This window comes from Alkalinema sp. FACHB-956 (genome assembly GCF_014697025.1).
GTDB lineage: Bacteria > Cyanobacteriota > Cyanobacteriia > Leptolyngbyales > Leptolyngbyaceae > Alkalinema.
This window is the reverse complement of the sequence record NZ_JACJRC010000002.1, coordinates 230687-346029: the sequence shown is the minus strand read 5'-3', so window position 1 is coordinate 346029 and position 115343 is coordinate 230687. Positions and strand designations below refer to the sequence as shown.

Here is a 115343-nt window from a genome sequence, read left to right as displayed (position 1 = left end):
AGTTTTAAGCCATGACCGCCGCCGTTTCTCTGAACAATACTCAAAATTTCACCGCCGCCTTTGAATCCCTGAAGTGTAAGGAGTGCGGTGCGGAATACGAAGCTAAAGCTATTCACGTCTGCGAACTGTGCTTTGGGCCGTTGGAAGTGAAGTATGACTACGAAAAGCTGAAGCAAACTGTCAGCCGTGAAACGATCGAGGCGGGGCCGAACTCCATCTGGCGTTACCGGGCATTCCTGCCTGTGGCGACTGATAACTACATTGATGTGGGTACCGGCATGACCCCCTTGCTGGAAGCCAACCGTCTGGCCCGTCGCCTAGGTTTGAAGAAGCTTTACATCAAGAACGATGCGGTCAACATGCCCACCCTAAGCTTCAAGGATCGGGTGGTTTCTGTGGCGCTCTCCCGGGCACGCGAATTGGGCTTTACCACTGTTTCCTGTGCCAGCACCGGGAACTTAGCCAACTCCACCGCCGCGATCGCGGCCCACGCAGGGCTGGACTGCTGCGTCTTTATTCCCTCGGATCTGGAAGCTGGAAAGGTTCTCGGAACCCTGATTTATAACCCCACTGTTATGGCGGTGCATGGCAACTACGACCAAGTCAACCGTCTCTGCTCGGAAGTCGCCAACACCCACGGTTGGGGCTTTGTCAACATCAACCTGCGCCCCTACTACTCCGAAGGTTCCAAGACCTTGGGCTACGAAGTAATCGAGCAACTGGGTTGGCAACTGCCTGACCACATTGTGGCTCCGTTGGCCTCTGGCTCCCTCTACACCAAGATTTACAAAGGCTTCCGCGAATTTGTGGAAGTGGGTCTGGTGGAAGATAAGCACGTCCGTTTCAGTGGGGCTCAAGCAGAAGGCTGCTCCCCCATTGCCAGCGCCTTCCAGGAAAACCGTGACTTTATTTCCCCCGTTAAGCCCAACACGATCGCCAAGTCCATTGCCATCGGCAACCCGGCGGACGGCGTCTATGCCCTCGACATCGCCAAGAAGACCAATGGCAACATTGAGTCGGTGACCGATGCGGAAATCGTCGAAGGGATCAAGCTGCTGGCAGAAACGGAAGGCATCTTTACGGAAACGGCGGGTGGCACCACGATCGCCACGCTGAAAAAGCTGGTGGAAGCGGGCAAAATTGATCCCGAAGAAGTTACCGTCGCCTACATTACGGGCAATGGCCTCAAGACCCAAGAAGCGGTTCAAGGTTACATCGGCGAGCCCCTGACGATCGAGCCCAAGTTGGATAGCTTTGAGCGCGCTCTGGAACGCTCTCGCACCCTGGATCGTTTAGAGTGGCAGCAAGTTCTGGTGTAAGTTTAAAGATTGAGTTTCAGATTCTGGGGGACTGCAATGGATCCCAGAATCTAAGTTTGTCCATCTATCCTTCCTAGCAGTAAATTTCCGAGACATGGCAATTAAGGTTCTAATTCCCACCCCTTTGCAAAAGTTTGTTGGCGACCAAGCCGCGATCGAATGTGATGCTGGCACGATCGCTCAGTTGGTTGATGAACTGGAGAACAAGCATCCCGGCATCAAGGCTCGCCTCTGCGATGACAGTGGCAAACTGCGCCGCTTTGTCAACTTCTACCTGAATAGCGAAGATATTCGCTTCATGGAAAACGAAGAAACCGCTCTGAACGATGGCGATGAAGTCAGCATTGTCCCCGCGATCGCAGGCGGCTGACCCAGGGATCAGCTTGGACAGCGCCTCAAACGGACGGGTTCAGGCTTGGAGAGATTTGCGCCAGAAGGGGGCGATTAGAATGCTCCCCGAAGGTTTCCACTGGGCGAACAGGTCAGTGCGCGAACAGGCCAGTGCGCGAACAGGTCAGTGCGCGAACAGGCTCACCTCAGTAGTCAACCCGATGGCTCAGTTCTGTGAGTCACAACAGCATTAAAAGCTGCGTAAACGCGATAGTACACGATCTATACAAGCGATGTAACGTCGTTCAGCAGCTTATAACCGGTGGTTTTCACTGTACTTAAAGGACTTGGAAGGTCATGCTTCCAGTCCTTTTTCTTTTGGGTTCTGTATGGCTTCTTGTCGGGGGCTGTCTGGCCAGGGTACTGCTGACCAGGATATTGCCCTCCTACAGGGTATTTTTTCCTACAGGGTATAGGTCAAATCTTCAATCAACATGCCCGGTGCCCAGATGCCGCCCAGGGCGCGATGGCCATAGGTGCCCACATCGGGAATGTAGACCTGATGGGCTGTCAGCGCCAGCAAATTCTCTCCCCAAAATGTATAAAAACTATCGTCAAAACGCAGATTTTCGATCGGCGCGACCAGTTCCCCATCTTCTACCCAGAAGCAGGCATAGCGGGTCATCCCCGTCATCCGACCCGTGGGCCGATCGCTCCAGTTGAGGTAATGCAAATTGGAAACATACAAGCCCGTATCCAGCGCTGAGAGAATTTGATCCTCCGCTAAGTCTCCCGGTGCAATATCCGGCGATCGTAGATTCTCACCTTCCGCCGCTCCATTGGCAACCAATTGATATTCCTTAGCGGTTTTGGCGGAAATCAGCGTGTTTTTTAATACCCCATGCTGAATAATCGGGAGAACCGCTGGTGCAATTTCCCCAAACTCGTTAAAGCGAGGCACCGAACCGTGGGAGAAATTCTCGCTCAGTGAAAATTTCGGCGATAGTTGTTTTTCACCACTGCGCATGATCCCGAAGCAACTATTGCCCTGTTGGATATCCGCTTCACTCACGCCCCCCCAGGACATCATGTAGACCATTTCGGCGATCGCCGCAGGAGCCAGGTAAGTGCGATACTGCCCGCGATCGAGCCGTCGGGGATCGCAGGAGAGTCGTTGGAGTTGCCGTCGAGAGTTTTGAATGGTGTCCCAGTAGGCGGCTTGATCCCAATCGCGCCCTGCGAACGTTCCTTTGACGGCCATTCCCGTCCCCGCAAAGAACGAGTAATCCAGGGAAAAGGTTTCCGTCGCGAACCAGTGAAATTGCCCCTGGGAATCGGCATAGGCCCGTACCATCAGCCCTCCAGCATAGATCCCGGCAAAGTCCACATCAGCAACGGCGGATAACACTTCCGTCATGAGGGTTTGCGCGGGCAGGAGAGAGCCAACGTGCACTTCATGGCTGTGACGATCGCCCTGGGGGAGCACCAAGTAAGGATTTTCAGGCAATTGGGGTAATTCCCAACGCAAAAACTTGAGTGCCTCTGCCAGTATTTGGCGATCGGTGAGCCAATCGCCAGTTAACGGAAATTCTCGATAGCTACTCCGTTGATTCGCAATCCACATTAAGCGTAGAACGGCGTCTTCAACCTGCCCTGTTTGCCGAACTTTGGCTTGGTTAAAGCGTGTAAATTGACTTTTTTCTGCAATCAGCGTCAGGGTAAATTGTTCGTGGCTTCGCCGCTGGTTGTTGAGATAGTCAACCACCTGCTGAAAAGCGATTTCTAAACTGTGCGAAAGATTAATAGACTGCCGCGACGTTAGTCGCTGGGGCATCACTAAATTCATGCGCCTCCTCCAAACACCTCAACATTTGCAAATGCCGCCACCGGGGAACCATGGCCGACGGAAATGATTTGATTGGGTTCACCTTTGCCACAGCTTGGGGTGCCATACATTTGCCAAGACTGCCGATCGCCCACTTGCACCAAGCTGTTCCAAAATTGTGGCGTGACGCCCCGATAGTTGGGATTACGCAGGGTTTTTGTGAATTGTCCATTCTCAATTAGTTTGGCATATTCACAACTGAACTGAAATTTATGGCGCTGATCATCGATTGACCAAGATCGGTTTGCTTCCATATACACACCCCGTTCAATGCTGGCAATCATGTCCGCAAAGGCCGTTTGCCCAGGTTCTAGATTGAGATTAGCCATGCGATCGATCGCGGGACGGTTCCAGGTACTGGCCCGCGCACAGGCCACCCCCGGCACCCCTAACCGATCCTGACTTTCCAGGCTACCCAATCCCCGTTGCAAAATTCCATCGCGAATTAAAAATTCCCGCGTCGCAGGCACCCCCGTATCATCAAAGGCGTAGCTGGCATATTCACCCGCGATCGTCGGATCAAACGTAATATTCATCAACGGCGATCCATAGATCAGCTGACCAAAATCCTCCGGTTTGACAAAACTGCCCCCTGCATAATTGCGCTCATCCCCCAGAATGCGATCGAGTTCCAGCGGATGTCCAACACTTTCATGGATTTGCAATAACATTTGATCTGGTGCTAACACCAGTGTTGTTGTTTCTGTCGGGCATTCCTCTGCACTGAGTAACTCAACCGCCTGTTCTCCAATGGTTTGCACCCGTTGCCATAAGTTATCTTCAATAAAAAACTCGAATCCTCCCTGATAGCAGCGAGCAAACCAACCGTGATCCGATCGACGCTGCACACAGGATCCATCTTGGGCTGTAGCAGCATAATCCGTTCCCACTCGAAAAAAACGCTGATAAACTTGGGATCCGTTGCTACTCACAAACCAGGATTCCGTTTCCGTCGTCATGGCCGCTGCGCTGGTTTGCACGATCTGTTCACTCACCCGCAGCTTGGCGCAAATTTGGGTCAAGGTTGCGTAGAGTTCACTGGGAGCCAGGGCATCAAAGTCGATGCTTAAAGGGGATACATATTGCCCGACGACTTTTGGACGGGCTGTAACCAGAACGGGATGGAGGTTCCACTCACTAGCCGCGAGCGCCTGGTAGTAGGCATCCCATAGGGCAGCTCGCACGCGATCGGCCTGTAAGGAATTGGTAGCGGCATAGCCAACTTGGCCTTTTACCAAGACTTCAACCATCACGCCAGAGCTCAAAGTACTGCCATTGCTGTCTGGCAGGCCATCGCGTACCGTCCGGGTGGTGGTAGTTTCTTTTACCGATCGTAGACCTATCCAGTCTACGGGTAAGTCAATAGATTGGATCAGAGATTCAAGTTCAGCAATCATGCCTGTGGTAGACGCTCACTGAGGTAACGATTTTCAGTTGTGCCCGGACAAAGGAATTCCGATTAAAAATTAGTTGTCAGGAATTTAATTCTAATCGTGAACTCGCCTAGGCGAGGTGGGTAGAAACTCGGCTTGGAGGAAGTTTCATAGCTTAATTTTTTCTGACAGTGCAGTTGAACAAACTATGAGTTTAAACAGGACAATGAATTCAGCCAGGACTTGAATAGGCGTGACCTATGGAGTCAAGACTGCGAGAAGTCTCCATATTCTACGCCAAACCCTTCCCTAGACAAGTATCTGCCGATAGAATCTAAGTCTGTACCAGCAAGAAGGGTTCAACTTTTTGGGTTAATAATTCAGAAAAAGTCCTATAGAACTCGGTTTAAATTTGATGATTTAATCAAAACCATTTCAATCGACTTATAAAGTATGATTTCTCGATTTTAAATAGCCCAATCTTGTGTATTCCACAGTTTTTATCGCTGCATAGTCCAAGTCATAAGGTAATTATTAACCCTCAGAGGAACTGGCTAGCTCAGTCATTGACAACCGAAGCAAAGTGTTGAAAATCTCCAACACCCCCAACCATCGCCCATGGGATCGGCAGCGTTCCTAGCTCCTCTCTAGTTCGATCATCGCTGGTTCGCCCATGATAAGCTCCCCTGGCATAACAAATTGATCTGGCATAGATGTTTGTATGTGATGTTTGATGTGATGTCTGATGTGGCATGGATGTCCTGTGAGATATCCTATGGGATGTCCTGGGACAAAAACGTAGCACCACCATTAATGACGGACGATCGAGGAAATGCAGGGGAAAAAGGAGGACTTAAGGATTACGGTGCCAACGAGTCACCCCCCCCGGCTGATCAATCAAACTAATCCCTTGGGCTTGTAACTCATTGCGGATCCGATCGGCTTCGGCGAAATTCTTGGCTTTCTTCGCGGTCGATCGCTGGGCGATTAGCGCTTCGATCTCGGCCTCCGAAGGCCCTGACTCCGGATCCTCATGGGTTTCCGTCGGTTGTGCCACCAGTCCCAACACCGCTGCCAGGGCGACTAGCGTGTGCCATTGACCTTTCAATTGATCTGGGGAACTTTCGGTCTGCCCTTGGTGTACCAAGAGATTCGCTTCCCGTTGCAATTTTTTCGCTAAATCGAAGATGACGGCTAGTGCCCCAGCGGTATTGATGTCATCGTCCATGGCGCTTTGGAAGGCTTCGATCGCTTGGGGATCCAGTCTGTCCTTAGACCAAGCCGTAGAAATATCCTGCCAACCTAATTTCGCGCCGACTTCGTAGCCAAATAGCAAACCTTCCTTCAGCGTTTTCCACCCGTTATTGGCGGCGGTGATCGCCTCATCGGTAAAGTCGATCGGTTTACGGTACTGGGCACCCAGAACAAATAGACGCATAACCATGGGATCCACGCCACCTTTATCGAGCAAATCGCGGATGGTCGTGAAGTTGCCCAGGGACTTGGACATTTTTTCGCCCCCGACATTCACCATGCCGTTATGTAACCAGTAAGTCGCCAAGGGTCGCCCGGTGGCCGCTTCAGACTGGGCGATTTCATTTTCGTGGTGCGGAAAAATTAGATCCCCGCCCCCCACGTGAATATCGATCGAATCCCCTAGACGATCGCGCACCATGGCCGAGCATTCGATATGCCAGCCGGGACGACCTTTCCCCCAGGGCGATTCCCAAGAGGGCTCACCCGGTTTTGCTGCTTTCCACAGGGCAAAGTCGAAGGGATCCTTCTTTTTCACCGTTTCCTCATCCACACGGCCACTGGCTCCGGCTTCCAAGTCCTCCAGCTTACGACCGGATAGCTTGCCATAGTCGGCCTTGGAACGCACGGCGTAGTAAACATCCCCATCGGTGGCGTAGGCAACCCCTTTGGTTTCTAGCTCATGGATCAGGCGTTGAATTCCATCGATCGTGTGGGTAGCACGGGGATAGTCGTCAGCACGGCGAATGTTGAGCCGATCCATGTCTTCAAAATAGGCTGCAATGTACTTTTCGGACACCGCATCCATGGTGGATCCTTCTTTCCTGGCTCGCCGCAGGATTTTGTCGTCAATGTCGGTGAAATTTTGCACATACTGCACTTGGTAGCCCCGCCATTCCAAGTAGCGCCGCACCGTATCCCAGGCAATATACGATCGAGCATGTCCCAGGTGGCAATAATCATAAACGGTGACCCCACAGCAATACATCTTCACCGTCCCCGGTTCCAAGGGTTGGAAGGCTTCTTTACGACGGGTTAGGGTGTTGTATAGGGTCAGGGACATGGTGAAACTCAGCAATAGCGAAACAATAGCGAAACAGTAGCCAAACCAGACAGTAGCTAAACGCTAAACCAGACAGTAGCCAAGCAATGGCAAAACTACCCCAGGGGAGCGTTTGGCAGAAGCGATCAGCTACGAGATCTAGCCTGAGCGATCGCAGAATGCCAACCCAACGAAGATCCCGTCCAACAGCGCTCCCAATGGGAACTGGATCCGAACATCCGTTGCAGGCATTTCCTTGAACTTTCACAACTGATTAGTTGTTTAAGGTAAGCTAGATTGTGAGAAGGTGCGGTGACTTCAAGAGCCCAATCCACCCTTCGCTCAAGCGTGCCTTTAAGCGCATTTTTAATTAAGCGCATCTTTCCAGTGTAACCACTTTCTGTTGCTGCAAACTCGCCATGTCTTCAGTTGCTGTTCTCGACAAAATGGATACGCCTAAAACGGGGATGCCCGTCACCATCATCACCGGATTTTTGGGGAGTGGAAAAACCACCCTGCTCAACCATATTTTGTCCAATCAACAGGGGGTCAAGACAGCGGTATTGGTCAACGAGTTTGGCGAGATTGGCATCGATAATGAGTTAATTATCCAAACGGACGAAGACAATACGATGGTGGAGCTCAGCAATGGTTGTATTTGTTGCACCATTAACGAGGATTTGGTTAACGCAGTTTACAAAGTGCTAGAGCGATCGGACAAGATTGATTATCTCGTGGTGGAGACGACGGGTTTAGCTGACCCACTCCCGGTGGCTTTGACGTTTTTGGGGAGTGAGTTGCGGGATTTGACCCGACTGGATTCCATTATTACCGTTGTCGATTCTGAAAACTTCAGTGTTGATCTATTCAACAGCCAAGCCGCTTACAGCCAACTGGCCTATGGCGATATCATCTTGCTGAACAAAGCAGATCTCGTCGATTCAGCAGACTTGGATTTGTTGGAAGTGCGGGTGCGGGAAATGAAGGAAGGCGCACGCATTCTCCGCACAACCAAAGGGAATGTGCCGCTGTCTTTGCTGCTGAGCGTGGGGCTATTTGAGTCTGATAAGTATTTTGAGACTGAGCCCAAAGCGTTAGAGCACGCCGGTCACAGCCACAGTTCTAGCCATGGTTCTAGCCACGATCACAGCCACGAGCATGATCACAGCCATGACCACAGCCATGACCACCATGATCATTCCAATTGTGATCACGACCATGGTCATTGTGAACACGATCATGGTGATCATGAACACCATCACGATCATCACGATCATTCCAACTGCGATCATGACCATGGGCATTGTGAGCATGAACATCACGAGCATCATGACCATCATCACCACCATCACCACTCCGACCACTTGGAAATGGATGGGTTTACATCCCTATCGTTCCAAAGCGATCGCCCCTTTGCGATTAAAAAGTTTCAGTACTTCCTCGACAATCAACTGCCAGAAAACGTATTCCGAGCTAAAGGGATTCTTTGGTTTGAAGAAAGCCCTAAGCGGCATATCTTCCATTTGAGTGGTAAACGGTTTTCCTTGGATGATGATCAGTGGAAAACTAACGATCGCAAAAATCAACTAGTTCTCATTGGCCAAAACCTCGATCATGATGCGCTCCGGCAGCAGTTAAATGCCTGCTTGACGATCGCCAGTCATGGTCGGGGCAAAGGGTTTGGGAGTTAATTCTGGTCTTCCATGATCTATGACAATTCAGCCACGCCAAGTTCTCGTCTGTCAATATCAAAACTGTATGGCACGAGGGGCCACAGAACTTTTGGAGCAATGGCAAGCGCGATCGCTGCCAGAGAATGTTGAATTAGTGGCTAGTGGCTGCCTGGGCCAATGTAATTTGGGGCCTTCGGTACAGGTGCTACCCGATCAGGTGTGGTATTGCGAGGTCAAACCCCGGCACATTGATCTGATTATCGAGCAACACTTGCAACAGAATCAGCCCGTTCAAGCGTTACTCAATCCTCGTTTTCACTGGAATGGGGTATTGCCGAGAGATCACTAGATCAGTAACGGAAATCACCTGACTATTCGACTGGTATTTTTGCACCACTGACACCCTGCCCAAACACTGAGGTGAAAACATTGAGGTGAAAATATTGAGATGAAAATATTGAGGTGAAAACGATGAGAGTGGTTGTGCAACGTGTACTGGCTTCGCAAGTCACGATCTCGGGAGAGGTGGTGGGCAAAATTGGGCGAGGGCTGAATTTACTAGTCGGCATTACCGATAGCGATAGCGAAGCCGAACTGGACTGGATGGCCCAAAAATGTCTAGATCTGCGCATTTTTCCAGCGGGGGAAGCGGGGCGGTTCGATCGTTCAGTGCAAGAAATTCAGGGCGCACTATTGGTGGTCAGCCAATTTACACTCTATGGGGATTGTCGCAAAGGCCGCCGCCCTTCCTTCGATCGGGCCGCTAATCCAGCTCTGGCTGAACAACTTTACGATCGCTTTGTTGACAAGTTACGGGCGAGTGGACTGACCGTGGAAACTGGAAAATTTGGAGCGAATATGCAAGTAGCGATCGAGAATGACGGCCCCGTTACGTTAATCCTAGAGCGTTAATCCTAGAGCGTTAATTCTAGAGCGTTACTCTTAGCGTGTTCAGCCTAGAGTGGGTTCAGCTTAGAGCGCGTTCAGCCTAGAGTGGGTTCATTAGCACAACTAGACTCCCGACAAGTAACGGGAAACGGCAGGGAATCTAGTTTGCAAGGCAGTCTAGATTCAAGCTGGGTTCAATATCCCTCATAACAGGTCATATCCACCTGACGATCGTAGTTTACTCGGTGAATCCTACTGTGCCAAGATCCGTCGGGATAGAGGTCTACAGAGCGAAATCCTGGGGAACAATCGTCTAGGGCAAAGGTTGCACTTCCCCGAGCAAATTGGATGCATGTGGAGGGAGCCGCCAAGTAAGTCACACCCTTACGCTCCAGTTGGAACTCCTGGTGAATATGGCCAAACAGGACAAGCTTAACTTGAGGATGGCGATCGATGACTGCAAACAAATCATCGGGGTTTTGGAGCGCACTATTGTCTAGCCAAGCGGTATCTAAAGAAAACGGTGGATGATGCAGAGAAAGCAACGCCGGGGTTTCTGCCTGTTGGCTGAGTTGGCGATCGAGCCAATCCAAGGTTTCTTGGGATAGGTAACCCGGAACCTCCCCAGGAATTTGTGAATTCAATAAGATAAAGTGCCAATTTCCCTGTTTAAACTGCTTGTCTCCCAAAAAAGGAGCTTGGGTCAGGATAGGCACCATATTTTCTAGGCAATCGTGGTTACCCGGAAGCCAGTAAATGGGAATATTTAATCCGTGCAGGCTATCATAAACCTGCTCATAGGACACTAGAGAACCATCCTGGGACAGATCTCCCGTCAGTAACATGAAATCGGGCAGCGATGGCAATTGCATCACTTGCTTAACAACATTTTCTAACGAATCTGCTGTTGGAAGACCAATTAGATTTTGATTACGCTCACGAAACAGGTGCGTATCCGTCAATTGGACGATTTTGAGGGGAGAAACAGGAACCATCAGTCATCTAAATCTATGGAACAGAAGAGAACGTCAAAAAATAGAAACACCGATCAATCAATGAACACTGACTTCTATCGCCTCAGCTTTCAACCTAAACCCCGAGAATTGGCTGGGCAACGTCTCAAGATGATTCGCCCCCATCCTGGTGAATGAATCCTAATATTTGCAAGACTGACCCTTCATCGATCGACAAATGGGATCGGACTACAAACAGTGGGAAGGACTGAGCAGATTACTGGATATTAAGCAGAGGAACCATTGCTCAATAGATTACAGGAATCAGCAGATTACAGGAATCAGCCCACAGGGATCCTTCATGATGCTATAAAGCATCTATATAAAGGGCGTCAATCTGGTATGCGACTGAATGAATTGGATAGAGCACCTGAGATGATATTTGATTTTTTGTCATCAGTATAGCGAGGCGTTGGGGAGACTACGGAGATCGATCTCAAGCCCTAGGCTGATCCATATCACAATTTTTGCAACATTTGCCCAACGAATCCCCCCTAGGGCTCATTCTTGGACTGATTCTTGCCCCCCAACCTACCAAGGATTACCAATCATTGTAAACGCAGCCCAATAGTAGGGATGTTTGAAACTAGAGTCACTCACCGTTTGAGCGTTTGGAATGTCGATGTCTTGTGCAGAAGAGAGGCCAGTAATTTTGCCCTCTTTGAAGCGCAGGGTTCCGCGAGCCATGGCTATCTGGGCTTGCCGCAGAGCTTCCGCTTTCACCGGAGAGGTGCGCATGGATTGGTAGAACTGACTAATAAGTGACATGGTGGCGGTGTCATTGACGTACCATAAACTGGCCACCGCAGTTTTGACCCCAGTTTGTAGCGAAAGTCCCGCTAGCCCTAATTCTGCATCGCGATTGCCCAATGCCGTTCGACAAGCACTCAGAACTAACAATTCCACGGCGGGGTTATTCCAATCCAATTGACGAATTTGTTCGAGCTTCAAGCGATCGTTCCAGAGTTGAATGTAAGCATCTTTAGGAGAGTCAGCGGTAAAGTTGGCGTGGGTTGCCACATGCACAATTTGAAAATCCTGTTTTTGTCGTGCGGTTTTCAGATTATTCAAGGTAGCCTCTTGATTGAGGTAGGTGGTTTGCTTATTCCAGAGTTGGGCAATGGTGGCTAATTCCGTTTTCACCATGGGTAGCGGCGTTTGCCCTTGGGTCACTTCAGAAATTCCGATCGCCAGGACACGGCTCCGGCGCAGGTCGAAGTAGTTAGTTTGGGTTAACCCAACACTAGGCATCAACCCCACACTGTATTGCTCAATTAAAAATTTCTGCCCATCATGGAGTGCGGCATAGGGCAAGGCTCGTAACCCCGCTTCAGGGAGAAAGACGATATTCGTAATCCCCTGTTGTTCCAAATCAGTCTTCAGGGGAGTAATTATCCACTCATATAACTTTTGAGCACTGGCTAAATAGCTGGTACTGTGGGTCTTTAAGGGATTAGTCACTTCCCGGCGAAAGGTTTTGACTAAATCTAATAGACGATCGCGACTAATCACCACCCGTTTCCGAAAGCGTCCCCTCGCTGTAATTAAGGTGAGTTCTAATTCGTTCATTTGCGTCCGCAGATAGACGAGCGCAGGCCGGATTTTCAACTGTTTTTCAATTTGGCGAACTAACTCTGCTCCATCGACAAACTTAGGCAATTCACCCCCAAATACGGCAATAAATTCTTGGCTGAGCTGATTATCGACGCGAGAAGCTTCTTCCAAAGAAACATTGGACAGCGAGGTTCCCATATCTAGGGAAATTTTGGTGGAATTGGTTTCTGGAACAGGTGGTTCCACTGTGGGTATTAGGGGCGCTGAGAGCAGCAGCGAAACCCGAGGGGCGGTTGCGAGTGACGCCTCAGTCCGAGTGCCATCTAAAGCAAGGACTTCAAACCGGGTAGAATCTGCTCCATTGCTGGGTGCAACATAGGTTAGCCGATCGGTTAACCGAATTGGCGTGGTACTAGTAATCAGGCGTCCGGTGGCATCAAACAGTTGTCCAATCCCTTGGCCCCCTGGATTCACGGGACGAAGATAAACTTGCACTTGATCGCGATCGGGATCGACTGGATTCGTAAATCCTAACTCTGCCAAGGTAAAAACAGAACGACTTCCTGGATCGACGGTTTTGTAGAGGAAATCTGCTCCATCTAAATTGGGAAAATAGGGACTCTGATTCTCCGCTGTGAGGGTAAAGTTTTTGAGCGGTTGATATTGAACCGTTTGGTTTTGAATCGCAAATGATCCGCCTTCTATCGCTTGACCTGCAACAACAATTTTGCGGTTGCTACCATTCAAACTGGCATCTCCAACAATGAAGGGCTGGTTCGTAGGCCCCCCCCGTTGAGTAATGGTGAGGGATTCCCCCGCTTTGATACTACTCGGTTCATAGGTCGGCGCGCCTTGACTATTGTTAGCGTTGCTCTCATAGCGTGCACCGACGATGCGAATGGTATCTCCCTGAAGGTCTACATTACCGCCCCCGCTCCCGCCATAGGCTTGGATACTATCTACAATGATATCGCCAGAAGGATTGATTAAACGAATATCGCCTGCCCGTCCTGGCCCTTGGCCATTAGCTTCTAAGTGGCGAGCCATGAGATCGGTACTCGCTTGCAATGTAATATTTCCCGCCCGATCGAATTGGCTCGTTGTGCCGTTAGGTGTGGTCCAAATCAAACCCGCTTGAATTCGATTGGCAGTCATTTGTACAGAGCCCCCAAAGGTAATAACTGGCCCCGTTTGAATCTGTCCAGAGGTCTGATCTAAGCGACTGGTCAACGTCACATCTTGCCCTTGGGTAATGACCCCCGAGACACTTAAGTTGCGGGTTCCAGTTAATCTCACCTTACCAGTCGTTAATACTTTATCGGTCGCAGATGTTAAAATTAGATCGCCATTGATGCGATCGGCATCGATCGTGACATCTTGGCCAGGGGTAATAATGTTCCGAAAACTGACCTGAACCGATTTTTTAGAATTTAAAGCATTGCTAGAAGAATCACTAGAAGAATTGATAATCTCATCACTGGGTAAACCTTGGAGGGTTACCGATCCCTGTCGATTTTGGGCCAGGGATGTATTGATGGTTTGTAGCTGAATTTTGGGTGCTTGAATCAGTAATGATCGACCTTCGCTGGTCAACCCCACATCCGATCGAAACTCTGTCCCTGCCCGAAACGTAATTTGTCCGCCCGATCCCAAAGCAACCGTATTGTCAGAACTATTGGGATTGGTTTGAAACCAAATGCTGCGATCGGCGGTGAGGGTAATATTGCCAGTGATTGTTGAGAGCGCATCGGGGCTAATCGTCCAGGTACTATCCGGAGAATTTGCATCGGGTAAAGTATTGCTCCCCGTTTTACTAATCAGGATATCCGTGGGATCTAACAAAACCTGACCCAAATTCCCTTGAGGTGCGCCAACATCCACAGATCCGGCCATGCGGAGGCGCTGCTTGCCCGACACTTCCACAAATCCGCCATCACCCTGCTGTTGGCCGCCCTGAGCTTGAATGGTTCCCGCAAATTGCGTATCCCGATCGGCCCAGACAATCACCTGTCCGCCCTTGCCCTGCTGCCCTGCATTGGCCGTCATCACACTGTGGCGATCGACCTCGGTGGTGATTGCGTTAATCCGTCGGCCCTGACCTTGTTTTTCTCCACCGATCAAAATCGTCCCGCCCCCGGTTTGCCCATCGGCTTTTACAGTTGCCTGAGCCACCTGAACCCGATCGCCCAGCACTTCCACCCGTCCGCCCTGCCCCGTTGAAGCCGTATCCAAGGTGCCCGATGCCACCACTGTTCCAGAAACCACCGTTCCAGGAACCACTGTTCCAGCAGTTAAATTGGGCGAGATTGTTGTACCAGAGCCTTTGAGATGAATTTTGCCATCGGGGGTTGTTTCGAGTTGCGTGGCGTGGTGAATGTTTTGGGTTTTGGTTAGGAGTTGCCCGATCGTTTCCGGAGTCCACTGGGCGATCGGCTGCTGGGTCGAGAGTTCCAACCCCAGGACGCTGCCCGTTTGACTCAGGCGCACCTGCTGGCCACCGGGAACCGCTGTCAGGGTAATTTGGCCGCCGGGGGCTTGCAGTGTTCCGGTGTTGACGATCGTGCCCGCTGATAGGTTCAGGGCTTGGCCAGACTGTACTGCGAGATGGCCGGTATTGACGATCGCGCCGGGTTGGGAGAGCGCAAAGCTGAAAGACGTGGGAGCACTGGTGAACTGGTCTGGAGACCCGTTGGATTGGATCTCCCAGCGACCTTGCTCAAACCCAATCCCCGTTGCCGTGGTTGCGGAAAACATCGCAGGTAGATTGAGCCGTGCATTGGGGCCGAAGAACATTCCCGCTGGATTCATTAAGTACAAATTGGCTGAACCACCACTCAGCTTAAGTAACCCGTCAATGATGGAAGCTTCACCCCCTCGAATGCGCGCAAATACATTGCGAGTGGCGGCCTCTACCTGGAAATTGGCAGTTTGTGCAGAATTGAGATTGAAGCGATCGAAGCTATGAAATAGGTTATCGCCATTGCGCGATCGAGTGCCTCCCTGAATTTCGATTTGGTTGCCGGTGGTGGTGACTTGGGTGCCCAAGCCATCGGGCGTAACCTGTGCACTGACAGGGATACAGGCCAGTCCGAGGACACTGCCGCCCACTAGAATGTAAATTAAACCAGTCCAGTTTCCCATGGTGCACCCTTCGGAAAATTGCAGTGGGGTCGATCGTTGTCATTGGTCGATCGATGAAGCCTGTTCATTGCTACGATCGACCACTTCTTAACATGCCCCAAACCACGACTCCCCTAAAACCGAAAATCCCCTTGCAATTGGAATTCCCAATCTTCCCGTTGCCGTCCTATCCGCAATTGCCAGGTATTGCCCTTACGGCTACGGCGCTGGATAATCACCCCAACTTGGGAGCCATCCAGACGGCGGTTTAATCCGGTGCGAGTTTGATAATTTTGGTAATAGGCTCCCAATGACCAGCGGGGACTGATCGACTGCATGGCTTCTAAGGTGAAATATCCCCGATCGCTGATTTCTAACGAGGTGTTCAAATCGAATCCTGAAGCAAAGTTAAATTGTCCCGTTAAAAAATTGGTGAGCGTCACTGATTTTTCACCGTTTTCAGCCCGGGAATTGGCCGCTAGGAATAACCCTGCACTGAGGGTGTAATTGACCGATGGCGTTTGGCGCAGATGGACATAACTGAAGTTGGCATAGGCTGGATTATTGCGAGTTTGGGCACTATTCCACGAAAGTTGCAGAGTCACAATGTTATTTGTAACGGCAACAATTTTTTTATCGGCATTCAGTTTGAATTGGGGATTCGACCAGTTCATCACAGCATTGGCATACAATCCAAATCCAGGTTCTGGTGTTCCGATATCATTCCGCAACACATTCGGAGCAACATTTTTACTGAAATTCAGCCAAGCTCCAGCGGCCACTGCATAGTAAAACTTGCCACTGGATTTTTGCCACACCGCTTCTACTGCTGGGAGTTGAAGATAGCCTTCAAAGCTTTGCAACTCAGTCGTGACATAGCCAATTTGCGACAGTTCTAGGCGATCGAAGGCCATGTCAAAGAGTCGAATGCCAATGGGAATGGCAACTAAATTTAAGTCGTCGGATAATTCAAACTGAACCGTTTGTCGATCGTTCGTGAGAATGGTTTTGACAGCGGTTTTGCGGTCTTTATCGATCGAAGTTAGTTTAGTCGGTACAGGGAGACCGATCGTTGCCAACGGCCCAAAGGTTTGATCTGATAATCGCAATTTAGAAATATAAATCTCACCCGATCTCGTGGATTGATCCGCTTGGATAAACCGGACAAAGCGACGGTGAGTGCCCGTACGGACTTGAAATAAATGAGATTTCGTGGGGGTAATCGGGCTGGGGTAGGTAAAGGCTCCAGACACCAAATGTAAGCCAGAACTTAACTGGGCGATATTAAGAGACTGGTTAATCCGGGCATTAATTTGCTTGCGCTGTTCGAGGGTTGTGTTGGTTCTGAGTGTTGCAAAGGGTTCTTCTCGCTTCCGGCGTAGGTTCGCTTCCCAAAGGCTTTTTTCTAACCGATAGGGATGGACAAATGTGAAAATCCCACCCAAGAGATAGCCCAGGCTGGTATTAATACTTTGCGCCTGGTGAAACTCACTGGCATCCTTGGAAAAGGCGATCGCCACTCCTGGATTGATAAATAAATTGTAGTAAGTTGCATGGCCGGGTTGTTTTTCATATTGCAGTAGAGTCCGGTTATGGGGGCGACTCAGCCGAGCTAGATACCAATCTTCAGCGCTTTTGGTGACCGCAGTCTCCAAAATTCTAGGCTTCCGCAGTCCTAGGGACACCCAGTAGAGCGAATTGAGATAAAAGGCTTGCCGCTGTTTTTCATTAATAAATGGATTCGATAAAACATTCAGCAAGTCATAATTATCAAATTGCGCGCGCTGGAGGGTTTTGATTCCCGGCAGCGAGGTCACTTCGGGATTGAAGGCAAATCCTTGCCCAGTAAAGGGATTGCCAAAGCTAATCCCTGCTTGTTCTAACAATGCTGCATCAATGCGGGCTCCTTCAAATACGCCTTCTCCTTCTAAGAGCACCTGTAAGTTAGTACTTGGGAAAGCTTGGAGAATTTTAGGCGTATTCATTGGTAGCAATGAATCAAACAATGCTCCCCCACCCTCTGGATTGTAGGTTGAGGCTTCTCCTGGACGAGGGGGTTGAATCAAGATCGGTGTACTACGGGGAATGGTTTGGCCATTGCTTTGCCCATTACTTTGCCCATTGCTTTGCCCATTGCTTTGCGCTGATAGAAACCCACCGCTATCTAAAACGATCGAAGTGGTATCTGCACTGCCTAAACTATTGACCTCACCCGCGATCGATAAAATGCTGGTATTTTGCGCCCCCCCTTGATCAATCAAATCCAGTAAAGGTTGGGGTAACATCCATGCTGCTTGCATCCCCCACAGTGGCTGAGTCACTTTAAATTTCTGTTCGATCGTGGTGTCGGTAGCCCGTCCTAAATAGTCCAGATCGCCCACCCAGCCCTGGGTTTCCACCACAATTCGGTTCCCTGGCAGAATCCAATACAACTGGCGATCGGGGGCAAAGGAGGTGATAGAAAAATCTTTGACGGTGAGTTGCTGACCCACCAAAGAGGTACTTAAGCTGACTGCATTACTCTTTTTCCGTTGCTCCCACCAATTCAACCGAGGCTGCGATCGTCCATAGGGGTTCACTAAGGCCGGATAGCGCTGGGAGCTATTGGACAACGCATTAAAGACCTGATTTTTCCGTGCTTCTTCTGGAGAAATCAGGGTCTCTGCACCGGGAGCAGTTTTGGGGACAAGCTGTACACGGCCATCTTGGACAGTAGGTTCCAGGGTTGGAACGGTTTCTACAGAATTAATCGGTTGGGCCGCGATCGTTGGCGCGGAGGGACGCGATGGCCCTTCCCCTGAGGCATTTGCTGGCCTAGGAGTCGCTAAAGTTTGAGAAGAAGCAATGGGTGATTGGACTGGAGTACGTGGGGTTGACTGCGGCGGAGACACCGGGGATGCTGGCTGAACTGGCGGGGGTGAGGCCACTGGCGTCTTTAACCAAGCATGCGAAGCTAACCAGGAATTGGGTGCATTCGTAGCCGTATCCACTGAAATGACCTGCCCTACCAAAGGATCCTCAGCGCTGGGGAAGCTGTTGGTCGATAGGCTGTTGGTCGATAGTTCGATCGAATCCGTATTCTCCGATGATTCTGACGCAAACTCCAACAAACCTGCTGCTGATTGTCCTTGCTGACGCCGGACAGTCATTAAAGATGCAGGTTGGCTGTATGCAATAGGATTGGTGTTGGAATTGTTAGCTGTGCTGGAATTGTTAGCTGTGCTGGAATTGTTAGCTGTGCTGGAATTGTTAGCTGTGCTGGAATTGTTTGTCGTGCTGGAATGATCTGCAGACAAGGCTGGCAGTTCTACTGGTGAAGCCTCCAGAACAGAAGAAGATGGGGAGAGAGTCACTTCTCTTGCTACAGCCTGCTGCGCATAGGTTAAACCAACGATCGATGCACTAATCCAAAACCAACAATAACGCATGGGGAAATGCCTTCACCCAACAAAGCGAACTGAAAAAGGGGCCATCCTCTAGAGTGCCCCTTTCTGTTTCAATTCTCATGATTTAGGTGGATGAGAAATTCCCTTGATGGGAAGTCATACCGCCAATGAGTCAGTTTGCAAATCAGTCTATTCCAGCCCGTCAGTACCAGCCGCCGCCTTCACAATTGCGGTGTAGGCATCCAACCCACTCTTAGTTGACACATCCAAACCACCCAACTTCGTCAGCACATTTTCTTTCAATGTCGCACCAGCAGTGGAGTTAGCGACCACAGTAGACATTGTGCTATCCAGAGTCATTCCAGAGGGAGTTCCATCCGCAGCACCCGGAATCGCAGTCACGGTTACTGCACCATTAAAGCCATAGCCGGTGGGAGCTACCTTTTCAGCAGAAAAAGATGTAGTGTAACCTGCTGGTGTTGTGAAGCTAACCGAGCCGCTAACGGATGCATTGTCAGCCAATGCAGAGCCCGCTGCCAAGGTGATTACACCTAGCATACCAACCGAAGCCTGTGCGATAACCAAAGAGGATTTGACAAACCGTTGCATAAACAATGTCCTAGAGATGAATACCTGACAAACTTTTCAACTCTCTCCGGGTGAGAGTCGTGAGCCTATACTGACCGAAGAGTTTCAGGTTGAACGACCGCATCTTTACGGAAATCAATAATGATGCTGATGAGCAATACTGGTTTCCAACAGGATTGAGTTCCCTTGAGTGTTGAGTTTTCTCAGCCTCATTGATCTGTCTAGCGCCAATTGAGGGCAGTCTGGGATTAGGACTCTAGGAATGCGCAGGTTTCTATCGATTTCTGCACAGGTATCTAGACAGTTCTAACAATCAGTTCTAACAATCACCAATTACCACAGTGACCAGTCCTAACAGTGACCAATCATCTAGGTGAATACCATGGATGGGCCAATCTTGATCTTTCGTATGCAACGCACATTGGGAGGATTTGGACTGTTTCTTACGATCGGGGGACTCGCTCACCCCTGTCTAGCTACCGTCGATCGCACCAGTGTCGATCGAACGACCATCGATCGAATGACCATCGATGCTCAGTCCCCAGTCGCCTTGCCTCCCATTGCATCGATCACCGCACCTCTTAGCTTACCTTTACGGAACCAATCACCTCTTTTAGCCTCTTCTCAGTTACATCCCTCTGCGTCAGATGTATCTTCTGGCCCTAGCGAAGGTTCACCCACCGTTTATGTACAGCAGTTTGAGGTCAAGGGCAGTACCGTTTTTCGACCTTGGGAACTGGCCAATGTCACCCAGCCCTATGAAGATCAAACCCTAAAGCTAGAGGATCTGCAAAAAGCAGCAGATGCCGTCACCCGATACTATCTAGATCATGGATACCTCACGTCACGGGCTGTTCTCGCAGATCAAACGATCGAAAATGGCAAGGTCGCTATTCAGGTAATTGAGGGGCGGTTAGAAAAAATTGAAATTACAGGCAGCCAAAGGATTAATCCCCAATACCTGCGCAAACGGATTGAACGGGCGGGATTATTGCCCCTCAATCAAGAGGCACTCGAAAATCACTTGCGTCTGCTGCGTGCCGACCCCTTAGTGGAAAATATTGAGGCTTCTCTGAAGGAAGGCAGTAGTGTTGGGAATAGCATTCTCAGTATTCGCATCAAAGAAGCACCTTCCACCTTTGGGCAATTTACGGTGAGTAATCACAATGCCCCTGCGGTCGGTCGCACGAGTTTAGGGTTTGTGGCTGGCAGCCGCAACCTGTCTGGTATTGGCGATTTAGTCATTGCCAGTTTCGATCGTTCCACCACGGGCGGATCTGCCCTAGCAAACTTAATTTATCAATATCCCCTCAATAGCAAACAAGGAACGCTGCTAGTTCGGTTTTCTCCTAACCAATTCCGGCTCACCGATCCAGAATTTAAGGAATTGGACATTACTGGGAGTTCCCATCTCGCAGAAATCACCCTCCGCCAACCGATCGTGCGCATCCCCTCGGAAGAGGTTGCCCTTTCCCTAGGCGTGATTCACCGCCGAGGAAAAACGTTAGTGGCTGATATCTTGTCCAGCGAAAGTCAGACCAAGATGCTACGGTTTGGACAGGAAGTTGTAAAGCGGGACTTTCAGGGCTTTTGGCGACTCAATTCCCAGTTTAATTTGGGCAATACGCAAACGGAATCCGCCTCGGAAGCCACCAGTTTTCTTACTTGGTCAGGGCAGTTTCAGCGGCAACTGGTGTTAGGTAAAAATCATGCTTTATTGGCTGAACTAAGCTGGCAACTTGCTTCGACCGAACTGCATCCGTCCCAACGGTTTAGTGCAGGGGGAGCTACCACACTCCGAGGCTATCCTGTGAACTTTTTTAATACAGATAATGGTGTGACATTTTCACTTTCGGAGCAGTGGGTGTTCAAACGAAATGCCAAAGGTCGATCGGTCTTGACTGCATCACCGTTTCTTGACCTAGGAGTTACCTGGAATCATTCGGGAGTCATGTCGCAGGATGCAAAAGGATTAATCAGCAGTGCTGGGATTGGCTTACTCTGGCAACCCACTGAAAAGATATCCTTTCAAGTGGATGTCGCGTTGCCTTTGAGATCGATCGGGTCAGTACGATCGTTCTCACCTGCCTTTTATTTTAATTCTAGTTATGAATTTTAGTGATGAATTCTAGTTGCAAGTTTTAATCTGAAATTCTAGTTCGATTCGCTCACAAATATATTCTTAGCGTTCAAGCTTATCGTGTTTTGATTCAAGTCAACCAGCCTACAATCAAGCGGCATGGAACTTAGTCTAGGGCGTTGAATGAGTTCACTGAGTCAAACCAGTGCTGCCAGTTCAACAGATTGTGCACTTTTTTGAGAGATACAGGAAGAGTATCCATCAGGCCAGGGGTTCCTCCAGAATTTCCAGAGTCAGGTACAGTGGCAATTTCAACCGCTATCTCTCTCCACTGGCCCTCTCCACTGGGCTTCCCACTAGATCAATTTCACGCTAGATCAATTTCACGACGCTTAATACAGATTTTTGTGGCTGCAATTGCTCTTTCATTGAGAGTTCTACCTGGATTGCTATGATGCGACATTCCCTATCCCGACTCCTAGATAAACCGCTCTTAAAAGCTAGCTTGCTGAGCTTGAGCATTATTGCCAGCATTCTGGTAATGGAACAAAAGGGCATTTTAGAGCCCTTGGAGCTCCGAGCCTATGACCTGATGGTACGCCTACGCCCCGGGCAAGAACCCGACGATCGTCTTTTGATTGTGGGCGTCACCGAGACCGATCTTCGCCGCCTCAATGTCGCCACCCCTAGCGATCGCACCTTAGCAGAGACCCTCGCCATTCTGCAAGCGGCAAAACCGCGGGCGATCGGCCTTGATTTCTATCGCGACTTACCCCAAGGGCTAGGGCAGTCCGCTCTGCTTCAGCAACTTCAAGCCAAAAATGTGGTGGCCATCCATCGCATTTCCAATCTTGCCGATGAACAAATTCCGCCCCCACCCGGAATGCCACCGGAACAAATTGGTTTTAATGACATTTCCATCGATCGCGATGGTGTTGTGCGGCGGACGTTAATTTTTGCCCAGGAAGAAACGTCCTTTGCAATGCAGTTAGCCTTTACCTATTTAGAAAAAGATGGGGTGATGGCAGAGGAAAGTCCCGAAGAAGCGGGGATTTTGAAATTAGGAAAGAGTACCTTTTGGCCGATCGGAAGCACCGCCGGAGCCTACCGCACGGCTGATACAAGGGGTCACCAAATTCTCTTGAATTACCGTAATTTAGTGGTTGGTCGTCGCGTCACCTTATCGCAATTGCTCGATCGGCAGGTCCCCGCGGACTGGATTCGGGACAAAATTGTGCTGATTGGCAATGTTGCGATCAGTAGTAAGGACTTTTTCTACACCCCCTACAGCCCCAGCCAAAAAAATGAGCACCAAATGAGTGGTGTAGAAGTTCACGGGCAAACCATCAGCCAAATTCTGGATGCTGCCAGTGGTAAACGGCCTTTAATTCGATCGTTCTCCAATGGCACGGAACGGCTATGGATCGCCATTTGGGGGCTTGTGAGTGCCATTGTGGCTTGGCGAATGCGCAGGATTTTTCCCTGGGCGATCGTCCAAGTCGGTATCCTCGCGACCTCTTCCAGTTTGGGCTTCATTGCCTTGACGCAAGGACTTTGGGTTCCGGTGGTCGCTCCGATCGTCAGCGCGATCGCGGGGGGGGGCTGCGTGATTGCCTATCGTGCCCAGATGCTACAACGCCAAAATCGCATGGCCATGACGTTGCTCGGTCAAAATACGTCGCCCAAGGTGGCCCAAACCCTGTGGGAAAATCGCCATGATTTGATCCAATCCGGCCATTTAACCGGGCAACAGGTGGTAGCAACCATGTTATTTTCCGATCTGCGGGGCTTTAGCGGCATTTCCGAAAATCTGACACCCCCTGACCTCATGCGCTGGTTGAATGAATATCTCAGCACCATGACTGCCGCCATTCATCACCATCAAGGGGTTGTGAACAAATTCATGGGGGATGGCATTTTTGCAGTATTTGGTGTGCCGATCGCCCGCACGACCCCCGAAGAAATTGCGGCGGATGCTCAAGATGCAGTGAACTGCGCGATCGAAATGGCCCAACGGCTAGAAACGCTCAATCAAGAATGGGGAGAGCGGGGATTTGGCCCCATTCAAATGCGGGTGGGAATTTGTACAGGAACCGTCGTCGTTGGTACCTTGGGCAATCGGGATCACCTAGAGTATGGCGTGATTGGAGATGCGGTGAACACGGCATCACGCTTGGAAAGTTGTGAAAAACAACGGCAACCTGATCCCTGCCGTATTCTCATTAGTGAATCCACCCAACAATATCTAGCTGAAAAATTTGCCTTGGAAGCGTGGGGCATGATTGGATTAGCTGGCAAACAGCAACAGGTCAATGTCTATCGAGTAGTTGCGAATCAAGATGTTCCCGTGAATCCAGTAGCAATCTCGATTCCGTAGCCCTACTCAGTGCCACTAGTTGTTCTAACTATTTTTCCGGACATTCCCGGATTGAGAGAGTCTCGCAATCCCAAACAATCAAGGTACTGGTTCATGTACTGGTTAATTTCCTAGCGCGTTGCTATTGTTCCTAACTGTGGGTTACTTCTATGGGTTTTATTCGTTCAGGTTTGCTCTGCCTTGTGGCTGCCACGTTGGTGACTGTCAGTTTGGCTGATGTTGCATCGGCACAACGCTTCACCCCGAAAAATCGTGGGTTACCGGGTCGTCGGGAGGGCGGTGGTACCCGTGGAGCTTGCCCAACTTTACAGGCTGATCAACGCAAACTCCAAGACTCTGTGGTAGCGATCGTGCCCCAAGATAATGTCATCACCACCACGTCTGACCATCCCACGTTGATGTGGCATGTCCCCCAAACCAGTGCCACCTCTGCCTCGTTTGTCTTGCTGAATGAGCAAGGTGATGAACTGTATTCCCAGGATTTTGCCTTGAGCGGGAAGGCGGGTATCGTGCGCTTGAGCATCCCCAAAACAGCCCAGTCCTTGCGTGTTGGGCAAACCTATCAGTGGAAATTTGCCCTCGTCTGTGATGCGGACGATCGATCGGGGGATTTGGTAACGGAAGGTTGGATTGAGCGGGTGAACTTGCCGGAGGATGTACAGCGCAAATTACAAATCCTGCCAGTGAAGGAACATTCCAACCTCTATGCAGAATCGGGGGTTTGGCAGGAAGCGGTCAATATCCTTGCGGATCTGCGGGAACAAAATCCAAACCCTGCGGTGCAAAACGACTGGAAAAGCTTACTGCAATCCGTTGACCTAGGCGATCTGGCGCAGGAACCTGTGATGAAGTAAGTCGAAAGTTCCCAGCCAGTGGGGGGCGAATTTTACGGCTTAGGATTCAACTTCCCAAGTTCCTAGCTCGGGCGGAACATCGGACAGCGGGCTACCACCCAATGTTTCTTCTGCGATCGTGAGCCGAATCGTCCGGGAAAATCCTTGCCCTTGGGGATCGCCCAAAGTGACTTCCACCACATCACTGGCGAGGATATCCAACCGGCTCAACAGCCCCCGCAGATGGGGAGTACTGGCTCCCGTATCCACATACAGTCGTTCAGACAATTGATTGATCCGTCGCCAAGTTGTATACAGCTTGGCGATCGTGCTTTCTAGGGCTGCGGCTTGGTTGACTAATTCCGCCGTTGAATTGAGCACGCCCACCCGCAAGGCTTCTTCTAGGGCTAACTCTAGATCAACATTCGATTCGCTCAGCGCCTGCACCTGGTTGGCCGATTCTAAGTACCGGGCCAGATAGCGCGCCTCAGCGGTCACCTGTTTCAACGTATCCACATTGGGACTGTCGGCAACCGCATCCCGGATCGTCACTTGGTGCACTTCTGGCAACTTTTCCATTTGCTTAACCAGCGGAGCCAAATATTTGGGCGGAATGGTTTGATCCGCAGCTTTGGCCCGCACTTCCTCCGGCAGCAAGTCAGAGGTCATGGCCGTCCACTCATCTGAAAGTTGTCGGACTTCCCGCCGAGTAATTTTGTTGCCCTGTTTGGCGGAATCAGCAATCATTTGCTGCACTTCTGGAGCGGATTGGGCCGTGGCAACAAACGCCCGTTTGGTGAATTGATTAATATCCTCAGTTTCGAGGTAGCCCTGCTCTAAGAGATGGTCGGCACTATTGGCCAGATCGATTAGGTTATAGGCATGGCTGCGGCTAATTTCCCGATCCTTGAGCCAGTTGAGAAAGCCTGCACTCCGTCCTTCGCCCAAATGCTTTTCCCGATCGCGGATCGTGCGTAAAATGCGTCCACGCCAAATATCGGTTTGCAGATCAAATCGATCGCACACCTGCCAAGCTAGCTCGATTTTTTGCTGAAACTCGACCTCAGAGATTGCTTCATCATCAGGGTCGGGAAGTTGGAAGGTAAATCCATCCTTCACAACTTCCATCAGTTCGGCGGAGATATCGAACAACTGTGACATCGGGATGATCGGGTAAGAAGCCAACGCAATATTATTGCATGATTTTTGCATGACCTTAGTCGCATCGGAGGATTCCTCCTAGCGCTGTCGAGCAGACCCTCAAACCCGTTGTCTGCTAGCGCCCGATCGCGCCTCAATCACGCATCGATCGCAACGAGATCGCGACTGTAGATGCCCTTCAACTCATCTCCAACATCCGTTGCATCGGACGCAGCGCTGCAACTCTAGTTGCCTCCGGGAGGGTAATTTCCGGTGCTCGATTTTTCATAGCTAAATACAATTTTTCCAATGTATTTAACCGCATGTGGGGGCATTCGTTACAAGCACAGTTTTGAGTGGGGGGCGCGGGAATAAATTCCTTATCGGGAGCAGCTTTTTGCATTTGGTGAATAATTCCCGGTTCCGTCACCACAATGAAGGAGGAACTGCGGCTCTGTTGGCAATATTTCAGCAATCCAGTGGTGGAGGCGATGTAATTGGCATGTTTCAGCAGGGGAATTTCGCATTCCGGGTGGGCAATGACTTCTGCCTGGGGATGGGCCATTTTGAGGGCAATCAGTTTTTTCTCAGAAAATGTTTCATGCACCATGCAACTGCCCTGCCACAGCACCATCTCGCGCCCAGTTTGTTCCATGACGTAGCGTCCCAAGTTACGATCGGGGGCGAAGATGATCGGTTGATCCAGGGGAATTTGGTTGACGATTTTGACGGCGTTGGCACTGGTGCAGATGATGTCACTCATCGCTTTGATTTCCGCTGTGCAGTTGATGTAGGAGATCACAATGTGATCCGGGTGCTGCCGTTTGAAGTCAGCGAAGGCATCTGGGGGACAACTATCAGCTAGGGAGCAGCCAGCGGCCAAATCGGGGAGGAGCACTAATTTTTCGGGGTTGAGAATTTTGGCAGTTTCCGCCATAAAGTGAACCCCCGCAAAGACGATGACATCCGCCTGGGTTTGGGCTGCCTGTTGGGATAGGCCGAGGGAATCGCCCAGATAGTCTGCGATGTCTTGGATCTCAGAATCTTGGTAATAGTGAGCCAAAATCACGGCATTTAGCTCTTTTTTGAGATCTTGAATGGCCGCAAAAAGATCGCGAGGTAGGGGATTTTGGGTCGGTGCAACGGTGGTAAACACGATCGAAGGATCCTTGGGTGAGATGGATGAGAGTAGATATTTATAGTTTAAATTACCAAAATTAAAAGTCAATATTTTATCAGGAATTACCAAGAAGGTGGCTTTTTGGATCCATTGAATGGGCTGGCGAAATCCAGAAATCCTAGGATAGGGCTTTTGGCATCCCGTTGGACAGCAAATCCCAGCAAACCCCAGAGCTGCACGATCGCATTGACGATCCGATTAGTTAACCCCTTGCCCAGGATGTCGCTCCGAACACCATCCTTTAGAATAGAGAGAGTCCTGTTTTCCCGATGAACGCTTTGATTCCCCCTGCTAGCCCACAAAATTTGACTCAAGCAACTTTGACCCAAGCAACTTTGACCCAAGCAACTTTGACCCAGCCCGATCGCATCCAACAAGAAACCTTAGACCTCTTAGAGTGGTCGCGGCTCTGTCAGCATTTGGCGACCTTTGCAGCGACAAAGTTAGGGGCGATCGCAGCGCGGAATTTACAAATTCCCACCACTCAAGCCGAAACCTTGCAATTATTGGCCCAAACCCGTGAAGTCTATACGCTGGAAAATCAATTGGCAAGCGGGTTGCAGTTTACGGGCATTCAGGATATTGGGGATGCCTTAGAACGATCGGCGTTGCAAGGCATTCTTTCTGGAGAGGAGTTGCTGGAGATTGCGACGACCTTGGCGGGGGCACGCAATCTGCGACGGACGATCGAGAATCAGGACAATTTGCCAACGCTGACGGAATTGGTAGCGGAACTGCGCACCTATCCTGAAATCGAACAGGAAATTTATCGCTGCATTGACGATCGGGGCAAGGTAACGGAACGGGCCAGTCCAAAGTTAGCGGACATTCGGGAAAAAATTCGCAGCACCCGCGATCGAATTTATAGCGTCTTGCAAAAAATGCTGAGTCGCCACGGTAACGCGATTCAGGAACCCGTCATTACTCAACGGGATGGCCGTTTTGTGATTCCGGTGAAGGCTCCACAAAAGGATGCCATTCCAGGAATTGTCCATGACGCATCCATGAGTGGGGCAACGTTGTATGTGGAGCCGCAATCGACGGTGCAGATGAATAATGCGTTGCGGCAATTTCTGCGGCAGGAACAGGCGGAAGAAGAGGCCATTCGACGCAAGCTAACGGAACAGGTGGCTGCGGTTCAAGAGGATTTAGAAGCGTTAGTGGCAATTTGTACGCGGTTGGATTTGGCGACGGCAAGGGCGCGCTATAGCTTTTGGTTAGAAGCGAATCCGCCGCGATTTATTGATTGGGGGGAAGCGGGAAAAACAGAGCCGATCGTGCTACGGAATTTGCGCCATCCGCTGTTAATTTGGCAGCAACAGCATGAACAAGGGCGTGATGTCGTGCCGATCCATTTAACGATCGATCCGCAGATTCGGGTCGTGGCGATTACGGGGCCAAACACCGGGGGGAAGACGGTGACGTTGAAAACCCTGGCACTGGCGGTGTTAATGGCGAAGGTGGGCTTATTTGTTCCCGCGCGGGAACCCGTGGAACTGCCTTGGTTTAGCCAAATTCTGGCGGATATTGGGGATGAGCAGTCGTTGCAGCAGAGTCTATCGACGTTTTCTGGTCACATTCGCCGCATTGGTCGGATTTTGAATGCGTTATCTCCAGGGGAAGCATTACCGATCGAACTAACTGAAACGTTGCTTAATGAGGAGAATGCAGATTCTCTAGCAGAGTCCCCAGCGTTAATTGACACATTATCTTCTGAGTCATCTGCTACGGTTTCTAAGGCGTTGTCGAATTCTCTAGTACTGTTGGATGAAGTTGGCGCGGGGACAGACCCATCGGAGGGGAGTGCCTTGGCGATCGCGTTGTTGAAGCATTTGGCCGATCACACAAAATTGACGATCGCGACGACACACTTTGGCGAGTTAAAGGCGTTGAAATACCAGGACGATCGCTTTGAAAATGCTTCGGTGGAATTTGATGATGTCTCACTTTCGCCCACCTATCGGCTACTGTGGGGCATTCCGGGCCGATCGAACGCCTTGACGATCGCGCGACGGCTGGGTCTCCAAGATTCTGTGGTGGATGCGGCCCAAACCTATGTGGGAGGGCTGTCCCAGGATATTAACGACGTGATTGCGGGATTGGAAGCACAACGGCGGGAACAGGAAGCCAAGGCCAAGGAAGCCGATCGCTTGATTAAGCAGGCGGAGTTTTTCTATGAGCAGGTGACCGCAAAGGCGCAAAAGCTGAAGGAACGGGAGCGAGAACTGAAGCAGGCCCAGGAAGATGCGGTGCAAAAAATGCTGTTGGATGCGAAGTCGCAGATTGCCCAGGTGATTAAGCAATTGCAAAAAGGGACACCCACTGCCCAGGATGCCCAAGCGGCGACGGAACAGTTGCAAAAGGTGGCCAATCGCCATTTACCCTCCGCACAACCGAAGCAAAAACCGGGATTTCAGCCAAAGGTGGGCGATCGGGTTAGAATTCCGCGTTTAGGGCAGACGGCGGAAGTACTGGCGGTGGATGTGGAGGATTTGATAGTTCGGTTCGGCATCATGAAGATGACCATCTCGATCTATGAAATTGAATCGCTGCAAGGCCAAAAGGTACAACGGGAGGAGAAACCGAAGGAGCAAACTAAGGACAATCGCAAGGCCGAACCGACCCCTCCACCGTTAGCCCCTGCGATCCGGACGGAGAGTAATACGTTTGATATTCGGGGCAGTCGGGTTGCTGATGCGGAAATTACGATCGATCGGGCAATTTCAGCAGCCCAAGGCCCAATCTGGATTATCCATGGCCATGGAACAGGAAAATTACGCCAAGGGGTGCATGAGTTTTTGAAGCAGCATCCTCGGGTGGCCAAGTTTGAAGCAGCCGAGAAGCATGATGGGGGATCGGGGGTGACGGTCGCTTACCCCCGATGATGGTCTATGATTGCTCGTCAGGATGTTGTTGTAACCAGGTTTGTAAATCAGCGATCGTCGTGAAGTCGAAGAGGGCTTCGGCAAGGGCTTCCAGGTTAGAAATCGATCGGGCTTCCAAGAGCGATGGAATTTCATCGGGCAGGGTGCCCAAGCGTCGGGTCAGTAGGCGCAGCACGAGCGATCGGCATTCTTGTTGCCGCCCCGTTTGCAGCCCTTCTTCCCGACCTTCTTCCCGACCTTCTTCCCGGCCTTCTTCCCGGCCTTCTTCTTTGGCTTCTTGGTAAAAGCGGGTTTCTTGGAGTGTGATGCCGAGCATGGCTTCTACCTCGCGACGAGTGAGATGGGTAAACTTGTAGGCCAAAATGGTGGTGATCATTTCCATAATGCCACGCCGATCGCGCTCTGGGAGTTCGGTCTGGCTAGAACGATCGAGGAGATTGCGGGCTGCTTGGGGAATTGTGGCTTCATCCAGGATGGTGAGTACCATCAGGGCAACACCGAGGGGCAAATTGTCGAGGTTACCCAATTCGTCCAGGTAAATATGATGGACGCGGGAACCGTGGAATAGGTCTTCGTAGGGGCCGATCGTGGCTTGTTCGATCGATCGGGTGGGGTAGATGATGGCGGCTTGCCAGTCGGTGAAGCGTTGCCGTTGGCGGTAGAAGTAGAGGAAGGATTCGCCGAAGAGGCGTTCGTAGAGTTGTTCGTCGCGTTGGAATTGCACTTCGCAGAAGTAGACTGTGGCGGGAGGTTGGTCTTCGGGAGGGAGGAAGACGCCGTCGATTTCGAATTTAGCTTCTTTGACGGCGACGGAATCGAAGCGGTATTGCTGGGCATGGGTGGGGTGGGTTCCGAGGAGGTCGAACAGCAGGGTGGGATAGGTTTGGAAGAGTTTGTAGAAGATGGTGTCTCGCCGCATAGGGGGCTGAGGGATGGCATGGATTAGATTAATTCAATTGTACTATACTGTGTGGGTGTGATGGATAAATATATGTAACAGCGCAAGAAGCAGTGTCGTTAATGCAAAGAATAGCGTAATGCAATAAAATTAATTAAAAATAACCAAAAATAGTTTCTGAAATCATTCGATCGAACTGAATCATCAGCGATTTAATCGCATAATTTGCAACAGTAGATGATTCAACGGCTCAACCGATTGCCGACTTGGCCTTGGACTCACCGTTCAGCGGAGGACTGGGAATTGGTTAGAATAGAAAGGTTCTGGATCAATGTCTAACTTGTGTTTGCCCCTCCCATGCCGTCCTAGAAAATCGGCCTAGCATTGGCCTGGGGGTAAGCTGACTCAACGTTTGCGGAGAGCTTATCTGAAGGAGCTATGCGATGGGTCTATTCGATGATGTCAGCCAATTTCTAGAGGATCGGATTGACGAATTTCTCAAAAATAATCCCCATCTGGAACTGCAAGCGCTGGAGGAAAAGCTCTATCAGCAGGAGCAGGAAACGGGTCGCTTACTTGCCGACTTGCGATCGCGCATTCAACAGGTGGAGCAAAAAATCCGGGAAACGGCCCAGGATGTGCAGCGTTGGCATGTACGCATCGAAAAGGCGAAGGCAGCCAATCGGCGGGATTTGGCGGAACCGGCCCAAGCCCATGAAGCCTCGTTGATTCGCACAGGGAACCAACTGTGGGGGCAGATGGAACTGCTGCGCGATCGGGTGAAGCAAACGGAAGAATTGCAGAAGAAAATTCAGGGGCAGCGGCAGGAGGTCAAGGCAAAGCTGGAACAGGTACAGGCCCAGCAGGCAACCCAGCGGGCAGCTCAGCCCAACCCCGCTCCCAATGCAACCTGGAAGGCGACTTGGAACCAAATTCCTCGTATGAATGTGAATCCGGCTGATCCGTTGGAAAAACAATTCCAAAATTGGGAAGCGGAGGAGGAGTTACAACAACTCAAACGCAAGATGGGTCAGTAATTAGCAGGATGAATGGGTATGAAGGGTTCAAAATACGCGCTGCCGCATTGGGTTGTCCTCGATCGCAGTTTGCAGGAGTGGCTACGGGAGGATATTGGGCGGGGCGATCGGGCGACGCAGGCGTTGGGGCTTGGCGACGGGGCAGCGGCAATGCAGACCAGTCAAGCGCTGTGGATTGCGAAGGCCGATGGGGTGATTGCGGGATTGCCGATCGCGGGGCGGGTGTTTTACCTCTTGGATCAAGCGGTGGAATTTGTGCCGCAGGTGGTGGAGGGGGAATTTGTCAGGGCGGGAACGCCGATCGCCCAGATCAACGGTTCCTTTGATGCGTTGCTGTCGGGGGAGCGGGTGGCGTTGAATTTGGTGATGCGGTTGAGTGGAATTGCGACAGCAACGCGGCAGTTTGTTGAGAAGATTGAAGATCTGCCGACACAGTTTGCCGATACGCGCAAAACAACACCGGGACTGCGGATTCTAGAAAAATATGCTTCCCAGGTGGGGGGAGCGGTGAACCATCGCATGGGGTTGGATGATTCGGCGATGTTGAAGGATAACCACATTGTGGCGGGGGGCGGAATTGGCCCTGCGATCGCTCAAGTGAGATCGAGCCTACCCTATCCGTTGACGATCGAGGTGGAGACGGAGACGTTGGAGCAGGTGGCGGAGGCGCTGACCCACGGGGCAGATATCATTATGCTGGATAATATGCCGCTGGAACGGATGCGGGAGGCGGTGCAGAAGATTCGTGCCCATAATCCACGGGTAAAGATTGAGGCATCGGGGAATGTGAGTTTGGAGACGATTCGAGCGATCGCGGAGACGGGGGTAGATTTTATTTCTAGTAGTGCGCCGATTACCCGTGCGCCTTGGTTGGATATTAGTATGCGATTTCAATCAACTTGAAACAGCATGGGGGGAATCTTGAGAGTTCTGGTTAAGCAAGTTAATGATGCCATTGGTATGAACTATTACCTCGGCAATCAAATATTAGGCGAAAGGCAATTACAGTGGAGCTATGATAGAAATAGAGGGCCAAGGAGGTTTGCGATGGATAAACCTGATGCCCGACACCTCAGCATTGAAACCCAAGATTATCTACGATAGCAAGCTATTCGACTGTGACAGCAGGGAAAGTGAGTGAACGAGATTAGCGAATATTTGGGTGTGTATCGTACACAGTCTCAGAGTGGTGGTGCCAGTATGAACACTACGGCGATGCTGTCTTACCCCAACAGGTGTGAGGACGGCAGGTTGGAGAGGGACGGATTTCAAGTCCGCATGAGGAATCCGAAGTCCAAACGGCCATATAAGGACAGTTGGCTGGGAGTAAATTTCACCCACTAGTATTTCACCCACTAGTATTGGCGAGCCTCCGTCCTACGCTGTTTTCCATAAATCATTCAACTCGCACAAATGACCCTGGAAAAGCAGATTTGACCCCGGAAGAGCAGGCTTCATTGCCTTGGTTTCTATCCGCGATCGGTGGTGAAAAGCACGATCGCAATCCCCAGCGTATAAGCGACTAAATCTCGCCAATCAAAAGTGGAGCCAATGGTGAGATGGGCTAGTTGAGAATGACGCCAGCCGAGAATATCAATTATATTGAAAAATTGAAGCAACTCGATCGTGTAAGCAAAGACCAGTGTCCCAATAGCAATTTTACGCAGGGACACTGCAACAAACGCATGAATGAAATAAGCAATCACCATCACAATTAAAACATCACCCAACAATGGCCGAATCCAGTCATCTCGAAAAAAGAGAGCGATCACCACAACTATTGCTAATAAAATTGCAAAGCGTGTGAAGGAAGTCCGATTAAATTTTAACCAGCTGGGTTTATACATTGGATTTATACAAGGGGTTTATACAAGGGGTTTATACAAGGGGTTATACAAGGGATGGGGTATGGGTTATGCAAGGGATTCATACAAGGGATGGGGCATGGGTTGCGCAAGAGATGTCAATACAGATGTCAACATAGATGTCAATCTCCTAACGAAGCCATGTCACCAACCCCGTCGCCAACCCCGTCGCCAACCCCATCACCAACCACTGTGATCACCTGGATCAGTCCGGTAGAGACGCTCAACTCACTTTGCAATCTGCTGGGGAAGGTCTAATGGGTCAATGTCTAATAGGTAAATGTCTAATCGGAATATCTACTGGCAAGCTTAAAGGGCAATGGTCAAGGATAGTCCATCAAGCTTAATCTAGGACAAGTCTAAAGTTAAGGCAATTCTAAAGTTTAGATAATTCTAAGACAGCGTGTCGCACTTGTAACTCAAGGATAGGTTAGCCGATGAGTCTTAAAAAAATCCTACAAACCCCACCAGAGAGGAGATTTCCTCGGTAAGCTACGAAAGAGTGAAACCACGCTAGACTCTCCCAATGGACTGTTGCAACATGTTGCAACATAGATTCCGGTGATTGTAGCCTGGTGATTAGTCGATCGCCGTGATTGATTCTCTGCCAAATAATAGGGTTCTTGTCCGATCGGTGTTCACACGCAGAAAGGACGAGAAATAGGAAGCGATAGCGACTATGGAAAAACGACTATGGAAAAAGCGACTATGGAAAATATTGTCAATGAGCAGGTTTGTATCATTCTAGCCATTGCCACGCTGGATTTTTGTCATTTTTGTGGAGTTGCTCTCAATGATACAGACAGATGTCTGCTGCGGGTTTTAACTTAATTGACTAGCTTCCTCAGCTAGCCCGATATCAGAAAACTCGATCGGCAGACTCTTCTCATTCTTAGTTTAAATTTAATTTGAATTATGCTGGAGTATCTTCCCCCGCTCAATGATCACAATTTGCCCTATCCCGATACCATTCACCCGATCGTCGTGCATTTTGTGATTGCCATGGTATTATTTGCGGTGTTTTGTGATGTCCTCGGCTATTTCACACGTAATGTTCGTTTGTATGAAGTGAGTTGGTGGAATTTATTTTTTGCAACCATTTCTATTTTTATTGCCATTATTTTTGGACAAGTTGAAGCGGGATTGGCAGAACCCTACACCGCCGCAGAATCCACGCTGAATTTGCATACCCTACTGGGTTGGTCACTGTCTGGCATTATTGCAGCGATTACGGCGTGGCGATATATCCTGCGCTCCGGCAATCCTAAGGAATTACCCGTCCCATTCCTGGGGGTGGGAATTGTGTTAGTTGGGTTAGTTTGCGTTCAGGTTTATCTCGGAGATATTCTGGTTTGGGTCTATGGACTGCATACAGTCCCCGTTGTGGAAGCCGTGAAGGAGGGGATTCTGTAATGGATCTGAACTTAATCGATCAGCTGAAGGATCACCTGGGTCAGAACGGCCTGCCCTACGCCATTCCCATTCACCCCAATCTCGTTCACTTGACCCTGGGGCTGTTTATCGCCGCGATCGCTTTTGATATCGTTGGCGTGTTCTTTCCCCTGGAAAAACCTGTCTTCAAGTTTTTGGCGATTCCTGCCACCCGATCGAGCTTCTTTGATGTGGGATGGTACAACATCGTTGCGGCAGCCATCATTACCTTTTTTACCGTTGCCGCTGGGTTCTACGAGATCTTGCTAGCAACACCGCCCACCGATGTTACGAGTGCCTGGGGGTTACAGGCCATGGAAACCATGCTCTGGCATGGAGTGGGCGGGGTGATCCTGTTATTGCTGATTGTAGCAATGACCGTCTGGAGAGGGTTTCAGCGGTTTCTCTGGCGCAAAGACCAAGCCCAGCAAGTGCAGTGGAGTTACCTCCTGGCAGGGATAGGGATCTTTGCGTTGATGTTTGTCCATGGGACGCTAGGGGCGCAACTGGCCGCGGAATTTGGCGTGCATATCACCGCCGATCGCCTGTTGCGCATCGGTGAAGATCCCAATTTGCTGTTGCGGTGAAGGGTGGCATGAGTAGAGGCACAATCTTAAAACTCGGAATCGTGGCGATCGTTCTTGCCCTTATCAGTCTCTGGATGGGGCAACAGTCCTACGCCTGGTTCCCACCCCAGGCATCTGCGGAATCGGTACTGGTGGATCAACTCTTTAGTTTCCTAGTCACCCTAGGAACCTTTATTTTTCTGGGTGTGGTCGGAACGCTGACCTATGCCGTCCTGTTCCAGCGGGCTGGGAAGTATGACGCCAGTGATGGGCCACCTATTGAAGGTAATATCACCCTGGAAGTCGTCTGGACGATCATTCCCTTTGTTTTAGTCATCTGGATTGCAGGTTACAGCTACCAGATTTACGACCAAATGTCGATTCTAGGGCCCATGGAGCATGTCCACCTGGGAATGTCCGGGATGTCCGGCATCGCCGCAGCGGAGGCCGCCCCGCCCGTGGCATCTGCCGACCCAGCCTCCGATCGGCCCTCCGATCGTCCGCCCGTAGAACACATTGACGTATATGCGCGGCAATGGGCCTGGGAGTTCCATTATCCCCAGCCAGTCGTTACCAGTACCGAATTGCATTTGCCCAACCGCCAGCGCATCCAGTTGGCCCTACATTCTGAAGACGTGCTGCATGGTTTCTTTGTCCCTGCCTTCCGCGTCAAGCAAGACATCATCCCCGGTCAGGTGATTGAGTTGGAATTTACCCCCATCCGGGAAGGACGCTATCGGCTGCGGGATTCCCAGTACAGCGGCACCTACTTTGCAGCTATGCAAACCGATGTGGTGGTGGAGTCGCCCCAAGCCTACCAGCAGTGGTTAGAAACCGCCTCCACTCAGCCTCCGGTTCCTGCCTATAACCGGGCCTTTGATGAATACCATCGCGCCCACAACCCCATTAGTACGGGCTGGAAAATTGTTGAACCAGCACCTCCCCCCACCGTAAACGTACCCAGTTTGAAAGGGAGTAACCCATGACCAATCTTTCGGTTGACGAGCTAGCTCAAATTGAACAACCGCTCCCCGGTGCGCCGAACAACTGGCAGCGGTTCTTTAGTTTCAGCACAGATCACAAGGTGATTGGGATTCAATATCTGGTCACCTCCTTTTTCTTCTTCTTGATTGGCGGCATCTTCGCCATGATCATTCGAGGGGAACTGATTACCCCAGAAGCCGATCTCCTCGATCGATCGGTCTACAACGCCATGTTCACCATGCATGGCACCATCATGCTGTTTCTCTGGACGTTTCCTTCCCTTGTAGGGCTATCCAATTATTTAGTGCCGCTGATGATTGGGGCTAAGGATATGGCCTTCCCACGCCTGAACGCCGTGGCCTTTTGGATGGTGCCCGTATTTGGGGTGATCTTGATGGCCAGCTTTTGGGTGCCCGGTGGCCCCTCCCAATCGGGCTGGTGGGCCTATCCTCCGGTGAGCCTTCAGAATCCAACGGGTCATCTGATCAACGGTCAAGTGCTGTGGCTGGTCGCCGTTGCGATCTCGGGGGTCTCCTCGATCATGGGGGCTGTGAACTTTATCACCACGATCGCGCGGATGCGGGCACCGGGCATGACCTGGTTTCGGATGCCGGTGTTTGTCTGGACGGTGTTTGCCGCACAAATGATTCAACTCTTTGGCTTACCCGCGCTGACTGCGGGGGCCGTCATGCTGCTGCTCGATCTCACCGTTGGCACCAGCTTTTTTGATCCCGCGAAAGGGGGCGACCCGGTGTTGTTTCAGCACTTTTTCTGGTTCTACTCCCACCCTGCCGTCTACGTGATCATCCTGCCCATTTTTGGCATCTTTTCAGAAATTTTCCCGGTCTACGCCCGCAAACCGCTCTTTGGCTACAAAGTGGTCGCGATTTCTTCCTTAGTCATCACCGGCTTGAGTGGCATTGTCTGGGTGCACCACATGTTTGCCAGTGGGACTCCCGGCTGGATGCGGATGCTGTTTATGGCCACGACAATGCTGATTTCCGTGCCGACGGGCATTAAAGTGTTTGCCTGGGTTGCAACGATCTGGGGTGGCAAACTGCGCCTGAATACCCCCATGCTCTTCGCCCTAGGCGGACTGGTGATGTTTGTTTTTTCAGGCGTGACGGGGATCATGCTGGCAGCGGTTCCCGTTGATATTCACGTCAACAATACCTATTTTGTTGTCGGTCACTTTCACTATGTGATTTACGGTGCGGTGGTCATGGGCCTGTATGCTGCCTTCTATCACTGGTTCCCCAAAATGACGGGACGGATGTATTCAGAAGGGTTGGGTAAGTTGCATTTTGTGTTGACCTTGATTGGCACGAATCTGAACTTCTTTCCCATGCATCCCCTAGGCTTGCAGGGCATGCCCCGACGGGTGGCCTCCTACGATCCAGAATTCGCCTTTTGGAATGTCATTGCCAGTCTGGGCGCATTTCTGTTGGGGATGTCTACGTTGCCCTTTATTTTGAACATGATTGGCTCCTGGGTGCAGGGGGAAACGGCGTCCAAGAACCCCTGGCGGGCGATCGGGTTGGAATGGCTGGTTTCTTCGCCCCCCACCGTTGAAAACTTTGAAGAACTCCCGATCGTCATCTCAGAACCCTACGGCTACGGTAAGACAGAGCCGTTGGTTGCCAATCCCGATCGGCTGGAGGTCGCCCATGAATCCCCTTGAAATTGATGCCTCACTCAACCCAGAAAGTCCCACAAATCCGGCTCTAGACCCACACACCCACCCAGAGCACACCCACGACGACGCAGGCAACCGTCTGTTTGGCTTCATCGTCTTTCTGTTGTCGGAAAGTGTCATTTTCCTCAGCTTTTTTGCCGGATATATCGTCTACAAAACCACTGCTTTGGACTGGTTGCCTCCCGGCGTCACGGGCTTGGCAGTCCGGGAACCCGCAATTAACACGGTGGTTTTAGTTTCCAGTAGTTTTGTCATCTACATTGCTGAACGGTTTCTCCATGCCAAAAATCTTTGGGGATTTCGGGTGTTCTGGTTGCTGACGATGGCCATGGGCAGCTATTTCCTCTACGGCCAGGCGGTGGAATGGCGCGGCCTACCCTTTGGGTGTACCGATGGGTTGTTCGGGGGAACCTTTTATCTCCTGACGGGATTTCACGGCTTGCATGTGCTAACCGGAATTTTATTGCAGGGGATGATGTTGCTGCGATCGTTTATCCCTGGTAATTACGATCGGGGTGAGTTTGGGGTGGTAGCCACCTCTCTGTTTTGGCACTTTGTCGATGTCATCTGGATTATTTTATTTGTGCTGATTTATCTGTGGCAGTAATAGGGTTGTAGTAATTCAGACTATTACAGTGATTCAGACTATCACTGTAATTAAGACTGTTGCAGTCAGTAGTACTGTTGCTGTAACAGTATTGCAACTACAGGATGGCCGTAATGGTGTGGTAGAGAGGTAAACCCATGATTATCGATGACCAAATTTACGATCTAATTATTGTTGGCACAGGGGCGGGGGGCGGCACCCTGGCTGCAAAGCTGGCTCCCACGGGCAAAAAGATTTTGATCCTAGAACGGGGGGATTTCATGCCCCTGGAAGAGCAAAACCGCAGCAACGTCGATATCTTTAAGCGGGAACGCTACCATGCCCCCGAGCAGTGGTACGACAACTATGGGGAACCGTTTTCCCCGCAGATGAATTACGCGATCGGGGGCAACACCAAAATCTATGGTGCCGTGCTAACGCGATTTCGGGCCCAGGACTTTGAAGCGGTCAAGCATCAGTCAGGCGTCTCTCCGGAGTGGGGCGTCAAGTATGCGGACTTTGAACCTTACTACACCGAAGCCGAGCGGCTGTATAAAGTGCATGGGCAGGTGGGGGCCGATCCGACTGAACCACCCCACAGCCAGGACTATCCCTTCCCCGCGATCGACCACGATCCCCAGATGGCAGCCATTGTAGAAACTCTCACCCAGCAAAATTTGCACCCGGCTCCGCTGCCGCTGGGATTAACCCGGCAAACGGATGATCCCACCAATGATTCCGAAGTGAGTGGCATTGTCCCCGCCTTGCAGCATCCCAATGTCACCCTAAAAACGGGGGCAAAGGTGGTTTGCTTGCACACCAATCCCTCGGGTCGCGCTGTCAAAGGGGTAGAAGCAGAAATCGCTGGCCAATCCTATCTGTTTCTGGCCGATCTGGTGGTGCTGGCCTGCGGAGCAGTGAACTCCGCTGCGCTGCTTTTGCGATCGCGCAATGACTGCCACCCCAACGGTTTGGCCAATAGTTCCGGCTTAGTCGGACGCAACCTGATGAAAAGCTTGATGACGGTCGTGGTGCAACTGAGTACCCAGACTAATTCCGGCGCGTTTCCCAAAACCGTTTGTGTCAATGATTTCTATGGCAGCGATCGCGATTTTCCCTATCCCATGGGACATATTCAAAACGCGGGAGGCTTACTCACGGATATCATCTTTGCGGAAGCGCCCCCCATGTTTTCAGTGTTAGCAAAATTTCTGCCAGGGTTTGGCCTGAAGCAGTTAGCCACACGATCGATCGGTTGGTGGGCACAAACGGAGGATTTACCTGATTCCAACAACCGGGTGCACCTAGACGGCAACAAACTGACTATTGACTACACCCCCAACAACATTGAAGCCCACGATCGCTTAATTTATCGCTGGACGGACGTGCTCAAAACCGTGGAGAAAGAACTGGACGGGTTTCAACGGGGGTTTATCCATCCGCGCGGTGAAATTCCGATTCAAGTAATGGCAAATCAGTGTGGAACCTGTCGCTTTGGCACAGATCCGCAAACATCAGTGTTAGATCTGAATTGCCGCAGCCATGACATCGATAATCTCTACGTTGTCGATAGCAGTTTTTTCCCATCCAATGCTAGTGTGAGTCCTGCATTGACCATCATCGCCAATGCCTTGCGCGTCGGTGATCATTTAATTGAGCAGATGCAATAGTTGAAAGATTTCCCAAAAATTTGACTGGGATTTTGATTGGGATTTTGATGGGGATTTTGATGGGGATACGGTTCCCTAACTGGCGGCTAGTTGTGCAACGAAGTGCTGATCGATTAAGTCCGGCACTTCCTCCGGCTTGACTTTGCTGTAGCGCACCTTATCCACCACTAAGTTCGGCCCAGACTTACAATGCTTCAGACACCCGGTTCCCTTGACTTGGACAAATTCCGTTAATTGCCGATCGTCCAAAGCCGCTTCCAAGGCTCGACACACCGCTTTGCCCTGCCGCTTCATGCAATCGGATTTTTGGCACATCAAAATCTTCATTTTTTTGCAGGGGGATGCAGGTTGCACAAAAGGCGTAACAGCAGCAAAAGGCGTAACGGCAGCAACTGGCTGAGCGCTAGGGGCTTGATCTGGGGTTTGATCTAAGGCTTTATCTAGAGCTTTGTCTAGAGTTTGATTGAGAGCTTTATCTAGAGCTTTATCTAGAGCTTTATTGAGCGTTGAACGATGCAGGCTGATGGATTCAATGGACTGCACCTTAAGAACGACCATCCCCGTTGTGAAATCGATTCGACGATCGCAAATGGTTTCCACCCAGCTTCCTGGGGTCAGCATCGTTGCCAGTTGGCTGCGCAGGGGTTTACTCAGCTTGATCTCCTGTTCACCCAGCGATGTTTGCAGCCGGAGTCCTTTGATTTGGCCATCTCGCTTGTACCAAAACCCGAGAAACTGTCCTGCAAGGCGACATTGCGTTTCTTGATGACGTTTGAGAGCGGCTTGCTTACCCACGGTGTGACCTCTGGTTGACCTAGTTGCGGTTTTGGGATGGTTGAAAACGAAAAATCTTATTGAGACCCATAATCATTTATCTGCTTTCACCTTAGCAGATAAATTTCATAAATGACAGATAGTTGCAATAATTTTTACTGAAGAGCCCTCTGTGATTTGATCCTCGATCGCTCTACCCTGGGCAAAGCACTCCACCCGTTTAAGACTTCCATGCAGTCAGAGTAGGGCATTGAGCGGATTCCCGACCCTCGTTTCATCGGTTTTCCGGCAGGAGAGATTGGGCTAACCTAACGAATCCTCTATGCACTCGGTTGAAAAAATGCGATGATACCCTAGACAATACCTTTTCTCATTAAAATCTCCCAATTGACTCGTTCCAATTGACTCGTTCCAATTGACTAGGGAAATTACGGTGGGAATTGATCCTGCGAGCAAGACCGTGGACATCAAGCAACCCTTATTCAATCGACGACAACTGCTGCAAGCTGGGCTGCTTCTGGGGGCGGCAGGGGGTGCCACGATCGGCCTCTCGCAACTGTGGCGATCGCGGGGACGATCGGCAACTGTGACCATTCCCCCCTTGCCCCAGGAGGCCATGCACCACGGGTCTGGCATCAGTCCATTAAAAATTTTGCGGGAGTTTGACTACGGTACCGTTACCCAAGAAAACGGGCGCACTGTGCGGGAATTTCGCGTCGAAGCCCAAACGGGAGAACTGCAACTCAATAAAAGCACTAAATTTATTACCTGGAATCTCAACGGTCGGGTTCCTGGCCCCACCTTTCGCGCCACTGAGGGCGATCGCATTCGGGTCATTTTTTACAACAAAGCGGGCCACTCCCACTCCCTGCATTTCCATGGAACTCACCCTGCGGCCATGGATGGCGTAAAACCCGTGCGCAATGGCAATGTCTTTATCTATGAATTTGATGCCGAACCCTACGGTGTCCATCTTTACCATTGCCACGTGGCCCCCGTCACGCGCCACATTGGCAAAGGACTCTACGGGATGTTCATCATCGATCCCCCCCAACCGCGTCCCCCAGCGGATGAAATGGTGCTCATCATGGCGGGCTATGACACTAATAACGACAACAAAAATGAACTGTATGCCTTTAATGGTCTGCCCCACGCCTATATGCATCAGCCGATCCCAATTCAGCAAAATCAACTGATTCGGCTGTATGTGCTGAACTTGATTGAGTTTGATCCCGTGGCCACCTTCCACCTCCACGCCAATTTATTTCGGGTCAACCCAACGGGGCGATTGCTAGAGCCATCCTACGAAACCGACGTGATCACCATGGGCACAGCGGAACGGCACATTCTAGAATTCAGCTTTAAGGAAACGGGGAAATTCATGTTCCATCCTCACCAAGACGCGATCGCAGAAGCAGGGTGCATGGGCTATTTCGATGTGATTTCTGGATTGCCTAGTTGACATGCCTACGACAAACCGTCAGAATAGCTTTCAATCAGTTAAAGCTAATTATTCTCATCAAATTCTCTCTATTAATCTAGGAGTCTCGATCGTGTTAAATCCCCCTTTCTCCAAATTTTGAGTCCTAGGGCACTCTAGATTCCTTGTCTGACGCAGTTTTTAGGGACTTATTTCGAGGATGCTGCCCGAGGAGAAATCTCCCGATTCACCTCACCCTCCATCAAATACAAGCATTAATCATGTCAGCTTTTTGTCAAAAATTACCACTAAGGTTTGAAGGATGAAATTTTTGAAGTTTTTCGGGCTATGGATTGCTTCCTGTGGGCTAGTCGTCCTAGTGGCTTGCAATAATCAAGCACCCTCGACATCCACCTCCCAAAATACCTCTGCTGCCAGTACTGCTCCCACTGAGCAAGCAACCCATGCGGATATGGGCCATAGCAAGAGAATTAATATCAACGCTGCGATTTTGTCAGAACTGGATAAGCTGGAGGCTAAGCTGGGCGTACCGGCGCTTTCCAATAAAATCCAGGCCAGTCGTCCCTACGGCAAAGTTGAAGAATTGGTGTCCAAAAACGTCATTACCCAGGCGCAGTTCGATCAGATCAAGGATATGGTGACGATCGAAGATATTCAGCTAACGGGAGAGGCGAAGGATGTCGATTACATGGTGAAGTTGAGCCTGATGAAAGGCCACATGATGGTAGCCAAGGAATTACTAGATTTGGGTAAGCCAGATCAAGCCGAACCCCACATTGGCCACCCGGTGGAAGAAATTTATGCCGATGTGGAAGATCAGCTGAATGAACGCAATGTAAAAGCCTTTAAGAATGAGTTGATTGCGCTTCAGGATCGGGTGAAGGCAGGTGCGAAGGATGCTAATAAAACTGCTGAAGAATACAAAGCATCTATGCAGTCGATCGATGGTGCGATCGCGGCGCTACCGGAGACCCAACACAAGGATCACGATTTTGTGCTGCAAGTGATTAATGGTTTGCTCGATACGGCGAATTCAGAATATACATCGGCGATCGCCGATGGCAAAGTGAAGGAAGCGATCGAATATCAGGACTCTCGCGGTTTTGTGATGTACGCCGATGAGTTGTACAAAGGCATTGCGAATCAGATTCAGAAAGAATATCCCGACAGTCACAAAAAGATTATTGCGATGATGGCGGATCTGTTGAAGGTGTGGCCTACAGCCATTCCTCCCCAGCAATCCGTAAAAACACCGGAAGAGGTGGGTACGCTGATCAAACAAATTGAAACGGAAACGAAAAAGGCATCCTAGGTTGCGATTTATCGAGGCTGAAATTTCGTCTAGCAATACTTGTCTAGCCATATCTGTCTAGCGATTGAATGTTCTTCTTTACTCGCATTGGGAATTGTATTTTATGGACTTGAGTTCTGCATTACCCACGTTTGTTATTACCCTGCGGGAAGGGGTGGAAGCGGCATTGGTCGTTGGCATTGTTTTGGCCTATCTCAAAAAAGCACGCCAATCCCATCTAACACCTTGGGTCTATAGCGGTGTAGGCGTGGGATTGGCGGCGAGTGGCTTGGTGGGCGTGCTGCTCAGTTGGTTTGTGCAAAATTTGGGGCAATCCAATGAGAAGTATGGCCCGGTGTTTGAGCCATTGCTGGAAGGGGTCTTCAGTCTGATGGCGATCGGGCTGTTGAGCTGGATGTTGATTTGGATGACGCAAAATGCCCGCACGCTCAAGACCGATGTGGAAGGCGCGATTCATGCAGCCCTAAATCAGGCCAAGGCCGGTTGGGGCGTATTTGCGCTCATCTTTTTTGCGGTGATTCGCGAGGGCTTTGAAACGGTACTATTTATTTCAGCGAAGTTTCAGCAGGGGTTGGTACCTGCGTTGGGAGCTCTAGCTGGTCTAGCGGGTGCTGTAGCGATCGGGGTCATGTTGTTCAAGCTGGGCATTCGCTTGAATCTGCGTAAGTTTTTTATGATGATGGGGGTGTTGCTGCTGCTGATTGTGGCGGGATTGGTGGTGACAGCCCTGGGGCATTTTGATGTGGCGTTGAATGCGTTAGCCAGTCTCGATCGCAAGTCTGCGGCCTTGTGTTTCTTCCAAGAGCGCTTTGTCAAGGCGGAAAATCGGGCTTGCATTCTGGGGCCGATGGTCTGGAACTTCAGTAAGGTGTTACCGGACGATCGCTTTCCTGGGGTGATTTTGAGTGCGTTGTTTGGGTATACGCAACGGCTATTCATGGTGCAGGGTGTCGCCTACGGGGTGTTTTTGATCACGGTTGGCGGCATTTATTTTCAGAGTTTGACGGGTAAAGTGAGTCTACCGTTCAAGAAGATGGCCCGGATTTCGACGAGAGGTTAACGGCTTGGCAAACTAAATGGTTTGAGTATGGGGATCTGGGCTGTTACTCAGATCCCTTAAATTTTTTAGCCATCTTTCTAGCAATTTTAACGTGAGTTCGACAAGCCAAAGTGTCCCTCACAGATCTCCTGTCCTTAAAAATGGAGAATTCACTTTCGGGGGGTGTCGGGGGAGTAGAGTCCCCTGACATCGCAGGGGGGCGGGGAGACGTTCCCCGATCTTCGCTGCGGAGCAGCCCCGACGATCGAGCCTCACCACGAATTATCGAACTCACGTAATTTTAGACTAGCAATTTTAGAAATTTATTGCAGTATTGCTTGGATAAACCCCAATGAAGATGCGATGGTATACCCTGTTAAAATCCTGGGCAGTCAAGGACCGCGAAATTACGAAAACCTATCAAGAAATTGTCAACGCCTATTCAGAAAGCCATCGCCACTACCACACCCTCCCACACATTGCCCATGTATTAGACACCTTGGAAACCCTCCGTCCCAAGGCTCAAGATTGGCTCGCGTTACAGTGTGCGGCGTGGTTTCATGATATCGTCTACGATCCCACCCAAAGGACAAACGAAGCCGAAAGTGCTGCCGTCGCTCAAGGTTATTTAGAAGCTTGGTCGATCGATCGCGATCGCATCCACACAATTAAGCGATTAATTCTGGCCACCCAAGACCATCGTATTCCGGATGATTTACCCGATGCGGCTTTACTCCTAGACGCTGACTTGGCGATCTTAGGGAGTGCGCCTCAGGACTACGATCGCTATGCTGCGGCCATCCGTCGGGAATATGACTGGGTTTCTCTGGCCGAGTATCAACAGGGTCGCATTGCGGTTTTACAAAACTTTCTCCAGCGCGATCGAATTTACCACACCAATCGACTCTTTGCCGACCTTGAACAAGCAGCCCGCCACAATTTACAAACTGAAATCCACTGCCATCAGCGATCGCTCAATTCCTGATTATTTTTATTTAAATAATTCAAACTACAAGGCATTCAATTTAGTCAATATTTAAATCGAGTATTGGATAGATAAAAACTGGATTTTGATTCACTTTAAAGGTGAATTTACTGAAGACTACCCTTATGGGTAGTTTTGTATTAGCCCTCTATATTCCTATAACTATAAATAGGCAAAAGCAACATACAGTCTGAGGTTGACCATGCTGAATCAATAATGTGAATCGCATAAGTTTAATGATCTCAAAGAGATTGATATTCGAATTGCTAAAGGCACAAGCTGTCTTAATACCCGCCTTGCAGTGCAAAAAGCATTCAAGGATGCGATCGACAAAGCAAAGAGCGAAAGCAATCCAGACATCAAAGTGATTGCCACTCAATTGATTACCTATTGGGAACAAGGTAACGCTAAACACCAGGATCCCTTGAAAAATGTGAGTGCTGGTGTTGAAAAATGCCAGAAATGCAAAAAAGGTGATTTCTAGCTTCCCGCGATCGCAGTCGTGAACGGTGTCTTTACTGTAGTTCTTTTCTGTAGCAGCTTGGCTGTAATGCGGCCAGACTGCCGTACTTGTTGATGACTTGGCTAGTTGATGATTTGGCTAGTCCAACAATTTCTCTCTGTCTATTTTTACAACTGACTCTTCTCTAGGAGAACATCATGAAACTGAAATCTTTGTCCCCCTTGGTTGCAATCGGGATGTCTGCGGCTATGTTGCTGGCCCATGTCCCAGCTAGCCATGCCAAACTGGATGAGTCTCGCAAAGTGAATTGGGAAAATGCCAAGAAACTTTATCCTATGTTGATGGATGCGGTGGCTACTCAGCGGCTGCGAGATGCCTACAACCTTACCGGGGAATTGCGCCTCAATCTAGACTATGTACAGGAAAAACTGGAGGCCACAGGACAACGCTTGCATGAGAAAGATCGGAATTGGGCTTGGGCTCCCAAAAAGAATGCCGTGGTGGAAAACCTGAAACGCACTCGAGTGGCGATCGGTATTTTAGGTTCCAAGCTGAAGGATGTCGGCTCCAGTCCCGATTCTGAAATGAATACGGTCAAGAGCGAGTGGCAGACGTTTGTGACCAGTTACGATGATCTGTGGGCGGAATATGTCAACCACGGGAAAGAACTGGACGCCATGGTCAAAGCATTCTACGAGGATTGCCCCGGTTGTCGATAAGTGTTCAATCACAGTAATTTTTAGTGCTGTGCTAGTCATGTGTTAGCTGTGTGTTAGCCATATCTCAATATTGGCTGTTGTATGAATAGAGCTTTTACTGAGCAACTTCTATAGTTCGATAGCAGCCAATATTAACTCAGTTTTCTTCTGTAAGATTTGCATTTCTGTGAAATCTGCATTTCTGTGAAATCTGCATAGTCTTCGACATAAACCATTGTTTATTCCATGAGTGAGCTAAAGTTATGCATTCACGCAAGCAAGTTCGTTTCCTAGGGCTCGATCGTAGATTTTTACTCATCCCCTGCGTTTTGATGCTGTTCGTGATTCTGATGAACTTCTTCTCTGCCCCCGTTTCTGCGCAGATGGAACGCGGGATTATGGGCATTTTTCAGAATGGGAAGGAAGTAGGACGAATTTATGTTCCTGACCGCAGTGTCAAGGCCGATCGCTATTCTGAATATTGGTTTTTGTACCCCAACTACATCTATCCAAGCCAGAGTCTTCCAGGCTTTGAAACAGTGATTATCCCCTTACCTGAAAAAGCTGCTTCCTTGGCGGAATTTCGCAAAACTCAGAAGTTTGCACCGGGTACCCGATCGATCAAGGTGTTATCCCAAGAAGCCCAAATTAACTTAATCGACGATCCAGACGAAGGAGGGCAATAAATGGAGCGTCATCATTTCATTTCTGCAATCGACCGGGAGCAATTCATCATGGGCCGTTTCATTACATTGATCTACGGCATTGTCACCTATCTGATTTTTCTATTCACGTTCTTGTACGCGATCGGGTTCGTTGGCAATTTTCTGGTTCCCAAAACGCTAGACTCTGGCCTAACTCGATCGTTCCCAGAAGCTTGTCTGATCAATTTCCTACTGTTAGGTTTGTTTGCGATCCAGCATAGTGTCATGGCGCGTCCGGCCTTTAAGCAACAGTGGCGGCGGGTGATTCCAGACCCGATCGAGCGCAGTACCTATGTCCTGGCATCGAGTGCCGCGTTATTGCTCCTATTCTGGCAATGGCAACCCATGGGGGGCATGATCTGGCAGGTCAACCATCCCCTCGGGCATGCATTCCTCTACCTGCTCTGTGCCCTCGGCTGGCTGATTGTACTGGGTAGCACGTTTGTGATTCATCACTTTGATCTTTTTGGATTGCGGCAGGTCTATTTGTATTGGCGTAACCAGTCCTATACCCCGATCGCCTTCAAAACCCCAGGCCCCTATCAGCACGTTCGCCATCCCCTCTATCTCGGCTGGCTATTGGCCTTCTGGGCGACGCCCCAAATGACTGCGGCCCATCTCTTCTTTGCCGTTGTGACAACTGTTTACATCCTTGTTGCCATTCAATTTGAAGAACGGGATTTAATTCACGTCCATGGCGAAGTTTACGCGAACTATCGATCGCGGGTTCCCATGCTGATTCCATTGCCCTTCCTGCATAAGGCTCTGTCGAAAAATGTGTAATTCCGATGTAGCAACTCTCTCAGAGGTTTCCATGAAAAGTATCCTGGAATTGATTGAACGGAAAAAGCAAATCTATGCGCAACTACCGCTCTTTACCTTCATGGCAGATACCAGCCTTGATCCCAGAAAACGGCTGGCCTTTGCGCCTTGTATGGCCCATTTCATCATGAGTTTTGGAGATCTGAATAAATATGTATTTCGGAACAATGCCGATACCCGTTCAGTACAACAACTAGTCAATGAACATACCTATGAAGATGATCACCACTATCCTTGGTTTTTAACCGATTTGAATAAGTTGGGATTCAATACTTCTAAGGGATTTGTTGATACATTACGATTTCTCTGGGGCGATGATACACCCATCACAAGGCAATTGTCCTATCAATTAGCAGCTTATACGTTCAATGCTGAGCCCATTTATAAAGTTGCTGTCATCGAAGCGATCGAAGCTACGGGAAATATTTTGTTTAGCTTAACGTCCAAAGTGGCCCAAGAGCTCCAGGCTCTGAATCAACAGGAATATCAATACTTTGGTCAATTTCACTTCAATCTAGAAAATGGCCATGCTGCAAAATCCTGCGAAAGCGAGCAATTACTGGAATCACTTGTATTGACAGAAGCGGAGCAAAGGTTCGCGATCGAGTTAGTCGAAAAAGTATTTGATATTTTCACAGCATGGACTGATGAGTTACTGGCCTATGCCCAAAAAGAAGGCGATGCTAGCCAGCTTTCTGATAGCCAGATTTCTGGTAACCACATTTCTGCTAGTCAGTTTGTAGACAGCCGATCGCGCCATAGTCATCCCACAACGGTGATCTACGCCAACGATGTCCTCAATGCTTCTTGATCGCGCATTTTGAGGAAATTGCAGACCTAGGAGGAGAACTTTACTTAACTGCGAAGGGAACCTCGTAGCAGCGATGGATACGATAGACGATCGTGGTTCTCTGGCTTTCCCAGGTGAGTTGTTGAATGATCACTTCTCCCTGGGCTTGCCATTGGTCATCTACCAGTTGCAACGGAACATCGATCGGATAAATGCGGTATCCGCTTTTCTGGGCAGTGTGAACCGTTTCCTGGGTCAGGGACATGGGAAACTCGTCCGCCTTCAGTTTCACAATACTATTCACCTGGCAGGGCATTCCCATTGTTCCACGCCTCGCATTGTACTCACATTGCAATTTTTGAGTTCGTGACTTTTTAAATTAGTGATTTTTTAAATTGGTCATTTGTTAAATTCGTAATTGTTTTCTGGATTGCTAGCTGATGCTTTTAGGAAGGGACAGGGGATGTTGGATCTTCTTTCCAACGTTCGATCGGAACACAGTCGATATCCAGTTGATCAAAGGCACGGGCAACAACAAAGTCAACCAAATCCTCGATCGTTTTAGGATGGTTATACCAAGCCGGAATGGCCGGAACAATCTTGGCACCGGCTTCCGCCAAGGTGGTCAGATTGCGTAAATGAATCAGGTTAAAGGGCGTTTCCCGGGGCACAATCACCAGTTTGCGACCTTCCTTTAGTTGCACATCCGCTGCCCGTTCCAACAAATCGGAACTGAGGCCCGCCGCCAATTTTCCCACGGTGCTCATGCTACAGGGCATGACCAACATCCCCACCGTCCGAAAGGATCCGCTGGCAATATTGGCACCCACGTTACCAAAGGGGTGACAGGTCAGTTTTCCGCTGTGCATCACTCCGCATTTTTCCCGCCAGAAAGTTTCTTGATGCCACGGATCGGCGGGCATTTTAATCCCTTCCTCCTCCAACCAGACCATGTAGACAGCCTTAGAGGCCACTAATTCAATTTGCCAGTCAGCTTCTAACAAAAATTTGAGCGCTCGAACAGCGTAAATTAACCCTGAAGCTCCAGAAACACCCAAAATCAAAGGTCGCGCCATGGTTTGCTATTCCCTGTGATGCAGAAGGGCACAGACGTGCTGTGCCCTAATGTGATGAATTTCCAGCAGTCTACCAGAGGGGTTTAAGCCAGTCAAAATGGACGGACCCAAAATCCCTCGGAGGAGTTGGTTTATTCATCATCCCCATCGAAATCATTGTCAAAACTCCCCCGATCGTCGTCATCATCATCAGGCGAAAGGAAGATATCTTCGCTGGCCGTGCTACCACCACTGACTGCCACCAAATCTATCTGTTGACGGTAGTAGTCTACGCTCTTGACTTGGACTTCGATGCGATCGCCGAGGCGGAACTGCTTGCGGTTTTTGCGACCTACCAAGGTTTGCTGGCGCGATCGGAATTCATACCAGTCATCCTTGAGGGAACTGACATGGACTAAGCCCTCCACCAGTAATTCCTCAATTTCCACAAACAACCCGTAGGACTGAACGCCTGTGATGACGCCGTGGAAGATTTCTCCCGTGCGTTCCTTCATCAGCTCCGCTTTTTTCAAGCCTTCCAGGTCGTTCTCGGCATCCTGGGCCACCTTTTCCCGCTCGCTGAGGTGGGCCACAACGAGTTCAAAGTGGGAAGCCAGTTCCTGTTGCAACTTGTCTGGAAGCACGTTCCAGGTGATTTCACCATGGCAGGAACTGTGGCGAATATCCACGCCCTCCTTCGATCGCGCCGATTTGCGATCGCGACCTTCCTCGAACATGGCATGGAGAGTGCGATGGATCAGCAGGTCAGGATACCGCCGTACCGGGGATGTGAAGTGCACGTACCCCTGTTCTAGGGCCAGCCCAAAGTGAGGCTTGGCCGTAGTGCTGTAGAAGGCCGGTTTGAGGGTGGACAGCAACAGGTAGGTGAGCACCCGCTCCGACCCCGATTCAGCAAAGCGCCGGGTGAAGTTTTGGAAGTCGAGGGGAGAGACTTCTTCGTCATTCTCCAAAGTGAGATTGATGCCCATGCCCGCAACTAATTTCATCAAGTCTTGAACCGCATTTAAGTCCGGTGAAGGATGGACGCGATAGACCGCTGGCAACTCCAACGCTTGCAGATGTTGGGCCACGGTTTGGTTGGCCAACAGCATCAGTTCCACCACCATGGAGTGGATGGGCAAGCTGGGGGAAAGAACGACTGCCCCCAAGGCCCCTTCGTCGTCGTAGTGGAATTTGCTGAAGGTGTATTTCGCGGCTTCCTCCGGGGTCTCGATCGCGTCGGCACGGGCGTAGATTTTCTCGGGCAGGTTCAGTTCAAAGGCTCCCCGCGATCGCCGCTGTTCCTTAATGGCATGGCTGAGGCGATCGAGGTTGACTAGCATATCCGCGATCGGTTCAAAGGCTTCCAGTTCCTTGGACTCTTCCTCCGCAAGAATGGCCTCGGCTTGCTCGTAGCTCAACTGGTAATCGACTTGAATCACCGTGGGCTGAATTTCGTACTCCAGCACTTCCCCTTCATCATTCAGGTTGAGCAGGACGGAGACCGCTAGGCGATCTTTGCCCGGTTGCAAGGAGCAGAGGTTATCCGTAATGGCTTCCGGCAGCATGGGAATGACGGTCTCGCCCAGGTAGATCGACACCCCGCGCCGCTGGGCCACCCGATCGAGGGGCGTCCCCGGTTGGACGTAGTGGGCCACATCGGCAATGTGGATCCCCAATTGCCAGGTATCATCTTCCAGTTCTTCTAGGGTGATGGCATCATCGGCGCTGTCTTCGCTATGGGCCTTGATGGTGATCGTCGGCACGTCGCGATAGTCAATGCGCTGTTTGAGTTCAGCCTTAGCAATTTTGTTAGGCAGGGCTTTGGCCGCAGCTAGGACATGATCGGGGAAGCTGCGGGGCAGGTCATGCTTGCAGCAAACAATTTTGATGTCGTCGGCTTCGTCGTCGGTACCAAGGAGTTCCGCCACCTGACCGATCGGGCCTGTACTACCGAGGGGATAGCGCAGAACTTCCACATGCACCAGTTGATCGAGAGCTTCGTCAAGGTCGAAGTCGCTTTCTTCCAAAATGACTTCAAACAACAGCCGATCGTCCAGGGGAACGGCCCTAAAGGATCCGTCTTCTAATTTTTTCAGCCGCGCCAAAATGGAGGGATTGGCCCGTTCCAGAATCAAACGCACTTCGCCTTCAGGACTGCGACGGCGGCTACCTTCTTTGGTGACACGTACTAGGACCCGATCGCCGTTCCAGGCGGTGTTGAGTTGGCTTTCACGAATGTAGACATCCTCGGACTCTTCCGAGTTTTGAATGGCAAAACAGAAGCCTTTACTGGAGCACCGTAGCTTTCCTTCTACGACCCCCTCTTCCGCCAGCCGACGATATTTGCCTCGTTCTTTCTCAACAACGCCTATTTTCTCTAGGGCATCCAGTGCAATCTGTAACTTGCGAATATCGTTGTCCGTTTGACACTCCAGCTTATTCTCTAGGGTTTTTGGGGCAACGAGTTTGTCCTCATCCAGATTGGCCAAGAGTTCGGCGATCGAAAAATCCATTGTAGCGATCTGTCCTTAGTTGATGGTTTGCTTGCGGCATCACCCTAGTCCGGGGCACTTCAGCACAGTCGGCAAGCGATCACCTCGGTTAGAAAACACCCATCCAGTTCTAGATTGCATAGGAGTTTGGCGGTTGCAACTCTCTGCAAACTATTGGCGGCACAACATCCAAGCCGATTGGGCTACACGCTCACTGAAGCATCTTCCCCAGCAGTGCTTCTGCAATCCCAAATATTATGCTTTGCCTAGGGCAGAACAACACAATATTCCTGTCCAGCAGAAGCGGATACTCACGGATCCGGAGCTTCCGCACTGTCTATATAATCGTTCCTCAGACCCGATCGCTCTGTCAACCCGATCGCCACAAAAGATCCAAGACGGGTCTGTTGGATCTCTGGAAATGTTGATTGACCGAGATGAACTCAGGCTGAAAGAAGATCAGGCTGAAAGAAGGCCGAGCAGAGAGCTGAGAGGGGCCTAACGCCGTCTTCGCAGGTGCTGCGCTGTCTAGCGCTGTCTAGTTACCCCCAGCACCCTCCAGCACCCCCTCAGCTGCCCTCAGCCTCTACAACGGGCTTTATCACGCTGCCCAGTGACACAGGCTTAGCGCTGCCCGGTAACGATGTAGGACACCCGCTTGCCGATGTTGGTGGCATGGTCAGCAATGCGTTCGAGGTGACGGATCGCTAGGACAAGGAGGACGATCGGCTCAATCACTCCCTGAACCTCAGTGCGATAGGTCAGTAGGTTATAGAGCATCTCGTAATCTGAATCGATCGTGTCGTCCTTGAGCTTCATTTCTTGGGCAGATTCAGCATCCAGATCCGAAAGGGCCGCCAAGCTCATGGCTAGCATCGCGCGACAGCGATCGAACATGACTTGGACTTGATCCAGGTGGGGTGGATTTTCGTAGGGGAACAGGCGAACGGCAACTTCGCCCAGATTCTTGGCATAGTCCCCAATTCTTTCCAAATCACGCACCAGTTGCATCATGGCACTCAGGAGGCGGAGATCCTGGGCAACCGGAGACTGGAGGGCGATCAAGTTTACACAGTCAAGTTCAATCTGCTTATATAGACTATCGATTTCTTTATCTTGAAGATTAATCTGGTCAGCAGCATCTAAGTCGCCATCAAATAGGGCTTGCCGTGCCAGACAACAGGAGTTCTCCACCAGCGCACCCATTTTGAGAACGTCTCGCTGAACCCGCTTGAGCTGCCGCTCAAAGTTAACCCGCATTGGTTCTTGACCTGCCATCGATGCATTTTTAAACACCATTTTGCTTTATCTCTCGCCCCCGGATTTTATTAAGAAAATCTTTAAGCCTTAACTATAACAACTGTGACCGGATTGTGCGGGTAGCGTGAACAACCTTATCGATGACAAGTCGATGACAAGTCGATGACAAGTCGATGACAAGTCAATGCCAAAGACGCCAAAGATGCCAAATCGGTGGCAATGGGCTGAGACAGTAGGCCAAGATCATGGGCCAAGATCATGGGCCAAGAAACAGGCAACTAAGTCATGGATCCCTCAAGAACCTCCTGAATGGGGTAGGGAGAATGACGGGTCGGGCTATGGAATGGGATCTGGGGACGATCGAGGCGATTAGGCCCCAGCTGTGATGGCGAATGGATTACGAGGATGGGATCAGGATTCGGAGATTTTTCAGGAAATTGTTTTAAAGGCGCTAAGATCCGTTACGCTTGAGCCTAAAATAACTGATCATTTTCTGGGATCAATTTTGGGGTTGGCTATTGAGTCCGATCGTTCTGATTCAAATCTTCCCGCGAACTGCGATCGCAGAAACTGTCTGTCCTTACCTACCACAAACAGTATGAATATGTTGGCAACTGCTCCCACAACGCCGTTAGCGGCTGCAAGTTCCGCTGAATCCGTTTCCAATTTCCGTGCGGTTTTATCCAGTCAAGCGCTGTTGAATCAACTCCGGGCCCATTACGCAACGGGCTGCTTGCTGTCGGATCTGGTGCAAGCCCAGGGTGACCAGTTTATTGTGAAGGCGATCGTGGAAGTGGAGGGGCGTGCTTTGGCCTCTGCCCTGGCGAGTGCGTCTACGGTGGAGGCGGCGGAGGATCGGGCCCGGATTCGGGTGTTGGCGGTGTTGGGCATTTCGGCGACGGCTCCCTATGTATCATCGAATGTGTCATCGAATATGTCATCGATGGCGGTTCCCATGGCAGATATCGCCGAGGTTGCTGGGCCGATCGCAGGTTCGATCGCAAGGCCAGGGGTGGATGTCTCGGTTGCCAAGGGGATCCCTGGGGTTGCTAGTGGAGCAACCAGTGGAGTTACTAGCCGAGCTGCCAGTGGGGATAGCGGGGTGAATGCTGAACCGGGGGCCAATTCTGCGACGCCGAAGCGCAAGACCAAGGCGGAGAAGGCCAAGCTGGAGAAGGGGAATCCAGAGGATCCGATCGCGTCGGTAGCCGTGTTGGATCGGGAGGCGGAGGTCACTGTTGCGAGTTCAGTATCCCCGCTCGTGGCTGCCATCCCAGGCGCGAGCGCCATGGATTTACCGATGGATTTGCCGGTGGAGGCGTTTGAACCAATGGAGTATGAATATATTCCGGAGGAGGAGCCAGCGTTTATGGCTGCGGAGCCTGCGGAACCCCCGATGGATTTGTCGGATGCGATCGCGCAAATTGGGGCGGAGATCGATCGGATCGGTTGGACGAAGAAGCAGGGAAGCGCCTATCTTCAAGAAACCTATGGCAAGCGGACGCGGGCGGAGTTGACCGAGGCAGAGTTGTTTGCGTTTTTGAAATATCTCAAGTCTCTGCCATCGAAAATGCAACCGAATTTGAGTCAGATTCCGTTTTAGGCCAGCCAGTGGATTGGCGAGAACGTTGATCGACGGCATAGCCTATGGGGGTGACCAAGCTCACGCTGGATTGGCAAATGCAGGTCTATAGTCTGTAGAAAGGATGGCTGTTGTCGTTGGGGGTTGAGTCAATGCCTGCGACAACAGCTTTTTGATGGTTATCCATCAAACCTCCTCACTGTCTAATGAGGGTCGGCTGGATGACTTGAGTTTGGATCTGCTGTAGTGCTTCCAGAGCACCTATGACAACGGGTTCCAATGCCCGATCGACGATCGGTTCACTCCATTTATCCAGCGGATTAAAATCCACGATGGAACGCCCTAACTGAATGCCAACGGGTTCCAAATGTTTCCCTTTTAGGGCCTGAAAGAGTGCGTTGGGATGTCTCTGGAGCAAGCGATCGCAGGTTTCGATCGCGAGTTTATCGGCATCAAAGGTAATCAACCGAGTCAGATTAAATGACTGACTGCGATCGATGAGTTGATAGGTTTGTTCCACGGTGGGCAAAACTTGCAAGCCGACATTCTGGAAAGCCCGCTGGAGAAAGGGTAGGGGAATAGCCGCGTTTAAGTCCTGGATGACAGGCGCGAGGAGTAATGACGCTTGGTCGGTAATTCCCACGGGCATCGCTGCGACCGATAACGTTGCGCAAATTGGCAAACTTTGTAACCGTTGTTCTAACCGCTCGCCCATCTGTTGTAAGCGGTACTGGATCATTTGGGTTTCAGATTGGGCATCCGCGATCGCTGCCATATCCTGCAAAACCTGATCCGAACCATCATTGAGCAATTCCAGCAAGGCAATGTATTTACAGCCTAGACTATGCCCAACCCAACAATAATTGGACGCTGCTAAATAGGGGCGGTAGTCGTAAGCCCGATCGGGTTTATCCGGTAGTTCTGCCAACTGTTCAATGATTCCCAAGCGAACCGCATAGTGTTCTTCCAACAAATCCAGAGCCACTGACCAATGGTTAAACGTAAACCGAAAGGGCAGAGAAATGATTGTATATCCTGCTTGAAAAAGCTGCTTTAGAAAATACTGGTAACTCAAGGTTGGAAACGAACCAAAGAATGCACCACCAATAAATTGAATAATTCCCTTAGGATGGGGATGAATCGCAACCCAGCTAGAAGAAAGCCGTTGAAATTGTGGTTCGATCGATACAGCGTTATCCATCATCGTTATATAGCAACGTTACGCAGCTTATGCATCGGAAAGATTTCTCCATATTGACATTCATAAAAATTTAAGGAATCACCCACGCGGGTACTGTCAAAGGGTTCGATCGGCGACGACACTAAAAACATCCCGGATGGCATTACCCCAATCGAACGACAATCCATCCATTTATTTAATCCTGGAGATTGACAAGAATGGCTATTTCCTCAGTTGTATCCAACTATGAATTGCTCGTTAAGCCCCTCGTACAACCTGAAGCCGATATTTTGGGTGCAGGTCGGACGATCGTTCAAGGCTATTTTTTAACGATTACGAACCTCAATACTAGCGTTGCAGCTCGCTTACGGCTTAATTTCCGAGCCCAATCGGTTGATTTAAATAGCCAACCTCTATTAGCCTTTCTGGATGCCAATGGCACAAATAGCTTGCTCATCCCAACCCTATCGGGGGCAACGAGCCGGACCTATACCTTTACGATCGAACCCGGTGACACGGGATTATTTATCCTGCAACCGGACGTCACCCAAAAAAGTGTCGTAGAAAATGCCAATGTGGAAGTTCGAGGCTATGCCACGCTGTCTCTGGCATCCCCCTTTGGTTCCAATAGCTTTAACCTACTGGTCACGCCACAACAACGGGGCACCTTTCTACCCAAGGGTTACACCGTTCCCCCGGTCCCCCCTGCCCCTGCCGCCCGCACCCGCGAGGACTTCGACCAACTGGCCTATGGGTTACCCACGGCCACTGGCGGTTCCCAAATCACGCTAGCCCAGATCAACTTCCCGATCGGTCGTCCCCCCATCCTCTCGCCGGATCTCTTGGAGTTGGATCCCGATTTGCTGCGTCAAATCCAAGAAAATCCAGCCCTGCTGACCCGCAATCCAGGGGTTGATCCTGGGCGGATGGCTCCCGTTGCAGCCCAAGGAGATAGTTTGCAGCAGGCTCTCAACCTGATGAGTGAGCGGATTGAAGGGCTCGAAGTTCTGATGACCAATCAAGTGAGTCGATCGGCTGTAGCGAACGGCACTGTTGTTGTGAAGTAAGGCACGATAGAATCACTCACAGGTCAGCCCAACCGAATAGCATCTGATCGCTAATCATCCGACAATCAGACCTAGTATTCTCCAGCTATTGAGAATGCTAGGTTTTTTGTAGTTCAATCAACGATCGACCGCTGCTTGACGCTTGCCAGTCCATCACTGCGGGATCCAGAATTGACTATGATGAGGAACCATGATGAAGGACTATGATGAAGGACGAGCAATTATTTTTCCATAATTACTTGTAAATAATTTAATTCGGGATCACTGTTACCTGTGATAAATCCACCGATCGCTTGAATATGTTGTAAATATTCGATCGCCGCTGTAGTAATCATTTCCCCTGGCATTAGAACAGGAATTCCCGGTGGATAGGGACAAACCAGTTCCGCACTGGGGTATCCGATCGCTTCGGCGATGGCACATTTTTGGCTCGGTGCGAAAAATGCATCCCGTGGGGAATAGGCAGTTGGGTGCTGCAAATTTGTTGTGGGAAAGGTTGGTAGCGATCGGGCTGAGGTCACCTGGGCAGCAGCGCGACATCGTTGGGACAAAGTGTCTAACGCGGTGACGAGGCGATCGAGATCCGCCTGGGAATTGCCAGGGGTAATGATGAACGTGAGGTGATGCATCGAAGGAAGCTCACAGGTCACCCCCAGTTCCTGATGTAGAATTTCATCCGCCGCAAATCCGTCAATGCCTAAGCCTGTCACGATAACGGTTAATCGTGTGGCATCAAGGGCAACAAATCCCGGCGTAGTGGCCCGATCAATCCCCAGGACTTGTAGTCCAGGAATTTGGGCAATTCGCGATCGGGCATCATTGGCGAGGTGAAGGGTGCGATCGAGCAGCGCTTGCCCTTGGGTTGCCATCTGCATTCGGGCTGCATCCAAGGAGGCCAGCAGGAGATAGTTTGGGCTGGTGGACTGCACGAGTTGCAACGCTTGGGCAATCCGATCGGGCGACACGCGATCACCCTGCAAATGCAGCATGGAAGCCTGAGTCAGGGCAGCTAGGGTTTTGTGGGTGGACTGAACAACCAGATCGGCCCCTGCCCGTAATGCTGCAATGGGTAACGCTGGATGGAATGCAAAATGGGCTCCATGGGCTTCGTCAACAATCAACGGTAAGCCCCATTGATGAACCAGTTGGGCAATGGCTGCCACATCGCTACAGGTGCCGTAGTAGGTGGGGGAAACGAGTAAAACCGCCTGACTATCGGGATGGGCTGCCAGAGCTTGCGCGATCGTGCTAGGGGCAACACCATGGGCAATGTCTACGGCACTGTCGTAGTCCGGTAACACAAAGACCGGAACAGCTCCCGCCAAAATCAATCCAGAAATCACCGATCTATGGACATTGCGCGGCAGAATTACTTTGTCCCCTGGTCGGCAGGTTGCCAAAATCGCAGCCAGCAATCCCGCCGTTGAACCATTGGCTAGAAAATAGGTGCGATCGGCTCCAAAGGCTTCAGCCGCTAACGCTTGGGCCTGTTGAATAACCCCTTCTGGGTTAAACAGATTATCCAGTTCTGGCAGTTCGGGCAGATCGGCACAGAAAGCCGCCTCTCCCAGCAACGATCGAAATTCAGCCGAAACCCCCTTCCCCCGCTTATGACCCGGTGTATGGAAGGGGGCGTAGCTCCGGCCTGCGCACTGCTGTAACTGCTCCACTAAGGGCATGGACGTGCGATCGGGAGGCAATGGGTGATTGCAGGAGTCAACCGACCCGTAAAAGGCTTCAGACATGAACAAGAGACAACAGGCGTAAACCTGTTCATCTTACGCTGAAGCGGCACTGGTTGCAGTAGAAGGTATCTTGAAGATTCGCCCCCAGGCACTTTGCGGGCCATCCACAAAGAAAATCCGATCGAGTAAGCTCCAGGAATAGAAATCGTATTCTCCACCGACTCCCACGTCGTATTCATCATTGGCTCCCAACCGCGTTCCATAGGGATCATGGATCAGAAATCCTTTATCATTGACCCCTACAATGCAAATGATGTGACCCGAACTTTTGTAGGCCATGCCTGCGGGTACTGGAATTGATTTTTGGAGTTGTTCAGTGATGATCTCTCGGGTCAAATCCATACGCCATTCGGAATCAAGGCCAAATTCCTGTTTGATGCAGGCGGTATGGGCATCGTGGTTGGTGGTATCCCCATAGGAATTGAGGAGGTAGCCGTAGTAACTTTCGGGTTGCTCATAGCCCATTTCTGCGGCTTTCTGACTGAGTAATCCCTTCAGAAGATAATTGAGCGCCATCGCATGGGCCGTCAGGTTACACTGCCGCCAACCGGGCCCGAAAAATTCTTCGGCATTATCGATTTGGTAATAGTGAGGAACAGATAGACGAATTTCTTGCATAGAGCATCTACTCCCGAAATCGCAAAAAAGTATGGGCCACTGACTGAGGTTTAACGGGTCTGGAGTTTAACGGGTCTGGAGCTTCACTGGATTGAAACTTCACTGGGTTGGAGCTGAATTGGGCTAGAACTTGAATTGGGCTGGAACTAGAGCTAAGCTCCAAGGGGGGCTGATTGAGGCTTAGCTAGATTGAGGCTTAGCTAGATTGAGGCTTAGCTGGATTGGGGTTTAAAGTTTTTCACCCATTGGATAAATTTAGGAATTTTGTCGCCATTCAGATTGAGAACTGGAATATCAGCGGTATCTTTGACATCCCCAGGATTGAAATACATCACTGTTCGCTCCGATCGCCCTAGCCCATAGGCCGAGACCATCTGTTTGGCCAATTTACAAGTGACGTAAAATTTCCCCATCTCGATGTTGCCATCATCGGCTCGATAGTTCCAATACACGCCTTCAAACTTGGGCCGATCGCTGCACCATTGGGTATGGGTAATTTCGATCATTTTGGCAATGTGGACATCGTAGCGCCGTAGTTTGCCCCCATAGGCGGAAACGGTCGTATCCCGATCGGGTACCGTAAAAATGGCTGTCCGATGGGTAAAATCACCGGCTGCACTGTTAAAGGAAATTCGCGTAATGGGGACGGCTGTATCCGATTGAACCCTAGGAACGGCTGGGCCTGCTTGAACCGCAGGAGCGATCCCGAGGGTCACTAGCGCAGTGACAGCAAAAATGGAGCGAGGCAACTGTGGCATAGGGATGAATGTTGGAGAAGGCTGGAAATTCTGCGATCGTGCAGACAATCTCAGAATTCCCATTTTGTGTTCTCTAGTTAATAACAGCCTGCCATATCTAAATTTCGGAGAGGATAAATTTTAATTACGAGGCTCCAGCAACGCTGACAATCAGCCTCAAACCCAAGCCACAGAACAGCCAGCTTGATCCGTCCTCTCTTCTAGATGTCCATCCGATCTTCTAGATGGTGGATGTTGATGGGGCTGGCTGGGCTGGCTGGTTGGGCAGGATGGCTGATTGAACGTTTGGCCTAGGGTTGCCCCCCTGTAAAGGGTTTAGGTTGTACCTGTAGTTGCGTCACGATCGTGTCATATAACCGATCGGCAATGGCTTGATTGGCAGAATCCGTCAGGTGAATCGGATCTTGGAAGGCATCGCCTTGAACCTGATTGAGGGCATCTTGCAATTTAGCAGTGGTCAGCCCAGGAACCTGTTTATTGACCTGTTCAACGGTCTTTTGTAGCTGTTGGTACCCTGCTTGAACCCGCTGCTGATAGTTGCTTCCCAAGCGATCGACCAACTGCTTCTCTTTGGTTGTGAGAGACTCTCGCTGGGTCACTTCGGGTTGTAATGCCACCACCAATGAAGCTTTGGACGCCCCCGACAGACGCGCCAGTTGCAGTAAATACTTACCATAGCGATCGACTCGAAGATTAAGTTCCTCCGGCTTGGCCGCTAGACGATCGCCCAATCCTTGCGTGGAACTCGACAATGGATCAACCAACTGCTCGATCGAAGATTGGGGCTTTAGCAACCAATACTGCACACTTTTGACCAAGTAAAGGCTGGAGAAAAAGTCACCCATGCCCTGGGACAAACTTGCTATGAAATGTCCAGAGGCATCGGATAAGAGTCGATCGGTGACTTCAATGCTGGCCGCTTCCTGGGAACTGGGCAGCAGTAAATCTCCATAGCCATTCATCACCACTAAAACATCGGGCTGGTAAGCGAGGATCTGCGAAGCCACCTGCGTTAAGGTATTGCCGGAGGTATAGCCCGGTACGGCTGCATTAATCACGCGATACTGCCCATCCCGAATTTTGGGGGGTAACTTCAGCGCTTTTTCCAGTTCGTCCGCATAGTAGGGCAAGACATCTGGCCGGAATTTCTTCGTATTACTCTTTTGTTCCTGGACTTGCTGATTTAGGCGAGCTTCTAGCAGCGTAGCAAAGGTGGATTGATTGCTGCTATTAAACTGCCCAAAGGCAGACGATCCCCCCAAAACAAAAATCCGGACTTCATTTTTAGGTTTAGTTAAGTTAACAGCGTCCCCGCTGCGAAACCCTTGGGCATTAATTTGAACCGCATCATTTTTTTGGTTGCCAACTAATTTGAAGCCAGTGAGGGGGGTTTCTTGAATGGCTAGGCTCCCATGGCCGGAGATCCCTTGCATGGACTGGCCCGCTTGATTGAGGGGTTTGAGGTGATAATTTGCGGCAATTTCAGGCTCGCCCACATAGGCCGTCAACTCATCACTTTTGCCTAAAATACTGGTTCCCATCCGTAGAAGAATTTCAAGAGCCAAAATTCCTAGGGGGATAGCTGCAATAATCCACAACTTGGGAATGCGCTGTTTCTTCTTACGGGATCCGTAGTAAGAACTGGAATAGGAAGAAGATGTGCGACGACGAAGATTAAACATTCAGAATTACCAGAACTCAACACACGATCGCAGATCGATCGCGACCGGGGGAACCTAGACAGGGCTGGATCTTACTACTAAATTGCGTCCCGGCGTATAGCTTTCAGGACAATCCGATCGAGTGTAGTATTTGTCACACGCCTGAATTATTGAGAAAAATCCTAATCGAACTTAGAAAAAACAAGATATTCAGGCTAACAAGAGCTGTCGTAGGACGCAGCTAGTGAAGTATGAACGCTATGCCACCTAGACACCCTGAAGACTTGGCATTGGCGGCTGTGATCGAGCTATGAGTTGGTTTGCAGTTGAATCATGATTGGAAAGAATCAAAAATGGACAATCGCTGTCCATAATGGACAACCTAGGATGAATTTCCCCTGTGAGCTAAAAACTCTTTAGATTTAGTAAATCTTGTTAGTTATACCTAAATTCACTGAATTCGGCTACTGGTCTTGGGACACCAGCCCACTTGACTGTACAGATCATGCTACCCAGGCAGATATCTTAACGGAGAATGACTCAACACACCAGGGCTAGACATCGAATGGATCCTTTCTTTGCTGGTGCCAGTCTCTGCTTGCCGAGAATCTGCTGTCTTCTAGGAATCGGTTGCGTTAGTTGCGTTCCAGGAATCTGCCGCTTTGTAAGAGGTATCTACAAGAGGTATCCACTCACTCGATCGTAAACATTTGTTCCTACATCTTCCCATTTACCTCTTATTGGGGCTATCTTAGTAATCAAGAAGCAAACACACCATCGCTTCTACCCAAACAGTCCAATCGTTCACTTCACAAATTAAATAGGAGGTCAAAATTAATCTCTACAAGAGCATTTTGGCTCGTTTCTCAAAACTACTCAAATCTATTCCCCCGATTTCCTCCTCTGCTGCTTAAAGAGAATCGGCGCTGAATATCCCTAAAAAGCCTAACGCTGCAATGTCAGCAAATTCAGCCCAACTCTTAGAACGCTCAACCTATAAGAGGGAAGAGTGTGGCGAAGGGATACTGAGTATAGTTTTCTGTCAAGTTGTACGTTTGATGTTCATAGCTGGCGCTCTCTACTGACGCCATGTTGAACTTTTCTAGTTTGGGTTCAGACAGTATCGCAACTGGATCACAGTAATTCCTCCACAATTCACATGAGAGCAATGTCTCTTCTAACTTCCCGAATTTTCATGCCGTCATGAAGGTTCATCGTTAGGGCATCTCTAACCAAACTCGCTAAATCTGAGGAACGTAATTCTGTTAGATCGTTGTTAGATACTGTAGTTTATCGGTTAGTTAGTCTTTCGGTTAGTTAGTCTCCTTATGGAACGCGATCTGTTTCAGGGAGTTCTGTAGCTAACGTTCTCGATGTTATTGACCTAAAAACGACCAACTCGGTCTGAGAGGAGGTTATACAGGTTAGACTAAATTAAGCGCAACTATAAAGATTCGGCCTTCCTGTGCTTGTGGCAGGGAGGTCGAGTTTTTATCCGGAGATTTAGTGGGTTCGTGATCGGTTGCAATATCGGTTTCAATCACCACAGGTTTCAATCACCCATTAGTTGAGTCTGGTAATTGGGTCTGGAATGCGATTAAACCCTTTGGATATAACCCCTAGGGCATCAATCCTACTGGACGATTAACCATCATTTCCGTCAGCCGATTACGATCGCGTTTGCCAATCCCTACTAGGCGAATGTAATTCCCAGACTTCTCGTCCAAGCACGTCTCCAAGGCCGCGATCGCGGTTCTGGGATCCTGCTCAAAGGTACCGTAGCAAGTCCAGGAACCCGTCCGAAAACGGCGAGGATCGGCGTATTCAATACCGATACGATCGCCCATACCAATAATGCGGTTAATCTCACCCACCATCGCCGGATCGAGTCGGGTGGATGAAGGCATACCGGGATAGCTCTGGGGTGCTGGGGATGATGCGGGTCGATCGGTGTCCTGGGTCGATCGCTGGGTGTTTGGGGTAATACTCGGATTAATGCTTGAGTGAATGCTTGGATTAACGTTCGGGTTGATGCTTTGGTTATAGGCTTGTACTAGGCGCAGTTCCTGAATGCGGTTTTGCTCCCGCACCATGGCATGGCCCACTTCGATCAAGTGCGGCAAGCTAAAATCGGGACGATGGAACTCCGGTGGCGCTTCCTTGCTGTTAACTACACGGGCGGAAATATTTTCAAACCCGATCGAACTAATTAATTTCGCAACCTGTTCGTCGTACAGTCTCGCCCGTAGTGCCCCGTAGAAATCGATCGACTGATCGGGAAAGGTATCAACTAGCGTTTCGATATCCCGACGAGCAACGTGATCGACTTCAAAAATACCGCTGACGATGCCCACGCGATCGGCTCGATCGGGTTCCCAATAGAACTTCTCCATCCGCCCATCGCGAATCAGCGGTGCATATAGCGTTGCAAAATCATTGCCCGTCACGATAATCGGAATGCGTTTCGTCGGTTCGCTGTCGTAACTTCCCGGTAGCTGCACATTCGTCGGATTATCCGCAATGTTCATCAACGTGCCGTGGACTAATTGCGTGTTGACGGTGTATTGCGTTAACTGATCAACCCGGCCAATCCCCGCGTCGATGTCATTAATCATCAACACCGCCATTTTGCCCCGCACCTTGACCAGTTCCCCCGCTTCCCGATAGCGTAGGCGAATCAGTCGGGCTGGATCGCCTGCATCGGGGCTTTCCAGTTCCCCCGCAGACATGTAAACCACCTCAATGCCCATCTTTTGGAACACGAGGTCGCACTGGAACGACTTGCCTTCCCCCTTGCGGCCATGGACACCCAAAATCAGCGGCACTTTGACGTTGGGTAAGTCCAGGTAATTCTTAGTGATGTGAACGGCTAATTTTTCTAGAAAGCGGGGAGCAATGTAAAAAGCCATAGCAAAGACAAAAGGTTAGGGAAGGATTGGGGAATGGTAGAGAAAACGAGTTGAGAAACGATCGAACGTCTAAATGCGGAATAGATTTGGCTTCATTCAATTGAAAATATCGTTGATAGCCTGGGCTTCGATCTTCCCTAGCCCCCCTTAATAAGGGGGGAACTAGAGCTTCAAAGTCCCCCTTATTAAGGATTAAGGAGGATTAAGGGGGATCGGATCTGTAGCAGCGATCAATCAATTGGATTCAGAGTCTCTATTATCCCTTCCAGTGTCAGCACCTGCATCAACAAAAAACTGACTCCTGGGATTGGAAAATCTGATGAGATCGCGCCTAGTGGTGCTGAAACCTAACCAACCGCTGCCAGAATTTCATCGTCGATCGCAAAATCAATCTCCGCCCGATCGCGCCCAGAGGCTAAGTAATCATTCTGTAACGAGTCTTTCAGACCAGAAACGAGATCAAATTGTGGCTGCCAGTTCAGTTCCGCCTTGGCCTTTTCGATCGAACAGAAGAAATGCTGGGCCCGCATGGGGAAGGCTTTGCGCTTACCAAAATCAAAGGCTTTGGGGTCAAAGTGAACGATTTTCAGGCTATCGGGATCCTTCCCTGCCGCCACCGCACAGGCTTTGGCGAGCCCATCGAAGGTGACTTCCCGCTCCCCAGAAACGTTGTAAATTTGCCCGATCGCCCGATCGTTGCCCAACACGTTCGCCATGGCCGCAGCGAGGTCGGCACAGTGGCCAAATTGGGTAAAGTGTTGACCGTGGCCGGGAATGGGAATGGGGCGATCGCGGAGAATTCGATCAAAAAACCAAGCTTCTAAATCGTTATAGTTCTGCGGCCCGTAAATGTAGGTTGGACGGATGGACGTAAAGGGTAACCCTTGGGCAGCCAAGTAGGCTTCCGTATCATTTTTTCCCTTGTGGCGACTTTTGGGATCCACTGCATCGCCTTCAATGTGGGGCATTTGGTCGGACTTGAGGTACACCCCTGCCGAACTCATATAGACAAAATGCTTGACTTTACCGTTGAACAAATCGGCCAAAGGCTTCGTATCGCTCAATTCCCGCCCATTGTTGTCAAAAATGGCGTCAAAGGATTCCCCCGCCAGTTGTTGGATGGCTTCCGGCTGGGTGCGATCGCCAATAATCACCCGCAACCCTTCCACGGGCGCGGGCTTTTTGCCTCGGTTGAATAACACGACCTCATGGCCTTGCTCCACCAGTAACCGCGTCAGATATACCCCGATAAACCGGGTTCCGCCCATGACCAAAACTCGCATTGCGATCGCGCTCCCATTGACAACGATTCTCTATCTTACCGAGATTCGTCCGCCCAGCCGCGCATTGCACGCACTGATTTGCCTAACTGACTGGCCTAGTTGATTTATCTAAACCATCCCCGCTAACTTCAGTAACCGCGTCACCCCAGTAGGTAACTCCGAATTCATGCGTAGCGGCATTCCCGCCGTCGCGATCGACTGCACATAGCCCGCGCTCAAAAACGGCTTATATTTCTCCGCCTCCGGGGTCTGCTGCTTGACAAACGCCAAACTCACGCCCAGCACAGCCCGCCGCAATGGATCAACCTCCGCACCCACCTTTTCCTTCACCAAGGTTCGCGCTGCGGCCCCGACTTGGAAGCGCTCCCGATCGCTCACACTCAAATGGGTCGCCCCGATCGCCGTCATCAAATACTTAGGTGTTGGCAATTGCATAAACGGCTGTAACTGCTGCGTCAATGGTGGCGTCAAACTATCATCCGTACTGGCCAGCATTACCGTTGGCGTTTTCACCTGCGAGAGTCCCGATTTACCAAAGATTTTGCCCACCGCAGGATTGAGCGCGATCGTGCCCACCACTCGGCTATCCCGCAGGTTAATCCGGTTTCCCGCCAGTTCCGTCCCCGAACATTGCAACCAATCCGCCGGGGTACGCTGAATAATTTTGCTCTTTTGACAAAACTGGCGCAACTCATCCAACTGAATTTCACCCCCTGCGAGTGCCAACGCCCCATAGCCACCCAGGGAATGGCCCATGACGATTGCCTTTTGCGCATTCACCTTCCCGGACAACTCCGTTCGCTTGGCTAACTCATCCAAGACAAAGGAAACATCCTTTGGACGATCGAGTAACTCCTGCGGGGGTAAAAGCTTTTCGGGATTCAACGTCGGTCGGGTTTGGTTTTGAAACACAGAGGGGTGATCAATGGCGACCACACTAAACCCATGGGACGCCAAATGCTGTGCCACATAGGTTAGGAATTGCTTACTCGATTCAAATCCCGGAGAAATCACGACGATCGGCCCTTGTACGGTTTCCGGTAAATACAAATCCACCGGGAGCGATCGCTGGCGGCGAGAGTCGGTTAGCACGATCGTTTGCTGACTGACGGTCCCTTTTCCCGGCAAACTGGGATCGAACGACGCAGAAAAGTTCGTTTTCTCCACAGCCAAACTGCGCTGCAACAACGTACTCGTTGCCTGACTTTGCCAATAGGTCAAATTCAACTTGGAACCCAGTGCCGCCGCTTCCGACAGGTCGATCGTAATATTCTTTTGGGGAATGGCCTTGAGCACCCCGATCGCATCCAGTCCCCCGAACTGCTTTGCCGCGATCGTCACCCCGGCTTGGATCGCCTCTACGGTCAAACCCGGTGCCGCCGATTGCAAATTTTGCATCAACTGTTGCCCAGCCGGGGACTTCAATAAATCGCCCACGACTTGGCTACTGACCTTGGGATCCAGATCCAGCCTGGTATTTAACGCCTTGCGGGTTTCCGGCGTCAGCACGACAGAGAAAAATTGCAGACTCGGCGAGAGTTTACCTGTTTTGGCATAGGCTTCTACCTCCGCCACGCTGACCACCTGTTCAAAGGGGCCAAAGCGCAGCGTTACTTGCTCCGCTGCCTGAGCCGGAGATCCCCCAGCCCAGCCGATCGCCCCACTGGCGAGAACCCCCAGGCTCCAACATCTCCATCCGCTGCTTCCCATGGGTGCTTCTTCCTTCTGCGTCACACGCTTGCTAGAACAATCAAACTAACTTGTTAGACCAATCTTCTCAGACCAACTTGCCAGAACAACTTGCCAGAACAATTAAACCAAGTCGATTGTAACGACAGATTTTTTGTCCTGAAAGTTCCACGCATTCATGCTCGGATACCTGTTGTTCCGCCATCCCCTCCCAGTCCTTGCGCGACTCAGACGGGACTTCAAGGTATGTCCCGAACCGACCACCGCAATTGTTGACAAAATAACTCATTCCACACGAATCAAGGGGGTCTCAACTTTTTCCAGGCACTTTTTCCAGGCCAAGGAAGCCAAGAGTTCGCTAAGATAGGCAGTCCGGTCAGCCCCTAGCAACCACAAGTAAAAATGTAACGAGCCTAACGAATTTAAAGATTCGTAATAAAAACGCTCATCAAATCAGATTAATTTAACAATGGCAGGTCAAATTAGACTCGCCCTCTACAGCAAAAAGTTTTGACGAAAATTTTTTGCTAGAGTGTTTGAAAAACAAGTCAATCGCGCGGTTGTGGGCCACTGGGACACCTAAACCCCTGGAACACTGAAGCCATTGGGAACCTTAAAAGTGTTGGGAAAGTTAAAATGAGCAGCAATTTAGCATTGAAACTCCGCGAGGGCACTAAGAAAGCTCATACCATGGCGGAGAATACGGGGTTTATCGCTTGCTTTTTGAGAGGCACCGTTGAAAAAAGCTCTTACCGCAAGCTAGTTGCCAACCTTTACTACGTCTATTCGACGATGGAAGAGGAAATGCACAAGCTCAAGAATCACCCCGTGATGGGCAAAATGTATTTCCCGGAACTCGATCGCAAGGGTAGTCTAGAGAAAGATTTGGAGTACTACTACGGCTCCAACTGGCGATCGGAAATTTCGCCCTCTTCCGCAACCCAAGCTTACATCGACCAGATTAAAAAAGTCGGGACTGAGCAGCCTGAGTTGATGGTGGCACACCTTTACACTCGCTACATCGGTGACCTGTCTGGTGGGCAAATTCTTAAGAAGATTGCGGTCAACGCCATGAACCTCAACGAAGGCGAAGGCACCAACTTCTACGAATTCCAGCATATTGACGACGAGAAAGCCTTCAAAAAGATGTACCGGGAAACCCTGGACAGTCTGGCGATCGATGAAGCTACCGTCGATCAAATCGTTAACGAGGCAAATGATGCCTTCCATCACAACATGAACATGTTTAAGGAACTGGAAGGGAACCTCATCAAGGCGATCGGAGTTCAACTCTTCAACCTGTTGACCCGTCGGACTCGTCGCGGTAGCACCGAAGAAACCCTCGCAACCGCAGAAAACTAAGCTTAAGCGGGAAACCCCGCTGATAGCTAGGACTGGCCATGGAATAACCTAGACCACAATCTAGGTTGATTGGTCTACTATCCTCAAATTGTTTCTATGCCGTGTAAGGACGCTCAATAGGGCGTCCTTTAATTGTTTGTTGAATTCCTATTTGGGTGAAATAGTGAGGCTGTTTTTCCGTCTAGCGAGTTCTTCTCTGAATTAGAGGAGATGGGATGGCTGCAAGGGATTGCCTCAGTAGGCCCAGGAAGTGTCACAATTGGGCAAAGTCCAATCTTCAAGTGATGCGTTTGCTCACGACTCTCCATGACTCACTCCCATCATAATCATTCCCATTCCCATAATCGTTCCCATTCCCATAATCATTCCCATTCTCACCATTCCTTGCCCGATCGTTTCGATCGCGCATTTCTGCTCAGCGTTGGGCTAAACATTGCATTTACCCTCATCGAAGTCACCTATGGCCTGCTGGGTAACTCCCTAGCCTTGATTGCAGACGCAGGCCATAATCTCAGTGATGTGTTAGGTCTACTGTTGGCATGGGGGGCCAGTTGGTTGGTGCGGCGGCGTGCCAGCCTCAAGCGTACCTACGGTTTGCGGAAAGCATCCATTCTGGCCCCCTTAGCCAACGCCGTTTTACTACTCATTGCCTCTGGCGGCATTATTTGGGAGGCGATCCAGCGCTTTCAGCATCCTGAGGCCGTGGCCAGTGGCACCATGATGGTTATCGCTGCGATCGGGATTTTGATTAATGGCGGCAGTGCACTGCTCTTTTTCAAAGGTCGGCATACCGATGTAAATTTGCGAGGAGCTTTTTTACATTTAGCCGCTGATGCGATCGCCTCTGTGGGTGTGGTGTTAGCAGGGTTGCTAATCGCGATTACCCATTGGAACTGGATTGATCCGATCGCGAGCTTACTAGTCACCATGGGCATCATTTGGGGAGCATGGGATTTGTTGAATGACTCCTTGCATTTAGCAGTCGATGGGGTGCCTAAACAAATTGATGCCAAGGCGGTCTACCACTATTTAGCGGAACTACCGATCGTGGAACGGGTGCATGATTTACACATTTGGGCCATGAGCTCCACAGAAACAGCCCTAACAGCCCATTTAGTTATTCCTAGCGGTAATCCCGGCGATGCATTCCTAGCGGATCTTTACCATCACCTACACAGCTCATTTGGGATTGATCACCCGACCATTCAAATTGAAATGGGGGATGGAGATGCATTACATCGTTGCGAAACTCGATGCAATCCACGGGGATTTGAACACCATCATCCAATGTGATCTTATATTAGTAAATGAATAAATCCTATTAGCAATCGGTTGTCGCCAAAACTTGTGATTTTTCCACTCATTGCATTGTTCTAGATAGTGCCACCTTAGAATAGTGAAACCTTGACATGGTGAAACCTGAGAGGTGAAGCCTGGGAATGGCTCCTCTTGCTTTGAGCGTATCCTTTGAGCGTATCCAAAGCGTGCTATCCACTTCGCGATCGCTTAGCCCTTGAGGGCCGCTAACCGCCAAGATAGCCGCGATCGTAAACGCCGCAACAGCACTCCACTCCGTCGCCCAGGCAACTGCTGCACAAATCTCTGGGCAATTTGAGTCCAGCAATCTGCATGGGTTGACGCCCAAATTAAATGGCGGCTCGACTGATGCACGACCCATTCCACCAGGGTAGGACTGATGCGATTCCCCAAAATCAGTAAATGCCCCTGCCAGCCCACCGCCAGTTCCGATCGGGCCTGTTGCAGCCCTTTCACTAGCGCCTTGGCGACGTGCTGGGCTGAGATGGCAGTGACGCCCCGAAAGCTGTGAATCTGCTCAGCCATATCGGTGTCGGTCAAGGTGGGAAGGAGTGCCATAACTTGAATATTGTAGGGCGCTAATTCATGGCGAAGGGCTTGGGTAAAGCCTAGCAAAGCAAACTTGGAGGCTGAGTAACCCGTTAGCGTAGGTGCCGCCACTTTACTCATCAGACTACCCACATTGACGATCGCGCCACTGCGACGATCGGCCATCAAACGAGCGATGACTTGGGTAATGGAATAGGCTCCCAGGTAGTTGGTGGAAATTTCCTGTTGCACGTTGACTAGTTGGGATTGCAGGAAAGGTGCTTGGTAGGCAACTCCTGCACAGTTAACCAGAATGTCGATCGGCCCTTGGGTCTGCCATGCTCGGGTAATGGCTTGATTGACCGATAGTGTGTCTGTTAAATCCAGCGGTAAAACGCTGGCCTCGGCTCCCAGGTTTCTCACTTCAGTCGCGACTTGTTGTAACCGATCGCCGTTCCGCGCCACCAGTAATAATCGGCTAGCTCCTTGCTGCGCAAACTCCAGCGCGATCGCTCGACCAATACCACGGGATGCCCCAGTAATCAGGGCTTGTTTACCATTGATTTGCATGATTTAGACCTCTCAAACTGCATAGGGACGTGCAAAGTCCAAACCGAAACAGGTGAAGTCTTCTAAGCGTTTCATCAACCATCAAAATCAAGCTTGCATCATCAGGAGAGGGATCACTCCCAAATTTCCGTGATCATTTCTTTACTCTGAAATTTATTCGAGATTTATTCTGTCTCCGACAGCGATCGACTCTATCTTCTTCAAGCAATTACACAAAAGAAACATAAGGGTTTCTACATTTGCGTTTTTAGTATCCAAAAGAGATTTTTACAGGTATTTTTCTTTTGGATGAAGTTAGCCGAGTCAGTTGTATTTCTTGTATTCTCGTTGCCTTTCGTTGCCTTTCGTTGACTCTCAAGGTCACTAGATTGTGCGGAGCAGGCCACTTGACCCGATGGACTCTATAGGATGTGTTTGGAGAACTTAGGTAGTCAGGTGGATTTGCACGTCACTTTCACAAAGCTTAACAATTTTTTTGAGGTTCGCCCACTCTGATCAGGATTTGTAATCCCAAACGTCACCTTTGCTGCTTTTCAAATAAACAATTTGAATACATCGGCACCCTATAAAGTGTCAGAGGTGACAAAGTGTCGGAGGTGACAAAGTGTCGGAGGTGACGATCGCTGCTTTGCCCGCTCTACTCAAGCCATTCCTCCGGGGGGGATAGCTGGAATTCCCACGATCGCGTAGGATAATCGATTGTCTAGTTCATTTGTTTGATTTATTGGGTTCCCGAAGCATGGCAGCCAAAATTCCCGTTACCATCATCACTGGCTTTCTCGGCAGTGGTAAAACCAGCTTGATTCGTCATCTTTTGCAAAATAGCCAAGGCCGTCGCATTGCGGTTTTAGTGAATGAATTTGGCGAACTGGGGATCGATGGGGATCTCCTGCGAGATTGCCAGATTTGCGACGACGATGGTGTCGCGATCGCCCAAGAACCCGTCAGCAATATTGTAGAACTCAATAATGGTTGCCTTTGCTGCACGGTGCAGGAAGAGTTTTATCCCACAATGCAGGAATTAATTAAACGGCGGGACAGTATTGATTGTATTTTGATTGAAACATCGGGCTTAGCATTACCGAAACCATTAATTAAAGCTTTTAGTTGGCAGGATATTCGCCATGCAGTCACCGTCGATGGGGTTATTACCGTTGTAGACTGCGAAGCCGTTTCGCGCGGTACCCTAGCCCAAGATCTCCAAGCACTAGAAGCCCAGCGTCAAGCTGACCCTAACTTGGATCACGAAACGCCGTTACAGGAACTCTTTGAGGATCAACTGGCCTGCGCGGATTTGGTGATTTTGAACAAGACGGATTTAGTAAGCGCCTCAGAGATTACCCAAGTACAAACGCTAGTCCAGCAGGAACTACCCCGATCGGTCAAAATTGTGACCAATGGGCGCTCCCAGGCTGAAGCGCTGCCAGCGGACTTATTGCTGGGCTTTAATGCAGCCGTAGAAGATAATTTAGCGAGTCGTCCCAGCCACCATGATTTTGAAGAGGAACATGATCATGATGATGAAATCGACTCGACCCACGTCATTTTGGATCAAACCTTTGAGCCAGAGGTGCTTCGGCAGCGACTAGAAGCCCTCGTTAGACAACAGGAAATTTATCGAATTAAAGGATTTGTAGCCGTTCCCAACAAACCTATGCGACTGGTGGTGCAAGGTGTTGGAACCCGGTTTGAACAGTTCTACGATCGCCGTTGGCAACCTGAAGAACCGAGACAGACTAAACTCGTTTTTATCGGTCGCAGTTTGAATCCGGAGCTGATTCAGAAGGAGATCGTTTCGCCGCAGACATCCACTAGGTAGCAGAGAGAACGAAACCGTAAACCGACAAATTGGTCGTACAGGGGGTTCAACTTACACATCGGTGGAATGTGCGCCACCTTACGACCAAAGAGCACTACATCCCGTTCAAACGGACATTGCGCGGGGATCAACTTGCAGATGCGGTGGGCGGTTGCACGATCGGTAATTTCGATCGAGTCTAGCCAATTCCGAACGGGGTTCAGCAAATGATCCAGAAGGGTTGGGGTTGGGGGTTGGAGTTGAGAAGCTAAATTCATTTGAGACATAACACATCACCTTTTCGAACCTGAAGCTATCGATCGTTGTGAAGGATTCAGTCACTTTGCCGGGGAGGAATATGCGTCTGATTGCCTTCCTGTCCCTAAGATACCCATGCAAAGCTTTAAATTCCGTAAAGCTAACAGCAGAAAGTCAGCCATTTATGAGAAGAGATAGTGAAAATATCAGTTCAGTAGAAAGAATTGTCAAGAATCAGCAGATTGGCTCCTAGTGCATCTTTCAAGGTTTAGTCACCTCTTGGTTTTCTGTAGTTTTCGCTACAAATTTAATGATTTCTTTGTCTTGTAAATGACATCTCTAAGATGAATGAATGAGATAAGATTTGTCATTTATTCAGATTAGACATTAGTCAATGTAGGCTGAGTAACCTCTTAAAGTTGACGAGATCTGAAATTGATACGTTCTAGACTGGGCTGAGCAAGTGAACTGAGCTAGTAGGAATCGTCGGTATGGGGTCAGATTGCAAGCGCACGCAGTATCAAAAGCGAAGATCGGACTGAAGAAACCGGGTCAGGACTCTCGTGTAGTGCGAAGAATGGCAAGGAAGGATAGAAAAACAGATCGGAATAATCTGCACAAAGGGTCATTATTCAATAATCACAACGCCATGATTCTCTTTAATGCGCTGATTAACGGATTCAATAACCAAAACCAATTCCGTAGCATTGACTACACCTCCCGATGTGAGGGGTTGCTGTTGATTAAGATGACAGAGCTTTTAGTAAGTTAGCTCCGTAAAAATTCGGAAAATTTTTCCCTCTTTTTTAATTTCAACAAATAAATTTGTGAAATTGCAGACCACTGACTGCATTTGCTGCAATACCTTAATTGCCACTAGAAACATTGTGATGGCGATCGACGTATTGCAAAAATCCACTTGCAAAATTCACTTGCAAAATCCACTTGGATTGGCTGCTGTGGAGCTGACCTACCTACGGGATCGGTGCTCTGTGCAGATTTCTGTTTAGATACCTGTTCAGATTCCTGTCTTGAGATCGATGATAGGGGATCAATTCCTCGATCGGAGATCGGGATTTTTGATCTCAACGATAGTCATACCCAATTAATCTAGCCAGTTATGCAGATCCGCTCCGGAGGAAATCGGCAAATTCAGGCAATGATTAATTGCAGTAATTACCTAATGTTGGTTTTTTATATGGCTTCTTTTCTGACGCTACAGCCCTAAATCCACCGCAATTCGGTGAGCGCAGGCAAAACCCGAAAAGGCAACAGCATTTAAGCCTTGTCCCGGAAACGTACTATCTCCAACACAATACAAACCGGGGATCGATGTGCGATTGAACGGCATGCCTAAAAGTCCCAGCAACTTTTTACTGGGGATCGGGCCATAGGTGCCGTTATCTCGGCCTAGAAAACGACGGTGGGTGCGAGCGGTCCCCACTTCCTGATAATCCAAATTCGCTTCCAGGTTTGGGAAAACTTGGCTGAGCCGGGAGATTAACTGCGCAGCGGCGGCTTCTTTTTTCGCTTCGTAGGCTTGGGGGGTGAGATTTTTCCACTGATCGATCGTACTGGGCGTAAAGGCATGGATGATGTGATGACCTGCGGGCGCAAGGCTGGGATCAAGCAAGGTGGGGATGGAGACAAAAATGGTTCCTTGCTCAGCTTCCATGGTGGCCCAGTCTTCTAGCAAGATATGGTGACAATCCGTTCCTTCCGGTAGGGCTGCTGCTTTTACCCCCAGATGCAAACTGAGAAAACTGGGAGACTGCTGATAGCGTTGTTGCCATCGTTTCTCACTAGCTGGCATCTTGGCGGTAGGCAAAAGGTTTTCAAAGGTATCCCATCGGGTTGCATTGGAAACAATCCGTTTCGCAAGAATCGTTTCTCCAGAAACCAGCTTGACCCCTACAGCGCGATTATTTTCCGTGACAATCTCTGTTACCCTTGCCTTGTAGAGGATTTTGCCGCCTGCTTTTTCTAGCCCTTCCACTAATTTCTGGGCGATCGCACCCACACCGCCCTTGGGATAATTGATCCCGCCATAGTGGCGATCGCTAAACACCATGCCTGCATTAATCATGGGGGTTAGGTCCGCTGGCACCACTGACCAGCAATAACATTCCATGTCGATAAACTTGAGGAGTTCGGGATCCTGAATATAGCGGCGGGCAATATCGCCAACATTTTGCGGTAGATATTTGACCAACCCCAGACAGGCCAAGGGATGCTGGAAAAACACACGCATTAGGTAGCGAGGCTCTTCTAGGGACAGCAGTTCCATCGCATTTAGGCAGTTAAAGACCGTCCAGCACTCGTCATAGAACTTACGGATCCCCACTGCTTCTTTGGGAAATCGCTGGATCAGTTCTTGCAAAAACGCTTCGTAGTCTCGATGAACTTTGGGATCAAGACCGTTGGGAAGATGGTAATGGATTTGTACAGGGTCGGGGATCGTTTCAATTTCCATGCCAACGGCTTCTAAGGCACGGGTCAGTAAATTCGTGGTGCCTTCTTTGCCAAAGCCAAAGATCATGGAGGCCCCCACATCAAACCGATAGCCCTGGCGCTCAAAATAGCCCGCACTCCCTCCGGGGATCAAATAGCGTTCCAGCACTAAAACCTTAGCGCCCTTAGCCGCAAGCTGTGTCGCTGTTACTAATCCACCAATCCCGGAGCCAATGACAATGGCATCGTAAGTCTGGGGATCAATCGCCTGAGATCGTAGCGCTACAGAGCGATCGTCCGTTAAATCTGTTTGAGACACCACTGCCATGGAACCCCCATTCCAAAAACCACGTATTTCAAAGCACGTAACTTAGTGTAACGGTTTGTTGCACAGTCCTATCAGACTGCGACTAAAAACAGAGCTGCGGCCAAAAGATTGAGTTGGATCGATCGGGTGGCAAAAATGACAAAAAAAGAGGGGGGACACGATCGCTGCCGTCGCTGCCGTTGGGCCCCACCTACCGATCCTCTAGAGAGGAGAACACTGTAGAGTACTGTAGCTCTATTGAAATTTAATGTCAATACTATTGAGAGCTAGTTGCATTTATCGGATTTGCGATCGTGCTGAATTAATTGGGATTCATTGCGGCGACGCTAGGCCGATAGTGAACCGCTCATCTCAGGCCAGTAGCAAATTTCAGGCCAATCGTAAATTTTATTCTGTGAGATTTTAGGGTTTCCCTGATCTAGAGACGGGGACAGAGTATGATAGGGCAGACTTAAACCTGTCTTACCCCTGAAATAGGATTCATTAGGATTCATATGACTGTTCAGCTGCGTGTCTATGTGCCACCCCACCCGCTCATCAAGCATTGGTTGGGCGTTGCCCGTGATGCGGGAACCCCACCAGCTTTGTTCCGTAGCGCCATGACCGAGCTGGGACGATGGCTGACCTATGAAGCAGTACGGGATTGGCTGCCCACAACCGATACAACGATTGAGACGCCCTTGGCGAGTTGTCCAGCGACTTTTATTAATCCAGAAGTCCCCGTCGTGGTAGTGCCAATTTTACGGGCTGGCTTGGCTTTGCTGGATGGAGCCCAGGCATTATTGCCTTTGGCCTCGATTTACCATTTGGGAATTGTACGCAACGAGGAGACCTTAGAAGCCAGCTGCTATCTCAACAAACTCCCGGAACGTCTGAATCCCGAAACGAAAGTTCTGATTACGGATCCGATGCTGGCAACGGGGGGAACCACCACCATGGCAATGGATGAGTTGACCAGTCGTGGGGTTGATCCTGCCAATGTGCGGATTATTGCTGTCGTAGCGGCCCATGCCGCTTTGCAGAAGCTTAGTGTGACCTACCCAATGCTCAATATCTTTACGGCGGGAATCGATGAAACCTTGAACGATCAGGGCTACATTGTGCCAGGGTTGGGGGATGCGGGCGATCGCACCTTTGGGACTTAGAGCACCTTTGGGACTTGAGCAGAGACCTGTGGGGTTTGGGAAATAGGGTTGTATAAACGGGGCAGTCAGTTCTGAGAGGGATGGCTTGTCCCCTGTTTTCCCATGACATGCTGGTTCCCCATGACATGACTCAGTGTTCTTTTTGGCGAGTCCAAGGGATTTTGGGCGAACCCAAGTTATTGTGGATGAACCCAGATCTCCAGGGCCAGATCTCCAGGACTCGATCCCCAGGGAAAGTACGCAAGGTAGAAGAGTGGGATCGAGACGTAATAGGATAGATTCAGGATCGGCAGTTTTGAGCAGATTGGGCCATGAGTCAGCAAGACAATTTCTCCAGTGGGTTTATTTTGGGTACCATCATCGGTGGCCTTGCCGGTGGGGTGCTGGGTGCTGTGCTTGCCCATCGCTCGACTGGCAAAGCGGAGCTTGAGGGGTCTAGCTCCAGCAGTTCTAACCTCAGCCAAACAGACGATGAGACGACCAAGCCCCCTCGGTCTCGCAAACGCGCATTGAGGGTTGCCACGGATACGGTCTCTACTGAGCAGACGATCGAACTGGCTCGGCAGAGTTTGGAAGAAAAAATTGCTCAGTTGAATCAAGCGATCGATGGCGTGCAGCAACAATTACGCCATGTCAACGGCAGTGGTCAATTGGAGGAGCTAACCCTACACTCCGAGCGCCCTGAAAGCCGCACAAGTGAGGATTCCTAGCATCCACGTAACGCTAAAAAATCCAGTAAACTAAAGAAGTCCAGTCAAGCAGTCAAGTCATTCGAGCGATTAGCCGAACGTTTGGGAGCGCAAGATTTATGAACTCAGCCACAGCCATTCTGATTCAGACCCTTCTGTCGTTTTTAACTATCTACAACGGCTTGCTGTTGCTACGAGTGCTGTTGAGTTGGTTCCCAAACATTCAGTGGTATAACCAACCCTGGGCCATTCTGTCACAGCTAACCGATCCCTATCTCAACCTATTCCGATCGATTATTCCGCCCCTAGGTGGCATGGATTTTTCTCCTATTCTGGCCTTTGTTGCGCTTAGCGTTGCTCGACAGTTAATTGTTTCTGCATTGGCTCCCGCGATGGCGTATGTGAGTAGTTCGCTGCTGGGCATGGTATAGATTCGAAATGATTACGATTTGAAATGATTACGAAATGATGCTGCTAAAAAGCTACGCTTAGCAGTCATCCATCTATTTAGCTCTTTTCAAGAGACAGCGATCGCAACGATCGCTGTTTTTTATGGCGGTTTATGGCATCGCCAGCCCGTTGATTCAAGCGCAGCTCTTTGAGCACCGAGCTGGTGTCAGTTCACGTTGAGAACAAGGACTATGGCTAGACAAGCAGTTATTCTTTGGTTCCGTAATGATCTCCGAATTCACGATCATGGGTTGCTGAGCCAAGCTGCCCAGTCCGGGGCTGTGGTGATCCCTGTCTACTGTTTTGATCTGCGGCAGTTTGGCACAACTTCCTTTGGGTTTCCCAAAACAGGGCCATGGCGATCGCAGTTTTTGTTGCAGAGCGTGGCGGATCTGCGGCGATCGTTGCAAACGCTGGGAAGTGATTTGATCCTCCGCGTTGGGTATCCAGAGGTGGAAATCCCCAAGCTGGTGCAGCAGCTGCTTTCGAGTGCAGAAGATGGTCTGGAGATCCAGGCGGTCGCCTTTCACCAAGAGGTTACCGCTGAGGAACTGCAAGTGGAACAGGGCCTGCAACGATCGCTCAAAGCGTTGAACATTCCAGTGCAAACGGCTTGGGGGGCTACGCTGTACCATCCCGATGACTTGCCCTTTGCGATGCCGGACTTGCCAGAACTGTTCACCACCTTTCGCAAGCAAGTCGAAAAGGCTGCAACCATCCGCCCCTGTGCCCCTACCCCGAACACACTTCCTACCCTCCCCGCCCAGATCGATCGGGGTGACTTACCAACCTTAGAAACCCTAGGTGTTACCCGCCCTACGGCGGATCCCCGGTGTCAATTTCAATTCACAGGTGGAGCAACAGCGGGAATAAACCGGGTGCAAGCGTACATTTGGCAGCGCGATCGCCTGAGGATTTATAAAGAAACCCGCAATGGCATGTTGGATCCCGATGACTCCAGCAAATTTTCCCCTTGGTTAGCGTTGGGCTGCCTATCGCCGCGCTATCTCTATGAGCAAGTCGCCCAATACGAAACCCAACGGATTCGCAACGACTCCACCTACTGGCTCATTTTTGAACTTCTATGGCGCGATTATTTTCGCTGGGTCTGCGCCAAGCACGGCGATCGGGTGTTCTATCGAGACGGTTTACGGGGCGTGAGCTTTCCTTGGAAGCAGGATTGGCCACGCTTTGAGCAATGGCAGGCGGGGCAAACCGGATATCCGCTGGTGGATGCCAATATGCAGGAACTGGCGGCCACGGGCTTTATGTCCAACCGAGGACGGCAGAATGTCGCGAGTTTTCTGACTAAAAATTTGGGGATCGATTGGCGGATGGGGGCGGAATATTTCGAGTCCCAACTGATTGACTACGATGTGTGCAGCAACTGGGGGAATTGGAATTACGCCGCCGGAGTTGGGAATGATGCCCGTGGTTTCCGGTTCTTCAACATTACGAAACAGGCCAAGGATTACGATCCCCAAGGAAAATACGTCAAACACTGGTTGCCCTGTCTGGCCAAATTACCTGTCAATCAAGTGCATGAACCCTGGAAATTGGGCAACGCTGAGCAAAAACCAAACGCTGAGCAAAAACAATGGGGGATACGGGTAGGCGTGGATTATCCCCATCCGATCGTTGATTTGTTCAAATCTGCCACGGCCAACGAGCAACGCTATGAAGCGGCGTTTCCTCCAAAAACAGGATATTTCCCAAAAAAAGATAAAAATCTCCCTAAGCAAGAGATTCATAGAAGTGAAACAGCCCCTATAATACGCCCATAGCAAATTTTCGATATTAGGAAGGCACAGCTTTTTATGGCACGGTCTAGCTTTTGGGATGATTTCAAGGCGTTTCTCATGCAGGGAAACGTTGTAGACCTAGCAGTTGCAGTAGTGATTGGGGGCGCATTTGGCAAAATTATTACTTCCTTGGTAGAAGACATTATTACGCCAGCAATTTTGAGTCCTGCATTGACCGCCATCAATGCCAAGAATCTAGAGGCTTTGTCTTACAACGGCATCCTCTACGGTAAGTTTCTGGCAGCGGTACTCAGCTTCTTGGTAATTGCGCTTTCAATCTTTATCTTGATTCGCACGATGGAAGCCGCCAAGAAGAAACTGCAACGCCAGAAGGCTCTAGAAGAAGCCGAGGCAGCAGCAGCACCTGATCCGCAAGTTGTATTGTTGGAACGCATTGCCCGCGCGGTTGAATCGCGTTAATCTGCCTCAGTCTCTCAAGCGATGTGCTCATACCCAAGCTTTTATAAAAATACCCGGTATATAGCCCCAATCATTTTGTCGATCATCCGGCAATCCCATAAATCTCAATACTGAAAAGCGCGATCGCTTCCTCAAATCAGAGAGCGATCGCGCTTTTTATGATTCACAGGTTGCCGTTAACGGGACGGACAACACCACCAGGGATTACATCATCCCCATGCCGCCCATACCACCCATGCCACCCATACCGCCCATGCCACCCATATCGGGTGCTGCCGCAGACTTCGGTTCAGGCTTTTCAACCACGAGGGCTTCCGTGGTCAGTACCATGGAAGCGATCGACGCCGCATCTTGCAACGCAGAACGGACAACCTTAGCGGGATCGATTACCCCAGAGGCCACCAAGTCTTCGTAGGAATCGGTCAGGGCGTTATACCCCATATTGAAGTCCAGGGCACGGACTTTCTCAACCACAACGGATCCTTCAACCCCTGCATTGTCGGCAATTTGCTTCAGGGGTGCTTCCAGCGATCGGGCGATGATATCCACACCGATCTTCTCTTCAGAGTTCGTTAAGCCTGCTTTGACCGCATCTAGCTTGGAAGCCAAGTGCAACAGGGTCACGCCACCACCGGGGACTGTCCCTTCAGCAACCGCAGCCTTGGTTGCATTCAGAGCATCTTCAATCCGCAGCTTGCGATCCTTGAGTTCGGTTTCCGTCGCAGCACCCACCTTGATGACTGCAACGCCACCGGCCAGTTTGGCGATCCGTTCCGATAGCTTTTCCTTGTCGTATTCGGAATCCGAGGCATCCAATTCCCGGCGCAGTTGCTCCACCCGCTTTTGGATGTTAGCCGCATTCTCCGCCGCAGACACGATCGTGGTCGAATCTTTGGTAATGCTGATTTTACGCGCCTTGCCCAGCATATCGAGGGTGGCGGTATCCAGGCTCAGACCCATGTCTTCCGAGATCACTTGACCATCGGTGAGCACAGCGATGTCTTGCAGCATGGACTTGCGGCGTTCCCCAAAGCCTGGAGCCTTAATCGCAGCAACGTTCAAGACACCCCGCAGACGGTTGACCACCAAAGTGGTCAGGGCTTCCCCTTCGATGTCTTCCGCAATAATCAGCAACGGTTGTCCAGCCCGTGCCACCTTCTCCAGAATGGGCACCAACTCCTGAACGGAGCTGATTTTCTTATCCGTCAGCAGGATGGCCATGTTTTCAAACTCAGCCAGCAACCGCTCGACATCGGTCACAAAGTAGGGAGACAGGTAACCCCGATCGATCTGCATCCCTTCCACGACATCCATGTCGGTATCCAGGGACTTGGACTCTTCCACGGTGATGACGCCATCTTTGCCCACCTTGTCCATGGCTTGGGCAATCATCCCACCAATTTCTTCGTCGTTGCCTGCGGAAATGGTCGCAACTTGGGCGATCGCATTGCCTGCAACGGGCTTAGCGACGGCTTGAATTTCTTCAACCAGCGCAGCCACAGCCTTTTCCATTCCCCGCTTCAGCGCGATCGGGTTGGAGCCAGCGGCGACATTTTTCATGCCTTCCCGGATCATCGCTTGGGCCAGAACCGTTGCAGTGGTGGTTCCATCACCAGCTAGATCGTTGGTCTTAGAAGCCACTTCCCGGATGAGTGAAGCGCCGGTATTTTCCAGTGGATCTTCCAGTTCAATTTCTTTCGCGATGCTGATGCCGTCGTTCACGATTTGGGGGGCACCATACTTTTTCTCCAGGAGTACGTTGCGACCTCTTGGCCCCAAAGTCACTTTCACTGCATCGGCCAGTGCATTGACACCGCGTTCCAGTGCCTGACGTGAAGCTTCATCAAAGACGACGATCTTTGCCATAGTGTATGCCTTCCAGAGTTCCGTATTTGACTCTAGCACTCCATGACCAAGAGTGCTAAAAGCTATAGGATCGGAAAACCGTCATTCCATGCTGCAATGGATCACGCCGGATCGCGTCCTGCAGAACATCACTGCGGTCAGACCTAAATCGATGCAATCTAATCGATGCAATCTAGCTGCGATCGATGGGATCTGTGGGATCTGTATAGTGTGGGTCTGGTGTGGCTCGTCGATCGCGCGTTGATGGCGTGAGGTGTAGATCCTGATATTCCGCAATGTGCATTTCCGGAGGGCAATGGTAGGATCGAGGCATCTATCAACGAAAAGGGCGTATACCAAGTTGGCGCACTACCCACTGATTGACTACCCTTGGCGACCCTTGTGGTATCTTGATGTGAACCTCAAGGAAAAACGTAAGACAGATCCTGCACTATCCTGGGTGGATCGGTGTGAGCCGCCGTGTATAGGCTGATTCGATCGACTATCGCTTCACGGTTGACTGTATCAGTTCTCACGCTTAAGTGTACGCTTAGCATTTCTATATTCTTCCTCTGGTCTGCTCTGATTGGGTGATGGTGCTGCAACTTCTACTGCTGTGCAATCTCTATCAATGTTCAGAATCAATGTTCAGAGAATGTTCAGAGCCTGTAAAGCTCAGAGCCATCAACATTCAGAGTGGATCAACGTTCAGGGTGGGTCAACATGTTCTATCCAGCTCTCAGGTTTGCTCCAAGCGCGACAAACCTCATTCCACTGTGGATTGTACCTGTGGATTATGACTGTGGATGAGAACCGTAGATTCATGACCATGGATTGTACCTGTTGGATCTCAACCGCCTTTTGGAAAATATAGACCGATTAAGGTCTTTGGTGGGATGAGGTTCCTGAACCTGAGGTACCCAAAACGGAAATCCCTGGACAGAAGAGGAACTGATCCTGATCGGTCAACAGCTTCGATCGAATCATTGAGTTTGAGTCAATGAGTTTGACAAATTTGCCACGTTTTTGCGCTTTTGCCACGTTTTTGCGTTGCCATTGATTTCTAGCATTGTGCTGTACGATTCATCCAATCTGATGCAGGGGCAACCCGATGCAGGGGCAATCTAGCGCAAGGTCAACCTAACGTAAAGTCAATCCGCTAGTTCAATCAGTTGGTTTTTCGGTCAAACCGGCTCCTACCTTTAGGCTAGGTGATACCCCATTAAGTGATCAATACTCCCAATTGAGTGATTGCTATAGGGATGCACCCTGTACGGACAGACGCCGGACAAGGGAAGACTGGAAGTATTCTGCGTTGAGTTTCGTTGTCGAGTTTCGTTGTGCTGAGCTTTTGTTGAATGGAAGGCTCGTTGAGTGAAATTCTCACTGAGCTGAATGCTTTTTTACTGTCTGGAGTGCACTCATGTCAAAGTTTTACAGTCAAAAAATCACCCCGATGCCCATGCCGGAAAGCATCAATGTTGTGGATCTGGTTGATCATTATTTCACCGCTTACAACTCAGCACGGCTCCGGGAAACCTGTCAGTTGTTAGCGCGGCAAGTCTTTCAGCCAGGAGTCACGGTTGGGCTGAGTTTGTCAGGGGCTTTAACCCCGGCGGGATTTGGGGTGTCCGCGATCGCGCCGTTGATGCGAGCGGGCTTTATTGACTGGATTATCAGCACAGGGGCCAACCTCTACCATGACATGCACTATGGCCTCGGCTTGGCCCTCTATGCCAGCAATCCCTTTGTGGATGATGTGAAACTCCGGCAAGAAGGTCGCATTCGCATTTACGACATTGTGTTTGACTATGATGTGCTGCTCAGTACCGATGCATTTTTGCGTCAGATTCTCCAGGCAGAACCCTTCCAGAAACGCATGGGCACAGCGGAGTTTCACTACCTTTTAGGGAAGTATGTTTACGAGATTGAGCAACAGGTGGGGGTACAACAACCGTCGCTGCTGTCCACGGCCTATGAGTGTGGCGTGCCGATCTACACCTCTTCTCCAGGGGACAGTTCGATCGGTATGAATGTGGCAGCGGTGGCGCTGGATGGCAATGATCTGTTTATCGATCCCATGATTGATGTCAATGAAACGGCAGCGATCGCCTATGCTGCGAGACAAACGGAGTCTGGGGACGTGGGCAAAAGTGCCGCCATTATCCTGGGGGGTGGCAGTCCCAAAAACTTTCTTCTGCAAACCCAGCCCCAACTACATGAAGTCCTGGGATTGGAAGAACGGGGCCATGATTTCTTTATCCAAATTACTGATGCGCGACCGGATACGGGGGGGCTGTCCGGTGCCACGCCCAGTGAAGCGGTCAGTTGGGGTAAGGTTGATCCCGAAGAGTTGCCCAGCGCGATCGTGTGCTACACCGACAGTACCATCGCCCTGCCCATTTTGACCGCTTACACCCTCAACCAAAGTGCACCTCGGCCCTTAAAACGGCTCTACGATCGCCGGGATGCAATGATGGATGAGCTACGTCGAGACTACAATGCTGCGAAGAAAACGGCTGCAACGCTCAAATCTCAAGCTCCAGCCTTGTCAATCATAGACAAATCCGTCATAGATAAATCCGTCTCAGATAGCTCTGGTCTAGAGAAACCTGTCTTAGACAAACCGATCTTAGACCCTGTTTTAGGCAAAGTGCCTGAGAAACCTGTTGCAACCTATCCCTGCGGAACACCGATCCGACGGTAACGATCGCAGAAATCAACCCAATGGGCAATCTTGTAGACGATGCAATCGATGCAATCTATGAGGTTGCCTATTATTGTTGGAGCCTCGTTGCTGGGGCATCGGTGCGAAATTGTTGAGGCATTGATGAATGAGCGATCGAGATTTGTAGAGATTGCTGGACTGATTGCAAGGGGTTCTTAAATTGCTTGGGCAATCCCGATCTCCATCTCGATCGTTCTGTAATCGATTGTGCTTTTTGTAAAACTTATCAATGCTATAGCTATTTCTAATCACAGGCTGGGTGCGTCAGCTTTAATACCCATCAACAGCACATTGATCGAATATCAATGATTGGATATCAACGACCGCACATCAACTGCACATCGCATATGCAGATCCCATAGATTTCGCTCGAATACCTTTCGCTCGAATACCTTTCGCTCGAATACCTTTCGCTCAAATACCTTTCGCTCGAACGTCCCTAGGTTGAACGTATTGAGCTCGAACGTATTTAGCTCAAGCATAGTTAGATCGAGTTGGCTCGAATTAACTCGATCAGGGGTGCTTCTAGAAACTTTTCGTCGATCGCGCTTTACCAATTTTGATCGATCCCTGCAAAATAAAGTTCAAGCGAAGTTGATAAAGAAACATATCTTGATTATTACAATAGGTAACATTATCGATTAAGCTCAATAACCCGTCTCCTCCTCCTGTTTCACAGTTACATCAGCGAAGGTCAACATGACAGACACTCCAGCTCGGCAGCGTGTAGTGATTATTGGTGGTGGCTTTGGGGGACTCTACACCGCAAAAGCGCTGGGCAGTACCCAATTTGAAGTCACCCTGATTGATAAGCGGAACTTTCACCTTTTCCAACCGCTGCTCTATCAAGTGGCAACGGGAACCTTGTCTCCAGCGGATATTTCTTCACCGCTGCGGGCGATCGTCAGCAAGCACAAAAATGTGCGGGTATTGATGGATGAGGCGATCGACATTGACCCCGTGGCCCAAAAGGTGATCTTGCAAAGCCAAGAAATCGAGTATGACAAGCTGGTTGTGGCCACAGGAGCCAGCCACCACTATTTTGGTAATGATCAGTGGAAGGATGTGGCACCGGGCTTGAAGACGATCGAAGATGCGATCGAAATGCGACGGCGGATCTTTTCAGCCTTTGAAGCAGCGGAAAAGGAAACTGATCCAGCGTTGCGGCGGGCTTGGTTGACCTTTGTGATTGTGGGTGCGGGGCCTGCGGGGGTGGAACTGGCCGGAGCGATCGCCGATCTGGCCTTTAAGACGATGAAGGATGACTTCCACCACATCGATCCGACCGAAACCCAAGTGATTCTGCTGGAAGGGCTCGATCGAGTCTTACCGCCCTATCCGCCAGAATTGTCTCAGAAGGCACATGTTGCGTTGGATCGCTTGGGCGTGAATGTGCAAGTCAGCACCCGCGTGACCAATATTGAAGATGGCGCAGTGACGGTTCTGCAAGGCGAAACCTCCAAGACAATTCCTGCCAAAACAGTCCTGTGGGCCGCAGGCGTGAAAGCCTCTCCGATCGGCAAAGTCTTGGAAGAACGGGCTGGCGCAACCCTCGATCGGGTGGGGCGGGTGATGGTGCAGCCCGATCTCAGTCTGGAGTCCCAGCCCAATATTTATGTGATTGGCGACTTGGCTAATTTTTCCCACCAAGGAGAGAAGCCTTTGCCGGGTGTGGCAGCGGTGGCGATGCAGGAAGGCGAATATGTCTCCGATCTATTGCAAGCCCAAGCGAAAGGAGCAACTTTACCCGCGTTTAAGTACACCGATTTGGGCAGTATGGCCGTCATTGGCGATAACGAAGCGGTAGTAGACATGGGCTTTATCAAGTTCTCCGGCTTCTTTGCTTGGCTAGCCTGGGTTGTGGTTCACATTTACTACCTCATCGAAGTCGATAACAAGATTGTTGTAATGACCCAGTGGGCTTGGAACTACTTCACCCGCAGCCGTGGGGCACGGATTATTACCGGAACCGATTTACAAGCAGTGTCTGACCCTGGGGATAATTCTGTAGATCGTACGGAGGAGAAAGTCCCTGCCCTGTCTGGGAAGTAATTGATTCCAGTCCAGTCTTGTCTAATCCTTCTTTTTGTAAACAGAGTACTCCAAGGACGGGGACTCTGTTTTTTATGGGTTCTGAGTTTGTGGGGGCTTGTCAAACTTTCGGCGACTGGAGAATTTGCTGTACGGTCCACCACCAAAGATTGCGGTTATTCAGCCGTTGCCAATACCAATATTCACAGCCCCACAGCAGAACGGTGTTGTAGTTCATGGTGGCCAGGGTATGTACCAACGATCGCATCCGGTTGGGGGTTGCACTGGGATAGTGGGGCTGATCCATGGCAACCAATTTCTGCGGTTCCCAGGGTTCTGCCTGGGCTTCTGCAATCCAAGCTTCGCGGTTGGACGCTTGAATGCGATTTTGCCATTGTTGCAACTGCTGCCAAAATTCGGGGGTTGGCTCTAAATAGGCTCCCGAATTGCCTGCTGGCACTTTGGTGTAGACGTTAAACCCGATCGCGTCTCCCGTCACCAGACTGTTGAGAAACGCGGGTTCATCTTCCTCTCGCTTGGGGCTGGGGAGATGAATGGCGTTTGTGAGGAAAATGCGTTGCTGACCCCAGAGGCGCGATCGTACTAGGGCTACTTCTCGACTGACAAATTCCGGACTCAGGAAGCGTCCTCCGGCAATTTCCAATTGGGTAAACGGCTCGTTTTCCACTTGCCAGTATTTGATGGCAGGGGCATAGCGGCAGTGATTCACCACCGCATTCACAAAGTTCAGAGCCAATTCTGCTACGGCGGGACTCCGTTGATCTAGCGGTTGATTGCCAGCTCCCGTTTCATAGCGATCGCTCACCCATTGGGGAAAGTGGAACTCCGGCCAGCGGGGAACTTTCATGCCCACGGCTAACACTACATCAATGTTGCGATCGTGGCATTGTTCTAGAAACCAGTCGAGTTGGGAAAAGTTCAACTGATTTTCCTGGGGTTGAATTTCATTCCAATAGGCACAGAGACGAATGCGATCGAGGCCAAGTTTGCAAATTTCCTGAAAGGTTTTCCGAACATCCAACCCCATGTAGCTGCATTGCAACTGGCTAAAGGTCGTACCTACATAGGGAGGTCTTTTGCTGCGATTCAACATAGGCGTCAGGTTAGCACGGGCTGAACCCTGGAAAGCCAAGGGGAACAGACTGGCAGCACTCGCCAGTAGAAGGTTTCGTCGGGTCGATCGAGAAGGTAATAAAGTCACAATTGCACTAGCATACAAGGCTGAAAGGGCGCTTCTAGCTGGATTCAAAAGCTCCAGTCAAAAGCTCCAGTCAAAAGCTCCGTCTATCCTATCAAGAGACTGTGCTTCATTCCGTGGACTGGAATCATTGATTGGGCTTCCTTCGTTGTTTGTTCCTTGATTTTTTGGGGTCTTTTATTTATGACCTTTCATCGATGGAATTGAGATCTTGCCCGATCTCTCCTGTGGGTTGCAGCCGATCTACAAGAATTGTGGGTGCATTTAGACCGAGTAGGGCATCGATCGTACATTTAATGGTTCCTGCGATCGGGACTGCAATAAATACCCCTAGCAGCCCCCCTACTTGCAAGCCAATTAATAAAGAAATAATGATCCAAATGGGATTGAGTCCCGTAAAATCTCCCATCAATTTAGGTGCAATTAAATTGTCGCGAATTTGCTGCAAAATTGTGGCTGAAACAGCGACCCAGAAAGCCAGCCAGAAATCTTGAAATAGCACTAATAAACTCACTAGCCCAATGCCTAAGGCAGCCCCAATAAATGGAATCAACTCGGCAATTCCAATCAACAACGCAAACAGCAATGCAAAAGGAACTTGCAATCCAAAAAAGATGGGAATCAAGGTCACCACCATAAACAGGGCGAGGGCGACCTGACTGAGAAAAAAATTATGGAAATTTAGCCGCAAAGAAGAACTAAAGGGAGTTGCAAATTTAGGCGGCAGCAAATTCATCAGTCCTGTCCATAATTCTTCCCCATACAGCAGCATGTAGGAGGCCAGAACAATCACTAAAATCGTGTCAATAAACCCCGAGACGGTTCCCAGGGCAAGCCCTAGGGCTTGCGGGGCCAAGTCCTTCAACTGATTTTCAATCTGGCTGCTTAACCGAAGACTCACACCATCCAGGTCGATGGGCAAGTTGCGACTTTTGGCCCATAGATCGAGCATTTCCACATTGTGACGACTCGCATTGAGCCAATCCGGAATGTTCTTGAAGAGTTGGCTCATTTGGCTGACGACGATCGGAATCAGCGTCAACCCAACGATCGCGAAGATGGCCACCGCAATTAACAGCACAATCAGCACAGCGGGCACTCGCCGGATACGAATTCGCTCAAAAAAACGAACGGGATAGTCCAGCAGAAAGGCCAAAATCGCTGAGATGGTGACTAAGGTAACAAGGTGGCGGAAGTAATTGATCAGCCATCCCAAAATGAATACGTTTAATGCACCGATCGGGATTAGTAACCCCAAAAATAATAATCGCTGCAAGTCGCGGGAAGGACTGGCCATAGTGGATTTCTTCTCCGAATGAGCACGGCAGCAATGGGGTTATCCAATCTGCTGCTTGCGATAGTAAATGCCACCGGCCACTAATCCCGCAATCAGCACCGTTCCCCAGCCCAAGGGCATCGGCATCCACAGGACGGCTTCAATGTGATTCTTTTTGCCAGATTGCAATTGCCAGGTTGCACCTTTGGCACCCGCTTTCCCCCCCTGGGCAATGGGCGTTGATTTTTGCCCCCCTGCTCCCCAAGGCCCGGTAACGCCGATCGATAGATCAAACATTTGTTCCGGGTTGAGTAAGGTCTCACTGCCCGTTTCTGGCAAGCTTAAGGCGGTCAAATCGACATCAAATGCCAAGCGATCGCGCTCAAATAACAACAAATTGCTTTGCTTCACCTGCAAGTTAGACACAATTTCCGGCAGTGCAGAACGGTCTGCGGTGGTCGCAGGGTTAGCAAAAGGGGTGAAAAATTGGTTGAATTTTTGCTCCAGATCCTTGGCACTACTAAACGGAATGGAAATGGCCACATCCTGGCGGGATAATCGCTTCATTTGTCCCCGAACGTTTCGGGTTTGGGTCTCCAATTGGCTGAGCCATGATTGCGCTGCTGCCGTACCCAACCCCTCCAGATGAATGGTTTGGGTCACCGTACCTTTGTTGGGGCTGTCAAAGGCAATGCCCAGTTGATAGTCCACACAGCCCGTCAGACAGAAACCGATTAAACACAATGTGCTGAGGAGACGCAAGGGGCGCAACAGAGGTGCGATCGCAGCTTTTAAACGAGACATTTGCAAAACCATGACTATCCGACGGGCAGTAATTCAAGGGGAATCTATAGGAAATAGGGTAGCAGGAGAACGAAACATACGCCGCTTCCCTCAACTAAAGCTAACCTAACCCATTAGCTCACCTAAGCTAAGCTAACCTATTGGCTAACCTAACCTATTAGCTAACCTAACCCATTGAGCTGACTGACCCCAACCCCTCAGCCACCCTCGAACCCCCTCACTGCACTCCTAGCCACAGCAAACTACTCACCACAACCAGAGCGATCGCTAGCGCTAACCAAAGCGATCGTTCATCTCCCATCTCAACCTTGCTCGGATCCGTAGGTTCGGGAATTTGGTAGCCGGGGGTTTCCGCAGGCGGTTTGGGCGTGGTGGGCACAAACTTGGAAGCACTCCAATTACGCTCATCATTGCCGTCGATCGTTTCCAAATCGGGAATTTCCGTCAGCCATTCGGACTTCATGCGCAATTTGGGGGCTTCCAGAATATAGAGTAACCGTTTGGCCTGCTTGCGGGTTTCATAGTCCGGATGCTGCTTTACCAGCTGACAGAGCTCCAACGCCTGCGATCGCTCTCCTGCGGCTTCGTAGGCAGTAATCAGCCAAATTTGCACACTGCCCTGCAAAGCTGTGCCACGATCACACAACGATCGCGCTTTTTCTAAGGCTTGAATCGAGGCACGATATTCTCCCCTTTCAAACGCTTGTTTGCCAGCTTGGAAGGATGCTAGAACAATTTCCTGGGTCTCTGGATTCACGGCGAGTTTGAACTTGAACTGATGAGGAATACAGGAATATCAAGGGAGGAATACCAATGGGCGATGCGGATCGGGCGTTCACTGCCCCAGCCTTTGCCAACTCCATCTGTCAACCCCACCTATCAACCCCACTTTTGCCAACCCCAGTCTAAGACGGCCTACGGAGGACAGCAAGCAGCCTGTCCAGGGTGAATTTCCGGGGTGAATTTCCGGGGTGAAAGCCAGTTATCCAAAGCCATTCTCTACCCAAAGCCATTCTCTACCCAAAGATGATCAAACCCATCTTCTAACTGTGGAGGCGCACCGTAGAGTCGGCGCGTCATCCGTTCGATCACGGCTTCGGGTACTTGGCGCGATCGGGCTTGATTTCGGTCTAAACAAACTGGCAAGGGCGTTGCGACCCAGAGTCCCCCCACCGTCACAAAGCCACATTTGCGGGCTAAGGCAATCGCGGCGCGACGGTGTTTGCGTACTGCGTTGGTCGCGTCAAACACAGCAAAGGATCGTCCTCCCTGCTGAATCTCCACCGTTGCTTGCAAAAACTGCTGCCGGATCTCTAGCCAAATTTTCAGCCAGGGGCCTTGAATGCTTTCATCCCCAAAAAGCTGCGCCCGGATCCCATCGGTGGAGATAACCCGGACGCTAGGCGTTTGGTCAACAAATTGTTGCGCGATCGTCGATTTTCCGCTGCCCGGAAGCCCCACCAGTATCACTAACAGGGGACGCTCCGCAGAGGCGCTGTCGAAAATCCAGTCCCGATCGCCACAACCCATTCACAGCCCATTCACAACCCATTCTTAGGGACAAACCATCAGAATTAGGGCCAAGCCATCCAAGCCCCGTTTGGGAAAGGTAGCAGGCTAGATAATCGTGCCATCGGGAATAATGGCATTTTTCAGCACGACCACAATGCCACTGCGAATGTAGAATCCAAGGTTTTCCCGGTTGGCTTCCTCTACCCGATCCTTATTCACAATCTGGACATTGCAGCCAATGTGAACGTTTTTATCCAAAATGGCGCGGCGCACGATCGTATCTTTGCCAATGCCGACGGGGATGTAGTCCGTATGACAATCTTGAGACTGCTCACTGAAAGACTGATAGTAGTCAGCCCCCATGATCATGGTGTCCTCAATGACACAGCCAGCTTCAATCCGCGATCGTACTCCCACCACGGAGTGATGAATGCGGCAGTTTTTCAGGATGCAACCCTCACCGATGATGGATTCCGTCACCTGGGTATCCAAAAACTTGCTGGGCGGCAAATAACGCTGGCGGGTGTAAATCGGCGCGTTTTCGTCGTAGAAGCTGAAGGGCGGGCGGGGCTGTTGGGTCAGGGCTAGGTTGGAGTTGTAGAAAGCTTCGATCGTTCCAATGTCTTCCCAATAGTCGTTGAACAGGAAGGCTTGGATATTGTGATCCTTGGCTGCATTGGGAATGATTTCTTTCCCGAAGTCAGTAAACTCTGGATTTTGTCGCAGCAGTTTAATCAACACATCCCGCTTGAAGACGTAGATCCCCATGGAGGCAATGTAGGGGGACTCTTGGGCCTCCTCTGCACTGAGCCCCAACACCGTGGTGTCAACAGCCATGGCTTTGAGAGCGTCACCCTTCGGCTTTTCAGAGAAGTCAACCACGCGACCGGAGTTGTCGATTTTCATCAAGCCAAACTCGGAGGCGCGGCGCTCATCCATGGGCACCACTGAGAGGGTGATATCGGCCCCGGTTTCGCGGTGGCGCTGGACAAACTCCCGGTAGTCCATGCGGTAGAGATGATCTCCAGACAGGATGACATACTCATCCACATCCCACTCCTGGAACAGCCAGAGGTATTGCCGCACTGCATCCGCTGTGCCTTGGAACCAGTTGGGGTTTTCCGGAGTTTGGTTGGCAGCGAGCACCTCGACGAATGCCTCACTCGCTCCCAGACCCGAAGCATTATAGGTTCGAGAAATGTGGCGGTTTAATGAGGCGGAGTTGAATTGCGTTAGAACGTAAATCTTGTAGATGTCTGAGTTGATGCAGTTACTAACGGGGATGTCAATCAACCGATACTTACCTGCCAAAGGCACGGCAGGCTTCGCACGCTGCTTGGTCAGGGGGTATAACCGTGTGCCAGCACCGCCACCTAAAATAATCCCTAAAACTTTTTTCACGCGAAACCTCTAAAACTTGCCTATCAACTCCCACCAATAGTTTCAAACGGTGTGAGACCGTTTGCAAGGGGTTTAGGATACTTTCAGGGATCAATTTTTGTAATGTTCGATCGTTGATTTTTGTGTGCAAGGTTGATTTTTGTGTGCAAGGCTGATTTTTGTGTACTAGGAGGGGGTGCTACGGGGTGGCACATTTTTGCAGTCTTTCTCGCTAGCCCCCTTTACAGCTAGCCCCGCTCACTTTGCGATCGCTCAGATGCTGGACTAGGGCCGATGCTTGACTAGGATTCAGGGCTGTCTCCAGAGGGTGCTTCTTGCGGGGATTCACCTTTAACCGACTCTAGGCGGCGTTTTTCTCGCTTTAATTCTTCCTCTAACGCTTGAATTTGTTCCCGGCGGGCTTCAAGTTCCAAGGCACGGCGATCGAGTTCTTGGCTTTGCAATGTTAAAGATTGTCGCCACTGTTCTGCCCGTTCTCGTTCCTGGGCAATAAACTCGGGGGTAATTCCACAGGTGAGATAGCGCTGTACAAACTCCAACACCCAAGTCTTGGCGTCATAAATTCGCAGAATTTCTTTGTTTCCAGAGGTTTCTACTAAAACCAGTAAATTTGGTGCAAACTTGGTGGCCTGGGGACTGGGGAGTAAGGTTTCGCCAGATAAAAGTGCCCAAGCATCTTCTGACTCCTGCACAGCGAGTAACTGAAATCCAGAGGTCTCTTCTGGCAAGTCTCTAATGACCACTTGAGCAAGGTACAGCATGGCTAGCTTTTAGATAAGGATGAATGAACACAATCTAAGAACTCAGTGCAATGGTACCTCAGTCATCGATAAGAAGAGACAAGGAAGCCTCTCAGCCAGATAAAGAGATGAACTCAAGCTTCGATCGGAGAGCATTGGTCGGGGAGCCTTAATCGATGAGAATTGCCTGGAAACGTGATCCGGAGCAACCCTCATCGATCGTGGCTGAAATCCCCTCACAGATTGATTTTCAAGCAGCGCTGACTTACAGCAGCACTAACTTACAACAGGGCTAACTTACAGCAGCGCTAACTTACAGCAGCGCTAACTTACAACAGCGCTAATTTACAGCAGCGCTAAGCGTGCCTTGAGGAGTTCTGCTTGCTTCTCCGCCTCTGCGAGGGCCTCTTTTGCCCCCTGCACCACCTCGATCGGGGCTTTGTCCACAAACTTGGGATTCTGCAAGCGCCCGGAAAGGGACTGAATTTCCGCTTCTACTTTTTTGAGATCCTTCTCCAGTTTGGCAGTGAGCGCTGCAATATCTACGAGGCCCGCTAGGGGGATCAGAACTTGCACAGTACCCACAACGCCCGCGAACATTTGTCGATCAGACGTTAGCCGATCGCTGGATTGCTCGGTGGATTCCGGTGCGGGATCAGTGGCTTCAGTCGCTGGGGCGGCTTCCGGCGCAACTTCTGGGGCTAGGGCTGCGGGAGCGGTCTCCACCACCGCCGATTGGGGTAACAGTAGACCATTGCCCAACACATCATCCTTGAGTTGCCGCAGTTTACCGAAGGTGCGTTGGCGATCGGCGCGGGTCAGCAGGTTGTCCTTGGTATAGAACACGGCATAGCCCAGTCCCAGCACTTCCAGAAGATCCGACAGTAAAGGTACCTGATACACCGTCCGGATAGAGGCAAGGGTGACGCTGAGGGTGAAGTAAATCAATCCAAAAGAACCGATCGTCAACAGGAACTTACGGTGCTGACCCAGGAAGTCGGTCACGGTGGCCACGGCATCTCGGATTTCCAGTTTTTCCTGCCAGGTCTTTTCGCTCCAGGGTTTGCGGTTGGTGATTCGCAGGGTGGGGGCGGTGGGGGCAGCGGTGGGCTGGGGGGGGGGGCTAGGTGCTGGTGCTGGGCTGGGGGCTTCCGTTGCCGCGATCGCCGGGGCGGCCTGGGGATCTACGATCGTTAATTGCTTGACCTTGGCCAAGTCACGGATGTACTTCTGACCAGCAATGAGGATTTTCCGTTCCCGATCGCTTTCCGATTGCAGGATGGCTTCGATCTTTTCACCGGGTTTGATCCCTGCCTCAGCCCGCAGGTTGCGCACCGTCCGAATCGCCCCAATGATTAACTCGAACTGCGCTTCCAAATCCGCATCAATCAAAGTCGCGTTAACGGTGGGATAGGCTTGCAACGCCAGACTGATCCCGGTCGCCGGGTCTTTCTGGACAACGGTGTGCCAAATTTCCTCGGTGATGTGAGGCATGAAGGGATGGAGTAGCTTCAGGGTGCCCTCCAGGACTAGCGCCAGGGTTTGCTGGGCCACGCTGCGGGAATCATTCTTTTCCCCCTGGAGGCGGGACTTGACCAGTTCGATGTACCAGTCGCAGAAATCACCCCAGAAAAATTCATAGATCAACTTAGCTGCTTCCCCTAACCCGAAGTTGTCCAGGGATTGCCGCACCGCTTGGGTGACTTGGTTGTAGCGGGAGAGAATCCAGCGATCGCTCAGTTCCAGACTAGCGGGATCCGGTGCGCCCAATTGCTCCGACGTTTGCCCATCCAGGTTCATCAACACAAAGCGTGAAGCGTTCCACAGCTTGTTGGTGAAGTTGCGGGAGGCCTCCACCGAGGGAGACTCATCGGTTTTGCGATCGTATTCCAAGCGAATGTCCTGGCCTGCCCCCGTCACTTCCTTAATTAAGGTGTAGCGCAGGGCATCGGTACCGTATTTCTCAATCAGCACCAGCGGGTCAATGCCGTTATTTTTCGACTTGGACATCTTCTGGCCTTTTTCGTCCCGTACCAGACCATGGATGTAAACATGCTTAAACGGCATCTGTCCGGTGAAGTGGCCCGCCATCAGGGTCATCCGCGCCACCCAGAAAAAGATGATGTCAAAGCCCGTCACCAGGGTGCTGGTGGGATAGTAGCGCTGGAAATCTTCTGCATCGGGACTAGGCCAACCCAGGGTGGAAAACGGCCAGAGACCCGACGAGAACCAGGTATCCAACACATCCGGATCCTGTTCCAACTGCACTCCTTCCCCGAATTTCTCGATCGCCTGCTGGCGAGCCTCGGCCTCGCTGTAGGCCACAAAGAAGGGAGTACTGTCAGTAATCACGCCGCCGGTTTCGCTGACGGCATACCATGCGGGAATCTGGTGGCCCCACCACAACTGACGGGAAATACACCAATCGCGCAGGCTCGTCAGCCAATCGCGGTAGACCTTTTTCCAACGATCGGGGACAAACTCCGGTGAATTTTGTTCATCCAGCGCTTTCAAGGCCGTCTGAGCCAGCGGATCGATTTTGACGAACCACTGGGTTGAAATCATCGGCTCCACGGGCACCTTACCCCGATCGCTGTAGGGAATCGTGGTTTTGTAATCTTCCACCTTCACCAGGCAGCCTTCCCGCTCCATGGCTTCCACGACTTGCTTGCGGGCTTCAAAGCGATCGAGTCCTTGGAAGTCACCGGCATTCTCATTCATCGTGCCGTCTTTATTCATGACGTTGATGAACGGCAGGTTGTGGCGCTTGCCCATCTCAAAGTCGTTGGGGTCATGGGCCGGGGTGATCTTGACGCAGCCGGTCCCAAAGCTCGCATCGACGTACTCATCGGCAATGATGGGAATTTCCCGCAGTTGTAGCGGCAGCAGTACCGTTTGACCGATGAGGTGTTTGTAGCGATCGTCGTTGGGGTTGACGGCCACAGCAGTATCCCCCAGCATCGTTTCCGGGCGGGTGGTGGCGACTTCAATGTAGCCATCGCTTTCGGTGAGGGGATAGCGGAAATGCCAGAGGTTGCCGTTAACTTCCTGGTTCTCCACTTCCAAGTCCGACACGGCAGATTGGCTAGCGGGGCACCAGTTGACCAGGTAATTACCGCGATAGATCAAGCCTTCTTGGTAGAGTTTGACAAAGGCTTCCAACACAGCCTTCGAGAGTCCCTCATCCAGGGTGAAGCGTTCCCGCGACCAATCCACGGAAAAGCCCAGTCGCCGCATTTGGTTGGTAATAGTGCCGCCGGATTCAGCTTTCCACTCCCAAGCACGGGCTAGGAATGCGTCACGACCTAGGTCATCCCGCGTTTTGCCTTCGGCCTTCAGTTGCTTTTCTAAGATCGTTTGCACAGCGATGCTGGCGTGGTCAGTTCCCGGCAAACAGAGGGTATTTTTGCCCAACATCCGCTGGTAGCGCACGATCGTATCGATCAACGCGGTGTTGAAGGCATGGCCCATGTGCAGGCTTCCCGTCACGTTAGGTGGCGGAATCACCACGGAGTACATCTCTCCGGGCTGGGACGGATCGGCCTGAAAGACTGCATGTTCCTCCCAAAAGGCTTGCCACTTGGCTTCGGTGGTTTTGGATTCGTATTGGCTGGCGAGGGTTGGAATGGATGCAGTCATTGGGACAGATAGAATTTCACATTACAAAAATTGCTATCTGCCCATGATAGCGGCAAGTGGCGATCGGCGTGTGGCTCTGTGTCTGGAACTCTCATCACACCCGATCGATCTCGAACGCTAATCAACCTAACAAGCGACCTAACAATCAGCCTAAAACTCAACACTTAAAGGCGTGCGCGGGAAGGGAATCACATCACGAATGTTTTGCATCCCGGTCATGAACTGCACCAACCGCTCAAAACCGAGGCCAAAACCCGCGTGGGGCACAGTGCCAAACCGTCGCAGATCGAGGTACCACCAATAGGTCGCTGGATCTAGGCCCTGGGCCACAATCCGCCGCTCCAACACATCTAGGCGCTCTTCCCGCTGGGAACCGCCAATGATTTCCCCAATCTTGGGAGCCAGGATATCCATGGCAGAGACGGTTTTTTCCCCTTCATCTAAACGCATGTAGAATGCCTTAATTTCCGTGGGATAGTTCGTCACGATCACGGGCTTTTTAAACAAGTCCTCCGCCAAATACCGTTCGTGCTCCGATTGCAGATCCAATCCCCAACTGACGGGATATTCAAACGATCGATCGGCCTTTTCGAGCAAGTCGATCGCTTCGGTATAGGTCACCCGCGCAAATTCGTTGTTGATAATATTCTCCGCCGTGGCGAGAACACTGTTGTCAATCCGTTGGTTAAAGAACTCCATATCGTCCTGACAATGGTTCATCACATACTGGAAGATGTGTTTGAGAAATGCTTCCGCCAGTTCCATATCCCCTTGCAGGTCACAGAACGCCATTTCCGGCTCTACCATCCAAAATTCCGCCAAGTGCCGGGAGGTATTGGAATTTTCCGCGCGGAACGTGGGGCCAAAGGTGTAAACATCGGAAAAGGCCATGGCCATGATTTCCGCTTCCAACTGCCCACTGACGGTTAAATAGGTCGGCTTGCCAAAGAAATCCTGGCTGTAGTCCACTTTGCCGTTTTGCACCGGCAGCTTGTCCAAGTTGAAGCGGGTTACGGTAAACATTTCCCCCGCCCCTTCGCAGTCACTCGCGGTCAGAATGGGCGTATGCACCCACAGGAAACCCCGCTCTTGGAAAAATTGGTGAATAGCGGTCGCGCAGGCATTCCGCACCCGAAACACAGCTCCGAGGGTATTGGTGCGCGATCGTAGATGCCCGATGTCCCGCAAAAATTCAAAGGAATGGCGTTTCTTTTGCAGGGGATAGGTCTCCGGATCGGCTTCCCCGTAGACCGTGACGGATTCCGCCTGGATTTCAATCCGTTGCCCTTTGCCCTGGGAGGGCACTAGCACCCCTGCGATCGCCACCGAAGCCCCCGTATTGATGCGTTTCATCGTCGCTTCGTAGTCCGGTAGCTCGGCGTTGACCACCGCTTGCAGCCCTGCCATGGAGGAGCCATCATTCACTTCTAGAAACGTGAAGGTTTTCTGCTCTCGTTTAGTCCGTACCCAACCTTGAATCGTGACCCGTTGATCCGGTTGGCCGTTGCGGAGAATTTCAGCAATCCGTTTAGTCATGGCAAAGGCAAACTTGTTGAACACTCTATATTGAACACGCTTGTTGAATATTCAACCGTGATTGAACATTTTCATGATGGAACAATCATTTTTGAAGATTCATTTGCCTTCTATTCTCGCACTTTTAATTTTTAGCTGGGTTTAGGAGTCGTTATTGGGGGATTTCCTGCCGTTCCAAAGGTGCATTCGGCGTTTGCGCGGGTTGTTTCAGCACCCCATAGGCCAACGTCCAGCCAATCACCAGCCCCAAGCCGCCAAACCGTACCGCCTGCCAGAAATACTCCCGCACCCCCGCCCAGGAAAAGAGACGGCTTTCTAGGGTAAATTCTAATTCGCTCAATTGCCGATCTATCGCCTGGAGTTCTGCCTTGAAGGTGGAGGACTGGGAGTCGAGCCGATCGCGCTGTTCCAAGAGCTGCGTTTTCTGTTGCTGAGCTGCTTGGACTTCGGCGTGACGGGTTTTGAGCGCCTGGAGGGAGGTTTCGATCGCTTGCAATTCCTGCTCAAAATCCACCTCTGTCTCCCTGCTTTCGGAATTCATCGCCTCAGCCGCCATTGCTCCAGCAGGCCGATCGCCATCAGGATTTAGAGAGACATCCGAAGAGGAGGGGGGCAATGATGACATAGCACTTCTTGCAGCAACAACGTATTGGAGATGAGCTTAGAGATGAGCGTTTGGGACTAGCGGTTTAGGGGTATGAGGCTGAAGGTTTGCGCTAGGCTGGAGAAGAGTTGATGCAAACCCTGCGTGCTTTAAGGATCTGACCATGACTGACCTATCCAGTCTCTCCAAGACTGCTAGCCCGACCACACCGATCGATTCCAGCGCAATCGACTTAAGTGGCTTCAGTTCCTTGGAACTGGCCCAAGCCCTAGCCGATCATCTAGCTATTCGGGAACGGGATTGGCATCGCCTTAAGGGCAATCGATCGGCCCGTGCCCAAGAGCAGGCCGCCGTCGCCTTGGTCTATCTGCTCAAACAACAGCCGGAAGAGGCATTACCTAGACTGCAACAGGCCGTCGGTTGGTTGGATAAATCCATCTCTGCACCCCCCTGTCCCAGCCATGGCGATCGTCAGGTTCAAGCCAAGCCGACGCAGGCTAGCCCAATTTCTGAAGCTTAATTTTACTTTTGCAGCTTGAAGAAATCGGCCTGCTGAATCTGCTTCGCATGGTAAGCCACAATGCAAGACAACCCATTGACCTGGGTGGGGTAGGCCATCAACGAAGGATGGGGCGTGCTAGAACTCGTCATCGCGGTGGCCATGGGCTGCACCATTAGCGTCAACAAACAGGAGCAACCCGCCAACAGCACCAAATCCAACTGCCGGGTATTAATCACCCAATTCGGTTGCCGTGTAGCCATGGCACGACGGGAAGCGGTTGCACGATGAATAGATTGAGACTTCATACGGGGGGATTGTTGACGCATCGATTACGGATTCCAAAAAGATTCCAATGGGACCTACGCTAAGATAGCCCAGTTTGCCAAGATTTGAACCTACGGCTTCAAGTCAGGGTATCCGTACATAGGATGTTCAGTAACTAGGATGTTCCACTAGTCCAGAATACCCATTGACAAAGCTAGAACAGACAGAATTCGAGGGACCTGGGCAAATAAATCGACAAGGCTAGGAAAAAATAGGCTTGCGCCGACTATCTCGCAGTTTCTTAGAAAGACGCAATTCGGTTCCTTGAGAGTTCCACTGCACTTGGTCAAAAATCTGATGCAAAATAAATAATCCGCGTCCACATTCCTGCTCGTCGCACAGGTCTTCTTCGTAGACTTCGTGGCAAGAGCAGGGAGGGGTAAAGCCACATCCTTGGTCACAAATTACCCATTCACAGCGCTCGGAACTTGCAGAAAAGTGAACTTGAATGGTCTTATCTGGATCGAGTTGATTGCCATGTTTTGCTGCATTAACCAATGCCTCTTGCAACCCTAGCCGAATTTCCATTTTCCAGGCATGGGGGACATGATCTAATAGCAGGTCTAGGACTGGAACGAGATACAAGGTTGAGGGGAAGCTGAGAGTCATCCAATTCCGTTCAGCTAAACGAGGTAACATCGAGAACACAATCAACCTCGCACTTTGAGTGGGACGTCATACCGTCAAAAACCACACACCCTATCCATCGTAGGCTCCACAGCAATAGAAGAAAGACCATCACAGGAAAGCAGCACGATCGCAGACGGGAGCAAGATTTTTATGATTTTTTCAAAATTGCGATTTTTTAGCACTCTTATGTACATCAATTATACCAAAGTTTTTAGAGAACCGTCAGCCCTTGGCGAGGGTGATAGACGGGGCTAGGATAGGCTCTACAAGACTTTGAGGCGCATCACCGATCGATTGATAGGAATCATTAATATTAAATATTGGTTTTTACGAATTGTTCAGATATCGCTGTGTTACAGGTTATTACGTTGCAGGTTATTACGTTGCAGGTTATTACGATGGCGCATTGTGACGAGCCGACGTATTGTGACGAGTCGGCGTATTGTGACGAGCCGTTTTATGGTTGCGATTCCCTGCGATGACACAACCTGGGACTAGGGGGTCGTTTGGAGAAGCGCTGAGGGTTGGGTAACGGATCCTGTTGAGCCTAGAGATTTGGATGAGACTGCTGCTTTTGTAGACGATCGAGATCCCGGTAAATGGCGGATTGGAGCGATCGATTGTGGGGATCTGTGCGGAGAGCTTTTTGCAGGTAGCGTTGACCTTGATCCCATTGTTGTTGGGCAATTAACCGATTTCCCCATTGATGGTAGGTGAGGGCTTGCCACTGCCGCACTTCTTGGTCTTGGGGTAATCGTTGGGCAAGTCCTTCCACCAGCGCGATCGCATTTGGAAACTTCTGGGCTTTAAACAACACTTGAAGACGCTGGTAGGCATCCTGCTTCAATTGTGCCTCCGGAGAAAGGGGCATGGGGGCTGGCTGCGAGGTTGGAAATTGGGCCTGAGCCAAGAGGTGTTTGTAGGCCGTGGTGACTTGGATAAAACGAGCTTGCCTCGTCGCATCCTGCTCTAAGCCGGTATCGGGATGCAACTGACGCGCCAAACGACGGTAAGCTCCCTTGATCTCTTCATAGGAAGCCCCTGGTTTTAGCCCCAGTACTCGGTAGCAGTTATCCAAGTTCATGGTTTTTGACTAGGATCCAATTTCCCGTGATGGGCCATTAGTCATGGGTCAGGATTAGTAGGTCGCTGTCCTGAGCCAAGCCTGATCCGCCAGCTAAGGGAACAGCGGACAAAGAAAATCCGCAGTGGGTCGATGGTTAGAGTAGATGGGTAGGGTGGGTGGACGGGGCGGTGAGTGACTGAATCAGGAATGTTATTACTTAGCAAGTCCCTAAGCTTCAATCTGTGAAGCCGATCGCCATAATCTCTATTAAAAAATTATCTCTATAAAAATGGCAGAACTCCTCAGAATTCTGCCATCGTTTACTCCGAAATCAAAAAATTACAATTTCGGACTGGGGACAAGACTGACTCCACCCATGGATCAAACTCACCTTACTTTAAGGTTTCAATCACTTGATCAATTAAGCCGTAGTCCTTCGCTTCCTGGGCTGACATGAAGTAGTCGCGATCGGTATCCTTGTTGATCTTGTCAACGGGCTGTCCAGTGCGATCGGCGAGAATATCGTTCAACAAGGAACGGATCCGCAGAATTTCCTTGGCTTCAATTTCAATATCCGAGGCTTGACGGCGACCGGTTCCGCCCAGAGGTTGGTGAATCATGATGCGCGCATGGGGCAAGGCTAAACGCTTACCTTTAGAGCCCGCTGCCAACAGAAAAGCTCCCATGGATGCAGCCAGTCCAACGCAGATCGTGACCACTTCCGACTTGATGTACTGCATCGTGTCGTAGATGGCCATCCCAGCCGTGACCGATCCCCCTGGGGAGTTGATGTAGAGGTAGATCGGCTTGGTGGAGTCCTCGGAGTCTAGGTACAGCATGGCCGCAATGATGGAATTGGCCAGCGAATCGGTGACCTCTTGCCCCAGGAAGATAATGCGCTCTTGGTTTAGGCGGGTGTAAATATCAATCCAGCGCTCGTAGGTACTACCTGGTAAGCGATAGGGAACGCTGGGAACGCCGATAGGCATAGGTCTTGCTCCTTTCAGTCAGTATGAGTTCAGCTCAGTATGGGTTCGGCCCCATTCGTTAGGTCAATACTGAAGCGACGGGTTTCGGTAAGTCTTTAGGGCTGTCCAACACACGATCGATTAACCCATACTCTTTCGCATCGTAGGGGGTCATATAGAACATACGATCGGTGTCCTTGGAAAGTTTTTCGATCGGTTGTCCAGTATTTTTCGCAAAGATATCTAGCATTGCCATTTTGTTGGCCAACACTTCCTGCGCCCGGATTTGAATATCCGTTGCTTGGCCTTGGGCACCCGTCCGTGCCTGGTTCAGCACGATCGTTGCGTGGGGGAGGCTGGCTCGGAAACCCTTAGTTCCCGATGACAGGATCATTGCAGCCGTTCCCATAGCCTGTCCCAAACAAATGGTGTGGACGGGGGGTTTGATGTATTGAATCGTGTCGCAGATAGCAAATGCTTCCGTTTCATAACCGATCGCATCGCCGTCGTACCAGGAAGTCCCCGTTGAGTTGATGTAGAAGTAAATCGGCTTCTCGGGATCATCAAACTGCAAGTACAGCAACTGAGCAATGATCAACTCAGTGACATCAATGCCCACACGGCGTTTGACATCATCCGAAGAAAACAACGGCATGCCCAGATAAACAATCCGCTCCTTCAGCAGCAAAGACGGCATATCTGGCGGTGGGGTGCGATAAACCGCATCGCCACCATAGTAGGGCGCTTGAACAGCCTGAATCGGTGAACTCATCGCAATTATCCGGTGCCTGAACCTGTTGCCTAAATCAATTCACACGAACACACCGGTTTGCCTTAACCCTGTGTCGCGTTTTTCTATAGTAACCTGCAAAGACTAGTCGGGGGCGGTTTTGGGGTGGGGAGATCCGAACGGGATCACCGGGGTGATTCCAGGGGCGATCGTTGCAACATCGAGGGAACCGATTTCGGAGGGAATGTCGCCCAAAGTCTCCGTTCACACTAGACAAAACAGAGTGGGAACCGTAATGGTTATTGAGGGTTAACGCTGATAGTTCATTGAGTTCATTGAGTTCATTGAGTTCATTGAGTTCATTGTGAGCCTCGCCGAAAACCGCAATGATCTGCTTGATCTGCCTGACTTACCCACCTGACTGATTCACAAACTTGACTGATTCACCCACCTGCCTATGAATTTCACAGCTTTGTTACCGACCTTTTTGATTACCTTGCGTGAGGGCGTTGAGGCGGCCCTTGTGGTCGGGATTGTTATGGCTTACCTCAACAAAGCGGGAAAGTCTCAGTTAAATCGCTGGGTTTACCTCGGAATTGGGCTGGGAATCCTCGCCAGTGGGGCGATCGGGGTTGTTTTTAATGGCACCCTGTGGGCGTTGTCTCAATCGAACCAAGTCTATGCCCCGATTGCTAAACAATTTTTGGAAGCAGGGTTGGGGCTAGTCGCGATCGGGCTTTTGAGTTGGATGTTGGTTTGGATGACCCAGCAGGCCAAATCTCTCAAAAAAGGAATTGAAGGAGATCTCTCCTCCGCTTTGCAAACCGCCGATGGAGCCGGTCTAGGAATCTTTGGCATTATCTTTTTGGCGGTGCTGCGGGAGGGCTTTGAGACCGTCGTCTTCATCGCAGCTCAATTTCAGCAGGGCTGGCTCCCGGTGGGCGGAGCTGTTTTAGGCTTACTGGGCGCAACGTTGATCGGGATTTTGCTATTTAAGTGGGGGATTCAAATTAATCTCAAGCAATTTTTTCAGGTGATGGGCGTTTTTTTGCTGCTAATCGTCGGGGGCTTGGTCATCGGAGCCTTGGCCCATCTCGATCGGGGGATGGGGCTACTGAATGCGCTCCTCCCTGATCCCAATAACCTTTGTTTGACACCGGATCCAAGTCAATTGGGATCTTGTTTACTAGGCCCTCAGGTGTGGAATGGGCAACAGGTGTTACCCGATCGGCAGTTTCCGGGTATCGTGCTCAAAACGCTGTTGGGCTATCGCGATCGCCTCTACCTAGGGGAAATGGTGGCTTACTTAGTATTTTGGAGTACTGTGGGCAGCTATTATCTACGTACAATTTCTGAGACAAATGCCTCCAGGTCTTCGACTTCAGAATCCAGTCAGCCCTAGGGCAACAGAAGCAAAAAAATAAGGGCTATGGATAAGTTCCTAGCCCCCGATTGCACCTTATGTTTGATGTCCTGAGAGAGGATCACATCTGACCATCTCACCATAGAGTTTCTGGAGAAATCCGATAAACCTCAGCTAACCTGGGAAGGAACACTGAAGTAGGAGTGTTTCAATAGAGTTTCAGTATAGCTCGTTCCGTATATTCCCTATATTAATCGCCCCTATTGGCAACGTCATTTTCTAGGTATTCTTTTTAACCCAAGCTTTACACAAATCCACGTTCCGTGAAGCTACGGAGAGATTCAACTCTGTTGGTAGAAATTGGACTCCTGTAGAAATTGGGGGAAACGCTTGATACACTGACGACCAGCGATTAAATGGGAACGGATATCCATGGATGCCTTAGACTTTCAGATTTTTGACGAAGATTTGTCCACCGATCGCCTGAATGAATATCTTCAGGAAGCGGCCCTTGCGATTGATACCGAAACGATGGGATTGCTGCCCCTGCGCGATCGCCTCTGTCTTGTCCAACTCTGTGACAGCCACGATCGGGTGACCGTGATCCGCATTGCCAAGGGCCAAACCGCTGCTCCCAACCTGAAACAATTGCTAGAAAATCCAGGGATTACCAAAATTTTCCACTTTGCTCGCTTTGACATCACAACCCTCTGGCACCATTTAGCGATCGAGGTCAATCCCATTTTTTGCACCAAAATTGCCAGCAAACTGGCCCGCACCTACTCCCCCAAACATGGCCTTAAGGATCTACTGCAAGAAGTGGTGGGTGTGGAATTGGATAAAACCGCCCAAAGTTCCGACTGGGGCAATGCAGCCAACCTGAGCGAAACCCAACTCCGCTACGCCGCAAATGATGTACGGTTCCTGATTCCAGCGCGGGAAAAACTAATCGAAATGCTGACCCGCGAAGATCGCCTCGCCCTAGCAGAAGAATGTTTTGGGTGCCTACCAACCTTTACAAAGTTGGACTTGTTGCAATATCAAAACCTATTTGAGCACTAATTTGAGCACTAATCCGCCCAACTCCTACTCCCCCCAACGTTCCCATGATGCCCACTCCCCATCCCTCACTGCCCGATCGTACCCATCTCGCCGCTATTCTCTACGATCTCGATGGCACCTTAGCCAATACCGATCCCTTACATTTCCTTGCTTGGCAGGACTGTTTGCAGGAATTCGGCATTGAAATTGATGAAGCGTTTTATCAGCGTCGTATTAGTGGGCGACTCAATCCCGACATCGTTGCTGATCTATTGCCCCAGTTCTCCGTTGTAGAGGGCCAACAATTCGCCGATCGCAAAGAAGCAAAATTCCGGGAGCGGGCGGTGGCTTTAGAACCCTTAGCAGGAGTGCGATCGCTCATCCAATGGGCAGAAACGCAAGGGTTAGCACAGGCCCTGGTGACTAATGCACCACGCGAGAACGTAGATTATATTTTGCAAGTCTTGCAGCTTGACCGTAGCTTTCAACCTGTTATTCTTTCGGAGGAGATTGGAATTGGCAAACCCGATCCGACGCCTTACAAAGAGGCACTGTATCAATTGGGATTACGACCGCAGCAAGCGATCGCCTTTGAAGACTCCCCTTCTGGGATTCGCTCCGCCGTTGCGGCTGGACTGGGCACGATCGGAATCACTTCAACCCACAGTTCGCAACAGTTGACCCAGTTGGGCGCTAGCTTAGTGATTAACGATTTTACTGCGAGGAACCTATGGTTTTGGTTGGAGGGGGATCACGGAACAACCGAACCATAGAGCAGCAACTAGGGTGATGCCAGGGTGATTCCAGGGTGATTCAGTCAATTGCCTCGCCCTAGTTGCCAAAGAACAAGACTGCCCAGGAAATCTAAATTGCCAGAGAAGCCTGAGTTGCCAGGGGGAATCTGAGAAACGCGCTCAAAGAACTTGAGAAAAAACCTGAAAAATAGCCGAGGGGACACGACTGACTGGGTGATTTCTCTGCTAGGGGGTGCCTATGCGAAAAGACCGTAACACCGATCGCACCCGATGGAACCAAGGTTGGGCAATGGATGAAGGCGTAGGGGAGGAGTGCAAAGGTGACGAATGCAGTGGTTGGGGCAATTCTTCATGGGGTAACCCCCAGGTTGCTGTCAGAACCTCTGGCCAATCCACATCGGGAAGGAGTTCTTCCAAATTGACCAATGAATCAAAAGCACCGCCAACTTCTAAGGGAGCCACTGAAGTCACAGAGCAGGAGGGATTCTGGGGACTGGCAACGGTCGCGGAACGATTCGGCAAAAAACTCATAAGTTGTAGGGAGTCATTGCATCTCTACACAATCAGTTTAACCTGGATAACCAGGAATCTACTGAATCTAAAAAATATCATGGTTCACCGTAATTTCACGGATATTACCAGGATCCTGATAGAATTCTTTGCACTTGATCGCCCCCTCGATCGGGGTATTTCGTGAACTCTGCCCTCAAAACGGCTGCGGGATAATCTATCTGTGGATCATTCAAGCCTGGAAATCTACGGATATGGTAGGGATATGGTGCAGATACCGTGTTGATTACAACCTGTCTCAGAAAAACCATTTGCAGGGTTGATAAGATCTGCTACAGTAGAATACGTGCAAGGGTGACTGGCGCAATGGTAGCGCATCGGACTCTTAATCCGCTGGTTCTGGGTTCGAATCCCAGGTCACCCATTTTTTAAGTTTGTAATTTTTCAGCTTTTTCTGAGTTAGCTTTGCTGAGCTAGAGCCAGTCAAGCTAAACCCAGGGGCTTCTCGCAGCGTTAGTCTACCGATCTCTGCGGGAACACTGCCATCAATGCCCTTTGATTTCAGGCAAGTTCATGGCAATTTCCCCAGAGACCTATCGTTTTGATTTTGAACCTTGGTCATTTTGGCCCCAGGCAACCCCTGCGGAAAAAAGTGAGCAGCTTGAATGGCAAGCACAGCTTGCAGCCCAAGGCCGCATCAAATTGGGTTCCCAGTGTTTTGTCTCCCAGCTAGCAGGGGTTTTTCCGGATTCCCTAGAAATGGGGGAAGGATGTTACATTGCAGCCCATGCCCACATCAGCCATACGGTCAAAATGGGCAACCATTGCTCAATTAATGTTGCGGCCGTAGTGCGAGGGAAAGTCACCCTGGGAAATGGTGTGCGGATTGGCGGCCACACGTCGATTTTGGGCTTTAACCATAGTTTTGGCCAACTCGATACCCCCATCCATCAACAACCGCTGACCTTTAAGGGCATCACGATCGGGGATGATGTGTGGATTGGATCGGGTGTCACCATTGTTGATGGCGTGGAAATTGGCTCCCATAGTGTGATTGGAGCCGGGGCGATCGTGACACGCAATATTCCGCCCTATTCCGTTGCGGTGGGGAATCCGGCGCGGGTCATTAAAAACCGCCAGAAGCGTTCTCCTGTTAAACAAGTGTTGGGCAAGCTCAAAAAACTAAAGCTAATTTGGCAGCCCAGCTAAGTCATCGATCTGAAATCACTAGGTCATCCAGGCTAAGCACAGACTAGGCACGAGAGTTCGATCCCTCAACCTGAGAAAAAAATTCCTGTCGATCATCAACGATCGACAGGAAGAGCACACCTATTGGAGAATCTTTGGGCAGTCCAACGGGAAAGGGTATCCAGGGAACCTGAAGCTTAAACGCTCTGAAGCTGGCTAAAATCGCTCTGGCGCTAAATCGCTCAGTTGCTCCTGTGCCCTAGCAACCCTAGAGCGGACGATAGACCCGATAGTTAATGTTGGGGAAAATATTATCGATCGCTTCAACTTTTTCCAACCAACCCGAATCGACCTTATCTTCCCGGAGATCGTCGTACAGCTTATGGAAGCGCTGGAGGTGGGACTTCGTGCGACGCACAGCATAGGGCACCATCGTTCCCGTCCGCATAATGAAGGCCCAGTCAGAGGATTGTGCCAAGAGCAACTCCCGGGCTGCTTGGTTCAACGCTCGCCATTGCAATTCATCGATCGGCTCCATCCGGGAGATATCGATCATGCGCTCAGCCGCCTTGTGCAAGTGGGGATAGATCCAAGCGTTGGTTTCATTTAACCAATATTCGTGGAAGCCCTTGTACCCCCAACTGGACTGGGAGGGACGCACCACCTGTTGGGTGGGGTTGCTCCGCAGATAGTCAGCTAGGTGGGTCACTTCATAGGTATTTTGGTCAAACCAAGATTTGCGCATGAAGTAGTCAATAAACCAGGGGCCTTCATACCACCAGTGGCCAAACAGTTCCGCATCGTAGGGGGAAACCACGATCGGCTTACGGTGCATCATGCCATGCAGGTGAGAGAGCTGCTGCTGACGGTTTTGCATGAAGTTACCCGCATGTTCCGCTGCCTTTTCCCGGGCCCAGTAGGGATCGTATAGCGCTTTATCGCTCAGTCCCAGGCCCTTACCCGTAATCTTGTGGTACTTGATCCCCACATTCTTACGTTGACCGTTGGGCATGATGTAGGGCTTGATGTATTCGTACTCCGCATCCCAGCCCAGGTCACGGTAGAACTCGCGGTACTCCACAGCACCGGGATACCCCACCTCCGACGACCATACCTGTTGGGACGACTCATGGTCGCGCCCAAAGGCTGCCACTCCAGTTTCCGTGAAGATAGGCGCATAGGTGCCAAAGCGAGGCCGGGGTCGTCCGTAGAGAATGCCATGGCCATCGGTGAGGAAGTAGCGCAAACCCGTATCCGCGAGCATCCGCTCCAGACCTTCGTAGTAGGCGCATTCCGGCAACCAGATCCCCTTCGGTGCCCGACCAAAGGTTTCTTCATAGTGCTCACAGGCCACATTGAGCTGGGCCCAAACGGCTTGGGGATACATTTTCATCAGCGGGAGATAGCCGTGGGTAGCTCCGCAGGTGATGATTTCCAGGTTATTGGAGTCTTGGAATTGCTTAAATGCTTGAACGAGATTGCGATCGTATTTTTCCCAAATCAACCGAACTTGATGGAATTCGTTGGCGTAGTACTCCGCCAAATATTTCATGTGGCCGTTGTGCTTGTGGCGATCGATCTCTAGTTCCGCTAATTCTTCCAGCGTCGCTAAATGCTCGTCGTAGCGCTCCTGCAACAACGGATCCAATAGCATCGACACCAGGGGCGGTGTCATACTCATGGTCAGCTTAAACTCCACCCCATCCCGTTTCAGCCCCTCAAATGCTTGAATCAGAGGAATGTAGGTTTCGGTAATGGCTTCGTAGAGCCATTCTTCCTCAAGAACAAAGTCACTCTCAGGGTGCCGCACAAATGGTAAATGGGCGTGGAGGACGAGCGCGACATATCCGATGCTCATAGAAAACCCCTAAGCGGCAGAACACGAGTTGCCTGCAATTGTATGTCATAAATCCCTGTAAAAGCGTAGCGTGGAGATCATTTGGGCAGCACAAAACCGATGGCAAGCCTGAAGTGGATTTTGCCCAAATTCCTGCAATGGTTACGCCTGGTTCATCTTGACGCCCTTTGCCAAGAGACCTTAAAAACTTTTGATTAATTTAATTAATGTCAGCAATTGTTCAAGTTTATAAAGAAAATTATAGGGGCAGATCGGTGACCTCGCGGATTTGTTGGATCTGCGAATTTGTTGGATCTCTAGTCAGGGATGTAACGGTCAGGGATCTTCTATTGAATATCGGGACTGATGAAGTTTACGGTGGCGTCGGCGAGCCCGCTGAGGATGAACTGCACCCCGATCGCAGCAAGAAATAAGCCGAGTATCCGAGTTGCGATGTCTAAGCCAAACTTACCCAGCACCCTGCGCGTCCAGAGACTGCCCATCAGCACAAGCAGTGTAAAGAGGGCAACGGCCACAATGATGCCCATCAGTGCCAAAAACGTGAGCCGATCGCGGGCTTGGCTACCGTAGAGAATAACGGTACTGATGGAACCGGGGCCAACAAAAATGGGGATTCCCAGTGGGATCAAAATTTTGCGATAGACGGACTCTGCTTCCACTAAATCATCGTACTGAGCTTGATTCGCAATTTCGTGGGTACGTTGCATTTGCTGGCCACGCACCATCCCGATCCCCGTCAGCAGCAACAAGATTCCTCCTGCGATACGAAAGGCCGCGATCGAAATGCCAAAGAACTTCAGAATCGTCGTACCTGTCAGCAAAAACAGGAGTAGAAAACCCAAGATGGTTACGGAAATAAACAGTGCTAGCCACCGTTGTACCCCTTGGCGTTCCCCAGCGGTGTAACTGATGAAAATCGGCAAGTTCCCGATCGGGTTCACAATGGCCAGTAGTGCGGCGGCAAAGTTAGCAATTAGGGTTTTGTCCATGCGGCGGCACTCCTCTGCAATCTGCATTTCTGGGGGAAATCGTATGTATCCATGCATGTATCCATTTTCGGTGCGCGCGCTCACGACAGATCGCTGAGAAACTCACCTCTACCTCTCGGTTCCCAAACCCTGTACCCTATTACCCTGTACCCTATTTGAACTGAGGCTATGGAAGTCATTCCCGCGATCGATCTGTTGGGTGGTAACTGTGTGCGGTTGTACCAAGGGGACTATGCCCAATCCCAGGTGTTTGGGGAAGATCCAGTGGCGGTGGCGCGGCAATGGCAAGACCAAGGGGCAACCCGATTACACCTGGTGGATCTGGATGGCGCAAAAACGGGGGAACCGGTTAACTTGCCGGTGATTGAAAAAGTGGTGCAGGCGTTAGAAATCCCTGTTCAGGTGGGGGGCGGCTTGCGCGATCGGGCACGGGTCACAGATTTGCTGGGCCTAGGGGTACGCAGTGCAATCCTGGGCACTGTGGCCGTGGAACAGCCGGAACTGGTGGGCGATTTGTGTGGTGAATTTCCGGGTCAAATCATTGTGGGAATCGATGCACGCAATGGCAAAGTTGCAACCAAGGGTTGGCTAGAAACGTCGGAGGTGGAGGCGATCGACCTGGCGCAACGGATGGCGAAATTGGGTGCAGCGGCGATTATCTACACGGACATCCATCGCGACGGGACGCTACAAGGCCCAAACTTGGACGCATTGCGGGAATTGGCGACGAATATTAATATTCCGGTCATTGCATCCGGTGGCGTGAGTTCAGTAACGGACCTATTAAATTTGCTGGGACTGGAATCCTTGGGCGTGACTGGCGCGATCGTGGGTCGGGCCATCTACACCGGAGATGTGGATCTGAAGGAAGCGATTCGAGCGGTGGGAAATGGCCGCTGGCAGGATGTTCCACCAGACTTCGGCAATTCTGCGTTGGCTTAGAACAGTGATTTAGGACAGTGATTACGATGTGCTGTACGTCGATCGGCTGTACGTCGATGTACTGTACGTCGATCGGCTATACCATGTTACCTCCCAGCACTTTCCGTGCAATGCTGGATGTTGCTTCGGGTATTACTACAGTGTTGTCGTTTTTGCCATCGTCAGCTTGTGTCACTAACCTGAATACTGCTGTCGTAGCGGTTGCAAACGCCGCTGCTCTAGTCTTCTAAATCTTGCAAGAGTTCTGCCATGCGTTGCTGATTTAACTCCGCTTGACAGGTCACTTCTGCAGTTGGCTGCATGGAGCCGCCACCCAGTTTGCTAGCAATCCATTTGCAGTGCGCTTGGCGATATTCGAACCAAGCCTTCTGAGATGCTATGAGAGAGTTGAGTCGCTTTTCGCGGTACCCTTCTGCCAGATCGTTTTGAGACTGGTGGTTTTGAGACTGGTAGTTTTGAGACTGGTAGTTTTGAGACTGATACTGTTGTTGTACCTTCTGATAGGCGGCCTGCATTGCTTGATAGCTTTGCTGTTCCGATCGTCCAGCACAAATCACGATTTCCAAATCGGTCTGCGTTTTTTCACAATCAATCTCATCATCATATTGAGCGATCGCGGGGAATGGGCTGAAGAGACAGGCGATCGCGTAAGCTCCCGTTAACAGTAAATATCGCATTTCTCGAAGAATTCTGTATCGTGGACGGAGATTATTCATAATAGATTGTTCATACTGACTATATCCCCAGCCTCAAGCCTATATCCCCAGCGACTCAAGCTAATGCCTTACCGCAGGACAGAAAACCTGAGAAGCCTCGGTAGTCACGCATAAGTTCATTGGGTTGGAATTTACCTAGGGGAAGTAACTTCATCAACGCAGAAACCTCATCCCCGCCAGACTCCCCACCGATTCCCCTGTAAACCGATGCTGATCAACCTGCCTCCCATGCGTCTCCTCATTACAGCTACTAGCTTTGCCATCGCCATCGTTATGGTGGGCTGCAATCAATCAGCCAACAGCAATACAGCTTTGGAAAATCACC

At 50.5% G+C, this 115343-nt stretch carries 94 protein-coding genes and 1 tRNA gene (1 of these 95 cut by a window edge); 47 read left to right on the top strand and 48 right to left on the bottom strand.

Annotated elements, in window-relative coordinates; translation table 11 throughout:
• Nucleotides 1-11 precede the first annotated feature (11 nt).
• Entirely contained in the window at nucleotides 12-1319 is a 1308-nt protein-coding gene (gene thrC, locus H6G21_RS04865) for a threonine synthase (protein ID WP_190571090.1), read from the top strand.
• A 94-nt stretch (nucleotides 1320-1413) separates the two neighbouring features.
• Nucleotides 1414-1689 carry a MoaD/ThiS family protein gene (locus H6G21_RS04860; protein WP_190571088.1) on the top strand — a complete coding sequence of 92 codons (276 nt, stop codon included), beginning with the start codon at nucleotides 1414-1416 and terminating at the stop codon, nucleotides 1687-1689.
• A gap of 423 nt (nucleotides 1690-2112) precedes the next feature.
• Here the strand turns inward: H6G21_RS04860 and H6G21_RS04855 are convergent, their stop codons facing one another.
• The 3 genes from H6G21_RS04855 to cysS all read right to left on the bottom strand — a co-directional run bounded on the left by H6G21_RS04855 (nucleotide 2113) and on the right by cysS (nucleotide 7224).
• Nucleotides 2113-3495: a TldD/PmbA family protein gene (locus H6G21_RS04855; protein ID WP_242041643.1), complete on the bottom strand. Its 1383-nt coding sequence runs from the start codon at nucleotides 3493-3495 to the stop codon at nucleotides 2113-2115.
• Nucleotides 3492-4931: a TldD/PmbA family protein gene (locus tag H6G21_RS04850; protein ID WP_190571086.1), complete on the bottom strand. Its 1440-nt coding sequence runs from the start codon at nucleotides 4929-4931 to the stop codon at nucleotides 3492-3494. Before H6G21_RS04850 ends, H6G21_RS04855 begins: the two co-directional genes overlap by 4 nt.
• An 829-nt stretch (nucleotides 4932-5760) precedes the next feature.
• On the bottom strand, nucleotides 5761-7224 hold the full coding sequence (gene cysS / locus H6G21_RS04845; protein WP_190571085.1) for a cysteine--tRNA ligase: 1464 nt from the start codon (nucleotides 7222-7224) through the stop codon (nucleotides 5761-5763).
• Nucleotides 7225-7649: 425 nt separating this feature from the next.
• Here cysS and H6G21_RS04840 point away from each other — a divergent pair, with 425 nt between their 5' ends.
• The 3 genes from H6G21_RS04840 to dtd all read left to right on the top strand — a co-directional run bounded on the left by H6G21_RS04840 (nucleotide 7650) and on the right by dtd (nucleotide 9788).
• A complete protein-coding gene (locus H6G21_RS04840) occupies nucleotides 7650-8894 on the top strand; it encodes a GTP-binding protein (protein ID WP_190571277.1) in 1245 nt (414 codons plus the stop codon).
• A 19-nt stretch (nucleotides 8895-8913) separates the two neighbouring features.
• On the top strand, nucleotides 8914-9225 hold the full coding sequence (locus tag H6G21_RS04835) for a (2Fe-2S) ferredoxin domain-containing protein (protein ID WP_190571083.1): 312 nt from the start codon (nucleotides 8914-8916) through the stop codon (nucleotides 9223-9225).
• Nucleotides 9226-9347: 122 nt separating this feature from the next.
• Nucleotides 9348-9788, top strand: coding sequence for a D-aminoacyl-tRNA deacylase (dtd, locus tag H6G21_RS04830; RefSeq protein WP_190571275.1), 441 nt, complete (start codon nucleotides 9348-9350; stop codon nucleotides 9786-9788).
• Nucleotides 9789-9958: 170 nt separating this feature from the next.
• Here dtd and cpdA read toward each other — a convergent pair whose 3' ends face one another.
• The 4 genes from cpdA to H6G21_RS04810 form a co-directional block, all read right to left on the bottom strand.
• Nucleotides 9959-10759 (bottom strand): 3',5'-cyclic-AMP phosphodiesterase, encoded by an 801-nt coding sequence (cpdA, locus tag H6G21_RS04825; RefSeq protein ID WP_190571081.1) that lies wholly within the window; start codon nucleotides 10757-10759, stop codon nucleotides 9959-9961.
• Nucleotides 10760-11308: 549 nt separating this feature from the next.
• Nucleotides 11309-15472 (bottom strand): CHAT domain-containing protein, encoded by a 4164-nt coding sequence (locus H6G21_RS04820; RefSeq protein WP_190571079.1) that lies wholly within the window; start codon nucleotides 15470-15472, stop codon nucleotides 11309-11311.
• A gap of 113 nt (nucleotides 15473-15585) precedes the next feature.
• Nucleotides 15586-18879: a hypothetical protein gene (locus H6G21_RS04815; protein ID WP_190571077.1), complete on the bottom strand. Its 3294-nt coding sequence runs from the start codon at nucleotides 18877-18879 to the stop codon at nucleotides 15586-15588.
• A gap of 147 nt (nucleotides 18880-19026) precedes the next feature.
• The gene (locus H6G21_RS04810; RefSeq protein ID WP_190571075.1) at nucleotides 19027-19395 is read right to left on the bottom strand and encodes a hypothetical protein; all 369 of its coding nucleotides are present in this window, start codon (nucleotides 19393-19395) and stop codon (nucleotides 19027-19029) included.
• A gap of 439 nt (nucleotides 19396-19834) precedes the next feature.
• On the opposite strand from H6G21_RS04810, the gene H6G21_RS04805 reads away from it, so the two are divergent.
• From H6G21_RS04805 to H6G21_RS04795, 3 genes are all read left to right on the top strand, one after another.
• A complete protein-coding gene (locus H6G21_RS04805) occupies nucleotides 19835-21544 on the top strand; it encodes a POTRA domain-containing protein (protein ID WP_190571073.1) in 1710 nt (569 codons plus the stop codon).
• A gap of 412 nt (nucleotides 21545-21956) precedes the next feature.
• The gene (locus tag H6G21_RS04800) at nucleotides 21957-23882 is read left to right on the top strand and encodes an adenylate/guanylate cyclase domain-containing protein (RefSeq protein ID WP_190571070.1); all 1926 of its coding nucleotides are present in this window, start codon (nucleotides 21957-21959) and stop codon (nucleotides 23880-23882) included.
• A 149-nt stretch (nucleotides 23883-24031) separates the two neighbouring features.
• Nucleotides 24032-24736, top strand: coding sequence for a DUF928 domain-containing protein (locus H6G21_RS04795; protein WP_190571068.1), 705 nt, complete (start codon nucleotides 24032-24034; stop codon nucleotides 24734-24736).
• A 39-nt stretch (nucleotides 24737-24775) separates the two neighbouring features.
• On the opposite strand, the gene H6G21_RS04790 is transcribed toward H6G21_RS04795, so the two are convergent.
• Together H6G21_RS04790 and nadA are read right to left on the bottom strand one after the other, a co-directional pair.
• On the bottom strand, nucleotides 24776-25876 hold the full coding sequence (locus H6G21_RS04790; protein ID WP_199307016.1) for a hypothetical protein: 1101 nt from the start codon (nucleotides 25874-25876) through the stop codon (nucleotides 24776-24778).
• A 178-nt stretch (nucleotides 25877-26054) separates the two neighbouring features.
• Nucleotides 26055-27011: a quinolinate synthase NadA gene (gene nadA / locus H6G21_RS04785; RefSeq protein ID WP_190571066.1), complete on the bottom strand. Its 957-nt coding sequence runs from the start codon at nucleotides 27009-27011 to the stop codon at nucleotides 26055-26057.
• A gap of 293 nt (nucleotides 27012-27304) precedes the next feature.
• On the opposite strand from nadA, the gene H6G21_RS04780 reads away from it, so the two are divergent.
• Complete coding sequence (locus tag H6G21_RS04780) at nucleotides 27305-29920, top strand: endonuclease MutS2 (protein WP_190571064.1); 2616 nt, start codon at nucleotides 27305-27307, stop codon at nucleotides 29918-29920.
• A gap of 4 nt (nucleotides 29921-29924) precedes the next feature.
• Here the strand turns inward: H6G21_RS04780 and H6G21_RS04775 are convergent, their stop codons facing one another.
• Complete coding sequence (locus H6G21_RS04775) at nucleotides 29925-30839, bottom strand: Rpn family recombination-promoting nuclease/putative transposase (protein ID WP_190571062.1); 915 nt, start codon at nucleotides 30837-30839, stop codon at nucleotides 29925-29927.
• 422 nt (nucleotides 30840-31261) lie between these two features.
• On the opposite strand from H6G21_RS04775, the gene H6G21_RS04770 reads away from it, so the two are divergent.
• Nucleotides 31262-31855: a TIGR04376 family protein gene (locus H6G21_RS04770; protein WP_190571060.1), complete on the top strand. Its 594-nt coding sequence runs from the start codon at nucleotides 31262-31264 to the stop codon at nucleotides 31853-31855.
• A gap of 18 nt (nucleotides 31856-31873) precedes the next feature.
• Nucleotides 31874-32758: a carboxylating nicotinate-nucleotide diphosphorylase gene (nadC, locus tag H6G21_RS04765; RefSeq protein ID WP_190571058.1), complete on the top strand. Its 885-nt coding sequence runs from the start codon at nucleotides 31874-31876 to the stop codon at nucleotides 32756-32758.
• Nucleotides 32759-33324: 566 nt separating this feature from the next.
• On the opposite strand, the gene H6G21_RS25955 is transcribed toward nadC, so the two are convergent.
• Nucleotides 33325-33630: a DUF2809 domain-containing protein gene (locus H6G21_RS25955; RefSeq protein ID WP_347277979.1), complete on the bottom strand. Its 306-nt coding sequence runs from the start codon at nucleotides 33628-33630 to the stop codon at nucleotides 33325-33327.
• A gap of 783 nt (nucleotides 33631-34413) precedes the next feature.
• Between H6G21_RS25955 and H6G21_RS04755 the strand changes: the two genes are divergently transcribed.
• The 7 genes from H6G21_RS04755 to H6G21_RS04725 all read left to right on the top strand — a co-directional run bounded on the left by H6G21_RS04755 (nucleotide 34414) and on the right by H6G21_RS04725 (nucleotide 40653).
• Entirely contained in the window at nucleotides 34414-34551 is a 138-nt protein-coding gene (locus tag H6G21_RS04755) for a hypothetical protein (RefSeq protein ID WP_190571054.1), read from the top strand.
• A gap of 84 nt (nucleotides 34552-34635) precedes the next feature.
• Complete coding sequence (locus H6G21_RS04750; protein ID WP_190571052.1) at nucleotides 34636-35133, top strand: DUF2231 domain-containing protein; 498 nt, start codon at nucleotides 34636-34638, stop codon at nucleotides 35131-35133.
• Nucleotides 35133-35738 carry a DUF2231 domain-containing protein gene (locus H6G21_RS04745; protein WP_190571050.1) on the top strand — a complete coding sequence of 202 codons (606 nt, stop codon included), beginning with the start codon at nucleotides 35133-35135 and terminating at the stop codon, nucleotides 35736-35738. The genes H6G21_RS04750 and H6G21_RS04745 overlap by 1 nt, the downstream gene beginning before the upstream one ends.
• Before the next feature lie 8 nt (nucleotides 35739-35746).
• Complete coding sequence (locus H6G21_RS04740; protein WP_190571048.1) at nucleotides 35747-36703, top strand: cytochrome c oxidase subunit II; 957 nt, start codon at nucleotides 35747-35749, stop codon at nucleotides 36701-36703.
• On the top strand, nucleotides 36700-38382 hold the full coding sequence (gene ctaD, locus H6G21_RS04735; RefSeq protein WP_190571046.1) for a cytochrome c oxidase subunit I: 1683 nt from the start codon (nucleotides 36700-36702) through the stop codon (nucleotides 38380-38382). Before H6G21_RS04740 ends, ctaD begins: the two co-directional genes overlap by 4 nt.
• Complete coding sequence (locus H6G21_RS04730; RefSeq protein ID WP_190571044.1) at nucleotides 38369-39004, top strand: heme-copper oxidase subunit III; 636 nt, start codon at nucleotides 38369-38371, stop codon at nucleotides 39002-39004. Before ctaD ends, H6G21_RS04730 begins: the two co-directional genes overlap by 14 nt.
• Nucleotides 39005-39141: 137 nt before the next feature.
• On the top strand, nucleotides 39142-40653 hold the full coding sequence (locus tag H6G21_RS04725) for a GMC family oxidoreductase (RefSeq protein ID WP_190571042.1): 1512 nt from the start codon (nucleotides 39142-39144) through the stop codon (nucleotides 40651-40653).
• 75 nt (nucleotides 40654-40728) lie between these two features.
• Here the strand turns inward: H6G21_RS04725 and H6G21_RS04720 are convergent, their stop codons facing one another.
• On the bottom strand, nucleotides 40729-41448 hold the full coding sequence (locus H6G21_RS04720; RefSeq protein WP_347277978.1) for a (2Fe-2S) ferredoxin domain-containing protein: 720 nt from the start codon (nucleotides 41446-41448) through the stop codon (nucleotides 40729-40731).
• Nucleotides 41449-41860: 412 nt separating this feature from the next.
• On the opposite strand from H6G21_RS04720, the gene H6G21_RS04715 reads away from it, so the two are divergent.
• The 9 genes from H6G21_RS04715 (at nucleotide 41861) to H6G21_RS04675 (ending at nucleotide 49702) form a co-directional block, all read left to right on the top strand.
• On the top strand, nucleotides 41861-42889 hold the full coding sequence (locus H6G21_RS04715) for a multicopper oxidase domain-containing protein (protein ID WP_347277977.1): 1029 nt from the start codon (nucleotides 41861-41863) through the stop codon (nucleotides 42887-42889).
• Between the two features lie 280 nt (nucleotides 42890-43169).
• The gene (locus H6G21_RS04710; protein ID WP_190571039.1) at nucleotides 43170-44180 is read left to right on the top strand and encodes a helix-hairpin-helix domain-containing protein; all 1011 of its coding nucleotides are present in this window, start codon (nucleotides 43170-43172) and stop codon (nucleotides 44178-44180) included.
• A gap of 103 nt (nucleotides 44181-44283) precedes the next feature.
• Nucleotides 44284-45240 carry an FTR1 family protein gene (locus tag H6G21_RS04705; protein ID WP_190571037.1) on the top strand — a complete coding sequence of 319 codons (957 nt, stop codon included), beginning with the start codon at nucleotides 44284-44286 and terminating at the stop codon, nucleotides 45238-45240.
• Nucleotides 45241-45571: 331 nt separating this feature from the next.
• Nucleotides 45572-46204: a hypothetical protein gene (locus H6G21_RS04700; RefSeq protein WP_190571035.1), complete on the top strand. Its 633-nt coding sequence runs from the start codon at nucleotides 45572-45574 to the stop codon at nucleotides 46202-46204.
• 301 nt (nucleotides 46205-46505) lie between these two features.
• Nucleotides 46506-46688, top strand: coding sequence for a hypothetical protein (locus H6G21_RS04695; protein ID WP_190571033.1), 183 nt, complete (start codon nucleotides 46506-46508; stop codon nucleotides 46686-46688).
• A gap of 176 nt (nucleotides 46689-46864) precedes the next feature.
• The gene (locus H6G21_RS04690; RefSeq protein ID WP_190571031.1) at nucleotides 46865-47386 is read left to right on the top strand and encodes a hypothetical protein; all 522 of its coding nucleotides are present in this window, start codon (nucleotides 46865-46867) and stop codon (nucleotides 47384-47386) included.
• 242 nt (nucleotides 47387-47628) lie between these two features.
• Nucleotides 47629-48051: a hypothetical protein gene (locus H6G21_RS04685; RefSeq protein ID WP_190571029.1), complete on the top strand. Its 423-nt coding sequence runs from the start codon at nucleotides 47629-47631 to the stop codon at nucleotides 48049-48051.
• A 48-nt stretch (nucleotides 48052-48099) separates the two neighbouring features.
• Nucleotides 48100-48852 (top strand): methanethiol S-methyltransferase, encoded by a 753-nt coding sequence (gene mddA / locus H6G21_RS04680; RefSeq protein ID WP_190571027.1) that lies wholly within the window; start codon nucleotides 48100-48102, stop codon nucleotides 48850-48852.
• 31 nt (nucleotides 48853-48883) lie between these two features.
• The gene (locus H6G21_RS04675) at nucleotides 48884-49702 is read left to right on the top strand and encodes a hypothetical protein (protein WP_190571025.1); all 819 of its coding nucleotides are present in this window, start codon (nucleotides 48884-48886) and stop codon (nucleotides 49700-49702) included.
• Nucleotides 49703-49742: 40 nt separating this feature from the next.
• Here the strand turns inward: H6G21_RS04675 and H6G21_RS04670 are convergent, their stop codons facing one another.
• The 4 genes from H6G21_RS04670 to phoU form a co-directional block, all read right to left on the bottom strand.
• Nucleotides 49743-50003: a DUF2584 family protein gene (locus H6G21_RS04670; RefSeq protein ID WP_199307013.1), complete on the bottom strand. Its 261-nt coding sequence runs from the start codon at nucleotides 50001-50003 to the stop codon at nucleotides 49743-49745.
• 124 nt (nucleotides 50004-50127) lie between these two features.
• Nucleotides 50128-50757, bottom strand: a complete 630-nt coding sequence (locus H6G21_RS04665) for a flavin prenyltransferase UbiX (protein WP_190571023.1) — start codon at nucleotides 50755-50757, stop codon at nucleotides 50128-50130.
• A gap of 131 nt (nucleotides 50758-50888) precedes the next feature.
• Nucleotides 50889-53252: a ribonuclease R family protein gene (locus H6G21_RS04660; RefSeq protein ID WP_190571021.1), complete on the bottom strand. Its 2364-nt coding sequence runs from the start codon at nucleotides 53250-53252 to the stop codon at nucleotides 50889-50891.
• 603 nt (nucleotides 53253-53855) lie between these two features.
• Nucleotides 53856-54530 (bottom strand): phosphate signaling complex protein PhoU, encoded by a 675-nt coding sequence (phoU, locus tag H6G21_RS04655; RefSeq protein ID WP_199307012.1) that lies wholly within the window; start codon nucleotides 54528-54530, stop codon nucleotides 53856-53858.
• Between the two features lie 565 nt (nucleotides 54531-55095).
• On the opposite strand from phoU, the gene H6G21_RS04650 reads away from it, so the two are divergent.
• Nucleotides 55096-56094 carry a hypothetical protein gene (locus tag H6G21_RS04650; protein ID WP_190571019.1) on the top strand — a complete coding sequence of 333 codons (999 nt, stop codon included), beginning with the start codon at nucleotides 55096-55098 and terminating at the stop codon, nucleotides 56092-56094.
• A 175-nt stretch (nucleotides 56095-56269) separates the two neighbouring features.
• On the opposite strand, the gene H6G21_RS04645 is transcribed toward H6G21_RS04650, so the two are convergent.
• Nucleotides 56270-57277 (bottom strand): DUF1350 family protein, encoded by a 1008-nt coding sequence (locus tag H6G21_RS04645; protein WP_190571017.1) that lies wholly within the window; start codon nucleotides 57275-57277, stop codon nucleotides 56270-56272.
• A 194-nt stretch (nucleotides 57278-57471) separates the two neighbouring features.
• Between H6G21_RS04645 and H6G21_RS04640 the strand changes: the two genes are divergently transcribed.
• The gene (locus tag H6G21_RS04640; RefSeq protein WP_190571015.1) at nucleotides 57472-58320 is read left to right on the top strand and encodes a hypothetical protein; all 849 of its coding nucleotides are present in this window, start codon (nucleotides 57472-57474) and stop codon (nucleotides 58318-58320) included.
• A 221-nt stretch (nucleotides 58321-58541) separates the two neighbouring features.
• On the opposite strand, the gene H6G21_RS04635 is transcribed toward H6G21_RS04640, so the two are convergent.
• The 7 genes from H6G21_RS04635 to H6G21_RS04605 all read right to left on the bottom strand — a co-directional run bounded on the left by H6G21_RS04635 (nucleotide 58542) and on the right by H6G21_RS04605 (nucleotide 69004).
• On the bottom strand, nucleotides 58542-59999 hold the full coding sequence (locus H6G21_RS04635; protein WP_190571266.1) for an aminotransferase class I/II-fold pyridoxal phosphate-dependent enzyme: 1458 nt from the start codon (nucleotides 59997-59999) through the stop codon (nucleotides 58542-58544).
• Nucleotides 60000-60098: 99 nt separating this feature from the next.
• Nucleotides 60099-60683 (bottom strand): C39 family peptidase, encoded by a 585-nt coding sequence (locus H6G21_RS04630; protein WP_190571012.1) that lies wholly within the window; start codon nucleotides 60681-60683, stop codon nucleotides 60099-60101.
• Between the two features lie 212 nt (nucleotides 60684-60895).
• Nucleotides 60896-61504, bottom strand: coding sequence for a hypothetical protein (locus H6G21_RS04625; protein ID WP_190571010.1), 609 nt, complete (start codon nucleotides 61502-61504; stop codon nucleotides 60896-60898).
• 227 nt (nucleotides 61505-61731) lie between these two features.
• Complete coding sequence (locus H6G21_RS04620; protein WP_242041641.1) at nucleotides 61732-63123, bottom strand: SGNH/GDSL hydrolase family protein; 1392 nt, start codon at nucleotides 63121-63123, stop codon at nucleotides 61732-61734.
• A 1598-nt stretch (nucleotides 63124-64721) separates the two neighbouring features.
• The gene (locus H6G21_RS04615) at nucleotides 64722-66011 is read right to left on the bottom strand and encodes an AAA family ATPase (protein WP_190571008.1); all 1290 of its coding nucleotides are present in this window, start codon (nucleotides 66009-66011) and stop codon (nucleotides 64722-64724) included.
• A gap of 347 nt (nucleotides 66012-66358) precedes the next feature.
• Complete coding sequence (locus tag H6G21_RS04610) at nucleotides 66359-67294, bottom strand: NAD-dependent epimerase/dehydratase family protein (protein ID WP_190571006.1); 936 nt, start codon at nucleotides 67292-67294, stop codon at nucleotides 66359-66361.
• Nucleotides 67295-67402: 108 nt separating this feature from the next.
• Nucleotides 67403-69004 carry an alpha/beta hydrolase gene (locus H6G21_RS04605; protein WP_190571003.1) on the bottom strand — a complete coding sequence of 534 codons (1602 nt, stop codon included), beginning with the start codon at nucleotides 69002-69004 and terminating at the stop codon, nucleotides 67403-67405.
• Nucleotides 69005-69619: 615 nt separating this feature from the next.
• On the opposite strand from H6G21_RS04605, the gene H6G21_RS04600 reads away from it, so the two are divergent.
• On the top strand, nucleotides 69620-70345 hold the full coding sequence (locus tag H6G21_RS04600; RefSeq protein WP_190571001.1) for a heme oxygenase (biliverdin-producing): 726 nt from the start codon (nucleotides 69620-69622) through the stop codon (nucleotides 70343-70345).
• A gap of 306 nt (nucleotides 70346-70651) precedes the next feature.
• Nucleotides 70652-71638 carry a cation diffusion facilitator family transporter gene (locus H6G21_RS04595; RefSeq protein WP_190570999.1) on the top strand — a complete coding sequence of 329 codons (987 nt, stop codon included), beginning with the start codon at nucleotides 70652-70654 and terminating at the stop codon, nucleotides 71636-71638.
• Between the two features lie 213 nt (nucleotides 71639-71851).
• Here H6G21_RS04595 and H6G21_RS04590 read toward each other — a convergent pair whose 3' ends face one another.
• A complete protein-coding gene (locus tag H6G21_RS04590; RefSeq protein ID WP_190570997.1) occupies nucleotides 71852-72760 on the bottom strand; it encodes an SDR family NAD(P)-dependent oxidoreductase in 909 nt (302 codons plus the stop codon).
• A gap of 739 nt (nucleotides 72761-73499) precedes the next feature.
• Here H6G21_RS04590 and cobW point away from each other — a divergent pair.
• Nucleotides 73500-74579 carry a cobalamin biosynthesis protein CobW gene (gene cobW / locus H6G21_RS04585; RefSeq protein WP_190570995.1) on the top strand — a complete coding sequence of 360 codons (1080 nt, stop codon included), beginning with the start codon at nucleotides 73500-73502 and terminating at the stop codon, nucleotides 74577-74579.
• On the opposite strand, the gene H6G21_RS04580 is transcribed toward cobW, so the two are convergent.
• Together H6G21_RS04580 and crtH are read right to left on the bottom strand one after the other, a co-directional pair.
• Nucleotides 74540-74836 carry a Mo-dependent nitrogenase C-terminal domain-containing protein gene (locus H6G21_RS04580; protein ID WP_199307034.1) on the bottom strand — a complete coding sequence of 99 codons (297 nt, stop codon included), beginning with the start codon at nucleotides 74834-74836 and terminating at the stop codon, nucleotides 74540-74542. The genes cobW and H6G21_RS04580 overlap by 40 nt on opposite strands.
• A gap of 1196 nt (nucleotides 74837-76032) precedes the next feature.
• The gene (gene crtH / locus H6G21_RS04575) at nucleotides 76033-77595 is read right to left on the bottom strand and encodes a carotenoid isomerase (protein ID WP_190570992.1); all 1563 of its coding nucleotides are present in this window, start codon (nucleotides 77593-77595) and stop codon (nucleotides 76033-76035) included.
• A 494-nt stretch (nucleotides 77596-78089) separates the two neighbouring features.
• Between crtH and upp the strand changes: the two genes are divergently transcribed.
• The 5 genes from upp to mscL all read left to right on the top strand — a co-directional run bounded on the left by upp (nucleotide 78090) and on the right by mscL (nucleotide 82101).
• Complete coding sequence (gene upp, locus H6G21_RS04570) at nucleotides 78090-78740, top strand: uracil phosphoribosyltransferase (protein WP_190570990.1); 651 nt, start codon at nucleotides 78090-78092, stop codon at nucleotides 78738-78740.
• Nucleotides 78741-79051: 311 nt separating this feature from the next.
• Nucleotides 79052-79450, top strand: coding sequence for a hypothetical protein (locus H6G21_RS04565; RefSeq protein WP_190570988.1), 399 nt, complete (start codon nucleotides 79052-79054; stop codon nucleotides 79448-79450).
• A 98-nt stretch (nucleotides 79451-79548) separates the two neighbouring features.
• Complete coding sequence (locus H6G21_RS04560; RefSeq protein ID WP_190570985.1) at nucleotides 79549-79860, top strand: YggT family protein; 312 nt, start codon at nucleotides 79549-79551, stop codon at nucleotides 79858-79860.
• A 210-nt stretch (nucleotides 79861-80070) separates the two neighbouring features.
• A complete protein-coding gene (locus H6G21_RS04555; RefSeq protein ID WP_190570982.1) occupies nucleotides 80071-81663 on the top strand; it encodes a DASH family cryptochrome in 1593 nt (530 codons plus the stop codon).
• Between the two features lie 33 nt (nucleotides 81664-81696).
• Nucleotides 81697-82101 (top strand): large conductance mechanosensitive channel protein MscL, encoded by a 405-nt coding sequence (gene mscL, locus H6G21_RS04550; RefSeq protein ID WP_190570980.1) that lies wholly within the window; start codon nucleotides 81697-81699, stop codon nucleotides 82099-82101.
• A gap of 204 nt (nucleotides 82102-82305) precedes the next feature.
• On the opposite strand, the gene groL is transcribed toward mscL, so the two are convergent.
• Both groL and H6G21_RS04540 read right to left on the bottom strand, forming a co-directional pair.
• Complete coding sequence (gene groL / locus H6G21_RS04545; protein ID WP_190570978.1) at nucleotides 82306-83967, bottom strand: chaperonin GroEL; 1662 nt, start codon at nucleotides 83965-83967, stop codon at nucleotides 82306-82308.
• Nucleotides 83968-84139: 172 nt separating this feature from the next.
• A complete protein-coding gene (locus tag H6G21_RS04540) occupies nucleotides 84140-84280 on the bottom strand; it encodes a hypothetical protein (RefSeq protein ID WP_190570976.1) in 141 nt (46 codons plus the stop codon).
• A gap of 1089 nt (nucleotides 84281-85369) precedes the next feature.
• On the opposite strand from H6G21_RS04540, the gene speY reads away from it, so the two are divergent.
• The gene (speY, locus tag H6G21_RS04535; protein ID WP_190570974.1) at nucleotides 85370-86653 is read left to right on the top strand and encodes a deoxyhypusine synthase; all 1284 of its coding nucleotides are present in this window, start codon (nucleotides 85370-85372) and stop codon (nucleotides 86651-86653) included.
• A 720-nt stretch (nucleotides 86654-87373) separates the two neighbouring features.
• A complete protein-coding gene (locus H6G21_RS04530) occupies nucleotides 87374-88726 on the top strand; it encodes an NAD(P)/FAD-dependent oxidoreductase (protein WP_190570972.1) in 1353 nt (450 codons plus the stop codon).
• Between the two features lie 100 nt (nucleotides 88727-88826).
• On the opposite strand, the gene H6G21_RS04525 is transcribed toward H6G21_RS04530, so the two are convergent.
• From H6G21_RS04525 to H6G21_RS04480, 10 genes are all read right to left on the bottom strand, one after another.
• Nucleotides 88827-89927: a beta-galactosidase gene (locus H6G21_RS04525; RefSeq protein WP_190570970.1), complete on the bottom strand. Its 1101-nt coding sequence runs from the start codon at nucleotides 89925-89927 to the stop codon at nucleotides 88827-88829.
• Nucleotides 89928-90105: 178 nt separating this feature from the next.
• Nucleotides 90106-91221, bottom strand: a complete 1116-nt coding sequence (locus H6G21_RS04520) for an AI-2E family transporter (RefSeq protein WP_190570968.1) — start codon at nucleotides 91219-91221, stop codon at nucleotides 90106-90108.
• Between the two features lie 39 nt (nucleotides 91222-91260).
• The gene (locus H6G21_RS04515; protein WP_190570966.1) at nucleotides 91261-92004 is read right to left on the bottom strand and encodes a DUF3153 domain-containing protein; all 744 of its coding nucleotides are present in this window, start codon (nucleotides 92002-92004) and stop codon (nucleotides 91261-91263) included.
• Nucleotides 92005-92221: 217 nt separating this feature from the next.
• Complete coding sequence (locus tag H6G21_RS04510; protein ID WP_190570964.1) at nucleotides 92222-92761, bottom strand: hypothetical protein; 540 nt, start codon at nucleotides 92759-92761, stop codon at nucleotides 92222-92224.
• Between the two features lie 242 nt (nucleotides 92762-93003).
• On the bottom strand, nucleotides 93004-93534 hold the full coding sequence (locus H6G21_RS04505; RefSeq protein WP_190570962.1) for an AAA family ATPase: 531 nt from the start codon (nucleotides 93532-93534) through the stop codon (nucleotides 93004-93006).
• 87 nt (nucleotides 93535-93621) lie between these two features.
• Nucleotides 93622-94917, bottom strand: a complete 1296-nt coding sequence (locus H6G21_RS04500; protein WP_190570959.1) for a glucose-1-phosphate adenylyltransferase — start codon at nucleotides 94915-94917, stop codon at nucleotides 93622-93624.
• Nucleotides 94918-95198: 281 nt separating this feature from the next.
• Nucleotides 95199-95678 (bottom strand): hypothetical protein, encoded by a 480-nt coding sequence (locus H6G21_RS04495; RefSeq protein WP_190570957.1) that lies wholly within the window; start codon nucleotides 95676-95678, stop codon nucleotides 95199-95201.
• 324 nt (nucleotides 95679-96002) lie between these two features.
• Complete coding sequence (locus H6G21_RS04490; protein WP_190570955.1) at nucleotides 96003-99296, bottom strand: valine--tRNA ligase; 3294 nt, start codon at nucleotides 99294-99296, stop codon at nucleotides 96003-96005.
• A gap of 150 nt (nucleotides 99297-99446) precedes the next feature.
• Complete coding sequence (gene asnS, locus H6G21_RS04485) at nucleotides 99447-100832, bottom strand: asparagine--tRNA ligase (RefSeq protein ID WP_190571263.1); 1386 nt, start codon at nucleotides 100830-100832, stop codon at nucleotides 99447-99449.
• Nucleotides 100833-100983: 151 nt separating this feature from the next.
• Entirely contained in the window at nucleotides 100984-101457 is a 474-nt protein-coding gene (locus H6G21_RS04480; protein ID WP_242041640.1) for a hypothetical protein, read from the bottom strand.
• A 142-nt stretch (nucleotides 101458-101599) separates the two neighbouring features.
• Here H6G21_RS04480 and H6G21_RS04475 point away from each other — a divergent pair, with 142 nt between their 5' ends.
• On the top strand, nucleotides 101600-101956 hold the full coding sequence (locus H6G21_RS04475; protein WP_277875245.1) for a DUF6439 family protein: 357 nt from the start codon (nucleotides 101600-101602) through the stop codon (nucleotides 101954-101956).
• A 2-nt stretch (nucleotides 101957-101958) separates the two neighbouring features.
• Here the strand turns inward: H6G21_RS04475 and H6G21_RS04470 are convergent, their stop codons facing one another.
• The 5 genes from H6G21_RS04470 to H6G21_RS04450 form a co-directional block, all read right to left on the bottom strand.
• Nucleotides 101959-102243, bottom strand: a complete 285-nt coding sequence (locus tag H6G21_RS04470; RefSeq protein WP_190570953.1) for a hypothetical protein — start codon at nucleotides 102241-102243, stop codon at nucleotides 101959-101961.
• Nucleotides 102244-102463: 220 nt separating this feature from the next.
• Entirely contained in the window at nucleotides 102464-102871 is a 408-nt protein-coding gene (locus H6G21_RS04465; protein ID WP_242041639.1) for an ATP-binding protein, read from the bottom strand.
• A gap of 568 nt (nucleotides 102872-103439) precedes the next feature.
• Complete coding sequence (locus H6G21_RS04460; protein ID WP_190570949.1) at nucleotides 103440-103976, bottom strand: J domain-containing protein; 537 nt, start codon at nucleotides 103974-103976, stop codon at nucleotides 103440-103442.
• 374 nt (nucleotides 103977-104350) lie between these two features.
• Nucleotides 104351-104947 carry an ATP-dependent Clp protease proteolytic subunit gene (locus H6G21_RS04455; protein WP_190570947.1) on the bottom strand — a complete coding sequence of 199 codons (597 nt, stop codon included), beginning with the start codon at nucleotides 104945-104947 and terminating at the stop codon, nucleotides 104351-104353.
• 58 nt (nucleotides 104948-105005) lie between these two features.
• Nucleotides 105006-105698, bottom strand: coding sequence for an ATP-dependent Clp protease proteolytic subunit (locus tag H6G21_RS04450; RefSeq protein WP_190570944.1), 693 nt, complete (start codon nucleotides 105696-105698; stop codon nucleotides 105006-105008).
• 415 nt (nucleotides 105699-106113) lie between these two features.
• On the opposite strand from H6G21_RS04450, the gene H6G21_RS04445 reads away from it, so the two are divergent.
• The 3 genes from H6G21_RS04445 (at nucleotide 106114) to H6G21_RS04435 (ending at nucleotide 108833) form a co-directional block, all read left to right on the top strand.
• A complete protein-coding gene (locus tag H6G21_RS04445) occupies nucleotides 106114-107058 on the top strand; it encodes an FTR1 family protein (protein WP_190570942.1) in 945 nt (314 codons plus the stop codon).
• Between the two features lie 393 nt (nucleotides 107059-107451).
• Nucleotides 107452-108081, top strand: a complete 630-nt coding sequence (locus H6G21_RS04440; protein WP_190570940.1) for a ribonuclease D — start codon at nucleotides 107452-107454, stop codon at nucleotides 108079-108081.
• 44 nt (nucleotides 108082-108125) lie between these two features.
• Nucleotides 108126-108833 carry an HAD-IA family hydrolase gene (locus H6G21_RS04435; RefSeq protein ID WP_242041638.1) on the top strand — a complete coding sequence of 236 codons (708 nt, stop codon included), beginning with the start codon at nucleotides 108126-108128 and terminating at the stop codon, nucleotides 108831-108833.
• Nucleotides 108834-109040: 207 nt separating this feature from the next.
• On the opposite strand, the gene H6G21_RS04430 is transcribed toward H6G21_RS04435, so the two are convergent.
• Nucleotides 109041-109337: a hypothetical protein gene (locus tag H6G21_RS04430; RefSeq protein ID WP_190570938.1), complete on the bottom strand. Its 297-nt coding sequence runs from the start codon at nucleotides 109335-109337 to the stop codon at nucleotides 109041-109043.
• Nucleotides 109338-109677: 340 nt separating this feature from the next.
• On the opposite strand from H6G21_RS04430, the gene H6G21_RS04425 reads away from it, so the two are divergent.
• Nucleotides 109678-109749 (top strand) — tRNA-Lys (locus H6G21_RS04425).
• A gap of 149 nt (nucleotides 109750-109898) precedes the next feature.
• Nucleotides 109899-110534 (top strand): acyltransferase, encoded by a 636-nt coding sequence (locus tag H6G21_RS25580; RefSeq protein ID WP_190570936.1) that lies wholly within the window; start codon nucleotides 109899-109901, stop codon nucleotides 110532-110534.
• Between the two features lie 247 nt (nucleotides 110535-110781).
• Here H6G21_RS25580 and H6G21_RS04415 read toward each other — a convergent pair whose 3' ends face one another.
• Nucleotides 110782-112371, bottom strand: coding sequence for a glycoside hydrolase family 57 protein (locus H6G21_RS04415; RefSeq protein WP_190570934.1), 1590 nt, complete (start codon nucleotides 112369-112371; stop codon nucleotides 110782-110784).
• A gap of 326 nt (nucleotides 112372-112697) precedes the next feature.
• A complete protein-coding gene (locus H6G21_RS04410) occupies nucleotides 112698-113360 on the bottom strand; it encodes a MarC family protein (RefSeq protein WP_190570932.1) in 663 nt (220 codons plus the stop codon).
• 168 nt (nucleotides 113361-113528) lie between these two features.
• Here H6G21_RS04410 and hisA point away from each other — a divergent pair, with 168 nt between their 5' ends.
• A complete protein-coding gene (gene hisA / locus H6G21_RS04405; protein WP_190570930.1) occupies nucleotides 113529-114302 on the top strand; it encodes a 1-(5-phosphoribosyl)-5-[(5-phosphoribosylamino)methylideneamino]imidazole-4-carboxamide isomerase in 774 nt (257 codons plus the stop codon).
• A 218-nt stretch (nucleotides 114303-114520) separates the two neighbouring features.
• Here hisA and H6G21_RS04400 read toward each other — a convergent pair whose 3' ends face one another.
• On the bottom strand, nucleotides 114521-114979 hold the full coding sequence (locus H6G21_RS04400; protein ID WP_190570928.1) for a lysozyme inhibitor LprI family protein: 459 nt from the start codon (nucleotides 114977-114979) through the stop codon (nucleotides 114521-114523).
• A 267-nt stretch (nucleotides 114980-115246) separates the two neighbouring features.
• On the opposite strand from H6G21_RS04400, the gene H6G21_RS04395 reads away from it, so the two are divergent.
• On the top strand, nucleotides 115247-115343 hold the 5' portion of the coding sequence (locus H6G21_RS04395; RefSeq protein ID WP_190570926.1) for a hypothetical protein. Its footprint extends 686 nt past the window's final position; only the first 97 of its 783 coding nucleotides appear in the window; the start codon lies at nucleotides 115247-115249; the stop codon falls past the right edge of the window.

Bases quoted from the DNA above. Each gene is read 5' to 3' on its own strand.
- H6G21_RS04640 (WP_190571015.1), top strand. From the start codon at position 57,472: ATGGCTATTTCCTCAGTTGTATCCAACTATGAATTGCTCGTTAAGCCC.
- H6G21_RS04560 (WP_190570985.1), top strand. From the start codon at position 79,549: ATGAACTCAGCCACAGCCATTCTGATTCAGACCCTTCTGTCGTTTTTA.
- H6G21_RS04710 (WP_190571039.1), top strand. From the start codon at position 43,170: ATGAAATTTTTGAAGTTTTTCGGGCTATGGATTGCTTCCTGTGGGCTA.
- H6G21_RS04745 (WP_190571050.1), top strand. From the start codon at position 35,133: ATGGATCTGAACTTAATCGATCAGCTGAAGGATCACCTGGGTCAGAAC.
- thrC (WP_190571090.1), top strand. From the start codon at position 12: ATGACCGCCGCCGTTTCTCTGAACAATACTCAAAATTTCACCGCCGCC.
- H6G21_RS04515 (WP_190570966.1), bottom strand. From the start codon at position 92,004: ATGTCTCGTTTAAAAGCTGCGATCGCACCTCTGTTGCGCCCCTTGCGT.
- H6G21_RS04675 (WP_190571025.1), top strand. From the start codon at position 48,884: ATGAAAAGTATCCTGGAATTGATTGAACGGAAAAAGCAAATCTATGCG.
- cysS (WP_190571085.1), bottom strand. From the start codon at position 7,224: ATGTCCCTGACCCTATACAACACCCTAACCCGTCGTAAAGAAGCCTTC.
- H6G21_RS04415 (WP_190570934.1), bottom strand. From the start codon at position 112,371: ATGAGCATCGGATATGTCGCGCTCGTCCTCCACGCCCATTTACCATTT.
- H6G21_RS04775 (WP_190571062.1), bottom strand. From the start codon at position 30,839: ATGCGGCGAGACACCATCTTCTACAAACTCTTCCAAACCTATCCCACC.
- H6G21_RS04800 (WP_190571070.1), top strand. From the start codon at position 21,957: ATGATGCGACATTCCCTATCCCGACTCCTAGATAAACCGCTCTTAAAA.
- ctaD (WP_190571046.1), top strand. From the start codon at position 36,700: ATGACCAATCTTTCGGTTGACGAGCTAGCTCAAATTGAACAACCGCTC.
- H6G21_RS25580 (WP_190570936.1), top strand. From the start codon at position 109,899: ATGGCAATTTCCCCAGAGACCTATCGTTTTGATTTTGAACCTTGGTCA.
- H6G21_RS04435 (WP_242041638.1), top strand. From the start codon at position 108,126: ATGATGCCCACTCCCCATCCCTCACTGCCCGATCGTACCCATCTCGCC.
- H6G21_RS04780 (WP_190571064.1), top strand. From the start codon at position 27,305: ATGAACGCTTTGATTCCCCCTGCTAGCCCACAAAATTTGACTCAAGCA.
- mscL (WP_190570980.1), top strand. From the start codon at position 81,697: ATGGCACGGTCTAGCTTTTGGGATGATTTCAAGGCGTTTCTCATGCAG.
- H6G21_RS04625 (WP_190571010.1), bottom strand. From the start codon at position 61,504: ATGGGAATTCTGAGATTGTCTGCACGATCGCAGAATTTCCAGCCTTCT.
- H6G21_RS04565 (WP_190570988.1), top strand. From the start codon at position 79,052: ATGAGTCAGCAAGACAATTTCTCCAGTGGGTTTATTTTGGGTACCATC.
- H6G21_RS04480 (WP_242041640.1), bottom strand. From the start codon at position 101,457: ATGTCATCATTGCCCCCCTCCTCTTCGGATGTCTCTCTAAATCCTGAT.
- H6G21_RS04470 (WP_190570953.1), bottom strand. From the start codon at position 102,243: ATGAAGTCTCAATCTATTCATCGTGCAACCGCTTCCCGTCGTGCCATG.
- H6G21_RS04805 (WP_190571073.1), top strand. From the start codon at position 19,835: ATGCAACGCACATTGGGAGGATTTGGACTGTTTCTTACGATCGGGGGA.
- H6G21_RS04750 (WP_190571052.1), top strand. From the start codon at position 34,636: ATGCTGGAGTATCTTCCCCCGCTCAATGATCACAATTTGCCCTATCCC.
- H6G21_RS04590 (WP_190570997.1), bottom strand. From the start codon at position 72,760: ATGCAAATCAATGGTAAACAAGCCCTGATTACTGGGGCATCCCGTGGT.
- H6G21_RS04445 (WP_190570942.1), top strand. From the start codon at position 106,114: ATGAATTTCACAGCTTTGTTACCGACCTTTTTGATTACCTTGCGTGAG.
- mddA (WP_190571027.1), top strand. From the start codon at position 48,100: ATGGGCCGTTTCATTACATTGATCTACGGCATTGTCACCTATCTGATT.
- H6G21_RS04730 (WP_190571044.1), top strand. From the start codon at position 38,369: ATGAATCCCCTTGAAATTGATGCCTCACTCAACCCAGAAAGTCCCACA.
- H6G21_RS04810 (WP_190571075.1), bottom strand. From the start codon at position 19,395: ATGCTAGGTGTAATCACCTTGGCAGCGGGCTCTGCATTGGCTGACAAT.
- upp (WP_190570990.1), top strand. From the start codon at position 78,090: ATGACTGTTCAGCTGCGTGTCTATGTGCCACCCCACCCGCTCATCAAG.
- H6G21_RS04490 (WP_190570955.1), bottom strand. From the start codon at position 99,296: ATGACTGCATCCATTCCAACCCTCGCCAGCCAATACGAATCCAAAACC.
- dtd (WP_190571275.1), top strand. From the start codon at position 9,348: ATGAGAGTGGTTGTGCAACGTGTACTGGCTTCGCAAGTCACGATCTCG.
- nadC (WP_190571058.1), top strand. From the start codon at position 31,874: ATGAAGGGTTCAAAATACGCGCTGCCGCATTGGGTTGTCCTCGATCGC.
- H6G21_RS04620 (WP_242041641.1), bottom strand. From the start codon at position 63,123: ATGTTTAATCTTCGTCGTCGCACATCTTCTTCCTATTCCAGTTCTTAC.
- H6G21_RS04520 (WP_190570968.1), bottom strand. From the start codon at position 91,221: ATGGCCAGTCCTTCCCGCGACTTGCAGCGATTATTATTTTTGGGGTTA.
- H6G21_RS04465 (WP_242041639.1), bottom strand. From the start codon at position 102,871: ATGACTCTCAGCTTCCCCTCAACCTTGTATCTCGTTCCAGTCCTAGAC.
- H6G21_RS04650 (WP_190571019.1), top strand. From the start codon at position 55,096: ATGTTGGCAACTGCTCCCACAACGCCGTTAGCGGCTGCAAGTTCCGCT.
- H6G21_RS04610 (WP_190571006.1), bottom strand. From the start codon at position 67,294: ATGCGAGTTTTGGTCATGGGCGGAACCCGGTTTATCGGGGTATATCTG.
- H6G21_RS04725 (WP_190571042.1), top strand. From the start codon at position 39,142: ATGATTATCGATGACCAAATTTACGATCTAATTATTGTTGGCACAGGG.
- H6G21_RS04790 (WP_199307016.1), bottom strand. From the start codon at position 25,876: ATGTCACAGTTGTTCGATATCTCCGCCGAACTGATGGAAGTTGTGAAG.
- H6G21_RS04815 (WP_190571077.1), bottom strand. From the start codon at position 18,879: ATGCGTTATTGTTGGTTTTGGATTAGTGCATCGATCGTTGGTTTAACC.
- asnS (WP_190571263.1), bottom strand. From the start codon at position 100,832: ATGACTAAACGGATTGCTGAAATTCTCCGCAACGGCCAACCGGATCAA.
- H6G21_RS04505 (WP_190570962.1), bottom strand. From the start codon at position 93,534: ATGGGTTGTGGCGATCGGGACTGGATTTTCGACAGCGCCTCTGCGGAG.
- H6G21_RS04455 (WP_190570947.1), bottom strand. From the start codon at position 104,947: ATGCCTATCGGCGTTCCCAGCGTTCCCTATCGCTTACCAGGTAGTACC.
- H6G21_RS04615 (WP_190571008.1), bottom strand. From the start codon at position 66,011: ATGGCTTTTTACATTGCTCCCCGCTTTCTAGAAAAATTAGCCGTTCAC.
- H6G21_RS04740 (WP_190571048.1), top strand. From the start codon at position 35,747: ATGAGTAGAGGCACAATCTTAAAACTCGGAATCGTGGCGATCGTTCTT.
- H6G21_RS04475 (WP_277875245.1), top strand. From the start codon at position 101,600: ATGACTGACCTATCCAGTCTCTCCAAGACTGCTAGCCCGACCACACCG.
- H6G21_RS04705 (WP_190571037.1), top strand. From the start codon at position 44,284: ATGGACTTGAGTTCTGCATTACCCACGTTTGTTATTACCCTGCGGGAA.
- H6G21_RS04630 (WP_190571012.1), bottom strand. From the start codon at position 60,683: ATGCAAGAAATTCGTCTATCTGTTCCTCACTATTACCAAATCGATAAT.
- H6G21_RS04860 (WP_190571088.1), top strand. From the start codon at position 1,414: ATGGCAATTAAGGTTCTAATTCCCACCCCTTTGCAAAAGTTTGTTGGC.
- hisA (WP_190570930.1), top strand. From the start codon at position 113,529: ATGGAAGTCATTCCCGCGATCGATCTGTTGGGTGGTAACTGTGTGCGG.
- H6G21_RS04580 (WP_199307034.1), bottom strand. From the start codon at position 74,836: ATGAATTTAGCTTCTCAACTCCAACCCCCAACCCCAACCCTTCTGGAT.
- H6G21_RS04460 (WP_190570949.1), bottom strand. From the start codon at position 103,976: ATGAACTTGGATAACTGCTACCGAGTACTGGGGCTAAAACCAGGGGCT.
- H6G21_RS04635 (WP_190571266.1), bottom strand. From the start codon at position 59,999: ATGCCCTTAGTGGAGCAGTTACAGCAGTGCGCAGGCCGGAGCTACGCC.
- H6G21_RS04795 (WP_190571068.1), top strand. From the start codon at position 24,032: ATGGGTTTTATTCGTTCAGGTTTGCTCTGCCTTGTGGCTGCCACGTTG.
- crtH (WP_190570992.1), bottom strand. From the start codon at position 77,595: ATGGCAGTGGTGTCTCAAACAGATTTAACGGACGATCGCTCTGTAGCG.
- H6G21_RS04400 (WP_190570928.1), bottom strand. From the start codon at position 114,979: ATGCGATATTTACTGTTAACGGGAGCTTACGCGATCGCCTGTCTCTTC.
- H6G21_RS04600 (WP_190571001.1), top strand. From the start codon at position 69,620: ATGAGCAGCAATTTAGCATTGAAACTCCGCGAGGGCACTAAGAAAGCT.
- cpdA (WP_190571081.1), bottom strand. From the start codon at position 10,759: ATGGTTCCTGTTTCTCCCCTCAAAATCGTCCAATTGACGGATACGCAC.
- groL (WP_190570978.1), bottom strand. From the start codon at position 83,967: ATGGCAAAGATCGTCGTCTTTGATGAAGCTTCACGTCAGGCACTGGAA.
- H6G21_RS04855 (WP_242041643.1), bottom strand. From the start codon at position 3,495: ATGAATTTAGTGATGCCCCAGCGACTAACGTCGCGGCAGTCTATTAAT.
- H6G21_RS04530 (WP_190570972.1), top strand. From the start codon at position 87,374: ATGACAGACACTCCAGCTCGGCAGCGTGTAGTGATTATTGGTGGTGGC.
- H6G21_RS04850 (WP_190571086.1), bottom strand. From the start codon at position 4,931: ATGATTGCTGAACTTGAATCTCTGATCCAATCTATTGACTTACCCGTA.
- H6G21_RS04820 (WP_190571079.1), bottom strand. From the start codon at position 15,472: ATGGGAAACTGGACTGGTTTAATTTACATTCTAGTGGGCGGCAGTGTC.
- H6G21_RS04495 (WP_190570957.1), bottom strand. From the start codon at position 95,678: ATGCTGTACCTTGCTCAAGTGGTCATTAGAGACTTGCCAGAAGAGACC.
- H6G21_RS04700 (WP_190571035.1), top strand. From the start codon at position 45,572: ATGAAGATGCGATGGTATACCCTGTTAAAATCCTGGGCAGTCAAGGAC.
- speY (WP_190570974.1), top strand. From the start codon at position 85,370: ATGTCAAAGTTTTACAGTCAAAAAATCACCCCGATGCCCATGCCGGAA.
- H6G21_RS04755 (WP_190571054.1), top strand. From the start codon at position 34,414: ATGGAAAAAGCGACTATGGAAAATATTGTCAATGAGCAGGTTTGTATC.
- H6G21_RS04690 (WP_190571031.1), top strand. From the start codon at position 46,865: ATGAAACTGAAATCTTTGTCCCCCTTGGTTGCAATCGGGATGTCTGCG.
- H6G21_RS04555 (WP_190570982.1), top strand. From the start codon at position 80,071: ATGGCTAGACAAGCAGTTATTCTTTGGTTCCGTAATGATCTCCGAATT.
- phoU (WP_199307012.1), bottom strand. From the start codon at position 54,530: ATGGTGTTTAAAAATGCATCGATGGCAGGTCAAGAACCAATGCGGGTT.
- H6G21_RS04660 (WP_190571021.1), bottom strand. From the start codon at position 53,252: ATGGATTTTTCGATCGCCGAACTCTTGGCCAATCTGGATGAGGACAAA.
- H6G21_RS04410 (WP_190570932.1), bottom strand. From the start codon at position 113,360: ATGGACAAAACCCTAATTGCTAACTTTGCCGCCGCACTACTGGCCATT.
- H6G21_RS04605 (WP_190571003.1), bottom strand. From the start codon at position 69,004: ATGGGAAGCAGCGGATGGAGATGTTGGAGCCTGGGGGTTCTCGCCAGT.
- H6G21_RS04685 (WP_190571029.1), top strand. From the start codon at position 47,629: ATGCATTCACGCAAGCAAGTTCGTTTCCTAGGGCTCGATCGTAGATTT.
- H6G21_RS04835 (WP_190571083.1), top strand. From the start codon at position 8,914: ATGACAATTCAGCCACGCCAAGTTCTCGTCTGTCAATATCAAAACTGT.
- H6G21_RS04840 (WP_190571277.1), top strand. From the start codon at position 7,650: ATGGATACGCCTAAAACGGGGATGCCCGTCACCATCATCACCGGATTT.
- H6G21_RS04770 (WP_190571060.1), top strand. From the start codon at position 31,262: ATGGGTCTATTCGATGATGTCAGCCAATTTCTAGAGGATCGGATTGAC.
- H6G21_RS04595 (WP_190570999.1), top strand. From the start codon at position 70,652: ATGACTCACTCCCATCATAATCATTCCCATTCCCATAATCGTTCCCAT.
- cobW (WP_190570995.1), top strand. From the start codon at position 73,500: ATGGCAGCCAAAATTCCCGTTACCATCATCACTGGCTTTCTCGGCAGT.
- H6G21_RS04670 (WP_199307013.1), bottom strand. From the start codon at position 50,003: ATGGGAATGCCCTGCCAGGTGAATAGTATTGTGAAACTGAAGGCGGAC.
- H6G21_RS04450 (WP_190570944.1), bottom strand. From the start codon at position 105,698: ATGAGTTCACCGATTCAGGCTGTTCAAGCGCCCTACTATGGTGGCGAT.
- H6G21_RS04665 (WP_190571023.1), bottom strand. From the start codon at position 50,757: ATGGCGCGACCTTTGATTTTGGGTGTTTCTGGAGCTTCAGGGTTAATT.
- H6G21_RS04645 (WP_190571017.1), bottom strand. From the start codon at position 57,277: ATGATGGATAACGCTGTATCGATCGAACCACAATTTCAACGGCTTTCT.
- H6G21_RS04540 (WP_190570976.1), bottom strand. From the start codon at position 84,280: ATGCCTCGATCCTACCATTGCCCTCCGGAAATGCACATTGCGGAATAT.
- H6G21_RS04440 (WP_190570940.1), top strand. From the start codon at position 107,452: ATGGATGCCTTAGACTTTCAGATTTTTGACGAAGATTTGTCCACCGAT.